This is a genomic window from Flagellimonas marina, from assembly GCF_042651185.1.
Classification (GTDB): domain Bacteria; phylum Bacteroidota; class Bacteroidia; order Flavobacteriales; family Flavobacteriaceae; genus Flagellimonas; species Flagellimonas marina.
In genome coordinates this window covers 230,686-346,028 of sequence record NZ_JBHSCL010000009.1, presented here as the reverse complement: position 1 = coordinate 346,028, position 115,343 = coordinate 230,686, and the positions used below count along the sequence as shown (strand labels likewise).

The window sequence follows — 115,343 nt, the reverse complement described above, 5'->3', positions numbered from 1 at the left end:
GTTTTTATCAACGGAATTATGGCTTTGGGTAGAGCTTTTGCAGGTCAGGTCATTCATAAATTACAACCCTCTGGGATGCTTCTTTTTTCAGCAATATTTACATTTATAGGCCTTTGGTTGTTGACCATAACAAGTGGCTCTGGAACATTTTTAGCCGCTGGGGTGTTTGCTATAGGAGTTACCTTTTTCTGGCCTACCATGCTCGGTTTTGTTGCAGAATACCTGCCAGAGACCGGAGCTTTAGGATTATCCATCATGGGAGCTGCAGGAATGCTTTCTGTCTCCATAGTATTGCCCATTATGGGGAACCTTATGGACAATGCCAGTGCACATGAAGCGCTTCGTACGATGTCAGCCTTACCCGCTATATTGATTGTGGCCTTTATTGGATTGTATATATTTATGCGAGGAAAAAAAGTACAGACAGAAGATTAAGTTTCAATAATAGAGTAAAAATTAAGATGTATGCCAAAAAAAATCAGACTTGGAATTCTTGGAGGTGGCGGCGATTCGCTCATTGGAGTATTGCACAGAGTGGCCTCCTTCATCAATGACAACTATGAAATTGTAGGGGCGGTCTTCAACCCCGTTTATGAAGACAGTATAGACTTTGCAAAGGAAATCGACGTTCCTACCAATCGTATTTATAAGGATTTTGATACGTTGGTAGAGGAGGAGTTGAAGCTTCCAGAGGATGAACGGATTCAGGTGTGTTCCATTTTAACACCTAACTTCTTGCATTTTCCCATGGCCAAAAAATTGTTGGAAAATGGATTCCATGTCATTTGTGAAAAACCAATGACCACCACCTACGAAGAAGCAAAAATTTTACAGGAGACCCTGAATAAAGCGGGAACCGTTTTTGCAGTCACCCATACCTATACGGGGTATCCCATGGTTCGGCAAATGCGTGAAATGATCAAGGCAGGCGAATTGGGCAAAATCCATAAAGTGGATGCCCAATACTACCAAGGCTGGATCAATCCTATCATTCACGATAAGGAAAAACGCTCTTCCGTATGGCGATTAGACCCTAAAAAGGCGGGAATTAGTTCGTGTATGGGAGATATTGGAGTGCATGCTTTTAATATGATTGAATTTACCACTGGGCTACAAGTAAAATCCCTGTTGTGTGATTTTAATTACCTCTACGATGACAACCAAATGGACGTGGACGGAACAGTGCTGATTCGCATGGGGAAACATGCCAAGGGTGTCATTCGTGCCAGCCAAGTGGCCACAGGAGAAGAAAACGGACTTACCATTGCCATTTATGGTGAAAAAGGAGGTTTTAAATGGGAACAGGAGAACCCCAACTACCTCTACAAGTTGAATGACCCAGAACCACTTCAAGTGTTAAAGCCAGGACATGCGTATAACTCTAAGCTTTCTTTGGATGGCACCAAATTACCTCCTGGGCATCCTGAAGGTATCTTTGATGCCATGGCCAACATCTATTTGGGTGCTGCTAGGGCTATTCGCGGTGAAAAATATAATGACGGGGAGTTCCCAACCATGTTGGATGGAGTCCGAGGTCTCAATTTTATTGAGAGTTCTGTGGCTTCACACAAACAGGGAAACGTTTGGGTGGATTTGGATTAAACCTTTTTAACATCAAAGAAATTAAAAGGCCGCAACTTGCGGCCTTTTTTTATCGCTTAAAGAGCATTTCAAACCCATGAAAGACAACGATCATGCTTTCCCGTGGCGTCTTGCCATACTGGGCAAGCTCTCGTGAGAAATAGGGCCAATGGGTCTTTTTCCAGTGCTCTAGGCTTTTGTCACCTTCACCTTCCAGTCGGGCTTGTTCTTCCCGAACAGCAAAATAAGGGACCAACTTCACCGAGGTAGTCCTAATGATACACTTGGCATTTCCGTTCCAGTCGGTGACCACCGTAAACTCCCCAATCTTCGGAAGGGGTTCATTTCGTTGTTGCATCCCGATCAGGGAATGTGAAATGGCCCGTTTGGTCTCCTTACAAATTAAATCCGCACAAGTGTTGGCATCTTCTTCATTGTCATAAAAGCACACCACTTTTGGTGCTTCTTTGGAAGCATATTCCAAATGGGCGTCCAAAAAATCGCCCCACATATTTCGGGCAGATGCATTTTCCATAAGCAGGTTTTTAAGAAAATTTGTTTTGTTTAAACTGTTCAGCGGCATGGTTGGCCGCTCTGGCGGTAAAAGCCATATAGGTCAGAGATGGGTTAACACAGCTGGACGAGGTCATAAAGGCACCATCCGTTACATACACATTGGGTGCATCATGCACTTGATTGTATTTGTTCAGTACCGAAGTTTTTGGATCATGCCCCATTCTTGCGCCACCCATTTCGTGAATGCCCAGTCCCGGTCCTGTTTCAGTATCATAAGCTTGCACATCCTTAAAGCCAGCCGCTTTAAAAATGGCCACGGCCTCCTTTTTGATGGCTTCCCGCATCTTGATTTCATTTTCCTTGAATTCAACATCAAAATCCAATTGAGGAAGACCCCACTGGTCTTTTTTGTCCTTGCTCAGGGTAACCCTATTATCATGATGTGGTAACATTTCACCAAAGCCCGTCATTCCAATCTGCCATTCTCCGGGTTGTAAAATGGCTTCTTTTAAATCTTTTCCATATCCCATCTCGGCAACGGTCTCTTGCCAATTGCCCCTACTGGCACCACCTTGGTAGCCAAACCCACGTACAAAATCTTTTTGTTTGGTTTTATCGTTCAAGTTGACAAACCGGGGAATATAGAATCCATTTGGTCTTCTTCCCTTGTAATACTTGTCCAAATACCCATCAACTTTGGCATTAGCCCCTAATTGGTAATGGTGGTCCATGATGTTTCTACCTACTTCATCATGGTTGTTGCCCAAGCCATTCGGGAATGTTTTGGATTTGGATTGCAACAGAATTCCGGTTGATGCCATGGCCGAGGCACACAGAAAAATAATCTTTCCCTTGAACTCCAAGGTTTCATGGGTTTCCCGATCAATGACCCTAACTCCAGTAGCTTTTTGCTGGGCATCATCATAAATAACCTCATGCACAATGGAATTGGCTCGAAGGGTCATGTTTCCGGTACGCTCGGCTGCGGGAAGGGTAGAGGAGTTACTGCTAAAATATCCCCCGAAAGGGCAACCCCGCCAGCAACGATTTCGATATTGACAAGGGCCACGACCCTCAAACTCTGCAGTGCTTTCAGTGATATGTGCCACACGCCCAATAGTCAGCAAACGGCCGTCATCAAATTTTTTCGCTATCGATTTCTGTAAATTTTGCTCCACACAGTTCAATTTCATGGCCGGTTGAAATTTTCCATCAGGTAGATGCGACAACCCTAGAACTTCGCCGCTTACCCCAATATATTCCTCCACCTTGTCGTACCACGGAGCAATATCTTTGTAGCGCACAGGCCAATCAATGGCAATGCCTTCGTTTTTATTGGCTTCAAAATCCACATCGCTCCAGCGATAACTTTGTCTGCCCCATGTAATGGAACGGCCCCCAACGTGGTAACCGCGAATCCAATCAAATCGTTTGGTTTCTTGGTAAGGATGTTCAAGATCGTTAACGAAGAAGTGTTTAACATCATCTCTTGGCGCCCATCCTACCCGTAACTGTTTATGATACTTTTTTTTGTCTTCCCGGGTCAATTCACCTTTAAAAGGATAGTCCCAGGGGTCATCGTGCATGGTCTTGTAATCTTCAATATGTTTTACCATTGGGCCGCGTTCCAAAACCAAGGTTTTCAATCCGTTTTCGCAGAGTTCCTTGGCCGCCCATCCGCCACTTATTCCCGTTCCCACCACAATGGCATCATAAACTGTATTTTCGTTCACCGTAATACTTTTTAATTGTTTGCTAATTCCTATATTTATGTTTTCTACATGGGAAGTAAAAATATCATAGAAATTTTTTTAAATATAGAAGATAAATCACAATATTTTGCGGATTTGTTGATTCAGAAAACCATTTTAAATGAAAACAATTAAAGGACCGGCTGTATTCTTAGCACAGTTTGTGGACAGTCAACCTCCGTTCAATTCGTTGGATGGATTATGCAAGTGGGCCGCTGGCCTTGGCTATAAAGGAATTCAAATACCAACTTGGGAATCGTTCCTGATTGACTTGGACAAAGCTGCCGAAAGTCAGGATTATTGCGATGAGCTCAAAGGAAAGATAAACTCCTACGGTCTTGAGATTACAGAGTTGTCTACCCACCTTCAAGGACAGTTGGTAGCCGTTCACCCAGCCTATGATATTATGTTCGACAATTTTGCGCCCAAAGAACTGCATGGCAAACCAAAAGAGCGCACAAAATGGGCTGTGGAAACTGTAAAAAAGGCAGCCACCGCAAGCCGTAGATTGGGTCTTAAGGCACATGCTACATTTTCTGGGTCTTTACTTTGGCATACGGCACACCCTTGGCCACAACGACCTCCGGGTTTGGTGGAAATGGGCTTTGAAGAGCTGGCCAAACGATGGATGCCCATCTTGAATCATTTTGACAAAGAAGGTGTGGATGTATGCTACGAAATTCACCCAGGTGAGGACTTACATGACGGAGATACCTTTGAGCGTTTTTTGGAAGCCACTGGAAATCACAAACGGGTGAACATTCTCTATGATCCAAGCCACTTTGTGTTACAGCAGTTGGATTATATTGAATATATCGACATCTACCATGAGTTCATCAAGTCCTTCCACGTGAAGGATTCAGAGTTCAATCCTACGGGAAGGAAAGGTGCCTTCGGTGGATACAACGACTGGGGAGATAGAGCAGGGCGCTATCGCTCCTTGGGCGATGGCCAAATTGACTTTAAAACCATCTTTTCCAAATTAACGCAGTACGGATGCGATGTTTGGGCCGTAATGGAATGGGAATGTTGCATTAAAAGTCCGGAGCAAGGTGCCCGTGAAGGTGCCAAATTCATTCAAGATCACATTATTGAAGCCACCCAAAAGACCTTTGATGACTTTGCGGGGGCTGACGTGGATACAGAAAAACTCAAAAAGATACTCGGTTTATGAAAAAAGTAGCAGGAATTATTTTAGCAGTTCTGGTGTTGGCTTGCAAAGGAAAACAAGAAAAACAAGGAGAAGTTGATTCGGACCCCATGGCAGGGGCTGAAAAAGAAGTTCCTCCTCCATCAACAAATGAATGGACCGTTCTTTTCGATGGCTCATCTTTTGATGGGTGGCATATTTACAACGGAGGAGCAGTTGGAGCGCCATGGAAATTGGAGGATGGCGCAATGATTTTTGATCCTTCGCTGGATGAATCCGATGGAAAACACTTCAACCTGGTTACCGATACGGAGTACACCAGTTTTGAACTGTCTTTGGAATGGATGGTGAACGAAGGTGCCAACAGTGGTGTCATGTGGGGTGTTGTGGAAGATGAAAAGTATGGAGAACCCTATGTAACCGGACCAGAAATCCAAGTGTTGGATAATATTGGCCACCCTGATGGAAAAAATGGACCGACCCGTCAAGCGGGAGCCTTATATGATATGATTCCTACCGACTCAACTGCGGTAAAACCAGTTGGCGAATGGAATCATTTTGTGCTTACCATCAACCACAAAACCAATGAAGGCAGTGTAGTTTTGAACGATAACACTGTTGCGGAGTTTCCCGTCCATGGAGATGCTTGGAACGAGATGGTGTCCAAATCAAAGTTTGCCGATTGGGAGCATTTTGGCAAGTTCAAAACGGGTAAGATTGCCCTTCAACATCATGGAGAACCCATTGTGATTGGATATAGAAATATTAAGATTAAAGAACTATAGGATGCAAAAACTAAAAAGTATTTTGTTGATAATGTTGGGGTTGATTGCCACAACCGGTTTTGCCCAGCTAGAAGAGGAGCCCACAAAACCAGAACAAACCGAATTTTACGAACCCGTAGTGCCTGTTGTTACCCCGGGAAAAGATGGTGCACCGCCCAGCGATGCCATTGTTCTTTTTGATGGGACTAATCTGGACAATTGGGTCAGTATGGCTGACAGTACCGCAGCAAAATGGATTGTGAACAATGATGGCAGTATGACGGTAAAGAACAGAACGGGTGACATTCAAACCAAACAAAATTTTGGGAGCATCCAACTTCATATTGAATGGAAATCCCCGGCTGAAATACAAGGAAAAGGTCAAAGCCGTGCAAACAGTGGTGTTTTTCTTTCGGGATTGTACGAAGTACAAGTTTTGGACAACAACAATAACGACACTTACGTGAACGGACAGGTGGGGTCCATTTACAAGCAACATACCCCCTTGGCCATGGCCTCTGTTCCATCAGGAGAATGGAACACGTATGACATTATTTATCATCAACCTGTATTTGAGAAGGGCCAAAAAGTTAAATCAGGGACCCTGACGGTCATCCATAATGGTGTTTTGATTCAGGATCATGTAGAAATCAAAGGAACCACACCCTACATTGGTTGGCCTAAAAACCCGGTTCATGGTAAAGGTCCTCTTCGACTCCAAGATCATGGTGACAATAGTAGGGTGAGCTACAGAAACATTTGGGTAAGGGAGTTGGACTAATTCCATTTTAAACTCCACGTTTACTAGGTCAAGGGGTCAAAAGCTATTTTGGTTACCTTTGGCAAAATATCTATTGCTATATGATTCAATCCATGACCGGTTTTGGGAAGCACGTGGCGCAGCTTCCATCCAAGAAAATTACTGTGGAACTCAAATCACTCAACAGTAAAAGTTTGGATATCAATGCCAGAATTCCACAATCGTATCGTGAAAAGGAGTTGGAGCTCCGAAAAATGATAGCTGATGTATTGGTACGAGGAAAGGTAGATTTGGGACTTTATGTTGAGATTACCGGCGAGGAGACCACAGCAGAAGTGAATCAGGGCATGGTAAAAAAATACATGGAACAATTGGCACAACTAGCCAAAGGCGATGACATAAAATTGCTTGAACTGGCGCTGCGCATGCCCGATACCCTAAAAACGGACAAGGACGACATTGACGAATCTGAATATGAAGCCATAAAAGAGGCCCTTAAACAGGCACTTTCTGAGATAACCACATTTAGGAATGAGGAGGGCAAGGTTTTGGAACAGGATTTTGTGGAGCGTATCAAAAATTTAATCACCTTATTGGATAAGGTCAATGCCATGGACCCAGAGCGTTTGGCCACTGTGCGCGAACGTTTGGAAAGAGCGGTGAGTGACCTTAAGGTTGAATTGGATGCGAATCGATTTGAGCAAGAGCTCATCTATTATTTAGAAAAGTACGACGTTACCGAGGAGAAGGTTCGCTTGGCCAATCATTTAAGTTATTTTGAAACTACTCTCAAATCGGACGACTCCAATGGAAAGAAATTGGGCTTCATTGCTCAGGAAATAGGTAGGGAAATCAATACCATTGGTTCCAAGGCCAATTATGCGCCCATGCAGCAATTGGTGGTACAAATGAAGGATGAGTTGGAAAAAATCAAGGAACAAATGCTCAATGTGCTATGACAGAAGGGGGTAAACTCATCATTTTTTCGGCGCCTTCAGGAAGTGGAAAAACTACCATTGTCAAATATTTGTTGGCCCAACCAGAGCTGAACCTTGCCTTTTCAATTTCGGCTACATCCCGCCCAAGGAGAGGAAAGGAGAAACACGGTGAGAATTATTACTTCATGTCCATTTCTGAGTTTAAAAAGCATATTAAGCAAGGTGATTTTTTGGAGTGGGAAGAAGTATATCGCGATAACTTTTACGGCACTTTAAAGGCCGAGGTGGAACGCCTTTGGGCCGAAGGGAAGAATGTTATTTTTGATATTGATGTTTCAGGGGGGCTTCGGATAAAAAAGAAGTTTCCGGAAGAGACATTGGCCGTTTTTGTAAAGCCGCCCAGTGTGGATGAATTGAAAATTCGGTTAAAGAAGCGAAGCACCGAAAGTGATGACAAAATCAATATGAGAATTGCCAAGGCGTCCGTAGAATTGGCCACTGCCCCTCAGTTTGATAAAATCATTAAAAACTACGATTTGGATGTTGCGCTAAAAGAGGCCCATAAGTTAGTAGCCGATTTTGTGGGTGCCAAAACCCCAGATTCAAAAGAAGATTAACACCATGAAAAAGGTAGGGCTCTTTTTCGGCACATTCAACCCTATCCATGTTGGCCATTTGGTGATAGCTAACCATATGGTAGAATTCTCAGATTTGGATGAGGTGTGGTTCGTGATTACCCCACAAAGCCCCTTCAAGACGAAGCAATCGTTGTTGGATGACCACCACCGTTACCAAATGGTATATGAGGCTGTACAGGAGTATCCCAAATTAAAACCTAGCAAAATTGAATTTGATTTGCCCCAACCCAATTACACCATCAATACGTTGGTTCATTTGAACGAGCAATATGGCAGCGACCACAAATTCTCACTTATTATGGGAGAGGACAACCTGAAAAGCTTTCACAAATGGAAGAATTATGAGACTATCTTGGAGCATTATTCCATTTATGTGTATCCGAGAATTTCTGAAGGGGAGGTTGACCATCAATTCAAAGAAAACTCAAAAATCACCAAGGTAAATGCACCCATTATGGAGATTTCATCAACCTTTATCCGAAAGGAACATAAAAAAGGGAAAAATATTAGACCGCTGCTCCCAAGTGCCGTTTGGAAATATATGGATGAAATGAATTTTTATAGGTAGTAGTTTCTTTTCACTAGGATTTGGACAAAATATCGGTTCCCAAATATTTGTTGTCCTTGTTCATGTACCACGCCCGTGTCTTGGGCATTTTTATCCCGTTGATTTCCTCCAAGCCTTCCAAAAGGATGTATTCCCCATCATTTTTGCTTTCATCATGGTAAAATTGATACACTTCCATGGCATAGGTCTCAGGGTCAAAATAGAAATACCATACATCGTTGCCCACATTCTCATCGTAAGTAACTTTCAGCACCAGATACTCCTTTCCATTGAAGGTCTTTTTTTGCACTGAGTCGTCCAATAAGGTGCCAGGGTCCCTGAGCTTCATGGGAAGACCGTAGAGGTAGGTGTAATAATTTTTCATGGTTTCGCCACGGTCGCACGTAAGCCTGTACGACTTTATATCTTCTTCACTTATCTCATTTGAACCGTTGAGAAAGGCATTGCATATTCCTTTATCAAAGTGATATCCATAAGAATCACCATCCTTCTCAACCAAAAGGCTGAATTTTTGCTGTGGGGTATTGAGGGATATGGTGCTCAGCCGATTACTCGAATTGGGGCTTTCCATGAGCACTTTGAACTCTCCATCAAAGGTTTTCCAGTTGCCGTTGGGGTCGTGAAAAGCGATGGCTTTGCTCAGAAGCTCTGAACCAGTGATATCCTGTGCCTGAGAAATGGTAACATAGCACAAGGTTATAAGTAAAAAGAGATGCTTCATAAAGCCCAAAGTTTTAGACTATTTATCCTTGTTCTTTTCTATTCGAGCTGGCTCCACGGTGCTGTCATGCTCGGAATAATAAAGCTCCAAAAGCTTTATTGTGGCTTTTACCATGTCTTTACTTTCAGTGAGCAATGAGAAATACAAGGTGGTATTCTTTGGGCTGGTTTCCTCTGTTCTGGTGCGAGCCACCTGTTTTTCCATTTTATCGGAAATCAGGTTAAAATACTGGTCCTTGTCATTTAGGATACTACCAATCTTATCAAAAGACTTCTCACTGAAGGTTTCTGTGGTTTTGGAGAATAGGCCTTCCAAGAGGTGGTCTATATCTTTTAGTTCCTTGATTTGGTTGTACTTCAATTTTTTGTGGTTGTTGAGCACATGGGTATAACTCACTTTTGAGATATATTCCAATGATTGGGTAAAATCTTGGAGCACTCCCAATAAGGTGATGTAAAAATTACTGGCACCTCCCACACTGGATTCATCCAAATTCTTGATAAAGTAATAAAGGTTGTTTTTGAGACCATCCACTTCTTTAGCTAGCTTTTTAACGCCTTTATTGTTCTTTTTCAAAGCTTCAAGGTCGTGTTTGGCCAATCCATTGATAGCTCCAGAATAGATTTTATTACTTCGTTTAACCACGCTGGCAATGTTGGTGGCGCTTTCCTCAATAACACCTTGAATGGAGCTACTTTCAGCCTTTCTGAGGATATCTTCTACTTTGGTCTCTACTTTTTTGCGGGTATGGCTCAAATAGTTTCGCACCAAAAGGATTCCAGCAAATAATAAAAGGGCCAATAGAGCCACAAAACCTCCAAGGTGAATTAGATAGGCAATGGTTGCAGCAGATACAAAGGCACAAATGGCTGTAAAGAACCATCCGCCAATTACATTGAGCACACCGGCTACACGGTACACTGCACTTTCGGAACCCCAAGCACGATCCGCCAATGAACTCCCCATGGCCACCATAAAGGTAACGTAGGTTGTGGACAGGGGTAATTTCATGGAAGTGGCCACAGAGATAAGTACACTGGCCACCATTAAGTTTACAGATGCCCTAACCATATCAAAGGCAGGGGTGTCTTGTGCCTTGCCTTTTGGAACATATTTATTGGGTTTAGAGAGCCTGTTCATCACCCTTTCCCTAAAGCTTTTTGGGATGGTATTGGCAACATTGTCAAAAGCAGTTATAGAGAACTTTACAATCTGGCGAGATAAGAAATTGGGCTGAAAGCGTTCTTCACCCTCACCTTCACGGGCGAGATTGATTTCGGTTTCTGTTACATAACGGGCTTTGGTGGATAGCCAAAGTGTAATTATCATGACCAATCCAGAAATCAGCAGTAAATACGTTGGTGTTTGGACAGCCGAGGCAAGTCCTTCCATGGAAAACTCAGTAGCAGCCATTCCGGAAGCCTGCCAGTCTTGAAAGGATTGCAAAGCGGCCAAGGGAACACCGATAAAGTTGACCAAATCATTTCCTGCAAAGGCCATGGCCAAAGCAAAAGTTCCCAAGACAATAATAATCCTATAAATGTTCTGATTAAAAAAACTTGTCAGTACCCATGAGACAATGGCCCATAACACAAAATTTGCCAGTAGGAATAAATCCGGCCGTAAAGCTGCAAATTCAGTCAAACTGCCATTCAACATTTCTGCACTGCTCAATCCTTTAATTAGTATAAAGTAGATGATTGCTGTAATGGCAAGTCCACCAAAAATGGAACCTATCCATTTGGGCTGTTCATTAAATCGAAAGGAAATTAACAAACGGGATAAAAATTGCACTATGGCCCCAATGGTAAAGGCTATGGCGACAGATAGCAAAATACCCAGAATAATTTCAGTCGCTTTTTCTGTATTGATGTAACTTCCTAATGCCTCAAAACCTTGTCCGGCACCAGAAACTTTTATTAAGGCCATGGCCACGGCAGCGCCCAATAGTTCAAAAACAATGGATACTGTGGTAGAGGTAGGCATACCGAGCGTGTTGAAAAAATCCAACAGCAGTACATCGGTGATCATCACAGCCATAAATATGACAATAATCTCTGCGAAAACGAATTCAGAAGGGTTGAATATGCCTTTTCGAGCCACTTCCATCATGCCACTGGAGGACATTGCCCCAAAGGCAATACCAACACTGGCCACTACCATAATTGTCTTAAAAGAAATGGCTTTTGATCCCAGAGCAGAGTTAAGGAAGTTTACAGCATCGTTGCTGACCCCAACGACCAAGTCGGTTATTGCTAGGATTCCTAAGGCAATAACCATAAAAATGTAGATATTCTCCCCCATTGTATTTAGAAATATGACAAAAATGCCATTATAAATCCGCTTCAAGGTTAATAAAATGTTACGAAATACGGGTAGGATTCTTTGATTATTTTGACCCATGGGGTCGCAGGTTTATCTTTTGATATATCTTCGCCACAAATAGACCGCAGATGGAATGGGAACAGCTACTTTCTTTAAAGCGACAGGGAGACACGCATAAACGACTCCGTAAAGAACAAGAAGAGACCCGTTTAGGATTTGAGGTGGACTATGACCGTATCATTTTTTCCTCGGCGTTCCGTAGCCTTCAAGACAAGACCCAGGTGGTGCCCATGCCCATAAGCGTGGGTTCCAAAAAGGATTTTGTGCATACCAGGCTCACCCATAGCTTGGAAGTTTCGGTGGTAGGGAGAAGCTTAGGGCGCACTGCGGGGCAACAAATATTATCCAAGTATCCGTACTTGGCCGATGTTCACGGGTATCATTTCAATGATTTTGGTGCTATTGTGGCGGCGGCTGCCTTGGCGCATGATATTGGAAACCCACCTTTTGGACATAGTGGGGAAAAGGCCATCGGCAATTATTTTAAGCAAGGTAACGGCAAAAAATACAAAGCGTCACTATCTGCGGAAGAATATCAAGATTTGGTGGATTTTGAAGGAAATGCCAATGGGTTTAAATTGTTGACGGAAGCTCGGGAAGGGGTTCCTGGAGGGTTACGATTGAGCTATGCCACATTGGGTGCTTTCATGAAATATCCAAAAGCATCTTTACCAAAAAAACCATCCAAGCACATTGCGGACAAAAAGTTCGGGTTTTTCCAGTCTGAAAGGGATTTTTTCATGGAAGTGGTTGAAGAAATCGGATTGGCGACTAACCCAAACAATCCCGGAACTGGGTTTTATAGGCATCCGTTGACTTATTTGGTGGAAGCCGCGGATGACATTTGCTATACCATTATAGATTTTGAGGACGGCATCAATTTGGGGCTTATTCCAGAGGAATATGCATTGGAGTATCTCATTAATTTGGTGAAGGACAACATCAACACCAAAAAATACAACGCCATGACCAACTCCAGCGATAGATTAAGCTATTTGCGGGCTTTGGCAATCAATACTTTGATCAGGGATGCTGTGGATGTTTTTGTGAAGCATGAATCTGAAATTCTTGAAGGGACGTTCGATGCTGCCCTTTTGGATAAAGGTAAATATCAACCCCAAGTAGAAGACATCATAAAGTTGAGTGTTGAAAAAATATATCAATCTGTTGAGGTGGTGGACAAAGAATTGGCAGGGTATCGCATTATCTCGGATTTACTGGATATGTATACCAACGCATTGATCAATACCAAGGAGGAAAATGCAAGCAATTATGATGGATTGTTGATCAGAAGTTTGCCAGAAAATTACAGGAATTCAGACACATCAGTCTATAAAATCCTTTTGGATACCAGTTGTTTTGTGGCCAGTCTATCGGATAGTGCTGCGGTACACATCCATGATAAGCTTACAGGGCGGAAAATCTAAAAACTATAAAGGATTCCCACACCCAATAGCTGCTTAAATTGAATCCTTGGTATTCCGGGGTCTATGACGGTACCGTCATCGGCCACAACTTCATCAAATTTAATATCGTCATCGTAGATGAGATGCGTTCCAATGTTTGCCTTGATGTAATCATTTACCTTTAGATTAAAGTTCATTTCCCAATCCACATCTATATTCCCAAAACTTCTGACGTAGTCCGTGTAGAGATTTATTCTGTGGTTCATTTTTACGTTTCGGACTATTTCTTTCTCCCAAGTATTGGTGATAAGAAAACCAAGTTCCAAAAACAAGTTTTCACCTTCTTCCACTCCAAATGCCCCTTGGTTCGAAAGCGTTTCATCCAATACAAAAGTGGATTTCATTGTGGCCGGAGAGATATATAGATTAAAGTTGTCTTGGGTGGAGATATAGGACGTACCCATACCTAAGAAGAGATATCCAGGAGCCATAAACCTGGAAATTGGGTTTTCCCTGTCCGGATATTTAAAACCATTGGAGAATTGCGTATTGAAATTTGTCTTGACCGAATAATACCAATTGGTTAGGGTATCTTTTCTAAAACTTATGGTTGAAGTAAGTCTAATTTGATCATCGGTTTTTCTGAGCTTTCTTCCTTCTTGTGCATTGAGTCCATATCTAAATACAGCCTCGTTGTTCCAGTTGAGGTACCTAAACTTATAGTTGCGCCCAAACCGCATACTGGCCAAAGCTGAAACGGAATTGTCTCCCCCTGCGTTCCAATTCACAAAGGCAACCTCGTTTATGTTCAAGCCAAACTCATTGATTTTTTTCCAGAATGAAGTGGGTTCAAAGCGTTTGTACCATCTGCGCAATGGCTTAATTCGATTTAAAACCGCTCTGGGGTCTCTCAATTTAGCACTTCTTGGCACATACTTGAGCTTAACATCCTTAATGCGAACCACTTTAAAGGTGTAATCGGTGCTATCGGATTTCAGCTCAAAAACCTTGAATGGGTCTCCTTGCGCATGTGCGGAAAGGCAAACGGTAACAAAAAGAACAAGAAAGCAAATTAATCGCATTGGTTTAAGGTTGATTTTATATAGGAATGTAAGGTATCAAAATCTATACCAGCCAGTTGGTGGGTCTCGGGAATTGTGCCTTGTGCAACAAACTTATCAGGAATGCCAAAAATTTTAACGGGTTTTGAATACCCTTCGCTGTTGGCAAATTCAAGTACCGCAGAACCAAATCCCCCAATTTTGCAACCATCTTCCACGGTAATAATATGACTGTATTGTTTAAAAATAGTATGGAGCATCTTTTTATCCAAAGGTTTTACAAATCGCATATCGTAGTGGCCAATGGTATCTGGATCATTGAGAGCTTTCAAGAGGAGGGTGATTTCATTTCCAATGTGGCCAATGGAAAGAATTGCAACTTGGGTACCTTCCTTTAAACAACGAGCGGCACCTATTTCAATGGACTCAAAACTAGTTTTCCATTCCAAAGTCACTCCGTGTCCTCTAGGATATCGAATGGCGATAGGGCCATCTAGTCCCATTTGGGCAGTGTACATGATGTTTCTTAGTTCCATTTCGTTCATGGGAGCGAACACTGTCAAATTTGGGATGCAGCGTAAATAGGCCATGTCAAAAACGCCATGATGTGTTGGTCCATCCTGTCCCACCAATCCGGCGCGGTCCAAACAAAAGATGACAGGAAGGTTTTGTAAGGCCACATCATGGATTACTTGGTCATAGGCCCGCTGCAAAAAGGTGGAATAAATATTACAAAAAGGAACAAGTCCCTGTGTTGCCATTCCTGCAGAAAGAGTAACGGCATGTTGTTCCGCAATACCCACATCAAATGCCCGGTCCGGCATTTTTTCCATCATGTATTTTAAGGAACTTCCTGTTGGCATTGCCGGGGTGATGCCCACTATTTTATTATTTTTTTCAGCAAGTTCAACCAATGTGAGTCCAAAAACATCTTGGTACTTTGGGGGTTGTATTTCTTTTGATTTTTTGAGCCGTTCCCCGGTAATTTTGTCAAATTTGCCCGGAGCATGGTAGACCACCTGATCTTCTTCAGCCTTTTTTAACCCCTTTCCCTTGGTTGTTATAATATGGAGGAGTTTGGGGCCTTCAACATTTTTCAACCGTTGTAATTCTTGAGCCAATCCTATTACATCATGCCCATCCATGGGGCCTGAATACTTCAAATTCAGACATTCAAAAATGTTTTCATCTTTGGCTGTGCCTTTTTTTACATTGGTGAGGTATTTTTTTAGGGCTCCAACACTAGGGTCTATTCCAATGGCATTGTCATTGAGAACTACAAGGGCGTTTACATTGGTGACTCCTAAATGATTGAGTCCTTCAAAAGCCATTCCACTGGCAATGGACGCATCCCCTACCACCGCAATATGTTGTTTGGAAGGTTTTTGGCTCAATTTTGAAGCCATGGCCATGCCCAAAATGGCTGAGATGGCCGTTGAACTATGTCCGGTTCCAAAATCATCGTATTCACTTTCACTTCGTTTTGGGAATCCACTAATTCCCCCGAGTTGACGGTTGGTATCGAATATTTCCTTTCGGCCTGTCAATATCTTATGGCCGTAGGCCTGATGGCCCACATCCCAAATGAGTTTGTCATTGGGCGTATCAAAAACATAGTGCAAGGCAATGGTGAGCTCCACAACGCCTAAACTGGCACCTAAATGCCCTTCTTTGGTGGATACAATATCAATAATGAATTCCCGAAGTTCTTGGGCAAGTTTGGGCAGCTCATCCAAAGAGAGTTTTCTGAGATCTTTCGGGGATTCTATATGTGTTAAAAGCTTTTTCAATGGATAAAAAACAAAAGTACCTATAATCAGTAAAATTATTTTATGTGTAGCTTAGCCATCTCATAAAAATCTTTAAAAAAAGTTGTGGAAAATCCGTTTGACGACACTTATTTTATGAAGAAGGCCCTGCAAGAGGCAGAAATTGCTTTTGAAAATGGTGAAGTGCCTGTTGGTGCTGTGGTCGTGGTGAACAACAGAATTATTGGCAGGGCCCACAACCTTACAGAACGCTTAAAGGATGTTACCGCACATGCCGAGATGCAGGCCATTACCGCGGCCTCAAATTTTCTGGGCGGGAAGTATTTAACGGGATGTACACTGTATGTTACGTTGGAACCGTGCCAAATGTGTGCAGGGGCATTGTACTGGAGCCAGATTTCCAAAGTGGTTTATGGAGCACCTGATTTAGAGCGTGGGTTTAATGTAATGGGAGGGCATTTGCATCCCAAGACGGAAATTGTGGGAGGGATTTTGGAAAATGAAGCTGCAGAATTGTTGAAGCGTTTTTTTATCCAAAGAAGGAACCTGAACTAAATAAAAACCCCCGAAAAATCGGGGGTGGTAAAAAATCAAAATAAAATATTGTTATCCGATTACCTGCACTTGGGCAGCAACCAATCCTTTTCTTCCTTCTTCTTCCTCGTATTCTACTTTGTCGCCGTCGTTCAATTCTACTCCGTTCAACGCTGTAACATGAACGAAAATGTCTTTTCCTGTTTTGTCGTTTGTAATGAACCCATAACCTTTGGATCCATTAAAAAATTTTACTGTACCGGTCATTAAAAAAATAATTTGTTAAAACACTAAAATATACTTTTTTACGTCGCCTTGGATGAATATAGTATTAAATCTTAGAAAATTATTGATTCTCAGTATTTTTGCCCTCTTTGTCCTGCATTTTCCTAATATTGTCCTTGGTGAGCATGTAATTTTTCATGTCCTTGTGCTTACTTTCCTTATAAAGAAATAGGGGCATTGCCACCAAGAACAAGCCAACAGTGCCCAAGCCAATGTATTTATGTGCTGAACTTGTTTGCTCTTCATCAAGGGTGAAACCGTACACTATGGAGCAAAATGAAAGCAGAGTTATAAAAACGATGATATGTTTAAACTTAATTTTCATTGGGTATAATTGATCAATTTTCTTCGGTAGGCCGTCAACAATTTGGATTTTGAGATGAACCCTTCATATTTTCCATCCTTTATCACAGGCAAGTTCCAAGCACCGCTGTCCTGAAATTTTTTCATTACCTGTTTCATGGTATCCTTGCCGTAAAAAATGTGTTCCGGGGGTGCATGCATCAAGTTTTTTACGTAGATGGAATCATAAAGCTCCCGATCAAACATGAATTGCCTAATATCATCCAAAACAATAATACCCATTAGTTTTTTGTCATTGTCCAATACGGGAAAAATGTTCCGCTTGGATTTGGAAACGGATTCGTGCAGCATTTCTCCCAAGGACATGTCGGGGTGCACTGCTTTGAAATTTTTTTCGATTACATCTTCAATTTCCATGAGCCCTAAAACCATTTGATCTTTATTGTGGGATAGCAATGCACCAATTTTTGCAAGTTCCTTGGTGTAAATGGTATAATCCATAGCATTTCTTGTGGTCAAATACGATATGGATGCGGTTATCATCAGTGGAACAAAGAGCTCATAGCCACCCGTGATTTCGGCTATCAAGAAAATGGCGGTCAATGGCGCATGGATTACTCCTGCAATCAAGCCAGCCATGCCAATGAGTGTAAAATTACTTTCTGATACGGAAAACCCAAGCCCCAGATTGTTGATGACCTTGGCCACTACATTGCCCAACGCACTTCCCATAACCATGGTGGGAATGAATATTCCACCTGCTCCTCCAGCTGCAAATGTTGTGGTCATGGCAATGGCCTTGAATATGGTGATTCCGAACAAGAGGGCAATCACTACCCAGATATTGCTGACATAGGCATCAAACGGGGTCTTGCCCAATGCCTTTAGATGATTTCCTTCCAAAAGACTGTTGATAAACCCAAAACCTTCACCATAGAGTGGAGGAATGGCGTAGAGCATTATCCCTATGGCAATACCGCCCACTAAAAGCTTGTACTTTGGACTTTTGAAACGCTTAAAAAAGGTAAGGATGGCAAAATACATCTTTGTAAAATAGATGGAGGCAAAAGCAGTACCTACTCCAAGTAAGACATAAAATGGGGTGTCCTTTAATTGAAAACCTTCCGTTAGTGAAAAGCTAAAAAGCACTTCGTTTCCCAAGAAGAAATAGGAAGTGAGTACACCAGATATCGAAGCCAACAATAGTGGGAGCATTGAGAGCATGGTCAGGTCCAACGTAAATACTTCCACCGCAAAAATAATGGCTGCAATCGGCGATTGAAAAATAGATGATATTGCGCCGGCTGAGGCACAGGCTACCAACAGGGAACGTGTTTTGGTATCAATATGAAATAGTCTGCTTAAATTGGAACTTATGGCGGAACCAGACTTTACCGCTGGCCCCAACAGTCCCACGGAACCCCCGAAACCAACGGTAAGTGGTGCAGTTATCAAAGGTGTATAGATGTCCTTTACGGTAAGCAAACCTCCTTTTTTGGACAGCGAGAAGATGATGGATGAAACCGCATGTTGAATTGGTTTTTTGTGCACAAACTTTACATAGAGGTAAACCAAGGTCAAACCAATAGTGGGTAAAATAAAGTACAGTTGGTTTTCAGAAAAGACGACACCCATTTTCAATAGTGATTCAATAAAATAGGTGAAGTTTTTCAAGGTTACGGCCACCAACCCTGCCAAAAAACCAACCACCAAACTCATAATGTGCACAAAGGTCTTGTTGGAGATGTTTTTATATCGCCATTTTAGAAAACGGGTTAAATATTTTTTGCTCTTTTTGGGCATGGGGTCAATGATACACTTAAATGTATTAAAAAATCCCGCGTTTGGCGGGATTGACATATTTTTTAAAGGTCCAACTTTAGGTGCAGCTCCTTTAACTGTTCATCATCAACGGGAGCAGGTGCATCGATCATAACATCCCTGCCACTGTTATTTTTTGGGAAGGCAATAAAATCGCGTATGGTTTCCTGTCCTCCCAAAATGGCCACCAATCGGTCTAAGCCAAAGGCAATACCTCCGTGGGGTGGAGCACCATATTGGAAAGCATCCATTAAAAATCCGAACTGGGCCTTGGCCTCTTCGGGGGTAAAGCCCAAATGTTTGAACATGGTTGCCTGTACCTGTTTATCATGGATACGGATGGAACCTCCACCAATCTCATTTCCGTTTAGTACTAAATCGTAGGCATTGGCCTTAACGGTACCAGGGTCGGTCTCCAAGAGACCCAATTGACCGGGTTTTGGCGATGTAAACGGGTGATGCATGGCATGATAAGTGCCGGTTTCTTCATCAAGTTCCAACAACGGAAAGTCTACAACCCATAATGGAGCAAACTCATCTGGTTTTCTAAGCCCGAGCCTTGTTGCCAGTTCCATTCGGAGAGCGCTTAGTTGTGCTCTTGTTTCATTCGTCTTTCCGGAAAGTACACAAATTAGGTCGCCCGGTTTGGCTCCGGTCACTTCTGCCCATTTGGCCAAATCCTCTTGGTCATAGAACTTGTCCACCGAAGATTTAAAAGTGCCATCTTCGTTACATTTTACATAAACCATGCCTTTGGCTCCTACTTGGGGCCGTTTTACCCAATCGATAAGCGCATCAATTTCTTTTCGAGTGTATTCTGCAGCTCCGGGAACGGCAATACCCACTACCAATTCAGCTGAGTTGAAGACATTAAAATCTTTGTGTTGGGCCACAGCGTTCAGTTCCCCGAATTGCATTCCAAAACGGATGTCGGGCTTGTCATTGCCGTACAAGCGCATAGCATCATCAAAGGTCATTCTAGGAAATTCTTCCACTTCCACACCTTTTATTTCTTTCAACAGATGTTTGGTAAGCCCTTCAAAAGTGTTGAGGATGTCTTCTTGCTCCACAAAGGCCATTTCGCAGTCTATCTGGGTAAACTCAGGTTGACGGTCAGCACGTAAATCCTCATCCCGAAAGCATTTTACAATTTGGAAGTATTTGTCCATACCGCCCACCATCAGTAATTGCTTAAAGGTCTGGGGCGACTGGGGCAATGCATAAAACTGGCCTTCGTTCATTCGGCTGGGAACCACAAAATCTCTTGCACCTTCGGGGGTGGATTTGATGAGATACGGAGTTTCCACATCAATAAAACCCTGATCGGAAAGATATTTGCGTACCTCCATGGTTACTTTGGACCTGAAGATGAGGTTGTTTTTTACCGGATTCCTTCGGATGTCCAAATAGCGGTATTTCATGCGGATATCCTCGCCGCCATCGGTGTCATCCTCAATGGTGAATGGAGGCAAAAGGGATTTGTTCAAGATGGTGAGTTCGGTGACCAAGACCTCAATCTCTCCCGTAGGGATATTTGGATTTTTGGAGGCTCGTTCGATAACCTGCCCCTTAGCTTGGATGACGGTTTCACGACCAAGTTCCCGGGCTTTTTCCAAGAGCTCTTTTGAGGTTCTTTCCTCATCAAAAACCAACTGTGTAATGCCATAGCGATCACGTAGATCAACCCATGCCACAAAACCTTTGTCTCGCAGTTTATGGACCCAACCGCTCAATACAACTTCTAACCCGATGTGTGAAGCTCTCAGAGCCCCACAAGTATTGCTTCTGTACATCTTATTTGTTCTGGAGGGCAAATTTAATAGGAATACCGAAATCTAGGGTTAGATAAAGGGATTTTCTACTTGAAGAGTATTTTTTTGGTGTGTTCAATTTAAACTTTATGATTTTATTGGATGATGTTCATCTAACTTTTTCTTAACTTTAATTTTACATTGAGGGGTACTTATGCCAAAAAATGATCAATTTCTTCGATAAAACGTTGATTGTTGTTTTGTTTTATTTTAAATCAATATACTATAAAACAGTGATTTACCACCTTAATGTTAACTTAATGTAAATTAAATGTTACATAAATATTTATTTAATGTAAAATTTAAATACATTTGTATCGTTATTGATTAAGAAAGATTGATTTTATAAACCCATAGACTATGAAGAAAGCAATATTTATTTTAGCAGTGATGTTTTCGGTTTGTATGTATCCACAAGATATAGAACCGACTTTGGAAAAAGTGGGGAAAATGGTAAAAGCTACATATTTTCACGAAAACGGTGAAATAGCCCAAACTGGCTATTTAATGAAAGGTAAACTACACGGCGAGTGGCTGATGTATGATGCAGATGGTAAAAAGCTTGCCTCTGGCACGTATGAAAATGGAACAAGAGTTGGCAAATGGTTCTTTTGGGAAGGTGATATCTTAAAAGAAGTGGATTTTTCCGATAATCGCATTGTCAGTGTAAAAAATTGGAACAATTCTGAAGTTGTTTCCGTTGACCTTTAAGTACAACAGTGTTTAAAAGAAAGCCCCGACCAAATGGTCGGGGCTTTTTTGTTTTTAGAAATGTCAGGATTTACGCAGCCATGTTTAGCTCTTCCTTTTTATTTTCCTCCTTCCTGTTTCTCCTCCGTTGAATCCTCAACTTAATCCTGTAGACCAAGCTGAATAGGATGGGTACCACAATCAGTGTTAGGAAGGTGGCTACCAGCAACCCATAAATCACGGTCCAGGCCAATGGTCCCCAGAAGATTACGTTGTCTCCCCCAAAGTAAATGTTGGGATTGAATTCGCTCATCAATGTAAAGAAGTTAATATTGAACCCTGTGGCCAATGGTATCAATCCTAAAATTGTAGTGATGGCGGTCAACAATACAGGTCGCAACCTCGCTTTTCCGCCTTTTACCACAGCCTCCTTAAAGTCTTCGGGATCTAATAGGTCATCTTCTTCAAGGTCAAGGGCCACTTTCTTTCGGTCAATGAGGAGTTGAGTGTAATCCAACAACACCACACCGTTGTTCACCACAATACCTGCCAAGGAAATGATACCCATCATGGTCATCATGATTACAAACGCACTTCCTGTGGCAACAATTCCCCCAAATACCCCAATCAAACTCAAGAATATGGCCAGCATAATAATGCCGGGCTTGGAAACTGAATTAAACTGGAAAATCAAAATGAAGAAAATAAGACCAAGTCCAGTAAAAAAGGCACCCATTAAAAAGGCCATTTGTTTGTTCTGTTCCTCAATTTGGCCAGTGTAATCAATTTTTATACCGGATGGAAGTCCTTCAAAATCATTCATTTCATCTTGAATCTTGCTGACAATTGCGCCTGCATCTGTATAGCCTGGAGCCAAAGCAGAATATACGGTTACCACACGTTTGGTATCGCGGTGTTTAATGGCACTGAACCCAGTGCTGTTCACTTGTTTTGCCACAGCAGATACCGGCACTTCCTTGATTTGCCCGTTGGAGGCATCCCTAAACGTGATTCGTTGGTTGAAGATGGCGCTGGTATTATAGCGGTTTTCTTCATTGAAACGAACATAGATGTCGTAATCTTCCCCACCTTCTTTATAAATGCCCGCTTTTGCTCCAAAAATGGAGTTACGAAGCTGTTGCCCAACCTGGCCAGTGGCAACACCCAATTCTCCAGCTTTTTTCCGGTCCACCGCCACCAACATGGAGGGTTTTGATTTGTTTACATCAATTTTTAGCTCATCAATCCCGGGAATGTTTCTTGAATTGATAAAGTTTCGCATTTGCTCGGCGGTATTGATCAAATCAGTATAATCATCCCCTTCGAGTTCTATATTGATGGGATATCCCGCCGGTGGGCCCACTGCATCTTTTTCTACCGAGATGGCCACCCCGGGGTACACATCCTTAAGGGCTTCTTGAACCTTGCGAAGTAACTCATTACTGTCTGCACCTTCACGATATTTGTATTCGCGCATGGTAGCCGTAATCTTTCCGCGGTGGGGCATTTCGGCAGCAGAACCTCCATCGGTTTGGGGGTTGCCTGCACCTTCACCTACCTGTGAGACCGCACTTTCCACCAAGAAATTATAATCCCCGTGCTCGTAAGCATCGGAATTGACAATATCGTAGACCTGTTGCTCAATTTCCTTGGTAATTGTATTGGTCTTTTCAATATCAGTTCCCTCTGGATATTCTATGTAAACAATAATCTGGTTGGGGGTATTGTCCGGAAAGAACTCCACCTTGGTCCGTTGGCTGCCAACGGATGCCCCAAAGCCCATAAAAGCAATCAAAAGAAGTGCAAATGTTCCAACTGCAATGAAAATGGGTTTTCTCCCGGACAGAGCCCGGCGAAGAATTCTTTCATAAAAACTTTCCCATCGAGGAAGCACTTTATTTTGAAACCCATTGGCCCAATTTCGTAGGAACAAACGATACACCCAAAGCATGATGGCCGTTAAGACCATAGCGGAGCCCAAGGCTCGATAGCTTCCGCCAAAAATGATAATCAACAGACCAATGGCGCCTACAATTGAAGTGATCCTTATAATGTTCTTCAAAGGCATTTCTTTGTCTTCAGTGGTCATATACCGAGACACTAACACGGAGTTGAAGAAGATGGCCACGAAAAGTGAGGATCCTAATACCACGGAAAGGGTAACGGGGAAATAGATCATGAACTGGCCCATAACACCGGGCCACAATCCAAGCGGAACGAAGGCCGCAACAGTAGTCAAGGTAGAAATAATGATGGGAAACGCAATCTCCCCTATACCCTTTTTGGCCGCTTCAATTCTGGACATGCCTTCTTCATCCATCAATCGGTAAACGTTTTCCACAACTACAATACCATTGTCCACCAACATTCCCAATCCCATAATCAACCCAAAGAGAATCATGGTGTTCATGGTGTAGCCCAAGGTGTTCAAAATCATTAGGGACATGAACATGGACATGGGTATGGCAAAACCAACGAAAAGGGCATTCTTAAAGCCAAGGAAGAACATCAATACGGTCACCACCAAGATAATCCCGAAAATAATGTTGTTCACCAAATCGTCCACTTGCCCAATGGTTTTGGAAGATTGGTCGTTGGCAATAGTAACTTTTAGGTCTTGCGGAAATACATTTTTAAGCGCATCATCCACAATTACCTGAATCTGCTCAGCAGCGGCCACCATGTTTTTCCCGGCCCGTTTTTTAACATCGAGCATCACTACAGGTTCACCGTATTCTCTGGCATAGGTGGTCTTGTCCTCCTCCTTGAAAGTGATTTCGGCAACATCCCTTAAATAAATAGGATTGCCATTTTCCGATTTTACCACAAAACTTTCAAGGTCTTTTGGTTCATCAATTTCACCAATAATTCGAATAGTCCTTCGCTGCCCACTCGTGATCAGGTTACCTGCAGAAGTGGTCATGTTCTCATTGCTAATGGTGTTGATGATATCGCTAAAACTTACTTTGGCGGCCATCATTTTGTAAATGTCCACGGCAACTTCCACCTCTTTTTCTTGGGCACCACGGATGTCAACCTGCTTTATTTCTTGAAGTCCTTCAATTTCGTCTTCAAGATATTCGCCATATTCCTTGAGCTTGTCCACAGGATAATCACCTGAAATATTGATGTTGAGGATGGGAATTTCCTCGGACATACTGAGGTCAAAAACATTAGGTTCCACCTTAGCTCCATTAAATGTAGGCCAGTCCTCACCAGCTGTTTTGGAATCAACTTCATCTTTAACCTTTTGCAAGGCGGCTTCCACACTTATTTTCTCATCGAACTCCACAATGATCATGGAATAATCTTCCTGTGATGTTGAGGTGATTTCCACTACATTGCTTACTGTTTTCAGTTCATCCTCAATGGGATCGGTAATCAGTTTTTCAATATCCTCAGCAGTATTCCCGGGATATAGTGAGCTGATGTAAATTTTGGTCTCCTTAATTTCAGGGAAACTTTCCCTAGGCATACTGAAATAAGCCGATGCTCCCAGGAAAAGAATGACAGCAATCAACACATACATGGTTGTTTTGTTGTCAATAGCCCATGAGGACAGCCTAAATTCCTTATCTACGCTTTTTTTCTGCTTGCTCATAATTTGATTGGCTATATATTGTTCTTTATTTTGACTTTTTGCCCTTCTTTTACACTTCGGGCCCCTTCATCAATAATGCCGTCACCACTATTAATTCCTGATAGTACTTCTACATAATCCCCTTGGGTCTTGCCAGTTTCAATGACTACTTTTCTGGCCACGGGATCAGTTGAAATAGAATCTGCATCCACCAAAAAGACATACTGCTCCCCATCTGCATTTTCAGAAACAATACTTTGGGGGATTAAGATGGCATCCTCGCTTGTATAATCATTGATCATGACCCTTGCCGTAAGGTTGGGCTTTATTTTGCCATCATGACTTGGCACTGGAATTTCAGCCGTAAACGAGCGGTTCGCAGGATTGATGAAATTACCGGTCTGCCTTATCTTGGTGCTAACACTATCTCCCAAAACAGGAAAATACACCTTAACATCCTTGCCCGGGGTAACATTGGTGAGGTGGCTTTCTGGCACTTCCACCTCAATGTACATATTGGATAGGTTTACTATTCGGAACACTTCAGAACCGGGACCTGGAGATACCACAGTACCTTCGTCCTTGATAACATCATCAATGATTCCGGAAAAGGGCGCTCTAATGGTAGATTTGGCAACTTGACTTTCCAGTTGCTTTACCGCACTCCGTTGAGACTCATAATTGGTCTTGGCCTGCAAGAATTGTATTTCAGAACCAATATTTTGTTCCCAAAGTCTTTTTTGGCGTTCAAAAGTGGTTTTGCTCAATTCTTCTTGGGTACGCAATTGTGCCAATTGGCTTGAAAGGCCACCATCATCAATGGAGGCAAGTAGCTGTCCTTTGCTTACCTTTTGGCCTTCCTTAACGTAGACACGGTATAGTGTTCCGGCCATTTCGGGGTAAATAAGTACATTTTGTTTGGTCATTACATCGCCCTGCAGTTCTAGGTAGTGGTCAAACTTTTGAGGTTTGGCCTCGATTGCTGTGACCAGTGGCAACTTTGCGCTATCGTCCAAAACAGCAATGGCAGAATCCAATGATTTAAGCTTCATTTCCAAAGCTTTTTGCTCCTTGGAAATCTCTGCTTGTTTGGCTCTAATGGCCCCTATGTCGTTACTGGCGATGACATTCTCGACTGAGTTGTTGGACCCACCCCCACAAGAAGCCAAAACTACTGCTGTTAAGGTTATATATAGTATTTTTTTCATGATGATATGGTTTTCGTTGTTGTTATTGATTTAATATAGTTTCCAGTTCGGTTTTCTTGTTTATGACATCAACCATGGATTGTAAATATTCTTGTTGACTGGTGTAGAGCTGGGTTTGTGCCTGTCGTAGCTCAAAGCTGGTGGCCAGACCTTCAGTATATTTAATTTGATTTTTGGTTTCAATACGTTCAGCCAGTTCAAGGTTCTCTTTTGAGGTGCCATACTGCTCAACGGCAAGAATGTAATCACTTTTAGCACTTTCCAACTGAAGCCGTATCTGTTCCTGTGCCTCCGTAAGTTGGGTTTTTGCCTTTTCAAGGGCAATTTTGGCCCGTTGGGTGCTGGCGCTTCGTCCCAACGAACTAAAAATAGGGATGTTAAGATCAACGCCTAAAACGGAGGAACCAAACCATTGCTGTCCGCTACTCAAGAAATTGAATCGGTCACTGAAAGAGTTTCCGCCGTAGTTCACAAATGCATTGAGGGTGGGCAAGGCCCGACTTTTGGCAAGTTTCAATTCAAGAAATCGCTGTTCGTTGAGGTTGACCGCCATTTTATAGTCCACATTGCTTTCAATATTGAAATCAGTATGCAATAGGCCCAAATCAATTTGTTTTTGGGTAAGGATATCGAGGTCTTCAGTCAAAACCGTTGGGGTTTCGGTGGGAAGGCCCAAAACCAAATTGAGCATTTGTAGCGTAATCTTTTCCAAACGTTGGGCATTTTTCAACTGGTTATCTACAGAGGAAAGCGTAATCTGCAATTGGTCCACGCTTTCTTCATCACCCAGTCCGTTTTCATAGATGCGTTTGGTCTCATACAGGTTTTTCTCCAAGGTTTCTTTGTTCTTTTCAGAGATCAAAACACTTTCCTGTGCCAAGAGTACATTTCCATAGGCTTCCACCACGGCCTTTCTCACATCAAGGTCTGTTTTTTCCTTGTTGTTCTGACTGTAGTCTAAAAATGTTTTAGTGGCTTGGACCCCTACAATGTATGACCCGTCAAAGATTTGTTGGGTTAACGTGGCCGAAGCCGCCATGGATTGGGGCTGCCCAAAGACTACTTCTTGGAAGGTTCCAGGTTCGCCGCCAAAAAACTCGGCTGGAATCTGTGATACAGGCTGCTTTAACTGGTTTTGATAACTAACGGCTCCGGAAATTTGGGGAAGCCCGGTCGCAATGGTCTCCCATTTCTGTTTTTGTGCATCCACGATGTCCCGTGAAGCGTTCATGGCACTGTAATTATGTTCCAGCGCGTATTGAATGGCTTCATCCAAACTGAAACTTGGAATGGTGTCCTGTGCTGATGCAAGCCACGGTAATAAAACGAATAGGCTGATTAGGGTTGTTCGCATTTATTCTTGATTTGAATTGATGATTGAGTTTAGTATTTTTCTTCCTTTTGGAGTTACAATGCCTCTGAGGTGATACTCTAGATAATAATCCATTAGCTGTGGCATGGAGAAAATCTGAACGGGGAAAAGTTCATTGTCCTTAATGCAACTCACCCCCGAAAAATAAATTCGAGATATGAATTCCACGTTGAGATTATCGCGGTAAATGCCCATTTCCATACCGCGATTGACATTGTCCTTGACGCACTCAAGCATTACCTCATACTGCCGTTGCTTTAAGGTTCGGCTAATTTTGGGATAGTATTTCTGCAGTTGGTATTGGGGGGATGATTTTTCGTCCTTTAAATGCAGCATTACAAATTTTTTGATCTCATAGAGTTCTTCAATTGGATTTTTTTTCTGTGCTATAATCTCATTGATGCCACCTGAAATAACACAGTACAGATTTGAAGTGCTTTCTTCCACCAGTTCTGTCTTATTCTGAAAATGGGAATAGATCGTCTTTTTTGAAATCCCCATCTCATTGGCCAAATCGTCCATGGTCACGCTCTTAAAACCTAAGTTTAAGAACAACTCCGTTGCCTTTTGTATAATCTTCTCCCTCATAATGAGCGGCAAAAGTAACTCAGGAAACTTTAAAAACAAAAATAGTTTCCAAGGTTTTACAATTATTTAACGGAGGGGCGAGCCATTTTTAATGACTCCATCCAACTATATATTGACGATAATGGAAATCTTTTTTGGACTGAATCGTGTTTTTTGATCGTAAACTCCAAAAAAAGGATTTGTACTGACGCTTGTAGCGTTCTTGAATGATGTTCTTTTTACTCGGTATCATGATTATCGTTTTTGATTCGTTCTACGTAATTTTTATAAGCTTCTTCACCTTCTTCCTTCCAAAATTGCTCGTAGTGTTTCCACTCTTCAAAGTCTCTTCGCATGGTGCTACATCGATGTGTCGCTTTAAACTTCTTTTTGTGACGGGATTTGCCACTATTTTTTCCACTGCCCCCGCCACCAAAACCAAATAAAAGCTTGGCAATTACAAAGATGCCCAGAGCTTGCCAGTAGGTTATGGTGGATAATCCGAACAAATCGGGCATGAGCCAGTTCCATAACCACATGAGCACATAATTGGCCAGCAGAAAAACTGCGATTCCAAAGATGACCATGGCAATTATCTTGACCACCTTTTTTACATAGTGCTCCATTTTTCGCTCAATTTTTTTCTCAAAGTCTTTTGAATGTTCCATAGTTACAAGCTTTTAAATTCTTTTATATTTTCTAGATTTTTTAATAACAATGACATCGCTCGATGCCTTCTAGACATCAATGTTCCCGTGGATATACCGGTTCTTATGGCTATCTCTTTATAGGTGTAACCTTCGAAGTCGATGGCGATGATGATGTCCCTATAAACCGGTTTTAGTTCGGTTACCGCATTTTTCAATGCCTGCTCCATTTCTGGAGAGTATGAATTATCGGCGTCTCCATAAAAGAGCTCGGCAAAGTCTTGCCATTGACGATCAATGTCGTCACTGGAGTATTTGCGCTCTTTTCTGCCACGCATAATATCAATGATTCGGTTTCGTATAGCGCTGTACACAAAACCCCCAATATTGTTGATGGGCAAAATGTCATCCGCCTTTGAGAACACTCGTAACGCAACATCTTGCACAATGTCTTCAGCATCACGCTCAGAGGTATCCTGAATTTTGGACTGCACATAAGACCTCAATGAATAGTACTCTTCATTGAAAAATGTGGTCAGGTTATTTCTATTCTCCGTTTTGGCGGCCATTTAAATAAGGGACTGGTTGTGTGCTTCACCTGTAAAGACGAAGTATTTCAAATCTATTGCATTTTTTGTGCAACTTTTTTTTAGGATGTACAATGGACCTCTTGGATGCTTTTGTTTTTCAGGGATTTATGGGAGAATACTATTTTTAGAGTTTTTGAATGTATTTTTGATTCCATGGCAGACAAAAATAGCATTGGGCAATACAGGGATTTCTTTGTTTCATACCTAGAATCGAGGACCAATTTTGGTGAACCTCAAAATCTATATGAACCCATTACATACATACTAGGTTTGGGAGGGAAGCGCATGCGGCCCATACTTACTTTAATGACTGCCGAGCTTTTTGGAGCAAACCCAAAAATAGCTATGGATGCCGCTCTGGCCATTGAGATGTTCCATAATTTTTCGTTGGTACATGATGATATTATGGATGATGCCCCGTTGCGAAGAGGTAAGACCACGGTTCATGAAAAATGGGATTTGAACACAGGAATCCTCTCTGGGGATGCCATGCTGATTTTGGCCTACCAGTTTTTTGAAAGCTACCCACCAGATGTATTTAAAAAACTGACCATCCTTTTTAGCAAAACGGCCATTGAGGTTTGTGAGGGCCAACAGTACGATGTTGACTTTGAAACTCGCGATGATGTTACCATCCCAGAATATCTAAAAATGATTGAGTACAAAACTTCGGTTTTAGTGGCAGCCGCTATGAAAATGGGGGCCATTGTGGCGAATGCGTCGGATTCAGATGCAGATGCTATCTACGAGTTTGGGCGAAATTTAGGTATCGCTTTTCAGCTACAGGACGATTATTTAGATGCTTTTGGAGACCCTAAGACTTTTGGGAAACAGGTTGGAGGCGATATCATGGTCAACAAAAAGACGTTTTTGTACTTGAAGTCGCTAGAAAATGCATCCTGGGAAAACCGTGAAGGGCTGTTGCATCTGTATTCTATTAAACCCGAAGATTCTACTGCCAAAGTGGAAACCGTAAAGTCAATTTTTGAAGAAAGTGGTGCGGTTGATGAAACCAAGGCTGAAATCAAAAAGTATACAGAAAAAGCATTTGCCACTTTGGACCAAATGAATCTTCCCGAAGCGAATAAGCAGGCTTTACTTCAATTTGGAAAAAGTCTAATGCAGCGCAACGTTTAAAATAGTCTTTTCCATAAAGCTTTCAAGAAAGGTTTGGGTGGCGGCGCAGATATTATTTTCAATTCATCCCATAGGTTGGATTCATTTCCCAAAAACTTTAAAATCAGGGAAGCTTTTCTTTTTTGGAATAGCGATTCAAAAATAGATTGTCCCAAGTGATTGTCTTTATAAAGGATATCCAACAGAAGCATATCGTAAAACCGAAAGCGACCCTTCTTATAAAACTGGGTAAGTGGTCTGTTTTGTTTTAGATGTTTAACCAAACGTTTTATCTGTTGACTGGTATGATAAAAGGTGAAGCCGGTGCTTGGTTTGGCCCACCCTCCAGCGACCCCAATATAAAATAACCGCTCCGTATTGTGTTGATGGAAGGGATAGCAGGTCATGGGTATAGTGCCAAACTCTGTTTCTTGGATGGTGTAGGGAGTATCATTGTATTTTTCTTTGATGTATTTTTTGATGGCTTGTTCATAGTCACTTTTTTCCAAAAGATGTTCTGAAAAAAGCGTGTACTCCACTAAGGCTTCATTTTCAGAAAATGGAAGCACATACATAAAGCGCGTATTGCCTTTTTGTGGTACAGAGAAGTCCATGAAGGTCGCCTTAGAAAAATTAAATACCGACTGTTCGGTTTTTATTTGCCATCCTAGGAAGTGTTGTTGTAAAACAGGGAATTTATCTTGTTTTAAAGGGATGGAAGGGTCATACAAGCTAGAAAATACCGTTTGTCCTGTAAATTTTTGGAATGCTGTACTCACCAAAACTTCATTTTTTCTTTCCTCGATTTGGGTAACCTCCTCTTGAATCCAAGTAATGTTCGGATAAGCCTTTACCTTTGGTAAATAGTGATTGTAAAAGTCAACGCCCCGAAGCATTTTATACGTATATGGGGCAACGGAAGTAGATTTGTCCAATTTTTGCCCAGCAACGTAAATCGACTCCCAGGTTTTGTAGGCTAAATCATCAAAATCACCTATACCTTTTTCCCAAAAACACCATGTACGGTCATTTTTGGATTTGTCATCTTTATCCAGTATCAAAATAGTTTTGGAGGCAAAGAATTCATCCTTCCCTAAGGCATCAGCCAATAATAACCCAGCAGCACCGCCACCTAAAATGATATAGTCGTAATGGGACATAAATCAAAAATAAGCAAAGCAAGCTTAGGAAAAGGAAAACTGCTTTGCTACTGGAATTTTAGAGTTTACTCTTCTTTTCCTGGGATGGAGTCCGGCCATGTTTTACGATATTTCTCCATGGTGGCCTCGTAACTTGTCGCTAAAGAATCCGCTTCTTTTTCAGAATACAAATCTTTAGCCTTAACAAAGAAATCTTCTTCTTCGTCCTCCAAATGATGTTCTACCTTGTCCGCCAACTTTTTTAAGGTCGCCAGCCAATGGGGAGAACTCATATCAGTGTTGGTAAGCTCCTCGATCAGTTCATCCATTTCATGATGCTCGGCCATACCATGTCGAGCATCTTCCTGCATTTCGTCGGTATCTATCAATGGTGAATAAAAATAGCGCTCCTCGGCAAGGGCATGTACTTCCAGTTCTTTTTTAAGGGCTATCCAGAGTTTTTTTCTTTCCTTGGAGTCTCCCGAAGTATCTTTTAGTCTATTGCATAAATCTCTTTGAACATCATGGTCCTTTTTAATAGCCTCGTAAATTTTCATTTTAGCTCGTGTTTTTAAGTTTAAAATGAATTTAAGCGTAAGACCTAAAAATGATTAACCCAAATGATCAAATTTTTGGCGGAAACGTATTGACAGTAAGGTATTGTCTAAATCCAACTTAACACTTTTAAAAACGAAAAGGAATAGGTGGGATAACTAAGTTAACCCACTTGCCCCAAAAGCACATATACGGCCAAAGTGGCCAATACCAAAATCAGACTGAAACCTTTGGCATATTTCCACTGGGTAACATCAACCCCCCCAACATCTGTGATACTAAACGTATTGACTCGTGGAGACCAGCGAGATACTAGCAGCATCACAAGAATATTCAAGACAAACTCAATGCCCCAAAGATGTACGTAGTGCACATTTACCTTCAAGATAAAATTGGTAACCACATAGAAAATCAACCCAAACAACAACCCTACTTTGGCTCCTTTAGCAGAAACCTTGGGCAAAAAGAAACCAGCAAGAATCACGGTGGCCATCGGAATAAAGAAGATACCATTTAGCTGTTGCAATAATTGGTATAGTCCTCGTGGGGCATGGGCAATGAACGGGGCAATGCCAATGGCAAAAATTGCCAGTAGGGCCGATGTGGCCTTACCCATGTGGACCAACCGTTTTTCACTGGCATTTTTGTTTACGTATCTTTTGTAGATGCCCAAACTAAAAATGGTGGCCGCACTGTTCAAAGCACTGTTGAATGTACTTAAAATAGCTCCCATTAACACGGCTACAAAAAAGCCTGTCATCCAGAAGGGCAGGACCTTTTTTACCAAGCTTGGATAGACCAACTCCTTTTGGTCGTAAAACGTGTCGTTAAAATAGTAATAAGCAATGATGCCTGGGAGGACAATGATGAGCGGCACCAAGATTTTCAGCAGACCGGTGTAGAGCAATCCTTTTTGGGCTTCTTTTAAATTGACCGCACCCAAAGCCCGCTGGATAATGGATTGGTGCATCGTCCAAAAATAGAGCTGGTTGATAATCAATCCAGTGAACAACACCCCAAACGGCATAATGGCGTCGCGGGAACCTTCACCTACAGAAACTTCATTGCTGATGACGTTGAATTTTTCGGGGGCTTTTTCAAAAACTAGTCGCAACCCTTCCAGAATGTTTCCATCGCCAATATTCCAAAGTGCCAAAACAGGAATGGAGATGCCTGCAATCAGAAGTCCAAAACCATTGATAGTGTCCGTGTAGGCCACCATTTTTAATCCGCCGAAAATGGCGTAGACCGCACCAATACAACCCACGGTGACCACGGTTAGCCAAAGCCCTTCGTTTTGGGTGATGCCCAATAGCCCAGAAATGTCAAAAATCTGCTCAATACTAATTGCTCCTGAATATAGCACAATAGGCAACAGCGTGGAAACAAAGGAAATAATCAACAAAAATGCAATGATGGTTCGGGTTAGTCCATCAAAGCGTTTCTCTAAAAATTCAGGGATGGTGGTGAGTCCCATTTTCAAATAACGAGGGGCAAAATACAGGGCGGCAGCTACCAATGCCAAGGCCGATGTGACCTCCCAAGCAATGATAATTCCACCATGCTTATACGCATCACCATTCATGCCCACCAAATGTTCGGTGGAGATGTTGGTCAATAGCAAGGACCCTGCAATGATGATTCCAGTTAGGCTGCGTCCACCTAAAAAATACCCGTCTTGGGTGGAAAGCTTATCCTTTCTGAGTTTCCAGCTGGAGTAGGCAGCTACAAAGGCCGTAAAAACAAAAAAACTGATGAATTGTACCATCTAAAACCGAATCGTATCGGGCAGATATTTAGCGGCCAAATCCTCATAATAGGGACGTAGTTCCTTTACGTTGGGTTTTACCGGTGCCTTGGTGTACAAGTCATACGGATTGAATTTATTCACCCACTTGAACATTTCATGGTCATGTTTGTCCATCAAATGATCATAAGCATGTTCCCTATGTTGGGCATAAAAGCTGTGATAACGAATCATATAAAGCCCCTCCTCGGGCAGATAATCCTTCATTACGTGGTACAGGTATTCATCGTGTCCCCAAGACATATGCACATTGCGTAAACCGCAATTTTCTTTGTACACACCCAACCTGGTGTTGTATTGCTCGTTGTTGATATCAGGATTGGAAGTAAAGAATTCGGGATAGACAATTTTGTCCGAAAATTGACAGCCCACCGGGAAGGTGTCTCCTACCACGGCCCATTGTGGCTCACCGAACAGACAGAGTACTTTACCCAAATCGTGAAGGAATCCTGTGAGGACAAACCAATCCGGTTGCCCATCCGCACGAATGGCCTCAGAGGTTTGCAAAAGGTGTTGGGTCTGGTCCAAGTCAATATCTGGATCGGAATCGTCTACCAAAGTATTAAGATATTCCACGGCATCCCAGAGTCCCATTTCTTTGCGATTTAGCGAAAGGAACTCCTTTTCCTTTTCAACGACAAAATCATAGGTCTGATAACTATGGTTCATCCGATAGAATTCCTTTACCGTGTCTCGGACGGGGTTGTCGTAGTTTCGGAACTCTTCTTTGGATTTATTGGGTTTTTCAGGATAACGCTCCAACAAATCGTCTTCCCAAAGCTCCATCATATCATGGGCTTCTTTCTTTTGTTTTGGGTTTAGCTTCATCTTTTGCAAATTAAGGGTGTGCGACCTATTGCCTTAAAAGTAACTTTTTTTTGGCTTAAAAGCTAAAGGGACAGCACTTTGCCACCTATACGATATCTTTTGCATGACGAACCCACCTTGGAGCATCGTCAATTTCTTGTCGAAGCAAAAGATTGAGCTGAGCGGCATGGTGCTGAACATGGCGCATGTTATAAAGTAAAATTTCAACCACATTGTAATCCATGGTTTTTGATTGGTTGATCCAATGTTGTTGAACAGATTCTTGGTTTAACCCATGGATGAGTGTCTTGCATTTTTCCCTACAATACCTCAAATATTCAAGAATTTCTGACTTTGAATAGGTACGAGAGGGCATTCTATCCTCAAATTCAGATTCGTCAAACGGAAGGGGAGGAGCAAAATTGGTGGGATCGGGAGTCAGATAGTAATCCAAAAAAAAGATACAGTGATAGGCATTGTACCAAAACTTTTTTTCATTGTCCCATACCTTTTCTGGACATAGGGAAATGGCATTGTGCAACATATCAATACTTGCTCCAAATTGACTCCATAGAATGGATTTAAGCTGATTTACTTTCATTGGATAGTTTTTGAAACAGTCTTACCAAGATAACCAAACTTTTAGCATCTTAGAAGATGGTGTATCGCAATCCAAAAAACCCACGAATACCTTGGTTGGGCCCATACACATAAGCAGGGTCAAACGTAAGGGCGTAAGGGTTGTTGGGTGTGGCTACTGCATTGCCATTGTTGTCGAAAGTAACTTCTCTATCAAAAGGATCATTGGCACGGGCAATAATAAAAGGGTTACCACGATTAGGGGTCCAATCCAACAGGTTTTTAATCCCGCCGTATACTTCAAAATTGTCCAACCCTTTATACGTGAACTGAATGTTTTGGATGCTCCAAGTTGGGGAATATTCCCGTCGGGGATCCAATTCGCCCAACAGGGGCAAGCGCATGGGGCCATACAAGTTTCCCGTGTAATCAATGGTTAAGTCAATCGGTCGGAAGCTATAGGTAAGTCCCCAGGTGGCGGTAATGCTTTCCGTAAGGATTTGTTGTTGTGTTACCCCATCCTCAGTACTGCTAACATCTTGCCATGTAGCACCGGCCATAACCTTGAATCCGTTGGGAAAAGCGATGTCCAAATTGGCACTGATACCTTGTGAAACTGACTTTCCATCCAGATTATCATAGATAATTTGGTTGGGATTTGTATCATAATCCGGTAGAATAACATTGGAGAAATGCGTATAGAACGCAGAGGCATCCAAACCAATAAAAGTTCCATTGTCGCTATAGATTTTCTTCAAATAGTTGAGGTTGACATTTACGGAGCGCTCTGGTTTCAGTTCTTCTGCGATAATAACCTCTCGTGCACCTGTGAGAGCAGCATGGTCTTCAGTAAACAAGTTCACAACTCGAAAACCTGTTCCAAAATTCAACCGAAAGATGTCGTTGTCGGACACTTTCCACTTGTAGGCCGCCCGTGGTGTAAAAATATTTCCGTGACGCTTATCATAGTCATAGCGTAGCCCTGCCAAAAAAGAATGCTTTGGGGCAAATTTTATTTCATCCTGTGCAAATAAACTCGGAATCCAGATGTTATCGGCTTCGGTGGTAGCAGGAGTGTTATCATCATAATAATTGTATCGCACTGCACTCCCGAACAACAAATCGTGGACACCGGCTTTTTTATCCCATGTCAATTGTGCAAAGCCTATGCGTTGGTCCGCCAAATATTCGGTGTCACCATAAACCGAGTTTTGATTGTGGTCGTTATATGAAAATGAAAGAAGGACTTTTTCTTCAAATGGCAATTGATATTTTCCAAGTACTTCCCATCGTCGAGTGTAGATGCTTTCCCCATAGATTTCATCCCCACCACGAAATTCTGGGGTCCATTGCATTTCACCACCCCATCGGTCTTCGTAGAAAAAACGCCCTGCCAAAGAGAACAACCGGCTATTCTCTCGTTCAAAATCCCACTTTTGAAAGATCGAAATTCGATCTTGAAGAGTGACATCGGTAAAGTTATCGCCGTTGTTGTCGATAGGATTGTCATAATTAAAATAATTAACCCCCAACAGGAGGTCTGTTTTTTTTCCGATATCGATTTTGCTTCCAATATCCAAATTGTACTCACCCCACCCTGTGGCAAAGGCATCGGCAAAAAATTCCGGCGCGCTCAGAGCATTTTTGGTGATAATATTGATTAAGCCCCCAACGGCTTCGCTACCATAAAGCGAGGAAGCTGGGCCTTTTACAATTTCAATTTGTTCAATAAGAGAGTTTGGGATGCCCGTAAGGCCGTACACCGTACCTAGGCCACTTACAATGGGCATGCCATCAATGAGGACCAAGGTGTAAGGACCTTCCAGGCCATTGATATGGATATCCCCTGTATTGCACACATTGCAATTGATTTGGGGTCTCACCCCGTTCACATTTTGGAGCGCATCAAACACGCTGGCTGTTGGATTCTTTTTCAAAAAGGTGGGGGAGTAGACCTCTACTGGCACAGGACTTTCCAGCCTACTTACCGGCTTTAAGGTACCTGTAACCACGGTTTCATCCAAACTTTGGGCCGAAGGTTCCAGCGATATGTTGATGGTTTTGGACTCATTGGCTTGCACGCTGATTTTTGTTTGATAGGGCAGGTATCCCAATGAGGTCACCAATAACGTATAATCACCAGGTTGAATATTGGTCAATTCAAATAAACCATCAATATCCGTTGCTGTTCCCATTTCGGTTCCCTTTAGAAGCACATTGGCCAAGGGTAGAGCTTCACCATTTTCAGTTACCTTTCCGCTAATGGAAGCCAATTGGGCAAAGCAATTGCTGCTAGACGCCGCTAGGCATAGAATGAAGATATATGTACAAATTGATTTCAACATGTTTAAAATTAAATTTAGACAAAACTAAAAATTGGTTTTGACAAATAAAAATGTATTTTTGAAAAAATTTTTTTCATGACCCGTTCCGAAGAGAACTATTTGAAAACCATTTTTCATTTGGGAGGCAATGATTCCGCTCCCATAACCACCAATGCCATTGCGGAGCAAATGGAAACCAAACCGTCTTCCGTGACCGATATGGCCAAAAAACTGGCTGAAAAGGGGTTGGTGAACCATAAAAAATATCAAGGAGTTTCCCTTACCGAATTAGGTACAAAGACAGCATTGGGAATCATCCGAAAACATCGGTTGTGGGAAGTTTTTTTGGTGAAGAAATTAGATTTTTCTTGGGATGAGGTCCATGAAGTAGCCGAGCAGTTGGAACACATTAAAAGTGAAAAATTGATAGATAAGATTGATGCACTTTTGGATTTTCCCAAGTATGATCCCCATGGAGACCCCATCCCCACCAAAGATGGAAAGTTTCAAGAACGGGACGAACAATTACTCAGTGATATGAGCATCAATTCCAAAGGAGTTTGTGTGGGTGTTAAGGATTCCTCGGCCCCCTTTTTAAAGTTTTTGGATAAAAACGGTATTGCCTTGGGCAAGACCATAAAGATTTTGGACATAGAGGATTTTGACCAATCGCTTCATATTGAAATGGAGGGGAATGAACTTCGCATTTCCCATCAAATCGCATCTAATTTATTTGTAAAAAGAAACGACTGATGGAACAAGTAATACACTATTTTCAAGAAATAGATCCCATTTTGGCAGCTTTGTATGCCACACTGTTTACATGGGGATTGACCGCTGCTGGGGCAGGGTTGGTGTTTCTGTTCAAAAGTCCTAATCGGGCCTTGATGGATGGAATGTTGGGCTTTACCGGAGGAGTAATGGTCGCTGCGAGTTTTTGGAGTCTGTTGGCACCTGGAATCGAAATGAGCCCTGGTGACGGTTTTGTTAAGGTAATTCCAGCGGCTGTCGGCTTCTTATTGGGAGCAGGCTTTATTTTTGGACTGGATAAAATTTTGCCCCATGTGCACATCAATTTTAAGATGGACGAGGCCGAGGGGGTGAAGACCCCTTGGCACCGCACCACACTGTTGGTACTGGCCATTACCTTGCACAACATTCCTGAAGGGTTGGCCGTTGGGGTGCTTTTTGGAGGTGTAGCTTCAGGTTTTGAGGGCGCCACTATTGGCGGGGCCGTTGCGTTGGCCTTGGGTATCGGGTTGCAAAACTTTCCAGAAGGTTTTGCCGTTGCAGTTCCAATGCGCAGGCATGGCCTAAGCCGAAGAAAGAGTTGGATGTACGGCCAAGCATCTGCACTAGTGGAACCCATAGCTGGTGTTTTGGGCGCTTGGGCAGTATTGACCTTTGAGCCTATATTGCCGTATGCACTTTCGTTTGCTGCCGGAGCCATGATTTTTGTTGTGGTAGAAGAAGTGATTCCCGAAACCCAACAAGACAAATACACCGATATTGCCACAATGGGTTTTATCGGTGGATTTATCATTATGATGATTTTGGATGTTGGCTTGGGCTAGTCCACAATAATTTTAGAGCCATTGGCTTTCATTAAAAGTGCGTTCACCTTGGGAAGCTCTTTTTCCAAAGTGTTGTTGAGTTTGGCCATGTGGCCATCCAATTCCTTTACCAACTCATCATATACTTTGTAGGCACCATCGGTGGGCCTGGCATCGCCAGTTTCAATACTCCGCTGTAAAGCATTCAACCTATTGTTCAACTTTATGGGGAAATTCAATGGGTCTTGGCCTGATTGGTTTTTGGTTTGATACAAATCATTTTCGATTTCAGTCAAAGTTGCCATAAAACCTTCAGACAATTTTTTAAACGCCCTGCTTGAAACACCTTTGCCCAAACTGTCCAGTTGCTTTCGGATTTCCCGAATTTGTATCACGGCTTCATTGGCAATGGTTGCTTTTTTGGTGATTTTGGAAGCCAGTTCAAACTGCTTTTGAAGGTCTTCGGCGGTAACCCCTTCTAAATTGGGATCTAGGGTAATCTTAAACGGAGCGGTTTGCACAACCTCATCTCCTATCTTCATCTGTAGGGTATAGGTGCCCAACGGTGCTTTGGGGCCTCTATCTGCCTTGGCGCCCCAAATAATGATGCCATCAAAAGTTGTTGGGCCTGGATAACGAAGGTTCCATGTAAAACTGTTCAATCCTTTCGCCGTGGTCGGTTTGGTACTATCGTTTCCGCCCCACCAAGAGGATTCGGCTTTCTCTTCATATTTAGGCTGATTGCCCCCAAATGAATCAATGAGGTCACCATTGGCATCCAAAATCTCAAAGGTAATGGTGTCCACTTGTTCCTGAAGATGGTATTGAAAAGTGGCATCATAAATTCCACGGATGGCATCGGTTGGCTTGAACAAGGTGTATTTCTTTTTCCGAAGCTCTTCGGAATATTCTCTAAAAGGCTGAATGTCGTCCAAAATCCAAAATCCCCTTCCGTGGGATCCCAATACCACATCATTGTCCTTGATCACTAGATCTCGGATGGGGGTATCCGGTAAATTCAATTGAAGGGATTGCCATTGGGCCCCGGCATTAATGGAAAAATAAACCCCATGTTCCGTCGCCAAAAAGAGCAACCCCTCTCTTTGGTGATCTTCACGAATGGCACGGGCAAAGTGTCCCGGTGCTATTCCATCAATGATTTTGGTCCAAGTTTTTCCGTAATCATGTGTTTTAAAAACATAAGGCTCGCGGTCATCTACCTGATAGCGGTTGGCGGCCACGTACAAGGTGCCTGGGTTATGAACCGACTCTTCAATGATACTTACCCTTGAATACTTTGGAAGATTTGAAGGAGTGATGTCCGTCCAATTTTTTCCCCCGTCACGGGTGATATGGATTTTTCCATCATCCGATCCTGCCCAAATGGTATTAATGTCATGATTGGAAGGCGCCAGTGCAAATACAGTCGCATAGATTTCAGGGCCGTTCATATCGTTGGTGATCACCCCTCCCGTTTTGCCTAAGGTCTCGGGGTCTGCATAGGTGAGGTCTGGACTAATTTTCTCCCACGTCTGACCATCATTGGTGGTTTTCCAAACATGTTGGGAGCAGGTGTACATCACATTCGGGTCCTTAGGGGCGAACATTATGGGGAAGGTCCATTGCCAACGTTCTGGTAGAGCACTTGCAGGTTCCCCAGAGAAAAACCGAGGGTACACTTGAATGTCCCGGATTTGGCCATTGCTCCGGTCATAGCGGGTGAGCAAAGCACCTTGGCTCCCAGCGTAGAAAATATCTGGATCGGTAGGGCTTTGGGTAATCCAACCACTTTCGCCACCCCCAACGGCATAATACCAATCGGGGCTAGGCCCTCTGGCCTGCATAAAGTCCCAACCATCGCTTGGTATGGCCAAGGTGGAATTATCTTGTTGGGCGCCCACTACGTGATAAGGTACATCACTTGTGGCCATCACATGATAAAATTGCGAAGTAGGATAGTCTTCCGCTGTCCATGTTTTTCCGCCATTGATGCTTACGGTTCCACCCCCATCGTTGGAACTGACCATTCTATCTGGATTATTGGGGTCAATCCACAGATCATGATTGTCTCCATGAGGGACTTCAATTTCCACATCAAACGTTTTTCCGCCATCTGTGGATTTATAGAAATCCACATTCAATCCATAGACCACATCCTTATCCTTGGGGTCTGCGACCAATCTGGAATAATAAAAGGCCCGTTGTCTCAATTTACGCTCATTGTTGGTCAATTCCCAGGTCTTTCCTGCATCATCCGAACGGAAAACACCACCTTCATTGGCTTCAACAACGGCCCAAACCCTGTTGGAATCCACAGGGGATACGGTTACCCCAATTTTTCCGATAGGGCCTTTGGGCATTCCGGGATTTTGGGTAAGGTCGGTCCAAGTTTCACCGCCATCTGTGGATTTCCACAATTTACATTCAGGTCCACCACCCCACATTTTCCAAGCTTTTCGGTATACCTGCCAAGTGCTGGCATAGAGCACATTGGGGTTATTCCGGTCAATGATCAAATCAGCAGCCCCGGTTTTATCACTGACATACAAAACCTTCTTCCACGTTTTCCCACCATCGGTACTTTTAAAAACCCCACGTTCTGGGTTGTCTCCATAAGGATGCCCAAGAGCGGCTACATAAACAATATTTTCGTTGGTCGGGTCCACACGAACTCGGGCAATGGCCTGTGTTTCTTCAAGTCCCAAATGGGTCCAGGTTTTTCCACCATCGGTGGTTTTGTAAACCCCATCGCCTTGTGTAATGCTTCCGCGCAGCTGGGTCTCACCCATGCCAATATAGACCACATCGGGATTGGTCTCTGCCACGGCCACCGCACCCACGGAAGAACTTGTAATTTGCCCATCCGTAACACAAGACCATGTATTTCCGCCATCAATGGTTTTCCAGAGTCCACCTCCGGTGGCTCCAAAGTAATATTCGAAGGGTCTAGATGGACTTCCGGGACAGCCTAAAGACCGCCCTCCACGATTGGGGCCAATGTTACGCCATTCAAAACCGCTGTAAAAACTAGTGTCAACGGCTACGGTATTTTGGGCATTTTGTGTTTGGATAAGCAATAGTGAGAGCAAACAAGTAAGCATTACCTGGATCCTCGCTGAGCTGGGTTGAATTTTCATCATGTAAAATTGAGTTGAGTCGTTTGTCAAAACCCCAATTTACTGAATCTTTTTGAATCGATTACGGATAAAATCCAGTTATGCTGAATGCAATACCTGCACTGAAGATTCAATAGAAAAGCCAATGCGATTTGTACCACATTGGCCTTATTGCGATGGTGTTGATATTAGAAGCTAATACCATCATTATTTTCCCATCGTGCAATCATACCCCATCCATAAAAATAGCTGGTCAAACCAATTAAAATTTCGTTTTCACCTTCTTGCAGAGGAATTTCAATGATGGTGTTCTCAATAGTGGCTCTTCCGAGAGGCTCCTTCATGCCCGGGGTACCATAGTAGTTTTTGTCGATGTACAATGGTTTTCCATTGATAAAGACCCAAACCTCATCATTAAACCCAAAGTTCAATTTTTTCTTTTGCATCTTATCCGAGGTAATGGTGGTTTTCAACCATGCCAGCCTTCTTTCGCCTTGTTTAGTGCCCCCATATTTTTTGGTGAGGTTTACCATAGATCTTTGGCCCGCTTGCAATGGTTTCCATGTGCTGCCAAAGACTGTGGAGTCAATGACCACTCCCGGACTTACAACTATTTGTTTCATCAAATCTTTGCCAAACGGAAAATTGATAGGTTCTGATACTAGCCAATTACGTAAATAGCGGGAATCGTTGGCAGTAGGATCGTACCCGGCAGATGAAGGTATCCCTTCAATAGCGTTCGGTGTCACTACCATATTCGCATAAACCACGTCACCTGAAAGACCAATGCCACCAGATTTTGTCAACCCTTCCAGAGCGGGTACCCAAAGGGCCACGTTTTCCATATCGTTGACATACGCTCTCATCTGATTTTCTGAAATCACCAATTTAATATGGTTCCATTGGTTCTCGTAAAGTTGTGCGGCAGCTTGGTAATCGTCGGTGAGATCCCAAAGATTGACCTTGTCCACGACCGCGGCATATTGCATGTTGTTTCTCCGCTGCGGCTGTGGCTTGCCAAAATAGCGTAGATAGAAGGTTTCTGAGTTTAGGGTATCCTTGTCCACATGAAATGTGATTCCAGGGAACCCTCGACCTTTGAGTTCAACATCAAACTCAATGGTTCCTGTGGAAAAATCAAAGTCCTTGAGCATAAGACCTATTGGATTACCATCGGTGCTTTTTGCTGCGGAGACAGATTTGTAGGTAGTGAATTCCACATTGTCGGTCAGGGCAGACCAATATTTTTCTGTGAAGGGAAATTCAACAGGTTTGTTTTGTTTTGGGCCTTGCGCATAAAAAGTAAAACTGAAAGCCACACACAGAATTACCGATACCAGTTTGTTGATTGAATTGTTCATTTTTTAATGATTTGAATTTTACAAGTACATTTGATTTTGAGTAAAAGTAAATGGAGCTGAGTTCCATTGCCCAACGATTACTTGTTCAATCCTGATTAATCCTGTTCAACCTAGGTTGCTGAACACACGCTTGTTAGATTTATGGAAAAATCGAAACACCACATGATTGATATTCTGGTAGCGCAAATTGAAGAACGCTTGGGTTGGGGCAGTGGTTCGGAGTGGAGCAATAGGGACTTTGAGGAGTTGAGCGACCTTATTTTTGATAGTACCAAGAAGCGGTTGAGCGTTACCACCTTAAAAAGAATTTGGGGCCGGGCCGAGTTGGTGGCGAATCCAAGCTCCGCGACTTTGGATATCCTTTCGGAATTTAGCGGATACGAAAACTGGCGTGAATTCGCCAACAGTGCAGCTACAAATACGGCCTTACTAAGCAAGAAAAAGCACGTTGGCCGTTTTCATCTTCCTGCCATTGTTTTAATTCTTATGGGGATAGCGATTTTGGCTACTATTTTTGGTGCCCTTACCACTAGAAAAAGTATTGACGCATCGGAATTTGAGTTCAAAAGCAGGCCTGTAAGTGATGAGATTCCCAATTCCGTGATTTTTGAGTACGATGCTTCGGCAGCGGATGACCTTGCAATAATTGAAATTCAACAAAGTTGGGATAAAAATAAACGGGTGGCCATCAACAGAAAAGATAGTGTGGCAACAAGCATCTACTATCGCCCAGGTTTTTTTAAATCAAAATTGGTGGTAGATGGGACCATTGTAAAAGAGCACGATGTCTTTATCCAAACCAAGGATTGGTTGGGCGTCATTGAGCGAGATACCCTTCCAATTTATCTTAAAAAAGAAGAGATTAAGGATAACAATGGAGTTTCCGTTTCCCATGAAACTTTGGCCGAATACGGAATTGACCCAAAGACTACAAATGTGAGATCCAGCTTATATCTTGTTAAGGATTTTGGTGGAATTTACACGGATGATTTTGACTTATCCATGGCGGTTAAAAATACCTTCGAGCAGGGGTTGAGTGGGTGTCGGAGCTTTCAGTTGTATGTACTATACGATGGAGGAGCCATTGGCATTCCATTGGCAAAAAGGGGGTGTGCTTCCAATTTGAATGTTTTGGCTTTTGATAAAACTATCGACGGGAAAAAGAACGATCTTTCCGCTTTTGGGGTCGACTTTATAAATTTTGTGAGCCTTGAATTGATTTCAAAGCTTGGCGTTGCCCGGATTTTGATCAACGGAGAACAGGCTTACACCATGAATGGGCCAGAGACCCCACGGCACATAAAAGGGATTGTTATTCACTTTGAAGGAACTGGGGCTGTACAAAATGTGGAGTTAAAAAGTTCCGAAAGGATGTTTTATTCTTCAGGTGATACTACTTTGTGACCCCATTCTTCAACGTAGCTCTGCCAAAATCAACGAATAATCATGCTGTAGATCCTCATGCAGCGCGGGTATTTTCTTTTCAATATAATCCAATTGACGCTGGTACAGATTTTTGAGGGTGGTATTTCGTTGGATGCTTGGCCGAAAAGACTTCAGTTTTTCACAGAAATACAATAGCAGTTCCACTTCGGTGGCCTTATTACCCGAATACCGGATATATTTTTTAACGGTTCGAAGGATTTTTCGAACACTCTTTTTAATGTAGAAATAACTGTTGATGTTGATTTCTGCGAACATGGCATCCATCTCTTCTTTTACGGTTTCAATGTACCCTTCCTCACTGTCCGATTCAAAAAGCAAGTAAGTGAGTAGCTCTTTGTTTTCTTTTTTGAATCGCGCCAAGCGCAGACAAAGCTGCATTACGTCTTCTTGCGATTTAAACTGGAGTTCTTTTTTGATTTGTGCAACAGTGGCGGCTTTCATATTTTAACTTCTTAGGTACGATGCGCCATTAACGTCGATTATGGTCCCAGAAGAGTAGGCAGCTTCGTCCGAGGCCAAAAATAAAATGGCGTGGGCCACCTCTTCGGGCTGGGCCATTCGTTTAAATGGAGATTCACGCAATAAATTTTCACGTTCCTCAGGGGTGAGGGTCTTTGCTGCCATTTCGGTTTCCGTAAATCCGGGTGCTACCACCCCAACATAAATGTTGTGGGGGGCCAATTTTTTGGCCAACGACTGACTCATGGCGTTCAAGGCAGCTTTGCTGGCGCCATATGCAGGTTTGGTGGGCTCACCTCTGAAAGCGCCACGGGAAGAAACATTCACGATATGTCCTCCACCGGTTTTCATCATAGCTTGTGCAGCCCAATAGCAAAGATTGGCGGCGGCAAAAAGGTTGGTTTCAAAGGTCTTTTCCCAAGCATGGGTCCAATGCTCAAAATCCACCGAATCAATTTCATGAAAAATGGAAATGCCAGCATTGTTTACCAACACATCAAGCCTACCAAATTCTTTTACAAAATCATTGATCAACGCTTCGGTTTCTGATTTTTGGGATATATCCCGTTTAAAAAGTTGATGACCTTCGCCGGGCAATTCTTTAAAAGTGATCTCGGCGGCTTCATCATTGCTTCTGTAATTTAGTCCGACTTTTGCGCCCTTTTCCGCAAAGGCCATTGCTGTTGCTTTTCCAATGCCACGGGAGGCACCTGTGATTAGAATGGTTTTGTTGGGAAAGTCCATAATCCAAAAATTACTTTTCAAAGATAATAGGAAAGTATCGTCTTGAATCCTAAATGGAATTGCATTACTTTTAAAAACTTCAAAAACCAGAACAATGCGCAAACTAATTCTTTTTCTTTTCCTTGGAACGGTAGTCCAATTCTCTTCAGCACAAAAAAAGGACTTTTCCTATCTCGATATTTTTGATTTGCAATATGCCTCCGACCCCCAAATTTCTCCAAATGGGGAATGGGTAGTGTACCAACGAATGGGTTTTGATATTATGGGCGATAAATCCTTTGGAAACCTTTGGTTGATCAAGTCTGATGGAAGCCAAAACCAGAAACTTACGGCAAATGAGGCTAGTGAGAGCAATCCTCGCTGGTCCCCAAATGGAGACCGGATTGCATTTACCAGCAGCACGGATGAAGGTTCTGAAATTTATATGTACTGGGTGGCCACGGGCAAGGTTGCCAGATTGACCCAACTTCCTTTTAGCCCAAGTTCGTTGACTTGGTCACCAAATGGAAGTCAGTTGGCCTTTTCAATGAATGTGCCGCAGGCACCCCCTGTTATTGCTAAAATTCCGGCAAAACCTAAAGGCGCAAAATGGCAAGAAGCTCCCAGAATTACGGACCGTCTCTACCATGAGGCCGATGGTAGGGGTTATATTGAGCCCGGGTTCAACCATATTTTCGTGATTCCTGCCAATGGAGGCGCTCCCCGCCAAATCACCTCTGGTGACTGGCACCATCGTGGCACCTTATCTTGGGCCAAGGATGGTTCTAAAATCTATTTTTCTGCTAATAGAGTAGAAGATTGGGAATATCGGTTCCGAAATAGTGAAATCTATTCCGTTGCCGTGGAAACCGGAACTATTGTGGCTTTGACCGACCGTAATGGTCCAGATCAGGAACCACAGGTTTCACCGGATGGGGAATATATAGCTTATGTAGGTTACGAGGATAAAGTTCAGGCCCATCAAACCGATAAATTACACATTATGAATAGTGATGGCAGTAATAAGCGTGTTATTTCTGAAGGATTGGACCGGTCTGTTTCAGACATCAAATGGAATACGAAGGGGGATGGGATTTATGTCTATTATGACGACAAAGGAAATGGGAAAGTAGGACTGATTTCCCTTGATGGAAAGATCACTAAACTTGTGGACAATGTAGGGGGGACTAGCTTAGGAAGGCCGTATTCCGGAGGTTCGTACAGTGTTTCAAACAATGGCACTATTGCCTATACCCAAACCAGACCAGAGTACCCTGCCGATATCGCCATCCAAACATCAAGGTCTAAAAATCCAGACAGAATTACCAGTTTAAACAATGCACTGCTCAATTATAGAAACTTGGGCCAAGTGGAAGAGATTTGGTATAAATCTTCTGTGGATGGTCGCGATATTCAAGGGTGGGTGGTTTATCCTCCCAATTACGACAAGAACAAAAAATATCCCTTTATGGTGGAGAACCATGGCGGCCCTATTGCAAATTATGGAGATCGGTTCTCCATTGAAATGCAATTGTATGCGGCTGCCGGGTATATTGTCTTTTACCCAAACCCTAGGGGAAGTACCAGCTACGGTGAAGAGTTCGCCAACTTGTTGTACAATAATTACCCCGGGGAAGATTATAATGATGTAATGGACGGCGTGGACTTCTGCATCCAGAAAGGCATCGCCCATGAAGACCAACTTTTTGTGACCGGAGGTAGTGCCGGAGGAATCATGTCGGCCTGGATCATTGGAAAGAACAATCGTTTTGAAGCGGCTGTGGTGGCGAAACCGGTTATGAATTGGATTAGCAAAACCTTGACCGCCGACAACTATTTTTATTATGCTGAAAGCCGATATCCGGGGCAGCCATGGGAAAATTTTGAAGGCTACTGGAAATTTTCACCCATTTCACTCGTTGGTAATGTACAGACCCCAACCATGGTGATGGTGGGCATGGACGATTTGCGAACACCTCCAAGTGAGGCCAAACAGTTGTACCATGCCTTGAAACTTCGGAAAATTGAGACGGTTTTGGTGGAGATTCCCGGAGCAGGCCATGGCATTGCCAACAAGCCGAGCAATTTAATGGCCAAAGTGGCTCATACTATTGCTTGGTTCGATAAGTTTAGAACGGATAAAGAAAATGAATAAGAAAAAAAGACATTGGCTGTGGAACGTGCTCATAGTTCTTACACTGATTGTCTGTTTGCTCGCATTTGTGGCCCACTACAAAAACTGGGACAACATTGAGGATGGGCAATTCAAGATTTTTTCTGGAATCTATCATCAACGTATTTCCATAGCAGACATGGACAGCATCCTATTTGTAGAGAAGTTACCGGAAATGGAACGCTCTTCCGGTTTTTCATGGATGGCAAAGGAAAAGGGTATCTTCAAGGATTCCATCCGCAATACAAAAGTCTATGTTTTTGTGGACGATTTGCGACAACAAAAGATAAAACTGGTGCACCATGACACACTGCAACTATATTTTAACATGCAGGATAGTCTGGAGACCCAAAAAATATATGCTATTTTGCAATCCAAAATGCAAGACAACCTCGAAATGTCAAAATAATTTTTAAAAAAGCTTCCTAGCCATGAAAATGATTTTTTTCGGGATTTTGTTGTTGCCCCTTTCGCTATTCGCACAAAACACCATTTTAGTACATGTTAAAAATGTGGATTCTACCAATGGCCATGTCAATGTTGCTCTGTACGATTCAGATGAAACTTTTTTGTCTTTTGACGGTGTTTTAAAAACGGGAAGTGTCCCGGCCCGCGAAGGTGTCGTCACCTTACAAATTGTAGACTTACCCATAGGAGAATACGCCGTGGCGGTTTTCCATGATGAAAATGGAAATGGCAAACTGGATACCAATTGGTTGGGCATTCCAAAGGAAAAAGTGGCTTTTTCCAGAGCCAAAATGCATACATTCGGTCCTCCCAAATACAAGGAATGCGCTTTTAAGGTAACTTCGGATTATGAGATCAGTATTGATCTTTAAACAAATCAATTATATGGGGACAATTTTTTTAACACAGCTTATGGGAGCCATTTACGGATTGTTGGCTGTCATCTTTGGAGCATTTGGCGCACATGCCCTAAAAAAGAAATTGACCCCTGAACTATTGCATAGTTTTGAGACAGGGGTCAAATACCAAATGTACCATGCCATTGTTTTGCTGGTGTTGGGTTTTAACCTCGGATTTGATAAACCCTTGGATTCAGCCATAGCCAGTTGCTTTATTTTTGGAACCCTGTTGTTCTCTTTCAGTATTTATGCTCTTTGTCTTAGCGCGGCCAAAGGTGAAAAACTTCGATTTTTGGGTCCTGTTACCCCTATTGGAGGTTTGCTTTTGGTAGTAGGGTGGGGTTTATTGCTATACAGTTTTGTTTCACCTTTATTTTGATGTTAAGTATTCAGAAATCCATCACATTGGTAAATGGGTAAGGTAAAAGCGAGCATCAGCTACAACCACAGTTGTCATCCCCACACGATTTGGAGTCCTTCTTCTTCCCATAAATCAATGATTTGGGCAGTAGAAACTTCCAGACCAGATACCCCACGGCAGCGGCCAAAGTGATGTAGACCAATATGTGCTGTGCAGTTTCCATTAGTTAAGAATTTGATAGGCGGCTAATGCAACAAGATACGCAAAAACGCTCATAAATGCCAGTTGTAGCATTGGCCATTTCCAAGAGTTGGTCTCGCGTTTTACAATGGCCAAAGTGCTCATACATTGCATAGCAAAGGCATAAAACAGCATCAAAGAGATACCAGTAGGCAAATTGAACAGGGGCTCGCCGGAGGCATCCAACTCGGCCGCCATTCGGCTTTTGATGGTTTCTTCCTCATCGTTACCCACGCTGTAAATTGTTGCCAGTGTGCCCACAAAAACTTCCCGGGCGGCAAAAGAGGTCAGAACTGCAATCCCAATTTTCCAATCGTAGCCCAAAGGCTTTACCAATGGTTCAAATGCCTTTCCAGCTTGGCCAATATAGGAATGCTCCAACTTATAACTGGCAATTTCTTGAGCTTTGGCGCGTTCCATTAAGCTATTTTTTATGGCTTGAATGGAATCCTGGAGTTGGTCCGGATTTAGGTCCTCCGTATTTAACTCTACCTCTTGCTCGTATGAACTGATATGGTTCTGAATATAATTTTTGCTGTAGTTGCTCAGACCTTGTTCCGCTATCCGTTCCGTAACTATATCTTCGGCATTGTGAAAGTCTTCTGAATATCCGTTGGAGCCCAAAAACCAAAGTACGATGGAAATAGCCAAAATGATTTTCCCCGCTCCAAACACAAAACTTTTGGTCTTTTCCAAAACCGTATAGGCCACATTTTTAATAAGGGGCAATCGGTAGGTAGGCATTTCTACCATAAAAAGTGATCGACTTTTTATCTTTAAAATTTTGTTGAGGACCATTGCCGAAAAAAGAGCCATGCCAAATCCGATGAGATACAAAAACATCAGAGTCAACGCCTGATAGCTCAATCCCAATAGAGAACCTTCGGGGATAACAAGTGCAATTAAGATGAGATAAACGGGCAATCTGGCAGAACATGTGGTAAAGGGGGTAACTAAAATGGTGATGAGCCTTTCTTTCCAATTCTCTATGGTTCTGGTGGCCATAATGGCAGGTATGGCACATGCATTTCCAGATATCAAGGGGACAACACTTTTTCCGCTTAATCCAAAAGGACGCATCAATTTGTCCATTAAAAATACCACTCGGCTCATGTACCCAGATTCTTCCAACAGTGATATGAATAGGAACAGAAAAGCAATTTGGGGAATAAAAATGACAATACCGCCAATGCCGGCCAAGATGCCCTCTGCCAAGAGGTTGGTAAAGACCCCTGAAGGTAAGGTGCCCTTGATCCATTCACTGGCGTTGGCAAACTGGGCGTCAATAAAATCCATGGGGTAGGAGCTCCATTCAAAAATGGCTTGAAAAATAAGCAGCAGAATCGCAAAGAAAATCACATAACCAAAAATCTTATGGGTTAGGATTTTATCTATGGACGCACGCAGACCTTTGGCGGCCATCATATCTACCTTATAGGTTTCTTTTAAGGTGTTATTGATAAACTGATAGCGCAGCACGGTCTCTTTGTGCTGTAACTTTTTGAGTTCATCCTTGGACTTCGTAGAAAAGTCTGTAGCATCTTGAATCTGTTTTTTCTCTATGGGCATAAAGTTGACATCTTGGGTGATGACCAACCATAATTTGTAGAGATCTTCGCCGGGAAAAGCCTTTTGAAGACGATTAAAATACTCGGGGGCAATTCTTGAAGTATTTACATTGGGAGCCGTGGATAGGGTTTTATAATCGGCAATAAGTTCTTTGATATGGTCTATGCCCATCCCTTTTCGAGTGCTGACCAATGCGATTTTGGTGTCGAGCTTTTGCTCCATGGCCTCAATGTCAATGGATATGCCTTTACGGGACATGCGATCGGACATATTAATGACCAAAATGGTGGGAATCCGCAAGTCTTTAATCTGTGTAAATAGTAGTAGGTTCCTTTTTAGGTTTTCCACATCACTGATTACCACAGCTACATCAGGATAATTTTTGTCATTTTTATTGAGGAGCAGTTCCACTACCACGCTTTCATCCAAAGAAGTAGTGTTGAGGCTGTAAGTGCCCGGAAGATCGAGAATATGGGCCTTTACCCCTCTAGGCAATTTGCAGATGCCTTCCTTTTTTTCAACGGTGATACCAGGGTAATTTCCCACCTTTTGTTTTAGGCCCGTAAGTTGATTGAAAACTGAGGTTTTTCCGGTGTTGGGATTACCGATCAGGGCAACGTTGATAGTTTTACTCATAGGCCAGAAGTATCTTCAATAATATCCAGCTCAATACGTTGTGCCAATGATCTTCTGATGGCAATATGACTTCCGCTTAGATTGATGTAGATGGGATCATTTAGCGGGGCAACTTGGACCAGTTCAACACTGTTGCCGGGCAAACAGCCCAATTCCAACAATTTTATGGGAAGAATATGTTCCGAAAAATCCCTTATAATTCCCTTTTGCCCATATGTCAAATCCGCTACCGTCGCCACTAATGTTATTTAGAATGAATTTAATTAAGGGCAAAAATAAGTAAAAAAGACAAAATAGAATCCTAAAACCAACAGAAAGGTACTACGGATTCTCAGCATAACTGTCTTTAAGAATTTTAAGGTCTTCGAGGAGTTTGTCAATTTCTTTTGGATTGGTTCCATCATAAAACCCCCTGATCCGTTTTTCCTTGTCCACCAAAATGAAATTTTCAGTGTGTATCATGTCGTAGGCCCCCCCATCACCATCGGTTTTTACGGCCAAGTATGATTTTCGGGCCAGTTCGTATATGTGTTTTTTATCGCCGGTCACCAAATTCCATTTGCGGTCCACAACCCCTTTTTCCAAAGCATATTTTTTTAGTTGGGGTACAGAATCAATTGCAGGAGTAACCGAATGTGAAAGCAGCATAACCTCATCATCCTCTAAAATGGATTTTTGAATATCACCCATGTTCTTGGTCATGATCGGGCAAATAGTGGGACAGGTGGTAAAAAAGAAATCTGCCACGTAGATTTTGTCCTTATAATCGTCTTGGGTGATGGTCTGCCCATTTTGGTTGGTTAGTGCAAAATCCGCAATCTTGTGGTACTTTTTTTTGTAGTGCAGTGTGCTGTCCACCAAAGTGGGGTCTACCATGGAAGGTTGGTACACCGGAAGCATCTTTTTGGGCTGTAAGGCATTGTAGAACAAATACATGATAACTGCTGAAAGACACAGAAAGACAATGGCAAAAAGTTTGTATTTGGCAAAAAATGACTTCACACTACAAAATTACGGCTGCCAACAGGATTCTTCAAGCCAAAAGCCAAGTTTTGTTGCCAAATCTTTCTTAAAACCGACTGCACTGGGTTTTGCCGTTTTTTTATCACTTTGTAAAAGTTTACTTTTGTGCGTTTTAACAAATGACTGCTGATGAGTCCTATATTGATACAGACCATACAATTCTTTTTAAGCCTTTCCTTGCTCATTGTTCTGCATGAGTTGGGGCACTTTATTCCAGCAAAAATTTTTAAGACCAGGGTTGAGAAGTTCTATCTTTTTTTTGATGTGAAATTTTCACTTTTCAAAAAGAAAATAGGGGAGACCGTGTACGGAATAGGGTGGTTGCCGCTTGGAGGCTATGTGAAGATTTCCGGAATGATCGATGAGAGCATGGACACTGAGCAGATGAAGGAAGAACCTAAGCCTTGGGAGTTTAGAAGCAAACCGGCATGGCAACGTTTGATCATTATGTTGGGAGGGGTCACGGTAAACTTCATTTTAGCGGTGATTATTTATATTGGAATGGCCTATTCCTATGGCGACCAGTATATTCCTATGGATAGTCTCCGAGATGGTGTTTGGGTGACCGAAAAGGAAATTGGGGATGAGTTGGGTATAAAAACAGGAGACAAGATTATTGCAGTGGATGGGAATGAGATCAAGTCTTTTGATGATGTTTTTGTGGAGTTGATCAATGGAAATAGGTATACCATAGAGCGGGATGGCCAGCGTATTGAAAATGAAATTCCTGTGGATTTTATCGCAACCTTGTTGGAAGATGAGGATAAAATTCGGTTCCTGAGTTTACGGGTTCCCTTCGTTGTGAACAAAATCCCTAAAAATTCCCATAACAAATCGGTTGGCTTTCAGCCCAAAGATGAATTTTTATCCATTAATGGTTCCGAAGCTGTTTACCGAGACCAAGTAATGGACTTTTTAGAGGAAAATAAAGGGAAGAGTGTTGATGTGGTGGTGAAACGTAAGGATGGAACACAGGCAGAATTAGTCGCAAAAGTGAATGATGAAGGAAAATTGGGCCTTGAAGTAGGAGGGTATACCATGCAAGACCTTCAAGATGATGGCTTTTTTGAGATCAAAACGCAAAAATATTCCTTCATTGAGGCTATTCCGGCGGGGATAGATAAAGGCGTGTCAACGTTGTCCAGCTATGTAAAGCAGCTTAAGAAAATTTTCAATCCAGAAACGGGCGCGTATAAAGGAGTAGGTGGATTTGCGGCTATTGGAAGCATGTTTCCCGGCACTTGGAATTGGGCCGCCTTTTGGTCAACAACCGCATTAATTTCGATTATTTTGGCCTTTATGAACATTTTGCCCATTCCTGCCTTGGATGGCGGCCATGTTATGTTTTTGTTGTACGAAATGATTACCGGCCGCAAGCCCAGCGATAAGTTTTTGGAGTATGCCCAGATGATTGGGTTCTTCCTTTTAATTGCACTATTGCTGTTTGCCAACGGGAACGATTTGTATAAATGGCTTTTTAAGTAGAAAAGCAGATTTTTTGCTTGTGGTGTTTTAAAGAAACACATATATTTGCACCCGCTTAGGATAAAACATTCCTCCTTAGCTCAGTTGGTTAGAGCATCTGACTGTTAATCAGAGGGTCCTTGGTTCGAGCCCAAGAGGGGGAGCAATAAACAAAAAAGGCTGCGCGAAAGTGCAGCCTTTTTCTTTTTCTATATGTTACTCTAATTCTGCACTACTTCCGACGGAATCCTCAGGTCGAACAGGTGCTGGTTCACGCCCTGCATGCCCAGTTTAAACACCTTTACCTCCTTGCTCTGCAACTTGCTGCCGTAATTTCGGTAAATGGTTGCCTTGATATAGGTGGGGGTGACCTGTTTGTTGCCGTGGTAGGTGGCGTTCACCTTCCATCTGCCCAAGAGTTCATTGTCCAGCAGAAAGTCGGCCATGGCATAGCCAAGCTCTTTTTCAGAGCGGATTCGCTCCGGCATTTCCTCCATGGTGTGCTTCCACTCAAAATATTGGTTTTCTGGGTTCACGAACTGTAGGTCGAACTCCGCCTCCGAGTCGTTCCAGTCAAAGACCAGCCGTGTACTGCGCTCATCAAAGTCCTTTTTCCGTTTTTTGATTTTAAGGGAACCATTGTCCAAATCAAAAAGATTGTCCACCTCGCGTTGCATGATGGCTGCAAGTTCCATACTGTCCGTTGGCAGTAGCCCCTCTTCCAAAAGATAGGAGTGCCTTGCATAGAGTGATGCAGCGGATTGTGGTCTGTCCAAGTTCCGATAGCTGTTCGCCATGTCAATGAAGCTCTGGGCATATTCGGGCCGCAACTTGTACACCTGTTTGTAGAGTGAATGCGCCTTTTGCCGCTGGCCCTGAGATTCCAAAACATAGGCCATGGCCTTTAACAGTACGGGATTCTCCTGCGCCAGTCCTGTATACGTGTCAAAAATGGCATTGGAATAGGCGATGTCCTTTTCATAAAAATAGAGGTAGGAGTCCAGATAGAAGAAGGGATGGTTACCGTATTTCAGTTTGTTTTCTTCAAACACGGCCTTGGCAGCCTCGGTGCTCTGGCTCTCTTTGAGTTCTTTTAGGTAACCGGGTAAGGATGCTCCTGAGCCTTCAGCATTCACCACAGCACTTTCATTGAGGTAATTGTTTCGCAACTTAGCTTGGTCAAAAGGCTTGCCATCAACCTCTTTAGGGGTATGGGTACCTGTTTTGGTATTTACGACGACCACTCCATTCACACCCAAGTGACCATATCGTGCCAGTCCTGCATAGGAAGGAATAAAGGCGATTCTGCGAACATTACCCCATAGAGTGCTACAAGCGATGCGGGTCAAAATAACCCCATCCACATCAAAAACAGCGCGTCCACTGGATAAGCCCGGAGAGAGTGAACCTTTGCTCATGGAAAGGCTTTGGATAGCATTAGTGGGTCTATTGAGAGTGCCGCTGGATCGCATGGATACCACCAATTCATCGGTCAGGGGATCGCACATAGCTCTAACCCCTGCAAATCGTCCCGTGAGCAGAAAATCCAATTGCGGAGCATAACCAACTTCATCCTCGTCCAAGATTCGCAGGGAGTAATTTGCTGTTTCCTTGTTTATATAGCCATAGGCCGATTTAATGATATTTGGATTGGAATCGTACTCCAGCTCCAGTTCTTTTTGGCCTTTCAACACTTTTTTGGAAACGGTGACCTCCCTCAATTTTTCTACTTTTTGTTTCATTTTAATATTGAGGGTTTTGGTAACGTCCTCCACAATTACCGAAGTTGTATCCATACCCATGTAACTAAACCTGAGTTCTTCTTTGGGCGATGCTGTGATCACATAGCTCCCTTTTTGGTCCGTGTTGCTGTCTTGCCCTGTGGAAAGATTGGTAACCTGTACACCTTGCAATTGGCTCTCCAGATGGGTTATTTTTCCATGAATGGTGTTTTGTCCATGGCTAAATGCTGTAAAGAGGAGTAAAAAGGATGAAATTATGATTGCTTTCAAAACCGTAGGATTTTAGGATTAAACACTGAACTTTTATGCCGGGGGAATTTTTCTCACAGTGCCTGTAATGGACTCTGCTCACCTACAATATAATATTATTTGGCCAAAAGCATCTGTTAATTAAGGAAATATTGGCTTAATTTAATGTTTTTCAGCTCATAAGGGAAGAATAAGTTAGAAAAGGAGGGTAAACAGATCGGCCGCTAAAACCCTCCTTTGAATAGGGTTTTTAGAACTCCTTTGTCTTAGACCAGCAGCAGTACAATGGTCAATAAAAAGCCTGCGGCGGCAAAATAGAGTCCTTTTTTGAAAATGGGAGCGGAAGGACGAAACATAAAAAAAGCGGAAACTGCAAAGAAAAGCAGGGCAATGCCAAAGAAAATACCCAGCCAGAACATCGGATTTCCAGTATGCATTTTGTGCAATTTGTTCATGCGCTCCAAAATGGCTGGTAATCGTTTTTCCGTGTAGGAAGCTTCTCCCGTTTTTATATTGTAAGTTCCTCCGTTAAAATACATTAGGTCACCTTCGGTTTTGTCGACTTGAAACCCACGTTTTCTTAACGCAGAGCCTAGGGCCTCTTCATTTAAGTTTGGTTCAAGTGTTGTATTTACCTGATGTTCACTTTTTAAAAAATCGGTAGTTCTAAAGGTGAGTACAATACCACTAATGGCATATACGGCCATGATACCTGCCAAAAAGAACCCCAGATACCTATGGAATTCGCGAAAGGTGTTTTCTGATTTTCTTCCCATATGATTAATTTGAGTGCAAAATAGCTTCATCAAAAGAAAATAGGACCAAGATCTTCTAGATAATTGGCCCTACCCCAAAATCATTGAATACTATTTTATTGTTGTGCCATTTCAAGGTTAATGGTTAGATTAACTTCGTCACCCAAAGTGGGGGTGTCACCACCAACGCCAAATTCCAAACGATTTACAGCGCCTGTAATTTTTAGGCCAGCTTTTAGTTTCTGACTCCGCTGATCGGTAATGACACCGTTTACCCTTCCTTCCAATGTTACAGGTTTAGTGACGCCATGCATGGTCAAATCTCCCGTTAAGGTAAAAGTTTTGTCACCTGTTTTCTCATAGCCAGTGCTTTTAAACGTTATGGATGGATAGGTCTCTGCCGCAAAGAAATCATCACTTCTCAAATGATCATCCCTTCGCGAATTGTCAGTATCTATGCTGGTGGTTGTAATGTCAACGGTAAACTCGGCATCCTCGAAAGTGTCAGTCGCCGTAGCGGTAATATCAAAATCCCCAAAGTGACCCTCCACTTCAGAAATCATTAAGTGCGTAATGGCAAAACCTACTTTGGAGTGGGCCCCGTCTGATTTCCATGTGGACTGCGCAGATACTGCCATACTGATTACCAATGCAAAAATCAAAGTTGTGTTTTTCATGATGTGTTTTATTTTAGTTGTTTGTGTTTTTTAATATCTCCAACATTAATGTAGGCTATTTGATCAAAACTTGATTCGCCATAAAGGCTCAAGTTGATAAATCTTAATGAAAACTAGAAACAATTTTCCGCGAACGACCTAGGTTTTCCTCTAATCAACTGGTTTGGAGAAAGCTATCCTGAAAATGTTGTTCATGGGGTTAACTTTGTTGTTGGCGAAACAGTTTTTCTTTGGATTGGAATTATCCATAGTTTTGAATCTTGATTTAATTGGAACGTATTGATTTCTAGAAAGGAACTTCTTTTTCAAATTGTATTGCACATTATTATTCTGCTTTTCTTTTCCTTTGATCGGAATGAAGGAGCGACCATTAATGTGGACAAAATGCTTTTTAGACTGTTTTATAGTCTTGCCACGGTTTCGGTAACCTACTATTTAATGCCCAAGTATTTGTACAGGAAAAAATATTGGCAGTTTTTTCTGGGTTTTGCCGTTGTGGTAACTTGCGTTATCTGTATTGAGGAGTTGATTCTTGAGCCTATTTTCTTTTCCGGTACTCCAAGAGGGGACCACTTTCCAGGTATTTATATTTCCTTACTGTCCGTTTTGCCTACGATGGTCATGCTTTCTGGTTGTAAGTTTGGATGGGATGCACTTCAAAAACAGGATGAGATTGACGAACTTCAATCGACCATTCAGGAAAGTGAACTCCAGTTTTTACGGTCGCAGATCAACCCCCATTTTTTGTTCAACAACTTAAACAATCTCTACTCTTACGCACTACAGAATTCACCTAAAACTCCAGAAATTATTTTGGAAATGAGTGGCGTACTTCGGTATATGCTATATGAATCCAAGGAACGGTTTGTTCCGTTGAATAAGGAGATAGAGCAATTGGACAATTTCATTAGACTGTATAAGCTTCAGATAGAAAACAGGGGATTGGTCAATTTTGAAACGGTGGATATAAGGCCAGGTTATAAGATTGCCCCACTTATTTTGATCGTGTTCATAGAAAATGCGTTTAAACATAGTCAATCTGGACAATCCTCCAATATTGAGATTGACATTTCAGTTAAAATGACTGACTCCATTTTAGAATTTCATTGCAAGAATAATTTTGAGGTGGTTCCAAGCTTGGATACCATAGCAAAGGGAATAGGGCTTCAAAATGTGCAAAAGCGATTGCAATTGCTATATCCCCACAAGCATCATTTGGAGATAAGTCAAAAGAATAAGAGTTATATTGTATACCTGAGGCTTGAACTCGAAAAAGCTTAAAGGAATATGAGATGCATTATTGTTGAGGACCAACCGCCAGCCCAACGAATCCTTAAGAAATTTATAGAGGATGTAAACCATCTGCAGTTGGTGGGCATCTTTTCCGATGGCTTGCAGGCCATGGAGTTTTTGAACACTGAACCGGTGGATTTAATGTTTTTGGATATCCATTTGCCCAAAATTAATGGCATTGAGTTCTTAAAAAGCATCCCTGAGGCCCCTGATGTAATTCTTACAACCGCATTTTCTGAGTATGCTTTGGAAGGGTATGACCTGAATGTGGTGGACTATTTATTGAAACCCTTCTCATTTCAACGTTTTTTACAAGCTGTGAACAAGGCTAGTTTAAAGCAAGAACAATCTGAAACAACCTCGGAGAACCAAGTCAACGAGATTTATGTCAAATCCAGTCATGAACATATCAAGGTCTCGGTGAACGATATTTTGGCAATTTCGTCGGACTCGGATTATACAGAAATCCGCACCGAGAAAAGAAAGGTTCTTTCCAACGAGCCTCTTCGACACTGGGTGGATGTTTTGGGGGCACCCCAGTTTTACCAAGTACATAAATCACATATTGTAAACACTAAAAAAATAGATCGTATTTCTGGAAATCTTGTTTATTTGGTCGATGGTTCCAAAATACCTATGGGCCGTGCCTATAAAGATCATTTCCTAAAAAGTGTCTTGGGTTAAAATGTAATTGAGAGTTGTTCTTAGGACATGCCTACAATGCAATCGATTGTGCAACTTTTGATTATATTTGATACTCTAACTGAAAATCAAACTATTGCACTTAAAATTTTACGAATGAACACAAAAACAAACAGCAGCAAGTTAATATGCCATTTACCGGTGATACTTGCTTTGGTATCGACAGTATTTTTGGGAAAGGCCCAGGAAGAACCATCAGAAAAGGGTCTTAAAGATTACTATAAGGACTATTTTCCCATCGGTGTGGCAGTCTATCCGCAGGCCCTAGAGGGCGAAAGTGCCGAACTAATTTTAAAGCACTTCAACAGCATGACCCCTGAGAATGTTATGAAAATGGGACCTATCCATCCAGAGGAGGATAGGTACAATTGGGAGTATGCAGACCAAGTTGCTGATTTTGCTGTAAAACATAACTTAAAGTTACGGGGTCATGCCCTGTGCTGGCACAACCAAGCTGGTGACTGGTTGTTCAAGGGTGAAAATGGGGGGCAAGTGAGCAAGGAAGTTTTGCTTCAACGGTTAAAAGACCATATCACCACTGTGGTGAAACGGTATAAAGGAAAAATCTATGCTTGGGATGTTGTCAACGAAGCCATATCGGACAAAGAAGATGAGTTTTTAAGAGACTCGCAATGGTATCAAATATGTGGGGAGGATTTTATTATCAAAGCATTCGAATATGCCCATGAGGCTGATCCCGATTTAAAGTTGTTTTATAACGACTATAGTGCGGTGCATCCTGTAAAGAGGGATAAAATCTACAAGCTTGTAAAAATGATTCAAGATGCTGGTGTGCCTATTCATGGTGTAGGCATTCAAGGTCATTTCTCCATTTATGAACCATCAGAACAAGATTTACGGGATGCTATTGAAAAATATGCTTCATTGGGAGTTGAAGTCCAAATAACCGAACTGGATGTGTCTGTCTATCATAAAGAGCATAGCAGAAGAGACCCCTTGCCAAAAGATGAGGACGATACCTTTAAGCCAGAGCAAGAACAGAAGCAAATAGAGCAATATGATATGCTGTTCCGGGTTTTTAGGGATTATAAGGATACGCTCACTGGGGTGACTTTTTGGAACATCTCGGACCGTTATTCTTGGTTGGATAACTTTCCGGTACGGGGAAGAAAAAACTATCCGTTGTTGTTCAATGAAGAGCTTCAGCCCAAAAAGGCCTATTACAAAGTAATAGATTTTGAAAAGTGATGTGACCACAGTAAACAAAAAAGCCCAGAATAGTATTCTGGGCTTTTTTGTTTACTACTATTTTTCCTTTACTATCTACTACCCGGTAAAGTAGGATAGAATCGCAATTACGATGACGACCAACAATACGGATAGGACAACATCAATAGTGCTATAACTTCCTTTGGTTGCTGTACGGTCCTCTGCAGAGAGCGTTCCAAAAGACAATCCCTTGATCAACGCATAATTTGGTGGCGCGGTTGCCAAGGTAACAGCAATACATAAGGCTACTGAAAAGATGAACATGAAAATGGCCATGTGGGCAAAGTTCACTGTGGCAAAGGCATACATAAAGCCAGATACATCTTCACCCGCTGCAATCTGCGGTTGATAATAGATTTCTGACCCCAAACGGAGTATCAATAATACCAATCCTGCCAAAAGTGTTGTTATGGCTGCTTTGGAATTGACCCGTTTCCAGATAATACCCAATAAGAATACCGTGGTTACTGGAGGGGCAATATAAGACTGTACATTTTGAAGATATTGGTACATGACCCCACCTCCAATTTTGTCCATTATGGGAATCCAAATGATACCAAGCACCACAATGATTCCCGTAGCTATCTTACCAATGGTCAACAGTTCGCGCTCAGATTTTTCAGGTCGAAGCTTTTTATAGATATCGATGGTGAAAATGGTGGAGCATGAGTTAAAGACAGATGCCAATGAACTCATTAAAGCTGCCATAAGACCACCGGCTACAAGACCTTTCAAACCAACCGGAAGAAGGGTTTTCACCAACATTGGGAAAGCTCTATCTGCTCTGTCTACATTAAAAACCTCAGGATTCTGGATGGTCAATGCAAACGCAATGATACCGGGAATCAAGAAAATTAAAATGGGCATCAATTTTAAATAGGCTCCGAAAATAGCCCCTCGTCTACCAATTTTAATGTTGTTGGCAGCCAAGGTACGCTGTACAATATATTGGTCTGTACACCAGTACCAAATTCCCACAATGGTTCCGCCGAACAGCAGTCCGGTCCATGGAAAATCTGGGTCACTCATAGGACGCCACATATTAAAATGATCTGGACTCACAGCGGTTACTGTTTCATGGAGTTGCCCCCATCCGCCCACTTCTTTAAGACCCAAATAGGTTATGATCAATGAACCCAAAATTAGGATGATTGTCTGAAGGGTTTCCGTATAGATTACCGCTTTCATTCCGCCGATGATCGTGTAGATTCCAGTAAAGATGACCACACCAATGGCTCCGTACCAAAATGGAATGCCCAACAACTCAGAAACCACAATACCACCGGCATAAATGGTTACCGAAACCTTGGTCAAAACATAGGCGACCAAAGAGAAAATGGACAAAAACCAACGAGAACGACTATCGAATCGTTTTTCGAGAAATTCTGGCATGGTAAACGCCCCACTTCTTATGTAGAACGGTAGAAACAACCAACCGAGCAATAACACGATCCACGCATGTAGTTCGTAATGGGCCATGGGCGTGCCTGATTCAAATCCCGTACCGGCCAGTCCCACTACGTGCTCCGAACCAATATTCGACGCAAAAATAGAGGCTCCGATAACGAACCATCCCACATTTCTACCAGCCAAAAAGTAGTCCTCTGTATCTTTGTTCTTTTGGGCGACCACCCAAACGGCCACTCCAATAAGGGCCAAAAAATAGATGCCAAGGACTATCCAATCCGGCCTCTCTAAAACTGATTCCATAATTGTTTGTTGTTAGTTTGCTTAGTGATTTTTAGTTAAATGTACTGATTGATAATATTCTCAAACAATTCCTGCTTACCACTACGTTTTTTGATGTCTTGGTTTGCCGAGGCATGACCGTGAAGGTCTTCCAAAGTTAGCTTGCCATCTTCAAACGCTTTTCCGTTGCCAGAATCGAATGAACTGTATCGCTCTTTACGCAGACTAATATAATTGGAATTTTCCAATACGTCATTTGCAGCCAACAGCGCCCTTGCAAAAGTGTCCATTCCGCCAATATGTGCATGGAAGATGTCTTCTAAGTCGGTTGAGTTTCTTCGGATTTTAGCATCGAAGTTGATTCCACCACCTTGGAAACCTCCTGCTTGAAGAATGACCAACATGGCTTGTGTTAGTTCATACACATCCACTGGGAACTGATCGGTATCCCATCCATTTTGGTAATCACCACGGTTGGCATCAATACTTCCCAATAAATTGTTGTCGGCAGCAACCTGAAGCTCATGTTCAAAGGTATGTTGTGCCAAAGTAGCATGGTTCACCTCAATGTTTAGCTTAAAGTCATCCAATAAATCATATTTCGTCAAGAAGCCCAAAACTGTAGCTGAATCAAAATCATATTGATGTTTTGTGGGCTCCATGGGTTTCGGCTCAATAAAGAAGGTTCCTTTGAAGCCTTGTTTTCGTGCATAATCTTTTGCCATATGAAGGAAACGGGCCATGTGATCTTGTTCACGACCCATATCAGTGTTCAAAAGGGACATGTACCCTTCACGACCTCCCCAGAAAACGTAATTTTCACCGCCCAATTTTATGGTAGCATCCAAAGCATTTTTCACTTGGGCGCCGGCATAGGCAACCACATCAAAATCTGGATTGGTGGCCGCACCGTTCATATATCTTGGGTTGCTGAAACAGTTGGCGGTACCCCAAAGGAGTTTTACGCCAGAGGCTGACATTTTTTCTTGCGCATAATCGGTGATGGTTTGTAATCTTTTTTCAGATTCTGCCAATGTGTTGCCTTCGGCAATCAGGTCAAAATCATGAAAACAATAATAAGGAGCCCCAATTTTGGTAATGAATTCAAAAGCGGCATCCATTTTGTCTTTCGCCTGTTGGATAGGGTCAGTGCTGGTCAGCCAAGGAAATTCTTGTGTGGGAGCTCCAAATGGGTCACCGCCAACTCCCGTGAAGGTGTGCCAATATGCTATGGCAAATCTAAAATGTTCTTTCATGGTCTTACCTCCGACCACTTTGTTCTCGTCGTAATATTTAAATGCCAAGGGATTGTCCGATCCTTTTCCCTCAAAAGCGATTTTCCCTATACCTTTAAAATATTCCTTGTCTCCTTTCGTAATCATAGTTTTAAGTTATTCAATTGTCAATATATTCTTCTAATTGTTGTTTCCATGTATCATAAGCGTCATGGTATTTTTCCGCAGGCCCATCAGGTTGATACGTCAATTGAATCGCATCTGTTGCGGTTGCCTCGCCAATACTTTTAAAATTCCCAAAGGCATAGGCAGCGGCCCTTGCGGCCCCCACGGCGCCGGTGGTTTCCACAATATCAATCTGGCTATTCGTCAATGTGGCTATGGTTCTTGAGAATATCCCAGCTCTAAACAAGTTATCGTTCCCCGCTTTAATGGAAGCAATATCGACGCCATCATTCTTCAGAATTTCCATTCCGTAGACAAAAGAAAAGGCAATGCCCTCCAAGGCCGCCCTAAAAATATGGGGGGCTTTGTGCACATTAAAGTTGAGGTTCAAAATCCTAGATCCCTTATTGCTGTTGTTCAGCATCCGTTCCGCACCGTTTCCGAAAGGTAGTATGTTCAACCCTTCCGAACCAATAGGTACGGATTCGGCCTGTTCATTCATGCTATTGTAAGAAAGCGCATTGGTCAACTCATTTCTGACCCAACTATATTGAATTCCCGTACCGTTAATGCACAGCAATTTACCAATCCGTGAATCGTCTCCGCTATGATTAACATGCGCAAAACTGTTGATGCGTGTATGTTCCTTGGTGTTTTTTTGACCAGAAATAGCGTAGACCACCCCAGAAGTACCTCCGGTGGCCGCTATTTCACCGGGTTCCATCACGTTAAGGGCCAAGGCGTTGTTGGGCTGATCTCCTGCGCGGTACATAATCGGGATACCTTCGGGCAGACCAGATTCTTTTGCTCCCTGTTTTGAGACAACACCTTGCTCTGAAAAAGAAGGTCTTATCTCTGGGATTAGGGATGAATCAATGCCAGCATCTTCCAATAACCATGAGGCCACATCGTTTTGTTTAAAGTCCCACATAATTCCTTCGGAAAGTCCAGAAGGAGTGGTAACACACGATCCAGATAGCTTCAGGGCAATATAATCACCCGGAAGCATGAACTTATGGATTTTTTTATAGGTGTCAGGCTCATTGTCCTTTACCCATTTTAATTTGGAGAGGGTAAAGTTTCCTGGTGAGTTCAAGAGGTGTTCCACACATTTATCACTTCCGGAAGTCTGAAACAGTTGCTCTCCTATTTCTACCGCACGACTGTCGCACCAAATTATGGATGGTCTAAGGGGTTGTAGATTTTTGTCAACAGTGACCAATCCATGCATTTGGTATGAAATTCCTATACCTTTAATATCGTTTTTAGAAATATTGTTGTTCGAAATCAACTCTTGGGTTGCCGTACAAAGATGTTTCCACCAGAGCTCAGGATCCTGTTCACCCCAACCCAAGTTGATTGATAATATGGGCATTTCTTTTTTGGGATATTGGGCAATGTCCAGCACGCTGCCGTCATCTGAATTGATGAGCGCTGCTTTGATGGAGGAACTGCCAATATCAAAACCTATCCAGTGCATAAATCAAGATTGAGTAATTTTTCGCTACAATTTTTCAAATATAGGTAACGGAATCGATTGCGTAAATTTATTTCTTTAAATATTTTGCCGTAGATTGAAGTTTTTTAACAAATGGTTTTGCTGCTGTTAGCAAAAGTGTTGAACATACAATTTGAAAAAAATTATTCAAAAAGGAAACTAAAAGTTAAATTAGTAACTTGAAATTCAAGTCCGTTTCTATTCTTGGACTTGGATACCTAACCGCATTTTGACAGATGAAGATTAAAAAGGAGGTTACGATCTATGATCTCGCCAAAGAATTGAACTACTCTCCCTCGACTATTTCAAGAGCTTTGAACAATCATAAGAGCATCAGTAAAAAAACCATAAAGTTGATCAAAGAGGCTGCTGAGGAAATGGGATACCGTCCTAACAATCTCGCTGCCGGGCTTAGAAATAATAAAAGCAATACCATAGGTGTACTTATTTCTAGAATCAACAGGCCCTTTATGGCATCTTTGATCAGCGGTATAGAGGAAACAGCAAGAAAATCCGGCTACAATGTTCTGATCAGCCAATCCAATGACAAGTACGAGAACGAAATCAGCAATTGCAACGCATTGTACGATAGTAGGATTACCGGCCTTGTGGTTTCCCTTTCTATGGAAACGGTTGATATGGGCCATTTTCAAAAATTTATAGACAAAGGCATTCCCATTGTATTTGTGGATAGGGTCCCGGATAATTTTAACTCCTACAAGGTGGTCATCGACAATTACACAGCAGGGTATTCGGCCACCAAGCATCTCATAGAACAGGGGTGTACCCGAATTGCCCATTTTGCGGGAGCCCAGCATAGAAATGTATATGAAGAGCGGAAAAAGGGGTATTTGGATGCACTTCGGGAAAACGGACTGCCCATTGAAGAAGATCTTATTATACACTTTAAAACCTTGAGCTTTGAGGAAGGGAACAAAGCAACCAAGAAACTGTTGAAAATGTCGAATCCGCCTGACGGCATTTTTTCAGCTAATGATACCGCTGCGGTGAGCGCAATTATGTGTGCAAAGAAAATGGGAGTCAATGTGCCACAGGATTTGGCAGTTATTGGCTTTAATGATGACCCTATTGCTTCCATAGTACAGCCTTCCCTGTCCACGGTTTCCCATCCTGCGAGTAAAATGGGGGCTATTTCGGCCAGACGTATCCTGGACCACTCAGGTCAAAATTACGATACCGATCTTTCTGAAATCACCGTTTTGGGGACAGAAATCATTGTTAGGGATTCTTCCTTGAAGAAAGTGCATACCCTAGAAACCAAATAATCTAGGTAACCACAAGCTCAATTCAGGGAAAAGACTTACCAAAATCAAGCTGATAATCATCGCCAAAAATAAAGGCAATAGTGGACGTACTACCTTTTGTATGGTCGTTCTGGCTACGCCAATTCCAATAAAGAGTACAGCTCCAACAGGTGGTGTACACAACCCAATACAGAGGTTCAATACCATAATGATTCCAAAATGAACAGGGTCAATGCCAAGTGCTGTGGTCACCGGAAGGAAAATGGGCGTAAAGATCAGCACGGCTGGGGTCATATCCATAAAAATCCCAACGATGAGCAATATAATGTTGATTAGAATTAATACCATGATTTTGTTGTCACTCAGACCCAACAAAGCTTCAGTGACCGCCTGAGGGATATTTTCATAGGACAGTACCCAGGACATGGCCATGGACATGGCAATCAACAGCATTACAATGGCTATGGTCGATGAGGACTCCACCAATATGGGACGAATATTCTTGAAGGATACTTCCCCATAAACGGCAGCTAAGACGAGACAATACAACACAGCAATTGAAGATGCTTCGGTTGCCGTGAAAATTCCTGCTACGATGCCGCCGATAACCACAATCAATAAAAAAAGGCTGGGCAATGCCCTTACAAAGGTGCGGAGAACATTTTTTAAGGAACTACGGTCCGCAGTGGGGTATCCTTTTCGTTTGGCCCAAATATAAGCGACCATCATTAATAAAAGACCAGTTAAGATTCCGGGGAGATAACCCGCCAAGAATAGAGCGCCAATGCTTACCCCTCCACTGGCCACGGAATAAATGATGAAAATATTACTGGGCGGTATCACCAAACCTGTTGTGGCCGAAGTAACATTTACAGCCACACCAAACCCTTTATCATATCCCGATTCCTCCATTTTATCAGACATAAATCCACCTATAGCTGCTGCTGCAGCTCCTGCGGATCCTGCTATAGCACCAAAAAGCATAGCGGCAACTATGTTTACATGGGCCAGCCCCCCTGGAAGCGACCCCACCAAAGCTTTGGCAAAATCAATCAACCGTTCAGCAATTCCGCCTTTGTTCATGATATGTCCTGCAAGGATAAAGAAAGGAATGGCCAAAATGGAAAAACTGTCCAATCCGGTTACAATACGTTGTGCAATGGTTGTCAGCGCCGGATAGGTGTCAACACTCACCAACAAGGTCAATAAGGCTGAGATACCAAGACTCCACGCCACAGGAACCCTAATGGAAATCAAAATAAGAAAGCTCAATACGAGAATACTAATTTCCATTTTTCAAATTTTTGATGATGATAAAAAGGTCCAAAAGGTTATAGTACATGATACAAAGCCCTGAAATGGGCAGCACCATATAAACAAAACCTATGGGGAGGTTCAATGCTGGGGAGGTCTGGCCAAGTGCAAACGAGATATAGACATAGCGAAGCCCTCCTACCAGAAAAACAGCAATACCGAATAAAAGTACAATAACGGTAATGACGATATCGAGAATTTTCTGATTGCGCTCATTCAAATATTGCGGCAATACATCAATGGCGATGTGCAATTTTTTGCCCGATGCGTATGCCGCGCCCAAAATACTTAACCAGATAAGAAGAAATCGGGCCAATTCATCGGTCCAAGAACTTTGGCTATCTAGAATATATCGTGTAATTACACCCCAAAACACATCCAAGACCATTACGCCCAACAACAGCGCAAGAATCCATTCCAAAAAATGATCAATGTGTTTTTTCATCACTTTACACTCTTTATTTTCTCTGCAAGCTCATACAGATGCTCATCTTGCTCTTTTAACGCTTGGAACATGGATTCTGATTTTTCTTCGAAACGACTTTTATCGGGATAAAAAACCTGAACTCCCGACTGTTTTACTTTATTCAAAGCTTCTTCTTCAGCTTCTTTCCAAAGCTTGTGTTGGTGCACCGTTGCTTCCCTTGCTGCTTCCAGAATCCAAGTTTTCTCAAAGTCATTCAATTTGTCCCAGATAATGGTACTGATTACCAAAATGTCTGGAATGGCGGTATGCTCATCCATGGACAAAAATTTGCACACCTCATAGTGTTTGGAGGAATAAAAACTAGGCAAATTGTTTTCGGCACCATCCACAACACCTTGTTGTAACGAGGTGTACAGTTCACCCCACGAAATGGGAGTAGGAGAGCCTCCAAATTTTTTAACCATTTCAATAGCGGTTGGGCTTTGCATTACACGAATCTTTAACCCTTCCAAATCCTCTGGCGATTCAATGGGTGTACTTTTGGTATAGAATGAACGGCTCCCAGCATCAAAATAGGTCAATCCTTTCAGCCAATATTTTTCGGAACCTGCAAGGAGTTGCTCACCAATCGGGCCATCATACACTTTGAAGCGGTGTTCGTCATTCCTGAACAAATAGGGATACCCTAGAACTTTTAGGTCTGGCGAGAAGTTTTCCATAACGGCTGCCGAGACCTTGGTCATTCCTAAACTTCCTATTTGGAGAAGTTCCAAACATTGCTGTTCCGAACCCAACTGACTGCTTGGGTAGATCTCAAGCTTCAGCGTTTCATCAGATTTTTTGGAGACCAATTCGGCCATATGCACCATTGCCTTATGAACAGGGTGTGTTACCCCCAAACTGTGGGCCAGCTTAATGGTATTTGCCGCTTTTTTATCAGGTTGACAGGAAAGCAGTAAAATAGAAAATATGAGAATTATCCTGAGATTCATACACTTTTCAGCTCTTGGGTAACGGCATTGAACCCTCCTTCGGCATTATAGAACAAAGGCACAGAACCGGTTTCTTGCATTGTTTTTAGAACATTGTATCGCGAATGTCTTTTCATGTACGTGACGTATAAAAGTAACTTTTGAAAATGTGCTTTGGGCTTATTTTTTTAAGCTGAGGTTCTCTACCAAACTTGGAAATTGAAAAAATTCCTTAGCATTGTTATAGGTAATATCTTGAACAATCTTTCCAATCCATTTCATGTCATGGGGCAAAAGCCCGGCTTTAAGATCATTACCCAAGATATTGCAAAGCACCCTGCGGTAGTACTCGTGTCTTGGGAACGAAAGAAAGCTTCTGCTGTCTGTGAGCATTCCTACGGAACAACTCAGTAGCCCCATATTGGAAACCGTATCGAGTTGGTCTTTTATACCATCCTTTTGGTCCAAAAACCACCATGCAGTCCCAAACTGAACCTTACTTTTGATGTCCTCACCGGTAAAGTTGCCCGCCATTGTGGCAAACACTTCATTGTCTGAGGGATTGGAATTATATAAAATCGTTTTTGGAAGACTGCCACTGTTGTTCAGTCTATTTAAAAAACTAGCCAATTGTTCGGCCTGAGGATAATCTCCAATGCTGTCAACTCCTGCATTTATTCCGATTTTTGCCAGAATGGCTTTGTTGGTATCCCGGATTGGGCCTAAATGAAGCTGCATCACCCAATTTTTTTCAGCATACAATTGCCCCAAAAGATGAAGAATGGCAGATTTGTACTGTAGTACTTCTTTTTTAGAAATTGACTTTTCATCGAATCGCTTGGAAAGGATTTGATTGATCTCCGACTCATCATACGCATACCCGTAGGCGTGAGTCAGACCATGATCAGAAAGTCGGCAACCATTTTCATGGAAAAAGTCAACCCTTTTCTTGGTGGCCTCACCTAAAGAAGCTAAATCTGTTATGGTGACTCCGGTAATTTTTGAAAGTGTGGAGATGTAATCCGAGAAATCCACTTTTTCAATATCAATCAATCCATCTGGGCGAAAGGTGGGAAACACCTTCACTGGACAATCTGACTTTGCTAGTTTGATATGATGTGCTAGGTCATCCAAAGCATCATCGGTGGTACATACCACCTCAACATTCATTCTACCCACCAAATTCTGGGTCGAAAAAGTGGGCTTTTTCAATGCTATGTTGCATTGCTCATAAATGCCTTCGGCGCTATCTGGTGTCAAAAGTTCGTCTATTCCAAAATAGCGGTTCAACTCCAAATGAGTCCAATGATAGAGTGGATTTCGTAGCGTGTAGGGCACCGTTTGGGCCCATTTTTGAAATTTTTCAGCATCAGTAGCTTTACCGGTAATATACTTTTCGGGAACTCCCAAAGCACGCATGGCTCTCCATTTGTAGTGATCACCCTCTATCCAAATCTTTGTGGCATTCTCAAAGTTTTTGTTTTCCGCAAGCTCATTCGGTGGTAAGTGAGAATGATAATCTATGATGGGCTGACCTTTTGCATAGTCATGATATAGTTCTTTGGCATAGTCTGTTTCCAACAAAAAATCCTCATGGATAAATTTCTTCATGCTATGATTTCTATTCCTTAAAAAGTTATTAATAGAGAGTGATGGTTCCTGTACTCATGGATGAAGCTCCAAGTTCTTGACTACGTTTCATGGGGCTGCTACCACCAACATGAATGGTAAACACCCTAGGTTCAAAAACACGTTCCCCTTCGTTGTTCACCATCTGGAACACCTCTGGTTTAAGGGTGAAGGTAACGTTTTTGGACGCATTCGGTGCTATTTTGATATGTTGAACACCATACAGCTGATAATAATTTGAAACGACTTTCGAAGCTTTCGTATCCGCAGGGCTCACTTTATTGTTTGTTGAAAAGGTTGGTTCGGAACTATCCAAATTTCCGGAAGTGCCACATAATGAAAAATTGTATTCGGTTTCCAAAGACGTTGCCAACCCGGTAGCCTTGTCTTGGGAAACTTCTTTGAATGGTACAAGGAAAGGAGAGGTGTATCCAAAAGCTAATTTATAAAAGTTCATAATTTGATTTTGATTGCTATGATTTTCGTATTGGAGTGTCAAATTTCGTAAAAATATCGATTTTTGCAATCGATTGCGTTAAACATTTTGTTAATCTATGAATTTTTTACTTATTTTACTCAGTGCAATTGATTGATTTAATAATTAATCGATTTTTTTTTGTCAAATTCTAAATTATGAAACAGTCCATAAAACTAAATGTACAGTATTTTTTTGGCATCTTTCTGTTTGTTTCTTTCGCATCGTTTTCAATGTCAAATGGATACGAACTTTGGTTGAATTACACCAAGGTTATGGATCAGAATTTGCTAGCTGAATATCGGTCCAAAATTCAATCGGTTTATTTAGAAGGGTCAGGAGAAACACATGCAGCGATTAAAAAAGAATTGAAAATGGGACTTGGTGGACTGCTAGACACGGAAGTGGTTTTTCATAAATACAATGGAACGGGAAACCAATTGATTGTTTCTAAATACAATGAACTGCCACAGGAGCTTAAGGGTAATTTCAATATGGATGACCTTTCCGGTGAAGGATATAAAATTAAAACCGTACAATTGAAGAATGCCTCATATGTGGTGGTCACTTCAAACGCAGATATTGGCCTTTTGTATGGCACTTTTAATTTCTTGCGTTTGTTGCAAATGAATTCCTCTTTGTCAAATCTTGATATCACTGAAATTCCCAAAGTGGATATTCGGGTATTAAACCACTGGGACAATCTGGACCGTACCATTGAGCGTGGATATGCGGGTTTTTCCATTTGGAACTGGCATACACTTCCTGGATACATTGACCAACGTTATATTGATTACGCCCGGGTTAATGCTTCCGTGGGTATCAATGGAACCGTACTGACCAACGTGAACGCGAACGCACTTATCTTGACCCCTCAGTATTTGGAAAAGGTAAAAGCCTTGGCCAAAGTGTTTCGCCCATACGGCATCAAAGTTTACTTAACCGCAAGGTTCTCGGCGCCAATTGAGATAGGAGGATTGGAAACCGCTGATCCGTTGGATGCCAATGTAATTCAATGGTGGAAAGATAAGGCCAAAGAAATTTACACCATGATTCCCGATTTTGGCGGATTTTTGGTGAAGGCCAATTCCGAAGGGCAACCCGGCCCCCAAAATTATGGCAGGAGCCATTTGGATGGCGCCAACCTTATGGCTGATGCGTTGGAACCTTATGGTGGATTGGTCATTTGGCGGGCATTTGTCTATTCGGAGCATGACCCAACCGACAGGGCAAAACAGGCCTATTCCGAGTTTTTGCCAGAAGATGGTAAATTCAAGAATAATGTCTTGCTTCAGGTAAAGAATGGAGCGATTGATTTTCAGCCCAGGGAACCTTTTCATCCCTTGTTTGGAGCAATGCCCAACACGCCTGTGATGATGGAGTTTCAAATTACTAAAGAGTATTTGGGATTTGCCACACATTTAGTATTCCTACCCAAACTTTTTGAAGAAGTTCTGCAGTCCGATACCTATAGAAAGGGCAAAGGTTCTTTGGTCGCCAAGGTGATTGACGGTTCATTGAACAACAAAAAACTTACAGGGATGGCAGGGGTATCCAATGTGGGAAATGACATCAATTGGACAGGTCACCCCTTTGGTCAAGCCGATTGGTATGGGTTTGGGCGACTGGCCTGGAATCCATACATGACTTCGGAGAATATTGCTGATGAATGGTTAAGGCTTACATTCAGCAACGATGAAAAATTTGTGCAGCCTGTAAAACAAATGATGATTGAATCCAGAGAAGCCGTAGTCAACTACATGAACCCACTTGGATTGCACCATATTTTTGATACGGGCCATCATTACGGCCCTGGACCCTGGGTGAACAACCTTTCCAGACCGGAATGGAACCCAGTGTATTATCACAAAGTGGATAGTGAGGGTATAGGTTTCGACAGGACAAGAACAGGAAGTGATGCCTTGTCGCAATACGCGCCTGAAGTAGAAAAAATGTTCACAGACCTAGAAACATGTCCCGAAGAATATCTACTGTGGTTCCATCATTTGCCTTGGGATTATACCTTAAAAAATGGACGCACCCTTTGGGATGGATTGGGATTGAAGTACCAAGAGGGCGTAGAAAAAGTTCGTGACATGATCAAAACATGGAAGACCATGGAGCCTTATGTGGATAAAAACCGTCATCATCAGGTTTCCATGCTGCTGAACATTCAGCTTAAAGAAGCCATATGGTGGAAAGATGCTTGTATGCTTTACTTCCAGACATTTTCAAAAATGGATTTTCCCAAAGAGATGGAAACTCCCAAACATACATTGGACTATTACAAATCGTTGAAATATCCATTTGCACCGGGCATCCGGCCTACATGGAACTAACCTTATAAACAAATTAATGGATAAAAAAGTAGCCATAGTTACCGGAGGCAATTCGGGATTGGGTTTTGCCACCGCAAAGAAGTTTTGCGACCATGGAATCAAAACCTATATCATAGGCCGGACCAAAGAGCGAACTGAAGAAGCTTGCGAACAATTGGGCGAAAACGCCGTTCCTGTAATCTTTGATTTGACCGATCTTGATGGAATTCCTCAAATAGTTGGGGATATCTTCAAAAAAGAAGGACACATTGACGTATTGGTTAACAACGCCGGAATTAATATGAAAAAGGATTTCATCGATGTGACCGATGCCGAGTTTGAACAAATTCTACGGACCAATGTGTTCAGTGTGTTTGCCATCAGTAGAGAAGTTGTCAAAAAAATGAAGGAAACCGGAGGCGGAAGCATCGTCAACATTAGTTCCATGGCAGCGCAATACGGTATGCCAAAGGTGATTGCCTATTCGGCCAGCAAAACAGCAATTGAGGGAATGACCCGGGCCATGGCAGTGGATTTGGCCCAGTACAATATTCGAACCAACTGTGTTGCACCTGGTTTTATCAAGACCAAAATGACGGCAAAGGCCCTTGATTCGGACCCGCCAAGAAAGGAAAAGGTGTTTTCAAGAACCCCCATGGGAAAAATGGGAATGCCAGAGGACATAGCAGATGCAGTGTATTTCTTCGCATCCGAGCAAGCTAAATTTGTAACAGGAACAGTACTTCCTATAGATGGAGGGAACAGTATCGGGTTTTGATTACAAATGAAAACTATATGGTAAAAATGCAGCAGACCATGCGTTGGTATGGTCCACATGATGGGGTTAAATTAACCGATATTCGCCAGAGTGGGGTCACGGGAATTGTTACGGCCCTGCATCAAATTCCTGTTGGCGATGTTTGGGAGGTAAAGGATATCCAAGAAAGGCAAGAGGTAATCCGCAAAGCGGGCATGGAATGGATGGTAATTGAAAGTTTGCCAGTCCATGAGGACATTAAACGAAGGGGGGGTGATTGCCAAAAATACATCGCCAACTATAAAAAGAGTCTGGAGAACATTGCCCAATGTGGTCTAAAAGTGGTCGCTTACAATTTTATGCCCATTTTGGATTGGGTCCGAACGGACCATGCCTATCAAAATATCGATGGAACCAAAGCACTTTTGTTTGATGAACGAGCTTTTATCTTTTTTGATGTGTTTTTGTTGCAACGTTCCGGGGCTGAAGAAGATTACAGTCAGGAAAAGTTGAATGGAGCCATTGCCTATGGCAACACTTTGGATGATACGGAAAGACAAAAACTCTACAATAATGTGCTGTTGGGTCTTCCCGGGAGTGATGAAAGTTTCACCAAGGAGAAAGTGCTGGAATTACTGGATGACTACAAGGGAATCAGTGATGAGGATTTACGGAAGAACCTGATTCATTTTTTATCCGAAGTAGCACCCGTGGCAGAGAAATTGGGAGTTCAATTGGCCATACACCCAGACGACCCTCCTTTTTCCGTTTTGGGATTGCCCAGGGTGGTATCCACGGAAAATGACATCAAAGCAATTTTAAGTGGAGTACCCATCAATGCCAATGGACTTTGCTATTGCACAGGGTCTTTAGGGGCCAATCCGAACAACAATCTTGTTCGGATTATAGATCAACATGGTAATCGTATCCACTTTTTACACCTCAGGAATGTCAAACGGGAAGAAGGTAAACGGTTCCGGGAATCCGAGCACCTTAATGGGGACAATCCCATGGAGGCCATTGTGGAGAAACTTTTGGTGTTGATGCAAAAAAACAAAAAGGGACTTCCCATGCGGCCTGATCATGGATTCCTCCATTCATTTGAACGTGAAGAAAAATACCCTGGGTATTCCTTGATTGGGAGGCTAAAAGGACTGGCTGAAATCAGGGGGTTGGAACAAGGAATAGCCTACAAGTTAAAACAGGAATAAATTAAAACGAGAAAAATAAAAAATAGCTAAAAATTAAGAAAATGAAGACAGTAAAAATTGTAATTCTAATGATTTTATTGGTAGTCGCGGGATGCAGCTCAGGAAGTGATGACACCGGTCCTCAGGTTGGTGGCCCTTCCGATGATATTGACCCCGGAGGCTCTGATGATGACAATCCTGACAACGATGATGACGATGTCCCTGTTGTAGGCCCATTCGTTTATGATGCCACAGAAGATTTAAAGAATGTTGCCAGCTTTCCGATTGGAAATATTGTCTCCGCCAGTAAATTAGCTTCCACCTCAACGGCCAACACAACTTTCAAGCAGATATTGAACACTGAATATAATAGCATCACGGCTGAAAATGATATGAAAATGGCCAATATGTTCACAGGTCCGGACACGTATGATTTTAGCGATGGTGACGCCATTGTGGCCTATGCCAAGGAAAATGGACATCGAGTGCATGGCCATGCGCTCATATGGCATCAATCCATACCCAATTGGTTGAACAATTTTACCGGAACCGATGAGGAATTTGAAGCGCAAGTGGAAGGCTATGTGAAAGCTACGGTGGCCCATTTTGCAGAAGCAGAAGATGACGATGGAAATCCAATAGTAGCCTCTTGGGATGTTGTCAACGAATATTTTGATGGGTCGTCGGTAAGAAGCTCCCTTTTTACGCAACGCATAGGAAACGATTTCCATGAGAAGGCTTTTCAGTGGGCCAGGGAGGCCGACCCAGATGTAAAACTTTTCTATAACGATTACAACATCGCCGGACAGGTTGACAAAAGAAATGCCATTATTAGTATGGTAAATAATTTTATCACGAATTCGATTCCTATCGATGGTATTGGTATGCAAATGCACCTGAACCATGATTGGCCTTCATCGGATTTGCCCACTTCCATCCAAGCAATATCGGACACAGGTCTACTGGTCCACATATCCGAGCTGGATGTAAAGGTCAACTACGGGGATGACATTACGGAGTTGACGGAAGAAAGAGCTGCAGCACAAGAATTCCAATACCAAAGAGCAGGCTATTATTACAGCACTATTGTGCCACCAGCACAGCAATTTGGATTGACGTTATGGGGCTTTCGCGATCAAGATAGTTGGTTGTATGATGGAGGTTCCGATTGGCCCCTGCTCTATGATAATGATTTTAATACGAAGATTTCCCATAGAGGGCTGGTTGCTGGGCTTAATGAGGAAAATCCAGAGTAAAATAGTAAGGATGAAATACGAAAACCATGATGAAGAAATGACCAAAAGCTTCATCATGGTTTTTTTGATACTAAACAGAACATTATGAAAAACGTACTACTTGTCGCAGGTTTCCTATTGACAACTATAGGGAATGCCCAGATTAAACTCCCTAGACTGATTAGTGACGGTGTGGTATTGCAACGAGATGAAAACATAAAGATTTGGGGATGGGCTTCACCCAATGAGCAAGTGGAGATGACCTTTAAAGGTAAAAAGCACAAAACCATAGCCGACCCAAATGGGGATTGGACCATTCAACTTAAACCACAAAAGGCTGGTGGGCCCTACACGATAAAATTTAAAGGCAAAAACGAGATTTCCGTGAGTGATGTTCTTTTTGGAGATGTTTGGCTCGGAGCCGGGCAGTCAAACATGGTTACGCCAATGGAGCGGGTCAAAGAAAAATACCCAGATGAGGTGACCAATGCCAACTATCCAGAAATTCGGAATTTCTTTATTCCAACGCTTTCAAGCGTATCAGGTCCTGAAAAAGACCTACCCGCTGGAGAATGGAAACCGGCTGTGGCCGGAGATATCATGCCAATGGGAGCAGTGACCTTTTTCTTTGCAAAAGATCTTTATAAAAAATACGGAGTTCCAATCGGTATCATCAATTCAAGTGTAGGGGGTACGCCCATTGAATCGTGGATCAGTGAAGACGGATTTAAGGAGTTTCCCAACAACTTGGCAACCATCCAAAAAAATAAGGATGAAAACTATTCAAGCCAATTTACTACAAGACCCCCTGCTCCAAACGTTCAACCTGAGATTCAGGATAAGGGCCTAACCGGTCCCATCAAATGGTATGAAAATGAATATCAACCTAAAGGTTGGAACAACTACTACATTCCTGGATATTGGGAAGATCAAGGTTTAAGAGACTTGAACGGTGTGGTATGGTTCCGTAGGGAATTGGAAATCCCTGATGCTCTGGTGGGAGCCGAGGCCAAACTTTTTATGGGACGGATTGTGGATGCCGATGAAGTATATGTGAATGGTACCAAAATAGGAAACATAACCTATCAATACCCACCCAGAAGATATACCGTTCCCGAAGGTGTTTTAAAGAAAGGGAAGAATCTTGTTGTGGTTCGGGTTAGGAATTCAGGAGGAAAAGGAGGATTTGTCCCCGATAAAAATTATGAGCTTACCGCCAATGGAATCAGCGTTGATTTAAAAGGGGAGTGGCAATACAAAGTGGGAGAAGTCTTTAAATCCTTTCGAAGAGGGAGAAGAGGTGGCAGCAGTTACAACCAGTTTTGGGCACAAAACCAACCTACTGCCCTCTACAATGCCATGATTGCCCCGTTGACCAACATGTCCATTACGGGGATGTTGTGGTATCAAGGTGAATCCAATACAGGTCGACCAAAAGAATATGCCGATTATCTTCCAGCCTTGATTGAAGATTGGCGTGAAAAATTCAACAAGCCCAATGCCCCTTTTCTTTGGGTGCAACTCGCCAACTTTCAAGATGTGGATTACCTCCCAACGGAGAGCAATTGGGCGGAACTCCGATTTTCGCAGTTCAAGACGCTCTCTGTTCACAATACGGCTATGGCAGTCATCATCGATTTAGGGGAATGGAACGACATTCATCCGTTGAACAAGGAAGGGGTCGGCAAGCGGTTAGCACTGGGTGCCTTAAAATTGGCCTATGGTGAAGATGTGGTGCATTCAGGACCCATTTTCAAATCTTCGGAAATCCAAGGCGATAAAATTGTGCTTCATTTTGATTCCGTTGGAAGTGGATTGGTATCCAATGATGGTGAGCCATTACATCGATTTGAAATTGCTGGGCAGGATCAAGAATTTGTGTGGGCCGATGCCCAAATCGTTGGAAACACAGTTGTGGTAGAAAGCGATGAGGTGCCTCGCCCAGCTTATGTTCGTTATGCTTGGGCCGATAACCCCAGAGGCGCTAATCTCTACAACAAAGAAGGATTGCCAGCATCTCCCTTTCAAAATTTTGATAATGAAGAACTCAACCTACTGCCTTGGCAAGGCAAAAAAGCAGCGGTCATTCTTACGTATGATGATGCTTTGAACGTTCATTTGGACAATGTGGCCCCTTTGTTGGATTCCCTGAATTTAAAAGGAACATTTTATGTCTCCACGTTTTCCGAAGCCTTCAGAAATCGGTTAAACGATTGGAAACGAATCACATGGAATGACCATGAATTGGCCAATCATACCATTTTTCATCCTTGTATCGCCAAGGAAAGCAGACCATGGGTGAAACCAGATTATGACATGGCTACCTACACCGTTCAACGTATGGTAGATGAAATCAAAATCAACAACACCCTACTTGAAGCTTTGGATGGTAAAAAGGAAAGAACCTTTGCCTATACCTGTGGTGATTTTACCGTAAACGGAGATGATTTTTTCATTGATGAACTCAAGGATGATTTGGTAGCAGCCAGGGCCGTGCGTTCAGAAATGCATACCATTGATGAAGTAGACCTTTATAGCATGGACAGCTATGCCATTGTGGGCGCATCGGGTGATGAGATGATCGGAATGGTAAAGAAAGCAGTGGAAACCAATTCTCTCTTGATCTTTCTTTTTCATGGTGTGGGAGGAGAACATTCCATGGATGTTTCCTTGGAAGCCCACAAAGAACTGTTGGAATATTTAAAAGAACACGATACCGAAGTATGGACCGCACCACTTATTGAGGTGGCCAAGAATGTAAAAGCATATCAATCCAAGACAAAAACAAACTAAAATGAAGGCATTACATTACCTTGTACTCATCCTCATGTTCACTGGCTTTTATGGAAATGCGCAATTTTTTCTATCTCCAGAAGAGCGAGACAGTATAGATAGATTTGGGAGAATAAATCATGAAAATATGATGCAGCAACTGGGCATAACCGAGCTAAGACGTGGCCGGACTCCTGACCAGTCCGCCGAAAATGCCGCCAACTATGATCAGTCCAAAGCGGACCCTTGCCCAGAATTACCAGAGGTATTGGTGACCAAAAAAGGCAAAAAAGTAGAAGATGCAAATGATTGGTGGAACATACGTCGTCCAGAACTGGTTGAGGATTTTGAACGGGAGGTATATGGTCGATTGCCCAAAAACATTCCGGATGTTACGTGGACCGTAAAAGTGGAGGACAAGGAGTTTGTCCGTAGGACACCGGTGATTGTAAAGCAATTGGTGGGGCATGTGGACAACAGCTCCTATCCTTCCATAAATGTGGATATCAATGCCATGTTGGTGGTTCCAGCCAATGTTGAGGGGCCAGTGCCCGTTTTGATCATGTTCGGGCGACCTTCGTTTCCTGCCCCGGCGCAACCTTCGCAAGAGGATATGGAAACGCTCAATACCTCCTTTAAGGAATTGATGATCAAGCATGACCCGAAACTAAAGGCAATATTTGACAAATACCCAGCATACAGTCCCATTACAAGATTGCCCGGACCAAATTTCTGGGAACCCTTGCCCGAAGGTGACCTTCCCTCAACAGAACAATTGCTGAATGCAGGTTGGGGTTATGTCACACTTGACCCATCGAGCATACAAGCCGATAATTCAGCAGGCTTGACACATGGAATTATTGGTTTAGTGAATAAAGGGCAACCGCGTAAACCCGATGAGTGGGGAGCGCTACGCGCATGGGGATGGGGCGCCAGCCGTGTTTTAGACTACTTGGAAGGAGATGAATTGGTAAATGCGAAAAAAGTGGGAATCGAAGGTGTCTCTCGTTATGGGAAAGCGGCCTTGGTGACCATGGCGTTTGACCAACGTTTTGCTACTGGTTTGATTGGCTCTTCTGGGAAAGGTGGAGCAACCTTGCATCGGAGAAGCTATGGAGAATCCGTTGAAAATCTTGCAGGAATGGGAGCTTCCCATTGGATGGCCGGAAATTACATGAAATATGCATCTGCCAAGGCAAGTTTTGGTAGCAAAACAGGGTGTGATCTTCCGGTGGATTCCCATCAGTTGATTGCACTCTGTGCACCAAGACCCACATTTATAAGTTACGGCATCCCGGAACAAGGAGATGCCCATTGGTTGGACCAGAAAGGGAGCTATATGGCCACCATTGCTGCCGGGGAAGTCTTTAAACTATTGGGAGCAAAAGACCTTGGCGTTTCCAATGATTACATGCAGGAAGAAATGCCACCGTACAATACTGATATGTTAGATGGTGAATTGGCATGGCGTCAACATGATGGCGGCCATACTGATTGGCCCAACATGAAACATTTTATCCCGTGGGTCAATAATTTTTTGGAGTATCAAAAAGCACCCCGCTAAACGGGAGTAAATTTATTTACTCTCAATTTCAACGGTTGCCAACTCCAATCCATCTGAGGTTGCCGTTACCTTAATCGTGCCGGGCTGGCCACTTTTTGATTTTACAATTGCCAAGGCCATTCCGCTAAAGGCATATCTTTTGGATGAGGGAAACTCGGTCATATCACATGGGTTTCCATTATCGGTCGCAATTAATGCTCCTGGACCATCAACGGTGAATTCAATTTCATTTTCGGCATTGGCCACAAAATCACCTTCTTCATCCAGCACCCTTACGGTTATGTAAGCTAAATCCAAGCCATCCGAATTAATGGTATTTCTATCTACCTCCAATTCTAATTTTGCTGGAACACCGGTAGTTTTTACCATTTCCTCAGCCCAAACTTTTCCATTTTTATAGGAAACGGCTTTTAATTCTCCTGGTTGATATATCACATCATCCCATCGCAGCCGGTATTCAAATGCTCCTTTTTTCTTTTTTCCAAGTGATGTACCATTGAGAAACAATTCCACCCCATCGCCAGAAGTGAAGATGTGCACAGGAGTAACCTTGCCAACTCGTTCAGGCCAGTTCCAGTGGGGCAAAATATGCACCATGGGCAGATCGGGCCGCCAACGGGCTTGGTACAGGTAATATCTGTCTTTGGGAAAACCTGCCAAATCAATAATGCCATTATAGGAGCTTCTACAATTATAATAGGGGGTAGGTTCGCCCAAATAATCAAATCCGGTCCAAACAAACTCTCCGGCCGAATACGGATGTTTATCGAGTGAAGCAAAAACCTTATCAGCCGAAGAACCAAAATCCACGGCATACAGCTCATACGCACTTACTTGCGAAATAGTGTCATCCTTGCCATTTCCATTTAACATTGGGGCACTTATTTTATCGGTTACGGGAAACAAATAAATTCCTCGACTACTGGCCGCAGAAGCTGTTTCGCTGCTCAAGATCACCTTATTGGGAAATTTTTTATGGAAAGGCTCATATTGTGGCTTGGTCTTTATGCGATTTGTAACCGTATCAAAAACTGGATCTTGTCGAATACCCTCACCTTGATAATTGAAACTGATCACATCCATAACCGTTGGAAATGGCATATCGGATTTTGCCCAATTCATGGCGCTTGTGGTTAAACGTGTGGGGTCTTCATCTTTTACTATTTCAACTAATTTCCTTCCTATTTCAGCACCCGCTTCATCAGTGTATTGCTCGCCAACTTCATTGCCATAACTCCACATGATTATGGATGGATGATTTTTATCGCGACGTACCATGGCCCGGGTATCGGCTTCATACCAATCTGGAAAAATTAAATGAAAATCGTGTGGTGTTTTTTTACGTTCCCAAGAATCGAAAACTTCATCAATGACCAGAAAGCCCATTTTGTCACATAAATCCAACAACTCTGGTGCTGGTGGATTGTGTGCCATTCGGATGGCATTACACCCCATTTCTTTCAAGATTTCCAATTTACGTTCTGCAGCACGAACATTAAATGCCGAACCCAATGCGCCCAAATCGTGATGTTCATTAACACCTTTAATTTTTACTAGTTCGCCATTTACCAAAATGCCTTGATTTGGGTCGAACTCCAATGAGCGAATTCCAAAAGATGTATTGTACGAATCGATGACTTTTCCATTTTTTGAAATTGTTGTAACGGCTTTATATAAGTTTGGTGTTTGTGTTGGAGGTGGACCCCATAGTTTCGGGTTTTCAATTGTTGTACTGCCAGATATTTTTTTTGATTTTTTGGGAGCTATCGTCAAAGTCTTTTTTGGTAACAGTGCAACCACCGATACACTATCCTCCTTGGCATAAATTTCGGTAACCACATCAATTTCGGTACTTGTTTCAGAATCATTGTCCACGGAAACAGAAAAATCCACTGTCGCGGAATCCTCTGAAACGTCGCGAGTTGAAACCGTTGTTCCCCATTGTGCAATATGGACTTGATGGGTCTTGGTCAACCAAATGTTGCGATAAATACCAGCTCTTGGGTACCAACGTGCAGAATGGTTGGGATTGTCCACACGAATGGCCAATTGGTTGTCACCTTCGAAATTAAGATAAGGCGTTAAATCCAGCCGCCATGAATTATATCCGTAAGGCCAACCACCAACTAAATTGCCATTTAACCAAACCATAGCGTATGACATGATTCCATCTACATCTAAGAAAACAGACTTGTTTTTATCGGCATCTGTAATGTCAATTTTTTTACGATACCAAGCCACTCCGTTACTCGGTAAGCGTCCCATTCCGCCAGTGACTTCAGCGTTATCACCTTCTTGAAAAGGACCTTTTATGGCCCAATCGTGAGGGATAGTAACTTCTTCCCAGTCAGTGTCATTAAAAGTGCTTTGCACAAATGGAAAATCTATCTCAGGATTTCCCTCAGGTCTTATGTAATGTCTAGAGCTGTCTTTTATAAAAGCATTTGCAGTTGGCAAAATGTAAGATTTCAATGCTTTTTCTGATGCTTTTAATTTTTCTGCTTCCGTTGCAGGCGTATCGGCGGCTTTTGAGTCGTTTACATCTGTTACTTCTGGACGGACGTCATAATATAAATCATCCGCAACTGTATGAGAATCATATTTATAAAATTTCCAATCCTTATTGATTGAAATATGCTCCCTAGGGTTTTGGATGGCATCTGTGGTTGAATTGCAAGCGGCTAGCAATAAAGAGGCTATTACAATGAAATAATGATTGGTTCTTTGAATCATGCTTAGGAATTGATTATGAATATGGTGTTGCTTTTTCAAACAAGAAAACCGCCTGCCAAAAGCAAAGCGGTCTTCACCGAAATTACAACATCGTAAACTATGTGCTGGCTTCTCTTATGTCCATTATAATTGGTAAATATATTTTTAAGAATATACTAGCTACTCATTTAAATGTCTTAAAGATACATAATATTCTGAAAATGCAATCGGTTGCATTTATTTTGACAATTCAGTTTGATTTAGTAATCTTATAGGGTTACAGTTCTTTTTGGAGACACTTTTTCGTATTAAAAATTGAAGAGGGAGGGGGAATTCAAAAATTGAGTCTTCCCAAATTTTCATTCAAGAAAAAAATGGTGGACCATCAGCATCACTAACTCTTTTTTGCTTTAAAAATGGTCAATTCTTCATCGTTGTTGGCAATCAAATAGCACGTTTGGCCACCAAGGGTTATCTTTTTCATGTCCTTTACATTGCCTTGGGTAAAAAAGCTAATATCTGTGTAGGGAGTCAAATTTCCTTTGGAATCTCCCAAAAGGATATAGCCTGTGTTGGCGTCGTAGCGAATAGTCTCTACTTCGGCTTCGTAAATGTTTCCAACCCCCAAAACATCCAAATGACCGTCTTGGTTAATATCCATCACCTCAAACGCCATGGTTGGTCCAAATTGCGCTGTTGTAGGGAGTTTTTCCACTTCAAACGAGCCATCCCCCATGTTTTTGAGATACATACTACCAAACTCATGTGCTTGCTTATGGTAGGCTGAGTTTAACTCTTTCTCGCCATAAATATCAATTAACGTGGAATTGGCGAACTCTTTATAGGTCTGGATTTTTTCGCTCACAAAAGGGTTTTGTTCTGTGGAACATTCTTTACCCCGAACGGGCACCAAATTACCTTTATAGTCCTTGCTTAATACCATATCGTATTTACCGTCTTCATCAAAATTGGTGGAATAAATATGGAGGGGTTTTTCTTTTGTGGGATGGAACTTGTTGTTATCTCCCAAATTGCCCACTAGATAATCCATCTTTCCATCATTGTCCAAATCCACTTCGGTAATGGTGTTCCACCAGCCCTCGGTGTCATTCAACGCCGTAATGGATGCTTTGGTGAATTTTCCGTTTTCGTTGTTAAAAAAAGTTATCGGAAACCATTCCCCAACAACAGCCAAATCTTGGTCACCATCCCCATCATAATCCGTAAAGAGTACTTTATTCACAATTCCGATATCTGATAGTTCCGGAGCCAATTCTTCCATTGCCTCACGGTATCTGCCATTTTCATTCATAAGCAAATAGGTCTTGGATGAAAGGGGATATTTTCCGGGAATTACCTGGCCGCCAACCAGCAAATCCAAGTCGCCATCCCCGTCAACATCATAGGTTGCAACCGCTTTGGTCACCCCCAACATTTTAGGGAGCTTGTTGGATTTTGAGAAATTGCCTTTTCCATCGTTCAAATAAAGCCTGTCTTGAAGCAACGGATTGTTCTCTCCAATCTCATAGCTGCCACTGCCCACATACAAGTCCAAATCGCCATCGCCATCGGCATCAAAGAGCAGCGAAATGATATCTTCGTAATTCCGTTCATTTAAAAATAAAGATTCATTGGTTTTGTGGAATTTCCCGTCATGGGTTTGAAGGTACATTTCCCCAGCTTGGTCCAAAGCGCCACCAATGAAAAAATCATCCAGTCCGTCCCCGTTTACATCTGCAACGGATAGGGCAGGACCTTTTTGAGACTGTTTTTGTGGCAGCAGGGTCTGTAGGTCAAAGTCGTTAAAAGTGTTTTCCCGATGCTTGAATGTTATTCCCAAACTGTCTGGATCGATGCTTGCGAAATTTTTAACCGTTTTTTCGGGAAGTATTCCATCGAACTTAAAATTCTTTTTATCGAAAATGAGAGTTTGATTCACCTTTACATCTTCCATGGCCAATACCGAATTATCCCCCCAAGTGACTTCAATACGGTCAATCATTTCTTCATCACCCAGACCATAATTTAATTGATACCCCATAGATGACTGGTATCCCCTGGAAGGAAACAGTTCTTGATACTGTGTTTTTTCTTTGGAATAGACCTTTACTTTGGCACCAACCGCCTTTACATTTTTGGCATCTCCGATGAGCTTAATGTTCACATAGTTGTTTACTGAATTGTTTTGATAAATGGTGGCTTCATCCGACATGTTGTTCATGACCAAATCGAGATCACCATCATTGTCAAGGTCGGCATAAGCGACTCCATTGGTGTTTATTTTTTTGTCTAATCCCCATCCATCTATCTTTTTTTCAAAGGTAAAATCACCGTTATTTTTATAGATATAGTTGGCAATTTTTTCGGACGGCATAATGTTCATCATTTCTTGAACCGTCATAGCACCCCTTTCTCTTTGCTGCCTTACAGATTCCTTTTTGTAATCTTGATTGCCCAATTCCCTTTCTATGCCATTGGAAACAAAAATGTCTTTGTGCCCATCGTTGTCAAAGTCTGCAATTAAGGGCGCCCAGCTCCAGTCGGTTTTAGAAATACCGGCTAGCTGGCCTATATCACTAAAAGAACCGTTGCCATTGTTCAATTGAAGCGTATTTGCCATATAGGAATGTGGGTAACCAGCCTCTATCATGTTCCAGAACCCTTGGGTATTCATGGAGGCCATATTTTCCTTACCGCGTCTATGGTCTTCGGCGAGCATGTCCAACACTACTAAATCGGGTAGAAGGTCGTTGTTGATATCCGCATAATCCGACCCCATGCCATTGAATGGAATATGCTTAAAGCGGGTGTTTATTTGGTCTGAAAAAGTCCCATCTTGGTTGTTGATATATAAATAGTCGGGATTGATAAAATCATTGGCCACGTAGATATCTAGCCAACCATCATTGTTAAAATCACCAATGGAGGCACTCAGCCCCCATTCTTTGTTTTGAATTTTTGCTTGAAGCGTTACGTCTACAAACGTATCCCCTTCGTTTCGAAACAAATGGTCCGATGTTTCCCGGAAATATTCTCGTTGTGTTTTGTCCTCAATCTTGCTACTTTGGTCAAAATCTGGGCGATGGTTCACCAAGTACATATCCAAATCCCCATCTTTATCATAATCAAAAAAATACGATTGGATGGAAAAGCCATTTTGGTCCAAACCCCATTGCTTGGCTTCGTTTTTAAAGGTGCCGTCTTTCTGGTTGATGAAAAGCTTATTTCTGCGCAGTTCTTCATTTCTTAACGAAGCTGATTTACAGACATAAATATCCAACCAACCATCGTTATTAATGTCTATCATGGTTGCCCCGGTAGACCAGCCTTCGCTATCTTCCAGTCCCGCTTGTTTTGTGGCATCAACAAATTTGAAATCGCCCTTATTTAAGTAGAGTTTATTGGAGTCTTGGTTTGAAGTAAAATAAATATCCTCCAGACCGTCATTATTGATATCGCCAATGGCTACTCCCGCTCCATTGAAAGCATATACGTATTCGATATAATTGAAATCAATGTCTTGCTTAACTGTATTTTTAAAATTAATGCCTGTTTGGGTGTTGGGAACCAATGAAAATAGAGTAGTGGCATCTGAAGTTTTCTTCTTTTTGATATCAGAGTCAGCACAACTCATTGTAAAGGCAAAGAAGACTATTAAAAACCAATTGCTAAATATCGATTTCATATGCTTAAGATATAAAAAAGGCTGCCCTAAGGGCAGCCTTTTAAATTGTTATGTTTCAGTATGAAAAGAAGAATAATCACTTTTATACGTAATAGTTGGTACTACTCTTCTTGAGGTGGTGCCAACAGACTCACATCATCAATAAAATAAACAGCATCAAGAGTGGCTCCCAAATCTAATACAATACCAGTCTGGGTACTGTTTGCAGTGAATATCCACTCCACTTTTTGCCATTCGGTGGTTACGGTTACATCACCCTGATATTGGGCATCCCCGTTTCCTGTGGTTGACATTCGGATCACTCCACCATTGCCTGGGCCTGGTGCAGCTTTAATCCATAGACTTGCAGTGTACTCCACACCATCCTCGGTGGCGACGGCATCACTGGCCAACTGGGTTCGCCATGCATCGCCTCCAAATCCGACAGCCCTGAGCGCTCTTGAACCACTCCGGACTTCATCGGCTTCTGTGGTAGCAGTTAATAAATCGGCGCCATTGAATTTACTCCAATTGGTAAAATCATCTCCATCTCCTTCTTCAAATCCTCCATTGAGCAAAATTTCTGTGGGCTGTGGTCCAGAAAGACCTGTGGCAACCAAGGTAACGTTGTCTACAAAATATACAGCATCGGCCACAACACCGAGGTCCAGAACTGCCCTAGCTGGGTTAGCATTAGCCGTAAATACCCACTCAATTTGTTGCCACTCAGTAGTGATGTCGTAATTACCGCTATAAAGTGCGTCTGGATTGGTTGAGAATCTGATATTTCCACCATCTCCGGGAGTTCCTGGCTGTGCTTTTATCCACATGGACAGGGTGTATTCCACATCAACCTGTGTTGCAGCAGGATCACTTGCCAACTGAGTTCTCCAAGCATCTCCACCGACACCCACGGCACGTAAAGACCTACCATAATAGGCTTCACCGTCAGCAGTAGTAGAGGTCATGCCATCGCCACCATTGAACTTTGACCAATTGGTAAAATCATCTCCGTCCCCAAGTTCAAAACCTCCATTGAGGAGTAAATTTTCACCTACATAAAATTTTCCAGGAGCGGTAGCCTCTCCTCCAGAAGTGACAACTTTGATGGGTGCCTCCAAATTTTCCTCAATCCCCGCTGGAACCGTAATGGTCAACTCAGTGGCTGAAGATGAAACCACACTGGCTTCAATCTCGCCAATGGTTACGGACTGAAGATTGTCCAAAGAGGTTCCCCTAATGGTAACATCTTCTCCTTCTGGTGCGGCATTTGTGGATAGTGCTATGATAATTGGAAAAGGTCTTGCGACTACTTCAATATTGCGTTCTACAACGTATCCATCGGGCATTACCAGTGTTACCAATCCGGTGCCAATGGCTGCATTTGCAGGCAACGTAAAAGTTAATGTTTCTCCATCTAATTGAAAGGGAATTTGATTGTTTTCCAAGAATACAAATAGAACGGCATCAAAATTGTCTCCTTCCATGGTTACTTGATCACCAGGATAAAAATTATCTGATGTAATGCTAGCCACAGTTACTATAGAATCAGAAAAATCGTCTTCTTCACAACTTAAGGCAAAAACAATTGCAACGACTGCTAGAAAATTACCTATGTATTTAAAGGCTTTTGACATGATTTTCGTTTTTTTAGTTAGTTTATGTTATGTTCAATTATGTGGGTTTATACACGATTTGATAAAAACCAAGAATCCATACGAATACCCTAAAGAAGCATTTGAATGAATAATTGGCCATGTTGAGAAGTTTTAAATTAGCATACTTGTTTTATCGGTTTATAGCAAAAAAGCATCACTAAAAATCTCAATATGGTAAATATACACAATAAACATTATGATGCAATCGATTGCGTAGAATTTTTCATAAAATAATTCGTTTTTTTTAAGCCATCCACTTTTTTCAAGAATTTACTGCTACAACCAATGCATATTTTGATATATTTTAAGTCTTGTACAAAAAATCATTGCAGTCATAACAACCATTCATACTAGTTTAATTTAAAGATGGTCAACGGACGATCATTGTTGGCTATGATGATGTAAGGCTCATTTTTAATATTGACCAGCTTCATTTTTTTGGCATTTAAATCGTTGTAAAAATCAATGTCTTTGTAGGGTTTAAAACCACCTTTGGAATTACCTAGCAACACATAGCCAATATTGGCATCGTAACGAACGGTTTCCACTTCAGTTTCATGAATTGCACCAGAGCCAATCACATCCATATGTCCATCACGGTTGACATCGGCAAATACAAAGGATAGAGTGGGTCCTAATTGAGCATAATTGGGGAGATGCTTTATCTGGAGATTTCCTTTTCCCTTGTTTTCCAGATAGATGGATTCGAATTCGGTTGCTTGTTTGTGGTAGGATGCTTCCAATACCTTACTTCCATAAATATCCTGCAAAGTGGAATTGGCAAATTCCTTATAGGATTGAATCTTTTCGCTCACAAAAGGGTTCTGTTGTGTTGAGCACTCCTTACCTCTGACCGGCACTAATTGGCCTTGGTAATCTTTGCTGAGGAACATGTCATAATTATTGTCGTCTCCCAAGTTGGTACCATAAACGTGAAGCGGTTTTTCAGGTGATGGATGAAACTTGTTGTTCCCGCCCAAATTCCCAACGAAATAGTCCAGATCTCCATCTTGATCAAAGTCAATTTCGGAAATGGTGTTCCACCAGCCGCTTATTTTCTCAAATCCGCTTAGTTCCGCTTTCGAGAAAACTCCATTGGAATTGCTGAAAACTGCAATTGGCATCCACTCGCCGGCCACCAACAAATCTTTGTCCCCGTCTTGGTCGTAATCGGAGAATAAAATGTCATTGATGATGCCCATATTTTTGAATTTTGGAGCAACCGATTCCGTAACATCAACAAAACGGGAACCTGTATTCTCCAAAACATAGGATGCAGAAGGTAGAGGATATTTACCTGGAATTGTGGTACCCCCTACAAATAAATCCAAATCCCCATCAGCATCATAATCAAAAGACTGAATGGCTTTGGTGTTGGAAACCATCCTTGGTAAACGGGAAGATTTGGTAAAATTTCCATTTCCGTCATTGAGGTACAATCTATCTTGAAGCAGCGGGTCGCTCTCATCCAGTTCATAGCCTCCACTGGCTATATAAAGATCTAAATCCAGGTCATTATCCGCATCAAAGAAATGTGCTCCAACATCTTCATAGATCTTGTCCGCTTCAAAAACAGATGAATTAAATCGATCAAAACCTCCATTTGAATTTTGGAAATAAATTTCAGCAGCTTGGTTTAATGCTCCTCCTAAAAACAGGTCCTCTAATCCATCGCTGTTTATATCTGAAACAGCAAAAGCAGGTCCGGGTTGCGATTGTTTCTGGGGCAGTAATACCTGCTTTGAAAAATCATTGAAGTCATTTTCTTGATGCCGATATGCAATACCCAATGCCTCTGGGTTTATCCGCTTAAAGTTATTTGAAAAAGCATATTGGGATTCATCTTTTTTAGGTTTTGAATCTTTTTGGTTGAAGCTCAGGGTTTGATTTGCAACTACATTTTCATCTACAGACATGCGCCCATCGCCCCATATTATCTCAACCCTTTTGATATTGGTTTCATCTCCAATTCCAAAATTCAAAGTAGGTGAAACGGAGGATTGGTATCCTCTGGACAAAAACAGTTCTTGATATTGCACAGACTTGTAGGTAATTACTTTGACCTTGGTTCCAATAGCATTTCTATTACGTTCATTTCCAATCAATTTTATGGATAGAAAGTTATTGGTAGCGTTGTTTTGGTAAATACTGGCTTCATCATCAAGGTTGTTCAGGATCAAATCCAAGTCTCCATCATTATCCAAATCTGCATACGCGGCCCCATTGGAATTTAGGGTTTGTCCAAAACCCCAGATTGAAGTTGCTTTGGTAAAGGCTAGATCACCATCATTTTTAAAGGCATAATTCTGTAACTTTTCCGATGGCATTCTGGCCAAGACCTGCTGAATGGACATGTCTTTGATCATCTCTTGTTGGGTGTCCAAGAAATTCCCAAAATCTTGGTTGGCAATCTCCCGTTTTATACCATTGGTAATGAAAATATCTTTGAGGCCATCACAATCAAAATCGGCAAGTAGGGGACCCCAGCTCCAATCTGTTTTTGAAACTCCTGACAATTGGGCAATGTCGCTGTAATACCCATTTCCGTTGTTCAAGTTGAGTACATTGGACATGTAAGGAAAATGATACCCGGAATTAACTATGTACCAAAACCCACTGGTATTCATACTGGGCATGTTTTGCTTGCCTCTACTATGGTCTTCGGCGGACATGTCCAAGACCATTAAATCTGGTAACATATCATTGTTGATATCAGCAATATCAGACCCCATGCTACTGTACGAAATATGCTTTAACCGCTGGTTTATTTGATTTGAAAATGTACCGTTCTTGTTGTTGATATAGAGTTTGTCCGGAGTGATGAAATCGTTGGCTACAAACACATCCAACCAGCCATCATTATTATAATCTCCTATGGCGGCGCTTAGACTGAATTCCTTGTTCATTAGGCCGCTGTTGATGGTGACATCGGTAAATTTAGTACCATCATTTCTGTAGAGATGATCTGAAGTTTGGGGATAAAACTCTTTATCGTTCAAAATGGCTTCAAGGTTTATGGAATTGAGAAAATCTACTCTATGATTGATGAGATACATGTCCAGATCCCCATCTTTATCATAGTCAAAAAAGTACGATTGTGTGGAAAATCCGTCATCATCCAGCCCCCACTTTTCGGCTTCTTCCCTGAAAGTCCCGTCCTTTTGATTTACAAAAAGTTTGTTCCTACGGAGTAGATTGTTGGTCAACGAGGCGGATTTGCACACATAAATATCCATCCAACCATCATTATTGATATCGATCATTGCGGCCCCGGTGCTCCATCCTTCGGCGTCGGTAACCTTGGCTTTATCCGTAACATCTTCAAACCTAAAACCGCCCTTATTTAGATATAGTTTATTGGAGTGTTGATTGGACGTAAAATAGATATCGTCAAGTCCATCATTATTGACATCGCCAATAGCAACCCCTCCGCCATTGTATGTGTAGTAATAGTTTAGGACATTAAAATCTGTCGTTTCTGATATTGTATTTTTAAAATGGACGTTGGTTTGTTCATTCTTCAAAAGCGTGAAAAGTGTTTCACCCGTGGCTTGCTTTGTTTTGACCTCTTTGTTTGAATCACAGGAGGATAAAACCACGAGGCACAAAACGACTGTTAATATGCTATTGATGCTCTTCATTTGAACCGTAATAATAATCAGTAATTAATATAATGAATTGGGCAGAAAGATGTCTCATTTTGGAGGTTTGGAAAACATATTTCTTAGGCATTTGTGCCTACTGCTTCATCTATTGATAATCAAAAAAGGCTGCCCATGCAGACAGCCCCTTTCTTAACGCAACTAATAACTAACTCAAATTAATTATCTAACAATTACTAAACTTACCTTTTTAATATCCAGGGTTTTGATAGGCATCTTTTTCGGCGTCTGTAAAATCCAAATCATCCAACTGGCTTTGCGGTATAGGTCTTAAATAGTGATAAGGCTCTATGGTTCTGTTAGTTGTTGTGGGTGCATGATCCGTTGCCGCATTACCTGCAATTTCATAAGAAGCTGCGTATTCCCCCCATTTTTGGGTACGGACCAAATCATACCATCGATATCCCTCACCAAAGTATTCTCTAGACCGCTCCGCCAATATATAGTCAATATCAATGGTTGCTGGAGTTGCTGCGGTCAAAGCAGCACTATTGTCTTCAATACGTTCTTGCTGTTCACCATTATCAAAACGCCACATACCAGCTCTTGCTCTTAAAACATTTACCAAATCCCTCGCCGAATAAGCACCTGAAGCGCCCTTAACAGCGGCTTCAGCGGCCACTAGGTAGAATTCTGAGAATTTGGCAATAGGGAAGGGGCGTGTCAATCCTGCATTGGGTTGGCCTAAACCGCCATCGTTGTCCGTGCGATAAGTTCCCAGTTTCCAAAGACCTGGATAGAATCTTCTATTGATTTCATTTAGATTGATGACATAATCAGATCTACCGGGTATTACACCTCCGCCGATACCTCCGCCGTCTACGCTATAATCCACCGTTGGGTCAAACTCATCCAAGAAGGATACCACGGCATCTCCGGGAAAGATTTCCAATCCATTGGCAGCGGTTAAACTGGGAGTTGGATCACCTGCTCTATCCCAATTACCTCTGTAACTGGTCACAAATGTACCATCGTATCGGGAATCCAAATCTTTATCCGTAAACGTTTCCGTAAGTGCACCAATTGTAGGAGCCATACGCGTCCATGGACGTCCGTAACTTTGGCCTGCTTCACGTTGTACGGCAGCGACGCCATCAACACTAATGGTGGTGTAGTTGGAAGTGACCATCCAAACGGCTGTATTGGTGTCGTCCGTACCGCCAAAACCGTTAATAGGCGCTCCGTTGGCAATCGCACTTCCTTCGGTCCGGTCCGAATATAGCATCATCTCTTCATGTCTATCGTTTGCCCCGTCATGAACATCATAAAAATAGTCTAACAATCGGTAAGGTCCTGGATTTTCAATACCCGCCACTGCTTGGTTATAGGCCTGTTGAAAATAAAAGGAAGGACCATTGCCATCTGGATCTGTTCTTGATGCCTCTGGATAGGTAGGAATACCATTGGGATTTTCCAACCACCAGCCATAGGTCAAATATGCCTTAGCCAAATACAAACGGGCTACGTTTTTAGTTACTGCACCTGTCAATCGAGGATTTTCAGGCAAATCGTCTACGGCAGCCTGCAAATCGGGGATGATTGCCCGTGTATACACTTCAGGAACGGTGTTGCGAACTGATGTTCTAACAGCCGATTGATTAAATGCCAATTCTCCTGATCCCAAATCCAAGGGTACACCTCCATAGGTCTGCACTAGAAGAAAGTAGTAAAAGGCCCTGAAAAATCGAGCTTCAGCAATCAATGAATCATCCAGACCAACCGCGCTAGCATTTTCAATGATTCCGTTTGCCGTATTGATAGCGGGAAAACTAGCACCCCAAGGCCTTCCAACGGAAAAGCCTGAATTGGAATTCAAATTTCCTTCGCCCGCAAGATCTAAATCGAAAAAGTTGTTGTCTGCACTTTGAGCAGCACAATACTCATCTGTACCTGTTTCCGCTAAATTTAGAAAATAAGCGAATCCATAGATGTCTCTCATGGTTTCATATAAAAATGTCAAACCACCTTGAACACCCAGTTCTGTTGAGAAAAACTCAGGGGTAAGAACCCCCCTTGGCTCCTCTTGAATAATGTCTTTTGTACAGGATCCTATTAACAGTGAAATTGATAGGATTGCCGTTGATAAAACTTTATTTTTCATCTTTCTCATCATGATTTTTTAAAATGTTACGTTTAATCCTAAGATAAAATTTCGTGTAGTTGGGGCGTTGGCTCCAACCGTTGGGATACCATCAGAGATATTACCGGTGTCAACAGCCACGTTCTGTCGTTGCCCTTGTGCATTTACTCCAGAGTTGGTTTCTGGGTCTAAGCCAGATTCATCATGAAATGGTGAAAACAGCACAAAAGGATTCTGTACGGTGGCATAGAGACGAAGATTTTGTAATCCAGAATCCTGAATCCATCGTTGATCAAAATTATAGCCCAAGGTAATGGCCCGGAATTTTAAATAGGAGCCATCAAAATACCCCAACGTACTTGCGTATTTTTGATTGTCCCCACTTTGGATCCCTCCTGGGGCAGGGTATTTCGCATCAGTGTTGGTAGGTGTCCAATAATCTACAGCGACATTGTTTCCCCGACCTGTTAATAAGTTAAGGTAACCAGCTGACGAATATAGGGTGCTTACAAGCGTACCCCCGCTTTGGAAAGCACCAACCACGGTTAAATCCAAATTCTTGTATGCAAGACGAGTGTTAAAGCCACCCAAGAAGTCGGGTTGTGGATCTTGTACAATTCGATCATCAGGGTTTACTTCCCTAACCGGCGAACCATCTTCGTTGAACTCTCCAGTATAACGAACCCTGATCATACCTTCGTTACCTCCAGGTTCAAATTGATCTAAGTATTCAAAACCGGGATCAGACTGGTTCCATAGACCAAGTCTTTCGTAATCAAAGATGACATTGATTGGAGAACCCACAAACCAAAGGTTTCCTTCATCCCTAAGTACTCCTGATGCCAAGGCTGTAATTTCGTTTCTATTGCGATATGCATTAATTCCTAAGTCCCAGGAAAAACCATCTGGATTATCGAAAATAGTGGCGTTAAGTGCAATTTCAATACCTCTGTTTTCTGTATCACCAATGTTTCTTGTTGTAAAGCCTACACCTGAAGACTCAGGGAGCCCAACACCTAACAATATATCCTTGGTTTTGGTAATATAGTACTCCACACTACCGGAAATACGATTGTCGAACAATCCAAAATCCAAACCGTAATTAAAGGTTTCCGAAAATTCCCAACCTAAATCTGGAGCTGGTAGTTGATTTACAAAAGCACCGGTGGTATAGGTGTCGCCAAAATTGTAATTGACCAAGCTTAACGCACCTTGAACAGAATAAGGCGCAATAGCCTGATTTGACGTTTCACCATAACCAGCACGCAGTTTAAACTGGTTTAGCCAATCCACACCATCCATAAAGGCTTCATTGGCCACATTCCATCCTAGGGATACCGCAGGATAGGTAACCCACTTACGACCTGGAGCCAAACGGGAGGAACCGTCTGAACGCACTGTGGCAGTGAGCAGATACCGGTTGTCATATTGATACAAAACTCTTGCCATGTACGATAATAAACCAGTTTCGGAAAATCCGGTACCGTAGCGTGTGAGATCTTCTGCAAGTATTACATCATCATCCAATTGGTACCATAATGAAGCTTCGTTGGGAATATTTTGGGCAGCATAACCGACGTTGTCAAATTGGGTCTTTTGAGAAGAGAAAAGTCCAACAAAATTGACTTGATGCTTGCCGAATGTCTTATCGTACAACAGTTGATTTTCAATAACATAGTCTCGTGTGAAAGAGGCATCGTAACTTGCTGATGACGGATTGGTGGGATTAAAGTTAAATACACCTTGCCCAGTAAAATTACCATCCCTGGATGCACGATAATTCAAACCTAGATTTAAGCGGTATTTCAACCCATCAATCCCTGGTATGTTTACTTCCCCGTAAATGTTGTTGTAGGTTCCAAAGTCGAGTTGTTCGTTAGCGCGACCCTTACCTATTCGTCTAATTTCATCTCTAGTGGGATACCAGCGATCGTCAGCTTGGGTTTGAAGACGAACGGACTCAAGATAGTCGCCATTTTCATCAAATGGACTTAGCAAGGGCGATGCATCCAATGAAGGCCCCACAATCCCACTGGTTTTACTGAAATTGGTCACCGAGTTTACACCAAAACGGAGCCAGTCACCAACATTTTGGTCAACTTGCACCCGCAATGAATATCTATCAAAAGAATCGCCAGGCAATACAGATGTTTCCTTAAAATAACCTAAACCAATGTTATAGGTGCCATTTTCCGTACCTCCCTGTATACCAATGTCATGCGCAGTTTGTAATCCGCTTCCGTATAAAAGATCTTGCCAGTCGGTATCATTGCCCAAGTACTCATCACCTCCTAAACCAAAAATGGGAACACCACCGTTGTTTGCCGCTACATCAGCGCGCAATTGCAAAAGCTGGGCCGCGTTCATCATGGGAAATTTGGCAAATACTTCCTTAGTTGCATAATAGGTATTATAGCTAACAGTTGTTTTCTGTCCTTTGGTGCCTGATTTTGTTGTTATTAGGATAACACCATTCGCACCTCTGGACCCATAGATTGCCGTAGCGGAAGCATCTTTCAATATGTCCAGACTTTCAATGTCATTCGGGTTGATATCGTTAAGGCCTCCTGAAAAAGGTATTCCGTTGAGAACAACTAGAGGATTATTATCTGCTGAGAGAGAACGCACACCACGAATACGAATTTGTGGTGCAGCTCCTGGGCGAGTGTTGGTAGTTTGAATTTGTACACCGGCAGCCCTACCTTGTAGCGCCTGTTGAAAGTTGGCGCTTTGAACCTCATTCAAATTGTCACCTTTTATGGAGACCACAGAACCCGTTACAGATTCTTTGTTTTGTGTACCATAACCAATTACCACTACTTCAGATAATTGCTGGGTATCTTCTGCCATTTGAATGCTAATGTTTGTTCTTCCGTTGATCGCAATCGTTTGAGTAACGAATCCAAGGTACCGAAACTCTAATGTGGCATTGGAAGCCGCCTCGATCACGTAGTTTCCGTCAAAGTCGGTTGTTGTTCCATTTGTTGTGTTCTGCACAATAACGCTTGCCCCTGGAATAGGTGCTCCAGACTCATCCGCCACGGTACCTGAAACCGTAATAGTGTTCTGTGCTAAAGCGGTGGTGCAAAAAACAAATAACAAAAGGCTTGTTAGGTACAAATGCAAGGGTGACGACCACTTGCTATTTGTAAAAACAAATAATGATTGTTTAGTCATGTTACTAAGTTTTGATTTTGTTCAGTTAATTAATTCAATTATGGCAAAAAAGGGCGCATAATATTTAGAATGTGATAAATATACATAATATATCGATTCACGCAATCGGTTGCGTTAAATTTTTTGTCTTTCCGTATTAAAATTGTTTCGTTGCAATTATATTTTAATAATAACCATCTGAAAAACAGACTTATAGCATTTTAATGTTTTTAAGGCAAACGATTGTTATTTGAGAAGAATGCTTATTTTTAGCAAATTAACTTTTCCTTTGTCTTATGAAAAACACATTTTTAGCACGTAAAAATTATCTAACTAAGGGTATTGCCCCTTCTTTTTTATCATCCGTGTTGGTTTTGGCTGCATTTAGCTGCAAGCACCAAAAGGAATCATCTGGTGACCAAAAAAACGAAATCGATAGCGCAAGTGTTGTCGATACCATCGGAGCGGTTCCCGATACGGTGTATACCTTGACTTCTGAATTATATACTGCGGACCCGTCCGCTCATGTTTTTGATGGCAAACTCTATGTTTATCCATCCCATGATTATGAGTCTGGAATTCCTGAAGACGATTTGGGAAGTCATTTTAACATGGAAGACTATCACGTCTTTTCCATGGATAGTGTCGGAGGAGAGGTTACCGATCATGGATTGGCACTTCATATTAAGGATGTTCCATGGGCAGGAAGGCAAATGTGGGCCCCTGATGCTGCCCAGAAAGACGATGAGTATTTTCTTTATTTTCCCGTGAAGGATAAAGAAGACGTTTTTCATATTGGTGTAGCCAAAAGTGAAAATCCTGGAGGTCCATTTAAAGCTGTAGATCGACCTATTGAGGGAAGTTATAGTATGGATCCCTCTGTATTTAAAGACACGGATGGTAAATACTATATGTACTTTGGAGGTATTTGGGGTGGTCAACTCCAGAGGTGGAGAAACAATGAATACCATGGAGAGGATACTTACCCAGCAGATGATGCTCCGGCTCTGATGCCAAAAGTGGCACAAATGGCGGATGATATGGTCAGCTTTGCTGAAGAACCTAAAGATGTCATCATTTTGGATGAAAATGGCGATCCAATTACCACCGGGGATCACGATCGCAGATTTTTTGAAGCCGCATGGGTTCATCGCTACAATGGAAAATATTATCTCTCCTATTCTACAGGAGATACACATAAAATAGTATATGCAACCAGTGATAATCCTTATGGTCCCTTTGCCTACCAAGGTGTGATTCTGGATCCCGTTTTAGGTTGGACCAACCATCATTCCATAGTAGAGTATCAGGGAAAATGGTGGTTGTTCTTCCATGACAGCTCAATGTCTGGAGGAAAAACACACCTGCGGAGTGTAAAAATGACCGAGCTTTCCTATGAACCAGATGGAACGATCAAGCGTATCAATGCCATGGCTGAACCCAATCAATAGGAAATAAATGACATCTAAATTTTACGAGTATGCCCTCAACCGAGGGCATATTTTTTAATACTTAAATTGAATCTCTTCGGCATTTCGGTTCTTGGAAGAATGGTAAGACTTCCATTCAATATCATTCCCTAGCTCTTTTTTTTCAAAAGTTTTACCTTAGAAGGGCATTTTGGTCTTATGAAAGAAGCACTTTTAGAAACATTCAATACCTATTTTGAAAAGCCACTTATTGAGGAGATTATTGGGGTAGGGAAATGGGTGGAGATACCAGCCGGTGAAATCATTATGGATATTGGAAATTACATCAGAAGTATCCCCCTGTTGATTTCTGGTGCCATTAAGGTGCTGCGGGAAGATGATGAAGGAGATGAACTATTACTGTACTATTTAGAGCAGGGTGAAACCTGTTCGGTTACCATGGCCTGTTGTATGGGCCATACCAAAAGTCAAATCAGGGCCATCGCGGAGACCGATGCCGTGATGGTTATGGTACCTGTTCAAAAAATGGAGGAATGGATGGGAAAGTACAGAGGTTGGCGCAATTACGTGTTTGAAAGTTATCACAACCGGCTTAACGAACTATTGCATACGGTGGACAACATTGCATTCAAGAATCTGGACGAGCGTTTGGTAGAATATCTAAAAAGGAAAATAGAGGTCACCAACCACAAAAAGATTCGCAATACCCATCAAGAAATAGCATATGACCTGCACACCTCTCGGGTTGTGGTTTCGAGATTGTTGAAGAAATTGGAAAAGATGAAGAAAGTGGCGCTTCACAGAAGTTATATCCAAGTTTTGGATTTGTAGTTATGTGCCCTATATTACCTAAAGTCATTTTTTTGCTCCGTATTTTTGTCTAAAGTCCATATAATGCTCAAACGGTTCTTTCCTTTTTTATCGTGGATGACCACCTACAACCGCTCTCATTTTTATGGAGATATAATTGCGGGGGCAACGGTTGGAATCATGTTGGTGCCCCAAGGAATGGCCTACGCCATGATAGCGGGTATGCCTCCCATTTATGGATTGTATTCTGCTCTGGTTCCCCAAGTGGTCTACGCCTTAACCGGAACCTCTAGACAACTGGCGGTTGGACCCGTGGCCATGGACTCCTTGTTGGTGGCAGCTGGGGTGGGAGCTTTAGAGCTTACTGGAATTGAAAGTTACATAGCTACAGTGCTCTTTTTGTCATTGCTCATTGGAAGCATTCAATTGGGTTTGGGTTTGTTAAAAATGGGTTTCTTCGTCAATTTTCTCTCTAAGCCAGTGATTAGTGGGTTTACCTCTGCCGCAGCTATTTTAATTGGACTTAGCCAGTTGAAACATATTTTAGGTATCGATGTTTTCCAATCCAGTAAAATCCATGTCCTTGTGGGCAATATTTTTGAAAGTTTGGGGCAGGTTAATTTTTATACGTTGATTTTGGGAATAATGGCCATAGTCTTCATTTTTGCCATGAACAGAATCAGCAAAAAAATACCCACGCCTTTATTTGTGGTTATCCTTGGTATTTTAGTCGTTTTACTTTTTGGGTTGCAATCAAAAGGGGTTTTCGTTGTTGGTGATATTCCCGGTGGATTTCCCTCATTTCAGGTTCCAGAGATACAGTTGGATATATTGGGCGAATTGTTTCCCATTGCCATTACTGTGGCATTATTTGGGTTTATGGAATCCATTTCCATTGCAAAGACTGTTGAAGAAAAACATCCGGAGTACGAACTGGATGCTAATCAAGAACTCAGGGCATTGGGAATGTCCAATATTATGGGCTCGTTTTTTCAGTCTCTTCCCGTTTCTGGAAGTTTTTCAAGAACCGCCATCAATGAACAATCCGGAGCTAAAACCGGAATGGCATTGATTTTCAGCGCCATAATTATTTTAGTGACATTGTTGTTTTTAACCCCACTGTTCCAAAATTTGCCCAATGCGGCCTTGGGAGCTATCATTATCGTATCGGTTTATGGGTTGATTGATATTGCATATCCCATGGCATTATGGAAAAGCAGAAAGGACGAATTCTTTTTATTGGTGGCCACCTTTTTGATTACCCTGTCTATTGGTTTAATAGAGGGAATCTTATTGGGCGTTTTGCTCTCGCTGATGTTGTTGGTGTACCGGATTTCGCGTCCGCATATGGCGGTATTGGGAAGAATAGAAGGAACGGATTATTTCAAAAATGTAACACGATTTCCGGAAGAGGTTCAGATAGATGCCGACAAACTTATTATACGTTTTGACGGCCAATTGTACTTTGGAAATAAGGACTATTTCAAAAAGCAACTTCATAAACAGGTTCGTAAAAAAGAACCAGCCTTAAAGTATGTCATTCTCAATGCTGAAGCTATCAATTATATTGATAGTAGTGCCACATTTATGCTGGAGCAGATGGTAAATGAATTAAAGCTGAAAGGCATAGAATTTCTCATTACAGGCGCCATAGGTCCCACAAGGGATGTTGTACATAGCAGCGGACTCATTGAAAGTATTGGAAGTCAAAACCTTTTTGTGCAGACACACGAGGCCGTGGACTATTGCAGCAATCACAAGTCAAAAAGTAAAATACAGGAGCGGATATCACTTCAATCCAAGACCAAGAGTTTGTAACTTTAGTAACAGTCCAAGAGGCATAGGATTCTTATTTTTGACAAAAATCAGGAAGATGAAAATAGAACAGATATATACCGGATGCTTGGCCCAAGGGGCTTATTATATAGAAAGTGAAGGCGAAGCCGCCATTATTGACCCGTTGCGCGAGGTGAAGCCCTACATCAAGAGGGCAGAACGCAATGGTGCTAGCATAAAATACATTTTTGAAACCCACTTTCATGCAGATTTTGTAAGCGGGCACGTGACATTGTCCAAAGAAACCGGGGCGCCCATTGTGTTTGGGCCTACCGCCCAACCCTCTTTTGATGCCATCATAGCTAAGGACGGTCAAGAGTTCACGTTGGGAAATATCACTATAAAAGTTTTGCACACGCCAGGGCACACTATGGAAAGCTCTACCTATCTCTTGAAGGATGAAAATGGAAAAGACCATGCTATTTTTAGTGGTGACACTTTGTTCTTGGGGGATGTGGGCAGGCCGGACTTGGCCCAAAAAGCTGCTCACATGACACAGGAAGAACTTGCAGGTACGCTATTTGATAGTCTTCGGAACAAAATAATGCCTTTGGCAGATGATGTAATCGTTTATCCAGCGCATGGGGCAGGTTCCGCTTGTGGAAAGAACATGATGAAAGAAACTGTAGATACCTTGGGCAATCAAAAGAAGATGAACTATGCTCTACGGGCAGATATGACCAAGGAAGAATTTATTAAAGAAGTCACCGATGGACTGCTGCCACCTCCCCAATATTTCCCACTTAATGTAAAAATGAACAAAGAGGGGTACGAAGATATCGATGAGATATTGGAACGTGGAACCCAAGCGCTAAGCCCAGAAGCATTTGAAGCGGCCGCCAATGAAACCGGAGCAGTGGTATTGGATGTCCGCCATCAAGATGATTTCGCCGAGGGCCATGTACCAAGATCTATTTTTATTGGATTGGACGGTAGTTTTGCCCCCTGGGTGGGTGCTTTGATTGCTGATGTAAAACAACCTATTTTGCTGGTGACCCCAAAAGGCAGGGAAGAGGAAACGGTAACCCGCCTTTCCAGAGTTGGTTTTGACGGAACTGTGGGTTACTTGAAAGGTGGAATTGAAGCGTGGAAAGAAGCCGGAAAGGAAGTCGATACCGTAAAAAGTATCCCGGCCACAGAATTGAAGCAAGCCATGGAACAAAAAGCGCCCGTTTTTGATGTCCGAAAAGAAACCGAATACAATACCGAACATGCGGAGAATGCCATTTTAACCCCGTTGGACTTTCTCAACGATCATTTGGCCTCATTTCCAGATGATGAAACCTTTTACATTCACTGTGCAGGTGGATATAGGAGTATGATCGCTGCTTCCATTTTAAAAAGTAGGGGTATCCATAATTTGGTAGATGTCGCAGGCGGATTTGCAGCCATGAAGACCTCGGGCATTCCAGTTACAGATTTTGTATGCCCTTCAACACTGAAATAACCTAAAATGGGAAAAATAGCACAGTTGGCCCTCCTGAGTTTTGCAATCTTGTGGGCCTTTTCATGCCATAGCCAGCAAAAGCCGTTTATCAAAAAAATAAATAAGGCCACGGTCCAATTGGAAGTGATCGGAAAACAGGTACAATTGGTGGATGTTCGAACCCCCATGGAATACAAGCAAGGACATATTGATGATGCCGTCAATTTCAATGTAAACGATGAAGGTTTTGTAAAGCAAATTGAAACCCTGGATAAAACCAAGCCGGTTTATCTCTACTGCAAAATGGGCGGGCGAAGCAATCGTGCCGCCGAACTTTTAAAAAGCAAGGGATTCACGCAAATTTACGATTATACCGGGGGCTATTCGGATTGGAGTTCCAAAGATTGAACCAAAACCCCAATCTTGGTTTATACCGTTTTATTCCTTTTGAAGCCGTGCACCAATTGCCCCCAGAATCCTTTGGGGAGCTTTTCATCCCCAGGAAAACCCAATTCAATTTTGCCGCTACTTTCAGGGATATAATTGGTGCGGAAGATATAATCCCATAGGCTCAAGCTTATCCCAAAATTCATTCCGTAGCGATGTCCCTCCGGAAGATTGTACGCATGATGGTACAAGTGCATCACCGGATTGTTCAAAATGTATTTTAAGGGCCCCCATGTCAGTTTTAGGTTGGCATGGTTAAAATGGCCAATGGCGATGGCCGCAAAATGGACAATATAAGCCTGTTCCGGTTCAAATCCACCTAAAATCATAACCCCCAAGGTCTTTAAGGGTTTATAAAGGATATTTTCCATCCAATGGTATCTTAAATGTGCCGCAAATCCCATTTCTTTTACACTGTGATGCACTTTATGGAACTCCCAAAAGGCAGGAACACGATGTAGTAGCACGTGGGTGAACCACTGCACAAAATCAAGAATAATGAAGAAAACCAAAAGCTGAAGCCATTGCGGCCAGAGGGTAAAGTCGACTATGGATAAACTTTTTGAAGTAATGCCCAAATCTGCGAATAGTACTTCCAGTACTTTGTATACCCCGCTGATGATGATGGCAAAAATGAAGAAGTTGAAAAACATGTAGAAAGCATCCAACCAAAAATCCTTCCGAAAAATGGATTGCTCCTTTCGCCACGGGAAGAGAATTTCAAGCCCCCATACCAAGAGCGAAATGGCTATCAGACCCCAAAAGTAATTGGTGTACCATGGTACATCAAGAACAATGGATTTCCAGGTCCACTGCACCATACCCAAAAAACCGTCAATAAAAGCATCTACATAATCCATCAGGGCTATTTTAGCTCATACCAATCAATATTCTCCAAGTTTTGCCGCCTACCTTTATCGGTGGGAGCATAATTTTTGGTCAAATAGGTTAAAATTAATTCTTCATTGGCTCCCAAATCCCAGAGGTTTTGGGTTTCCTGCATCCAGCTTATGGTGGCTTTCCATCCTTCGCGACTCATCCGGTTTTGGGTCACCAATTTGGCGGAGTGGCAACTGGTGCAATTCTGGATGGTGGCTTCCATTCCTTTATCATCCACAAATCCGGTGGCCACATGGATTCCGTTTTCAACTTTGTCGAAATCTTCGTTGGATTCTTCCAATGGAATATCCTCAATTTTGGGTTTTGGCTTGTGATTCGCCCAATAGTATAACCCTCCAAACACTACCAAAATCAATATTATAAAGGAAAGAAGTACTTTGGAAAAGGCATCGACCTGTTTTTGAAACTTGTCCTTCATGCTACACTATTTTCACGGCTATTCTGTGGCAGGCATTGTTGAGATATCCTTTTGGATTCCAGCCGGGCAATACCATGGGTTGACTTTTTCCGTTGGAGTCGGTGGCTCTGGCCCAAACTTCATAATAACCTTTTTTGGGAAAGGAAACTGTCGCTTTAAAATGTTGCCAAGCCAATCTGTTTGCTGGTTTTTCAAGGGAGCAGTTGTGCCAAGTGCTTCCAAAATCAATGGAATATTCCATTTTTGAAACTTCAAGCTCACCGGCCCATGCATGTCCATTGATGTTCAATTTTTGACCGTCTTTGATCAATGCTCCACTTTTGGGGTAGGTAATCAAGGATTTCACTGGCATCGACTCAATGATGCACATATTTGACTCTGTAACTTCGCTGCCCGGAGCAACTGTTTCGCAAGGCACGCGGTACGAAGTACCACCCATTTTTTCACCATCGTGTACTTTGTCCCGTACACTAATTGTATTGATCCATTTTCCTGATGCGGAGGCCGGCCATCCCCCACAGACCAGTCGCAATGGGTGGCCATGAGCTAAAGGAATGTCCTTACCGTTCATGGCAAAGGCAAGTAAAGTTTCATCTTGCAGGGCTTTATTCATGGGAACCCCTCTAGAAATGGGCTCTTTGTAGGGGTCACCACTCAAATGGGTGTCGGCGGCATGGTATCCAATATAAACCGCATCTGGTTTAATTCCAGCATCCTCAAGAACATCTCGTAGTCGAACCCCGGTCCATTCAGCACAAGAAACCGCGCCCACGGTCCATTGGTTGCCTTTGGCAGGCGGGTTGAATTCACTTCGACCGTTCCCGCCACATTCCAGCGTCAATTGATAGGTATGATGTTGGAATTTGCTTTTGAGTTGGGCCAAGGAATAGCTTTTTTTGGTTTTGACGGACTCTCCATCCAAGGTCAACGTCCATTGTGAGGCATCAATACCTTCAGGAATACGTCCATTATTCCTAATGAACATATACTTATTGGGGGTGATATTGTCGTTCAGCAAATGGGCCTGGGCCTCCATGTTCCAAGGCTTATTGTTGAGTACAACCATTTCCTTGTCCTTGTTGAACAGTTGAAAAGGGTCTGGGTCTTGAAGGCCCAACGGGAGATACCCATTTGGCATTAGACCACCATAAATAATTTCCACACCCAAGATGCTGGACATGGCGGCCAAAGATAATTTGCTCGAAAAACTTCTTCTGTCCATATAAAAACTTAAAAGTACGGTAAAATTAAGCAAGCCTTTGTAACCTAAGTTGCCTTGAAACTAAATCAAATACTATTATTTTGCTAAAAAAAGTATGGATGTACTTTTAGAGCCATGGCCTTGGTATATTTCGGGGCCCCTGATTGCCTTGATTATGTCTTTTTTGATACTAATGGGCAAAAAATTTGGAATGTCCTCCAACTTGGAGACATTTTGCTCCATTGGGGGAGCGGGGAAATTCACAGACTATTTCAAAGTTGATGTAAAATCCAAACGATGGAACCTCTTGGTTGTCCTTGGTTCCGTAATTGGGGGATTTATGGGTGCCAAGTGGTTGTCGCCCAATCCAGCCGTGGGTATTTCGCATAAAACAGTAGCCAAGCTCAAAGACCTTGGTTTTGAAAGTGCAGGGACAACGTATTTGCCAACCGAACTTTTCAGTTTGGAGTCGCTTAGTAGCCCAAAAGTCTGGATCATACTTTTGGTAGCCGGTTTTTTGGTGGGTTTTGGAACGCGTTATGCTGGCGGTTGCACTTCGGGACACGCCATTTCTGGTTTGAGTAATTTACAACGTGCTTCCTTAATAGCAGTCATTGGATTCTTTATTGGAGGATTGATTATGGTTCATTGGTTGTTTCCTTTAATTTTTACATCATGAAGAATTTTATCTACATCATATTAGGTACTTTTTTGGGTATTGTATTGTACAAATCCGAGGCAGCTTCGTGGTTCAGAATTTATGAAATGTTCCAGTTTGATTCTTTTCATATGTACGGTATCATTGGTTCTGCGTTGGTTCTGGGAGTTGTATTGGTTTTCTGGATCAAGAAATCGAAGATCAAATCGTTTTTTGGTGAATCCATCCATATTGAGAACAAGGAAAAATCGTTTGCCCGATATATTCTGGGAGGAACTTTGTTTGGTTTGGGATGGGCCTTGGCGGGCGCCTGCCCGGGGCCTATTTATGTTTTGGCAGGAGCAGGTCATTGGCCTATTGTTATTGTACTGTTTGGTGCAATTTTTGGCGCTTTGGTATATGGCATTTTGAGGGAAAAATTGCCACACTAAGGTTGACTCAACGGGATATTTGGGCAAAACAACGATTATGAATGGTTTGTTGGGCCTTAGGCTCTTTCTTTGTCAGTCCCAAACTTACAAATTGTCCCTACATGAAGCTTACTACGTTTATCATAGACGATGACTTGGTGTCGCAATTTGCGACTCGGTACTGCATACAACAATCCCATGGCAATTTTGATATTGTAACCTGTTCCAGTGGCGAAGAGGGGATACAGGCCTGTGTAAGTTCTGTGGAGGATCATGGCCGATTGCCTGATATTATCTTTTTAGACCTTGTGATGGATGGCATGAATGGTTGGGATTTTTTGGAAAATCTGAAGAATTTGTTTGAGGAGCATGAGCTTCCCAGTGTTTATGTGCTTTCTGCTTTTACCAATGCCTCAGATAGGACAATAGCCAAAAAGAACGGAATGATTTCGGGCTATGTGGACAAACCCTTGTCAAGATCTTACTTGGAGAAAATACTCAAAGAAGAAGAGAAGAAGCGTATTCTTGGATAAAGATTTCATCCAATTAAGCTTTGTTGGGAATCATTTTAAATTGCTTCATAAGGTTCTTTTAAAGTTTTTAAAAAAACCTATTTTTGCAGTCCATTTTTTAAGGATGGCCCCGTAGTTCAATGGATAGAATAGAAGTTTCCTAAACTTTAGATGCAAGTTCGATTCTTGCCGGGGCTACTTTTTGACTTCTGAATGATTCAAAAAATCATTAAATAAATGAATATCAGTCATTTAATATTTTTTGATTTTAATTGAATTCCTTTGATTTTGGCTTTTAGAGTTCACAAATCGTCAACATTTTTCAGGTTGCTGTTTTAAGATAAGTGATTAAAATTCAGTAATTTAGTTGATATACTCGATTTGATTTGACTTTCGTCTTCGTCAACATTTAACTAAAAGAAGACAATTATGAGGTCAAATTCTACATTTTCCATCCTGTTTTGGCTTTATTCCAGTAGGTCTAAAAATGGCAAAGCTCCCATTTATGCTAGGATTTCTGTAAATGGAAAAAAGCTCAATATCAGTTTAAAGCGAAGGATTCCAATCAATGAATGGGATTCAAATAAACAGCGTGTAAAAAATTCTTCCATACATGCTAAATCAACCAACCAATATCTTGATGAGTTCTATTCCGGTTTGTTTCAGTCATTCCAACAATTACGAATAGAGGGCAAGCACATCACTCCTCAGCGAGTAAAGGCCAGGTTTATGGATGAGGAAGTGGACACTCAACATTTTACCATGAGGGACTTAGTATCCTACCATAATTCCAATATGTTTCCTAAGCTGCACGGAAATACCTCAAGACTATACCTGACAAGTCAGAAATATATCTTTTTGTTCTTGAAAAAGAAATTAAAACTGGAAGACATCAGACTTGATGAATTGAACTATAAGTTCATCCTTGACTTTGAAAATTTTCTTCGCAGGCATAAACCCAATCACTACCAACAACAAATTGGTAACAACGCTGTGATGAAGCATATTCAAAGATTAAGGAAAATGGTTTCTCTGGCTTATCGACTGGAGTGGATAGATAAAGACCCGTTTCGACAGTTTAAGCAGAGATTGACCCCTACGAATAGGGAGTATTTAGGTTCCGAGGAACTTCAAGCGATTGAAGAACTGGAACTTCAAAGTAAGCGATTAAAAACTGTCAGAGATCTTTTTGTCTTCAGTTGCTACACAGGTGTATGTTATACTGATTTAATGCTTCTAACCGAGGATAATGTTGTTATGGGGCTGGACAAGAAATATTGGATAATCACTAAGAGGCAGAAAACCCATAATCCCGTTAAAATCCCTCTATTAAAAAAAGCTCTGGACCTGATCGGACAATATAAGGAAGATTCTAGGTCAGTCATAAACAATACTTTGTTTCCGAGAATTTCAAATCAAAAGATGAATGCTTATTTGAAAGAGATTGCAAGTGAAGCAAAAATTAAAAAGAACCTAACATTTCATATGGCAAGGCACACTTTTGCCACAACAGTTACCTTGACCAATGGTGTACCTATTGAAACCATCTCAAAAATGTTGGGTCATAGAAAACTTACCACTACGCAGATTTATGCAAAGGTTTTGGAAAGAAAAGTTGGCGAGGACATGGAGATTCTGAGAAACAAATTGGAAATATCAATGGAATCAACTTTAAGCAAGAAAACGAACAGAGCATAGCGGAGTGCTGTAAGTCCCAATTCTTACCTCCAACTTTTGCACTTGGTTCCTATTGGGTTTTTGAAGTGTTCGGGAAGATAAGCGTAAAGCAAAAACCTGATAGGGTGCAACCTACAATGTGCTTTGATAAAAGTTTTCTTCTTAGCGTCGCCTTGGCGACACTAAATAGAAAAGCAAGAGGATAGCGCGCTAAAGCGGCACTATTTATTCATTTTCCTTCGGAAAAGCCCTGTTTAAAAGGGATTTTGGAAAGTGTTGATTATAGGAACTATAGTGATAATTGTTGCAAAAATGCTGGGATTTCCTGTAAACATTGAACAGAATTGTAACAATTAAGCCATTAAAATATAGAATATGGATGATTTTAGAGCAGTACGGATAAAGAAAAAAACATTATCAAGATTTAAGGTTTTTTCAAAAAAAGTGGGCAAGAGTTATTCCCATACTTTGGATATAGTGATGGATTTTTTTGAGTGGCATGGGTTTTTACCATCTGAAAGGCTTGAAAAGAGCATTGGCCATGAAATTATCAAGAACAGGAAAAGGACGGATGCTGTCATTGCCATTATCAGGGACATTGAAAAGAACCAGACTCTACCCACAATAGGTATGATGCAGGCATTGTTCAATCAAGAATTGGACGATGATGGGGAAGAGGATGATTTCCTTGAAGATATGATTGAAAAGAACCCCCCAAAGCCTTACCCAGTATATGAAGGAGAGGTAATGGTCCCTAGGATCAAGTATGAACACTTGGAGGAAAAGGCAGCCGCACTTCAAACAGATTTAAAGGATGTCCTCGATAAGGTGAAAGTTGTCAAGGGCATTTTTGGGAAGAGCTATCTGAAGCTTGAAATAACGGAAGGGAGGTTGGAAAGATATAAACTTGAAGCCAACAGAACTTTGGATTCTCTTTGTTGATGCGAAGTATGTGTCCGATCAATAGAAAAAGATGCCTCACTCAGTAGTATTAGTTTGGTAAGTTTTGGGACGCTTGCAGCGCGAAACAATGTTTCGCTCGCTTTTATATCGATTTCTAATTTATGACAAGGTTTTTAGGGTACCGTTTTATTGAACTTTTAAAGTAAAACGAGTTCGCTGATTCTTATGAGTTTACTTTTTCGGTACACTTAATTGGTTTACCATCTAGACCTTAAAATGCTCCAATAAAGCAGTTCTATTTCTCAGAGCAGATTAACTTTATTTTCCTCCTTTCAACGAAAAGCAATATTTTGATTATTGGAAATTTCCTACATTTATTGGCAAACTAACATACCTTATTCAACCAACCTCCACAAAATAAAATCTCTCATCATGCGCATTACAAATTTTAAAGTGACTCATTTGTCCTTATTATTCATTTTCGATTTTTAATTTTCTATTGTTCGAATATTGAAGATTATGAATTACAAATGAACCAAATCCGCCAAACTTTGAAACAAGAAATAATGGTCGAATCAAATAATGATTTGATACAATTACGTGGTAACACATTTGCGTTTCGAAACAATGAACAGTACTGTTCACTACAACCCTCTCTATAAACGCTCTGTATGAGATTTATTTATTCATTATCAAAGGTTTTGTTATTATTTCTGACATTGTTATCCTGTGATAAAGGTGAGACAGTCGATGAGGAAATAGAGGTAAGTTCAATAGAAGTAAACACAGAATCATCCAAACTTCAAAAAGATGAAACCATTCAACTATCCATTAAGGTAATACCGGCCAATGCAACAAATAAGGAAATTGTTTGGAGCAGCAGTGACGAAACAATTGCCGAAGTTAATACGACGGGCTTGGTTACGGGATTACGTATGGGCGATGTACAAATTACCGCGAAATCAACTTCAAACCCCTCGATAATCCAGACAGTTTCCTTGGAGGTGTTGGGAGAAAGTACCAACCAAATTATCTCAATAGCTATAGATGGAAAAGAGGCAACGCTTATTTCTGACAATACTTTCGGTGTTCAGGTTCCAAATGGAACGGATCTTACAACACTAAACCCCACAATAGTTCATAATGGACAAACTATATCACCATCTATCGATGCTGAAAATGATTATAGTCAACCGGTATCTTATACTGTAACTTCAGAAACAGGTGTCTCACAGGATTGGATTTTAAAGGTCATTGCGGTTGAAGATAAACCTATGTCACTTGGGTTCATAACGAAATGGACAACAACGAATCCCGGTATATCCGATGATCATACCATTGAAATACCAACTTATCCTGTTGAGTTATTTGATTATGGATATGATTATACTGTGGATTGGGGCGACGGTACTGTAGAAGAAAATGTATCAGAGAATGCCCAACATCCTTATGAAATTCCAGGGACCTATTATGTAACCATTACTGGGGCCTTTCCAAGAATTTTTTTCAATGAGCCGCATTATTATGGAACTGAAACAGACAGCAAAAAAATGGTTTTGATAAATCAATGGGGAAATATACAATGGAAGGATTTTTCCGGTGCATTTAAGGGTTGCATGGAATTGGATGTTGTTGCAACAGACTTGCCGGATTTTTCGAATGCGGGGAAAGCAGATGAAATGTTCCGCTATTGCAAAAAATTGGTAGGTAATTCAAGTTTTGAAGATTGGGACGTATCCACTATTAGCTCGGCTTCTTTCATGTTTGCAGAGTGTGATGTTTTTAATCAGAACATAGGTGGTTGGGATGTTTCCAACATGAAAAGGATGATTGGTTTTTTTGAAAACGCTTTTGAGTTCAATCAGGACATTGGTGATTGGGATCTGAGTAATGCAGAACTTATTTCCAGCATGTTCAATGGAGCCAGGGCGTTTAATCAAGACATAGGCAATTGGAGTTTTCCCCTAATCACTGATCTTTCTATTATGTTTCAAGGAGCGGATTCCTTTAATCAAGATATCAGTAATTGGGATGTTTCAAATGTTGAAGATTTTAGTTCTATGTTCAATCTGGCCATAGCATTCAATCAGCCCATTGGAAAATGGGATATGTCCAGAGCCAAAGATGCTGGTGCAATGTTCCAAGCTGCTTCTTCATTTACGGAAGATATCACTATGTGGAATGTCTCGAATTTAGAGAACATGGGGGCAATGTTTGCCAATAACCCAACATTCAATCAAGACATCAGTGGCTGGGATGTTAGTAATGTAACGGAGATGGGCGGTGTGTTTTTCAACAATAACGTTTTCGATCAGGACATAAGTAATTGGGATACCTCCAATGTTACCAGAATGTATGGAATGTTTGAAAATGCCACTTCATTCGATTGGAGTTTGGGTAATTGGAATGTAAGTAAGGTCCAAGATATGGAAGCGATGTTTAAAGGTTCTGGATTATCGAAAGAAAGTTATGATGCAACATTGATTGCATGGAACAATCTACCTTCTTTACAAATTGGAGTTGAGTTTGATGGTGGAAATAGTCAATACTGTTCAAGTGAAGCCGCACGTCAAAACTTGATTGATTCCTATGGTTGGAATATCACTGATGGTGGCAAAGATTGCAATTAGTAGAAATAGTTAAGCGAGCATATTTTTTGGCAAGACTTCAAATAAATGGAAGATCCTAATGCAGAATTTATTGGAGCCCTATATAAAATGGATTGGGCGGTGGGCTGAGATTTGGGTTCGGTTACACAATAGGACTTTTACATTATCAATAGAAACCAATAATCAATATTTTTCCAAGAATGAAGAAAAGTATTTCCAACGGCCAGTATGGCATTTTAAGGTGCAATAGGGATATGATAACCCTATTCAACGTGGAAATAGTGAGAATTTCCTCCAATAAAATGCTAACAACCTTGAAACATTGCATAGGGCTTATTCTATTTCTCGTCCTATCCAATTCCAACGCCCAAGATTTTATAACCACTTGGAAAACGGATAATCCTGGTGTAACCGAAAGCAATCAGATTTTGATTCCTACCTTTTCTACTGAAGTCTATGATTACACCATTGATTGGGGTGATGGAAATTCAGATTTAGGAGTTACAGGTGATATTACGCATACGTATGCAATACCAGGAACCTATCAAATAGCAATCTCTGGAGTATTTCCTGGTATTTCACTCGCAAACTCAGGAGGTACAGATCGTGAAAAACTCTTGGAGGTCAATCAGTGGGGTAATATTCAATGGCGCTCTTTCCAAGGGGCGTTCAATGGTGCTGTCAACATGCAAATTGTGGCCGAAGATGTTCCGGACCTATCCCAAGTGTCAACTTTTAGATATGCCTTTGTTGGATGCACAAACCTTATTGGAAACGAGAGCATGAATCTTTGGGATATGTCAACAGCAGTAAACCTAAATTCTATGTTTTATGGCGCTTCATCATTTAATACTTATATAGGAGATTGGAATTTGTCTAATGTTGAAGACCTCAATGACATGTTCAGATATGCTACTTCCTTTAATCAAGATATCGGAAATTGGCGTTTTCCTAAAGTAACGGAATTGGCATTCATGTTTGATGGTGCAACCAATTTCAATGGCGATATAAGTGGTTGGGATGTAAGTAACATTGAGGGTATGGCTTATACTTTCCAATATGCAGAGGCCTTTAATCAGGACATTTCGAGTTGGGACATGGGCAACGTGATAAATGCCGAGTATATGTTCAATAATGCCAAGGCTTTTAATCAAGATATATCTACTTGGGATGTTTCAAATGTAAGATCAATGACAGGAATGTTCAACAATGCCTTGTCTTTTGATCAAAACCTTGGAGGGTGGGATGTTCAAAATGTAATTACAATGTCCAGAATGTTTAATGAAGTT

General features: G+C 42.0%; 92 protein-coding genes and 2 tRNA genes (2 of these 94 only partly in view). 44 read left to right on the top strand and 50 right to left on the bottom strand.

The genetic code is table 11. The annotated features are described in order from the left end of the window. Positions 1–435, top strand: the 3' portion of a protein-coding gene (locus ACFOWS_RS15345) for an MFS transporter (protein WP_366586289.1). Its footprint begins 738 nt before the window's first position; the window shows 435 of its 1,173 coding nt (coding positions 739–1,173); the start codon falls outside the window, past its left edge; it ends in the stop codon at positions 433–435. A gap of 30 nt (positions 436–465) precedes the next feature. Continuing rightward, complete coding sequence (locus tag ACFOWS_RS15340; RefSeq protein WP_379766371.1) at positions 466–1,602, top strand: Gfo/Idh/MocA family protein; 1,137 nt, start codon at positions 466–468, stop codon at positions 1,600–1,602. 49 nt (positions 1,603–1,651) lie between these two features. Here ACFOWS_RS15340 and ACFOWS_RS15335 read toward each other — a convergent pair whose 3' ends face one another. Both ACFOWS_RS15335 and ACFOWS_RS15330 read right to left on the bottom strand, forming a co-directional pair. Continuing rightward, a complete protein-coding gene (locus tag ACFOWS_RS15335) occupies positions 1,652–2,116 on the bottom strand; it encodes an ASCH domain-containing protein (protein ID WP_379766368.1) in 465 nt (154 codons plus the stop codon). A 10-nt stretch (positions 2,117–2,126) separates the two neighbouring features. Next, entirely contained in the window at positions 2,127–3,830 is a 1,704-nt protein-coding gene (locus ACFOWS_RS15330) for a GMC oxidoreductase (RefSeq protein WP_379766365.1), read from the bottom strand. Positions 3,831–3,969: 139 nt separating this feature from the next. Between ACFOWS_RS15330 and ACFOWS_RS15325 the strand changes: the two genes are divergently transcribed. The 6 genes from ACFOWS_RS15325 (at position 3,970) to nadD (ending at position 8,666) form a co-directional block, all read left to right on the top strand. After that, the gene (locus ACFOWS_RS15325) at positions 3,970–5,022 is read left to right on the top strand and encodes a sugar phosphate isomerase/epimerase family protein (RefSeq protein WP_379766362.1); all 1,053 of its coding nucleotides are present in this window, start codon (positions 3,970–3,972) and stop codon (positions 5,020–5,022) included. Next, entirely contained in the window at positions 5,019–5,783 is a 765-nt protein-coding gene (locus ACFOWS_RS15320) for a 3-keto-disaccharide hydrolase (RefSeq protein ID WP_379766360.1), read from the top strand. The genes ACFOWS_RS15325 and ACFOWS_RS15320 overlap by 4 nt, the downstream gene beginning before the upstream one ends. A 31-nt stretch (positions 5,784–5,814) precedes the next feature. Then, entirely contained in the window at positions 5,815–6,543 is a 729-nt protein-coding gene (locus ACFOWS_RS15315) for a 3-keto-disaccharide hydrolase (RefSeq protein ID WP_366587070.1), read from the top strand. Positions 6,544–6,623: 80 nt separating this feature from the next. Continuing rightward, entirely contained in the window at positions 6,624–7,481 is an 858-nt protein-coding gene (locus ACFOWS_RS15310; RefSeq protein ID WP_379766357.1) for a YicC/YloC family endoribonuclease, read from the top strand. Further along, positions 7,478–8,077, top strand: coding sequence for a guanylate kinase (gene gmk, locus ACFOWS_RS15305; protein WP_366586303.1), 600 nt, complete (start codon positions 7,478–7,480; stop codon positions 8,075–8,077). The genes ACFOWS_RS15310 and gmk overlap by 4 nt, the downstream gene beginning before the upstream one ends. A gap of 4 nt (positions 8,078–8,081) precedes the next feature. After that, positions 8,082–8,666: a nicotinate (nicotinamide) nucleotide adenylyltransferase gene (gene nadD, locus ACFOWS_RS15300; protein WP_366586306.1), complete on the top strand. Its 585-nt coding sequence runs from the start codon at positions 8,082–8,084 to the stop codon at positions 8,664–8,666. A 13-nt stretch (positions 8,667–8,679) separates the two neighbouring features. Here nadD and ACFOWS_RS15295 read toward each other — a convergent pair whose 3' ends face one another. Both ACFOWS_RS15295 and ACFOWS_RS15290 read right to left on the bottom strand, forming a co-directional pair. After that, positions 8,680–9,387, bottom strand: a complete 708-nt coding sequence (locus tag ACFOWS_RS15295; protein WP_379766354.1) for a DUF6503 family protein — start codon at positions 9,385–9,387, stop codon at positions 8,680–8,682. Between the two features lie 18 nt (positions 9,388–9,405). Next, entirely contained in the window at positions 9,406–11,691 is a 2,286-nt protein-coding gene (locus tag ACFOWS_RS15290; protein WP_379766351.1) for an inorganic phosphate transporter, read from the bottom strand. Between the two features lie 149 nt (positions 11,692–11,840). Between ACFOWS_RS15290 and dgt the strand changes: the two genes are divergently transcribed. Beyond that, positions 11,841–13,199, top strand: coding sequence for a dGTP triphosphohydrolase (gene dgt / locus ACFOWS_RS15285; RefSeq protein ID WP_379766348.1), 1,359 nt, complete (start codon positions 11,841–11,843; stop codon positions 13,197–13,199). Here dgt and ACFOWS_RS15280 read toward each other — a convergent pair. Then, positions 13,196–14,260 carry a DUF3078 domain-containing protein gene (locus ACFOWS_RS15280; RefSeq protein ID WP_366586318.1) on the bottom strand — a complete coding sequence of 355 codons (1,065 nt, stop codon included), beginning with the start codon at positions 14,258–14,260 and terminating at the stop codon, positions 13,196–13,198. The genes dgt and ACFOWS_RS15280 overlap by 4 nt on opposite strands. Next, on the bottom strand, positions 14,251–16,029 hold the full coding sequence (locus ACFOWS_RS15275) for a 1-deoxy-D-xylulose-5-phosphate synthase (RefSeq protein WP_379766344.1): 1,779 nt from the start codon (positions 16,027–16,029) through the stop codon (positions 14,251–14,253). The genes ACFOWS_RS15280 and ACFOWS_RS15275 overlap by 10 nt, the downstream gene beginning before the upstream one ends. Before the next feature lie 84 nt (positions 16,030–16,113). On the opposite strand from ACFOWS_RS15275, the gene ACFOWS_RS15270 reads away from it, so the two are divergent. Further along, positions 16,114–16,563 carry a nucleoside deaminase gene (locus tag ACFOWS_RS15270; RefSeq protein WP_379766341.1) on the top strand — a complete coding sequence of 150 codons (450 nt, stop codon included), beginning with the start codon at positions 16,114–16,116 and terminating at the stop codon, positions 16,561–16,563. A 51-nt stretch (positions 16,564–16,614) separates the two neighbouring features. Here ACFOWS_RS15270 and ACFOWS_RS15265 read toward each other — a convergent pair whose 3' ends face one another. From ACFOWS_RS15265 to aspS, 4 genes are all read right to left on the bottom strand, one after another. Beyond that, positions 16,615–16,809: a cold-shock protein gene (locus ACFOWS_RS15265; protein ID WP_366586326.1), complete on the bottom strand. Its 195-nt coding sequence runs from the start codon at positions 16,807–16,809 to the stop codon at positions 16,615–16,617. Positions 16,810–16,888: 79 nt separating this feature from the next. Next, entirely contained in the window at positions 16,889–17,152 is a 264-nt protein-coding gene (locus ACFOWS_RS15260; protein ID WP_366586328.1) for a hypothetical protein, read from the bottom strand. Continuing rightward, on the bottom strand, positions 17,149–18,933 hold the full coding sequence (locus tag ACFOWS_RS15255; RefSeq protein ID WP_379767039.1) for a chloride channel protein: 1,785 nt from the start codon (positions 18,931–18,933) through the stop codon (positions 17,149–17,151). The genes ACFOWS_RS15260 and ACFOWS_RS15255 overlap by 4 nt, the downstream gene beginning before the upstream one ends. A gap of 62 nt (positions 18,934–18,995) precedes the next feature. Further along, a complete protein-coding gene (gene aspS / locus ACFOWS_RS15250) occupies positions 18,996–20,744 on the bottom strand; it encodes an aspartate--tRNA ligase (protein WP_379766338.1) in 1,749 nt (582 codons plus the stop codon). Positions 20,745–21,122: 378 nt separating this feature from the next. Between aspS and ACFOWS_RS15245 the strand changes: the two genes are divergently transcribed. Next, positions 21,123–21,473 (top strand): toxin-antitoxin system YwqK family antitoxin, encoded by a 351-nt coding sequence (locus ACFOWS_RS15245; RefSeq protein ID WP_379766335.1) that lies wholly within the window; start codon positions 21,123–21,125, stop codon positions 21,471–21,473. A gap of 70 nt (positions 21,474–21,543) precedes the next feature. Here the strand turns inward: ACFOWS_RS15245 and ACFOWS_RS15240 are convergent, their stop codons facing one another. The 6 genes from ACFOWS_RS15240 to ACFOWS_RS15215 form a co-directional block, all read right to left on the bottom strand. Then, positions 21,544–25,053 carry an efflux RND transporter permease subunit gene (locus ACFOWS_RS15240; RefSeq protein WP_379766332.1) on the bottom strand — a complete coding sequence of 1,170 codons (3,510 nt, stop codon included), beginning with the start codon at positions 25,051–25,053 and terminating at the stop codon, positions 21,544–21,546. Positions 25,054–25,064: 11 nt separating this feature from the next. Further along, on the bottom strand, positions 25,065–26,240 hold the full coding sequence (locus tag ACFOWS_RS15235) for an efflux RND transporter periplasmic adaptor subunit (RefSeq protein ID WP_379766329.1): 1,176 nt from the start codon (positions 26,238–26,240) through the stop codon (positions 25,065–25,067). A gap of 22 nt (positions 26,241–26,262) precedes the next feature. After that, positions 26,263–27,594, bottom strand: a complete 1,332-nt coding sequence (locus ACFOWS_RS15230) for a TolC family protein (RefSeq protein ID WP_379766326.1) — start codon at positions 27,592–27,594, stop codon at positions 26,263–26,265. Beyond that, a complete protein-coding gene (locus ACFOWS_RS15225) occupies positions 27,595–28,200 on the bottom strand; it encodes a TetR/AcrR family transcriptional regulator (protein WP_379766323.1) in 606 nt (201 codons plus the stop codon). A 218-nt stretch (positions 28,201–28,418) separates the two neighbouring features. Continuing rightward, entirely contained in the window at positions 28,419–28,847 is a 429-nt protein-coding gene (locus tag ACFOWS_RS15220; protein ID WP_379766320.1) for a hypothetical protein, read from the bottom strand. Positions 28,848–28,849: 2 nt separating this feature from the next. After that, positions 28,850–29,395, bottom strand: coding sequence for an RNA polymerase sigma factor (locus ACFOWS_RS15215; protein ID WP_379766317.1), 546 nt, complete (start codon positions 29,393–29,395; stop codon positions 28,850–28,852). A gap of 174 nt (positions 29,396–29,569) precedes the next feature. On the opposite strand from ACFOWS_RS15215, the gene ACFOWS_RS15210 reads away from it, so the two are divergent. Beyond that, positions 29,570–30,553, top strand: coding sequence for a polyprenyl synthetase family protein (locus ACFOWS_RS15210; protein ID WP_379766314.1), 984 nt, complete (start codon positions 29,570–29,572; stop codon positions 30,551–30,553). On the opposite strand, the gene ACFOWS_RS15205 is transcribed toward ACFOWS_RS15210, so the two are convergent. The 6 genes from ACFOWS_RS15205 to ACFOWS_RS15180 all read right to left on the bottom strand — a co-directional run bounded on the left by ACFOWS_RS15205 (position 30,550) and on the right by ACFOWS_RS15180 (position 37,764). Further along, on the bottom strand, positions 30,550–31,692 hold the full coding sequence (locus ACFOWS_RS15205; protein WP_379766311.1) for a lycopene cyclase family protein: 1,143 nt from the start codon (positions 31,690–31,692) through the stop codon (positions 30,550–30,552). The two genes, ACFOWS_RS15210 and ACFOWS_RS15205, sit on opposite strands and share 4 nt — an antisense overlap. Positions 31,693–31,757: 65 nt before the next feature. After that, a complete protein-coding gene (locus ACFOWS_RS15200) occupies positions 31,758–32,228 on the bottom strand; it encodes a hemerythrin domain-containing protein (RefSeq protein WP_379766308.1) in 471 nt (156 codons plus the stop codon). 161 nt (positions 32,229–32,389) lie between these two features. Next, entirely contained in the window at positions 32,390–33,994 is a 1,605-nt protein-coding gene (locus ACFOWS_RS15195; protein ID WP_379766305.1) for a solute:sodium symporter family transporter, read from the bottom strand. Further along, the gene (locus ACFOWS_RS15190; RefSeq protein ID WP_379766302.1) at positions 33,995–34,861 is read right to left on the bottom strand and encodes an inositol oxygenase family protein; all 867 of its coding nucleotides are present in this window, start codon (positions 34,859–34,861) and stop codon (positions 33,995–33,997) included. An 85-nt stretch (positions 34,862–34,946) separates the two neighbouring features. Beyond that, positions 34,947–35,441 (bottom strand): DinB family protein, encoded by a 495-nt coding sequence (locus tag ACFOWS_RS15185; protein WP_379766299.1) that lies wholly within the window; start codon positions 35,439–35,441, stop codon positions 34,947–34,949. A 49-nt stretch (positions 35,442–35,490) separates the two neighbouring features. Then, positions 35,491–37,764, bottom strand: coding sequence for a TonB-dependent receptor (locus tag ACFOWS_RS15180; protein WP_379766296.1), 2,274 nt, complete (start codon positions 37,762–37,764; stop codon positions 35,491–35,493). A gap of 75 nt (positions 37,765–37,839) precedes the next feature. Between ACFOWS_RS15180 and ACFOWS_RS15175 the strand changes: the two genes are divergently transcribed. Both ACFOWS_RS15175 and ACFOWS_RS15170 read left to right on the top strand, forming a co-directional pair. Continuing rightward, on the top strand, positions 37,840–38,496 hold the full coding sequence (locus tag ACFOWS_RS15175) for a metal-dependent transcriptional regulator (protein WP_366586371.1): 657 nt from the start codon (positions 37,840–37,842) through the stop codon (positions 38,494–38,496). After that, positions 38,496–39,317 carry a ZIP family metal transporter gene (locus ACFOWS_RS15170; protein ID WP_366586374.1) on the top strand — a complete coding sequence of 274 codons (822 nt, stop codon included), beginning with the start codon at positions 38,496–38,498 and terminating at the stop codon, positions 39,315–39,317. The genes ACFOWS_RS15175 and ACFOWS_RS15170 overlap by 1 nt, the downstream gene beginning before the upstream one ends. Here the strand turns inward: ACFOWS_RS15170 and ACFOWS_RS15165 are convergent. Together ACFOWS_RS15165 and ACFOWS_RS15160 are read right to left on the bottom strand one after the other, a co-directional pair. Further along, positions 39,314–42,385 (bottom strand): WD40/YVTN/BNR-like repeat-containing protein, encoded by a 3,072-nt coding sequence (locus ACFOWS_RS15165; RefSeq protein ID WP_379766292.1) that lies wholly within the window; start codon positions 42,383–42,385, stop codon positions 39,314–39,316. The genes ACFOWS_RS15170 and ACFOWS_RS15165 overlap by 4 nt on opposite strands. Positions 42,386–42,600: 215 nt before the next feature. Continuing rightward, a complete protein-coding gene (locus ACFOWS_RS15160) occupies positions 42,601–43,773 on the bottom strand; it encodes a hypothetical protein (protein WP_379766289.1) in 1,173 nt (390 codons plus the stop codon). Positions 43,774–43,935: 162 nt separating this feature from the next. On the opposite strand from ACFOWS_RS15160, the gene ACFOWS_RS15155 reads away from it, so the two are divergent. After that, a complete protein-coding gene (locus ACFOWS_RS15155) occupies positions 43,936–45,177 on the top strand; it encodes a hypothetical protein (RefSeq protein ID WP_379766286.1) in 1,242 nt (413 codons plus the stop codon). A gap of 9 nt (positions 45,178–45,186) precedes the next feature. Here the strand turns inward: ACFOWS_RS15155 and ACFOWS_RS15150 are convergent, their stop codons facing one another. Next, positions 45,187–45,660 carry a hypothetical protein gene (locus tag ACFOWS_RS15150; RefSeq protein ID WP_379766283.1) on the bottom strand — a complete coding sequence of 158 codons (474 nt, stop codon included), beginning with the start codon at positions 45,658–45,660 and terminating at the stop codon, positions 45,187–45,189. 3 nt (positions 45,661–45,663) lie between these two features. Further along, positions 45,664–46,422, bottom strand: coding sequence for an SDR family NAD(P)-dependent oxidoreductase (locus tag ACFOWS_RS15145; RefSeq protein WP_379766280.1), 759 nt, complete (start codon positions 46,420–46,422; stop codon positions 45,664–45,666). A 94-nt stretch (positions 46,423–46,516) separates the two neighbouring features. On the opposite strand from ACFOWS_RS15145, the gene ACFOWS_RS15140 reads away from it, so the two are divergent. Genes ACFOWS_RS15140 through ACFOWS_RS15125 form a run of 4 tightly spaced genes read left to right on the top strand, consistent with a single transcriptional unit; the run spans position 46,517 to position 49,819 of the window. Continuing rightward, a complete protein-coding gene (locus tag ACFOWS_RS15140; RefSeq protein WP_379766277.1) occupies positions 46,517–48,556 on the top strand; it encodes a S9 family peptidase in 2,040 nt (679 codons plus the stop codon). Then, on the top strand, positions 48,549–48,983 hold the full coding sequence (locus ACFOWS_RS15135) for a hypothetical protein (protein ID WP_379766274.1): 435 nt from the start codon (positions 48,549–48,551) through the stop codon (positions 48,981–48,983). The genes ACFOWS_RS15140 and ACFOWS_RS15135 overlap by 8 nt, the downstream gene beginning before the upstream one ends. A 22-nt stretch (positions 48,984–49,005) precedes the next feature. Beyond that, entirely contained in the window at positions 49,006–49,413 is a 408-nt protein-coding gene (locus ACFOWS_RS15130) for a DUF2141 domain-containing protein (protein ID WP_379766271.1), read from the top strand. A 13-nt stretch (positions 49,414–49,426) separates the two neighbouring features. After that, the gene (locus tag ACFOWS_RS15125) at positions 49,427–49,819 is read left to right on the top strand and encodes a DUF423 domain-containing protein (protein ID WP_379766268.1); all 393 of its coding nucleotides are present in this window, start codon (positions 49,427–49,429) and stop codon (positions 49,817–49,819) included. 55 nt (positions 49,820–49,874) lie between these two features. On the opposite strand, the gene ACFOWS_RS15120 is transcribed toward ACFOWS_RS15125, so the two are convergent. From ACFOWS_RS15120 to ACFOWS_RS15105, 4 genes are all read right to left on the bottom strand, one after another. Further along, complete coding sequence (locus ACFOWS_RS15120; RefSeq protein WP_379766265.1) at positions 49,875–50,024, bottom strand: hypothetical protein; 150 nt, start codon at positions 50,022–50,024, stop codon at positions 49,875–49,877. Continuing rightward, entirely contained in the window at positions 50,024–52,246 is a 2,223-nt protein-coding gene (gene feoB, locus ACFOWS_RS15115) for a ferrous iron transport protein B (protein WP_379766262.1), read from the bottom strand. Before feoB ends, ACFOWS_RS15120 begins: the two co-directional genes overlap by 1 nt. Beyond that, on the bottom strand, positions 52,243–52,485 hold the full coding sequence (locus ACFOWS_RS15110; RefSeq protein WP_366586414.1) for a FeoA family protein: 243 nt from the start codon (positions 52,483–52,485) through the stop codon (positions 52,243–52,245). The genes feoB and ACFOWS_RS15110 overlap by 4 nt, the downstream gene beginning before the upstream one ends. Before the next feature lie 82 nt (positions 52,486–52,567). Further along, on the bottom strand, positions 52,568–53,248 hold the full coding sequence (locus tag ACFOWS_RS15105; protein WP_379766259.1) for an SCO family protein: 681 nt from the start codon (positions 53,246–53,248) through the stop codon (positions 52,568–52,570). 150 nt (positions 53,249–53,398) lie between these two features. Between ACFOWS_RS15105 and rseP the strand changes: the two genes are divergently transcribed. Together rseP and ACFOWS_RS15095 are read left to right on the top strand one after the other, a co-directional pair. Then, entirely contained in the window at positions 53,399–54,754 is a 1,356-nt protein-coding gene (gene rseP, locus ACFOWS_RS15100; protein WP_379766256.1) for an RIP metalloprotease RseP, read from the top strand. 69 nt (positions 54,755–54,823) lie between these two features. Next, positions 54,824–54,897, top strand: a tRNA-Asn gene (locus tag ACFOWS_RS15095). 57 nt (positions 54,898–54,954) lie between these two features. On the opposite strand, the gene ACFOWS_RS15090 is transcribed toward ACFOWS_RS15095, so the two are convergent. The 3 genes from ACFOWS_RS15090 to ACFOWS_RS15080 form a co-directional block, all read right to left on the bottom strand. Continuing rightward, positions 54,955–56,745 carry a carboxypeptidase-like regulatory domain-containing protein gene (locus ACFOWS_RS15090; RefSeq protein WP_379766253.1) on the bottom strand — a complete coding sequence of 597 codons (1,791 nt, stop codon included), beginning with the start codon at positions 56,743–56,745 and terminating at the stop codon, positions 54,955–54,957. Positions 56,746–56,990: 245 nt separating this feature from the next. Next, entirely contained in the window at positions 56,991–57,500 is a 510-nt protein-coding gene (locus ACFOWS_RS15085; RefSeq protein ID WP_366586425.1) for a PepSY domain-containing protein, read from the bottom strand. A 95-nt stretch (positions 57,501–57,595) separates the two neighbouring features. After that, on the bottom strand, positions 57,596–58,156 hold the full coding sequence (locus ACFOWS_RS15080; RefSeq protein ID WP_379766250.1) for a YceI family protein: 561 nt from the start codon (positions 58,154–58,156) through the stop codon (positions 57,596–57,598). Between the two features lie 279 nt (positions 58,157–58,435). Between ACFOWS_RS15080 and ACFOWS_RS15075 the strand changes: the two genes are divergently transcribed. The 3 genes from ACFOWS_RS15075 to ACFOWS_RS15065 all read left to right on the top strand — a co-directional run bounded on the left by ACFOWS_RS15075 (position 58,436) and on the right by ACFOWS_RS15065 (position 61,360). Further along, a complete protein-coding gene (locus ACFOWS_RS15075; protein WP_366586430.1) occupies positions 58,436–59,437 on the top strand; it encodes a sensor histidine kinase in 1,002 nt (333 codons plus the stop codon). A gap of 6 nt (positions 59,438–59,443) precedes the next feature. Further along, complete coding sequence (locus ACFOWS_RS15070; RefSeq protein ID WP_379766246.1) at positions 59,444–60,133, top strand: LytR/AlgR family response regulator transcription factor; 690 nt, start codon at positions 59,444–59,446, stop codon at positions 60,131–60,133. A gap of 114 nt (positions 60,134–60,247) precedes the next feature. Next, positions 60,248–61,360 carry an endo-1,4-beta-xylanase gene (locus tag ACFOWS_RS15065; protein WP_379766243.1) on the top strand — a complete coding sequence of 371 codons (1,113 nt, stop codon included), beginning with the start codon at positions 60,248–60,250 and terminating at the stop codon, positions 61,358–61,360. A gap of 78 nt (positions 61,361–61,438) precedes the next feature. On the opposite strand, the gene ACFOWS_RS15060 is transcribed toward ACFOWS_RS15065, so the two are convergent. From ACFOWS_RS15060 to ACFOWS_RS15050, 3 genes are read right to left on the bottom strand one after another with little or no spacing between them, the layout of a single operon-like run. Next, positions 61,439–63,091: a sodium:solute symporter gene (locus ACFOWS_RS15060; RefSeq protein ID WP_366586438.1), complete on the bottom strand. Its 1,653-nt coding sequence runs from the start codon at positions 63,089–63,091 to the stop codon at positions 61,439–61,441. Between the two features lie 35 nt (positions 63,092–63,126). Further along, a complete protein-coding gene (xylA, locus tag ACFOWS_RS15055; protein ID WP_366586441.1) occupies positions 63,127–64,452 on the bottom strand; it encodes a xylose isomerase in 1,326 nt (441 codons plus the stop codon). A 13-nt stretch (positions 64,453–64,465) separates the two neighbouring features. Further along, positions 64,466–65,950 (bottom strand): xylulokinase, encoded by a 1,485-nt coding sequence (locus tag ACFOWS_RS15050; RefSeq protein WP_379766239.1) that lies wholly within the window; start codon positions 65,948–65,950, stop codon positions 64,466–64,468. 254 nt (positions 65,951–66,204) lie between these two features. Between ACFOWS_RS15050 and ACFOWS_RS15045 the strand changes: the two genes are divergently transcribed. Beyond that, on the top strand, positions 66,205–67,254 hold the full coding sequence (locus tag ACFOWS_RS15045; RefSeq protein WP_366586447.1) for a LacI family DNA-binding transcriptional regulator: 1,050 nt from the start codon (positions 66,205–66,207) through the stop codon (positions 67,252–67,254). On the opposite strand, the gene ACFOWS_RS15040 is transcribed toward ACFOWS_RS15045, so the two are convergent. From ACFOWS_RS15040 to ACFOWS_RS15020, 5 genes are all read right to left on the bottom strand, one after another. Further along, positions 67,240–68,526 carry a TRAP transporter large permease gene (locus tag ACFOWS_RS15040; RefSeq protein ID WP_379766235.1) on the bottom strand — a complete coding sequence of 429 codons (1,287 nt, stop codon included), beginning with the start codon at positions 68,524–68,526 and terminating at the stop codon, positions 67,240–67,242. The genes ACFOWS_RS15045 and ACFOWS_RS15040 overlap by 15 nt on opposite strands. Continuing rightward, complete coding sequence (locus ACFOWS_RS15035) at positions 68,516–68,992, bottom strand: TRAP transporter small permease (RefSeq protein ID WP_379766232.1); 477 nt, start codon at positions 68,990–68,992, stop codon at positions 68,516–68,518. Before ACFOWS_RS15035 ends, ACFOWS_RS15040 begins: the two co-directional genes overlap by 11 nt. Further along, positions 68,992–69,966 carry a TRAP transporter substrate-binding protein gene (locus ACFOWS_RS15030; protein ID WP_379766229.1) on the bottom strand — a complete coding sequence of 325 codons (975 nt, stop codon included), beginning with the start codon at positions 69,964–69,966 and terminating at the stop codon, positions 68,992–68,994. The genes ACFOWS_RS15035 and ACFOWS_RS15030 overlap by 1 nt, the downstream gene beginning before the upstream one ends. A 159-nt stretch (positions 69,967–70,125) precedes the next feature. Further along, on the bottom strand, positions 70,126–71,556 hold the full coding sequence (gene uxaC / locus ACFOWS_RS15025) for a glucuronate isomerase (RefSeq protein ID WP_379766226.1): 1,431 nt from the start codon (positions 71,554–71,556) through the stop codon (positions 70,126–70,128). 28 nt (positions 71,557–71,584) lie between these two features. Next, entirely contained in the window at positions 71,585–72,031 is a 447-nt protein-coding gene (locus tag ACFOWS_RS15020) for a fibronectin type III-like domain-contianing protein (RefSeq protein ID WP_379766223.1), read from the bottom strand. Between the two features lie 176 nt (positions 72,032–72,207). Here ACFOWS_RS15020 and ACFOWS_RS15015 point away from each other — a divergent pair, with 176 nt between their 5' ends. The 6 genes from ACFOWS_RS15015 to ACFOWS_RS14990 all read left to right on the top strand — a co-directional run bounded on the left by ACFOWS_RS15015 (position 72,208) and on the right by ACFOWS_RS14990 (position 81,885). Next, positions 72,208–74,388, top strand: a complete 2,181-nt coding sequence (locus tag ACFOWS_RS15015) for an alpha-glucuronidase family glycosyl hydrolase (protein ID WP_379766220.1) — start codon at positions 72,208–72,210, stop codon at positions 74,386–74,388. A gap of 16 nt (positions 74,389–74,404) precedes the next feature. Continuing rightward, positions 74,405–75,145: an SDR family NAD(P)-dependent oxidoreductase gene (locus ACFOWS_RS15010; protein ID WP_379766217.1), complete on the top strand. Its 741-nt coding sequence runs from the start codon at positions 74,405–74,407 to the stop codon at positions 75,143–75,145. A gap of 17 nt (positions 75,146–75,162) precedes the next feature. Further along, a complete protein-coding gene (uxuA, locus tag ACFOWS_RS15005; RefSeq protein ID WP_379766214.1) occupies positions 75,163–76,335 on the top strand; it encodes a mannonate dehydratase in 1,173 nt (390 codons plus the stop codon). A gap of 41 nt (positions 76,336–76,376) precedes the next feature. Then, a complete protein-coding gene (locus ACFOWS_RS15000; protein WP_379766211.1) occupies positions 76,377–77,570 on the top strand; it encodes an endo-1,4-beta-xylanase in 1,194 nt (397 codons plus the stop codon). An 84-nt stretch (positions 77,571–77,654) separates the two neighbouring features. Continuing rightward, on the top strand, positions 77,655–80,342 hold the full coding sequence (locus ACFOWS_RS14995) for a sialate O-acetylesterase (RefSeq protein WP_379766208.1): 2,688 nt from the start codon (positions 77,655–77,657) through the stop codon (positions 80,340–80,342). A 1-nt stretch (position 80,343) separates the two neighbouring features. Continuing rightward, entirely contained in the window at positions 80,344–81,885 is a 1,542-nt protein-coding gene (locus ACFOWS_RS14990; protein WP_379766205.1) for a glucuronyl esterase domain-containing protein, read from the top strand. 12 nt (positions 81,886–81,897) lie between these two features. Here the strand turns inward: ACFOWS_RS14990 and galB are convergent, their stop codons facing one another. The 6 genes from galB to ACFOWS_RS14960 all read right to left on the bottom strand — a co-directional run bounded on the left by galB (position 81,898) and on the right by ACFOWS_RS14960 (position 98,763). After that, positions 81,898–84,618, bottom strand: coding sequence for a beta-galactosidase GalB (gene galB / locus ACFOWS_RS14985; RefSeq protein ID WP_379766202.1), 2,721 nt, complete (start codon positions 84,616–84,618; stop codon positions 81,898–81,900). Positions 84,619–84,991: 373 nt separating this feature from the next. Then, positions 84,992–88,282, bottom strand: coding sequence for a VCBS repeat-containing protein (locus ACFOWS_RS14980; RefSeq protein WP_379766199.1), 3,291 nt, complete (start codon positions 88,280–88,282; stop codon positions 84,992–84,994). Positions 88,283–88,383: 101 nt separating this feature from the next. Beyond that, positions 88,384–89,898, bottom strand: a complete 1,515-nt coding sequence (locus ACFOWS_RS14975; protein ID WP_379766196.1) for a carbohydrate binding domain-containing protein — start codon at positions 89,896–89,898, stop codon at positions 88,384–88,386. 371 nt (positions 89,899–90,269) lie between these two features. Continuing rightward, complete coding sequence (locus ACFOWS_RS14970; protein ID WP_379766193.1) at positions 90,270–93,443, bottom strand: VCBS repeat-containing protein; 3,174 nt, start codon at positions 93,441–93,443, stop codon at positions 90,270–90,272. 328 nt (positions 93,444–93,771) lie between these two features. Continuing rightward, positions 93,772–95,682 (bottom strand): RagB/SusD family nutrient uptake outer membrane protein, encoded by a 1,911-nt coding sequence (locus ACFOWS_RS14965; protein WP_379766190.1) that lies wholly within the window; start codon positions 95,680–95,682, stop codon positions 93,772–93,774. Positions 95,683–95,700: 18 nt separating this feature from the next. After that, positions 95,701–98,763, bottom strand: coding sequence for a SusC/RagA family TonB-linked outer membrane protein (locus ACFOWS_RS14960; protein WP_379766187.1), 3,063 nt, complete (start codon positions 98,761–98,763; stop codon positions 95,701–95,703). A 350-nt stretch (positions 98,764–99,113) separates the two neighbouring features. Between ACFOWS_RS14960 and ACFOWS_RS14955 the strand changes: the two genes are divergently transcribed. The 5 genes from ACFOWS_RS14955 to ACFOWS_RS14935 all read left to right on the top strand — a co-directional run bounded on the left by ACFOWS_RS14955 (position 99,114) and on the right by ACFOWS_RS14935 (position 104,727). Then, a complete protein-coding gene (locus ACFOWS_RS14955) occupies positions 99,114–100,268 on the top strand; it encodes a glycoside hydrolase family 43 protein (RefSeq protein WP_379766184.1) in 1,155 nt (384 codons plus the stop codon). A 177-nt stretch (positions 100,269–100,445) separates the two neighbouring features. After that, positions 100,446–101,078, top strand: coding sequence for a Crp/Fnr family transcriptional regulator (locus ACFOWS_RS14950; protein ID WP_379766181.1), 633 nt, complete (start codon positions 100,446–100,448; stop codon positions 101,076–101,078). A gap of 63 nt (positions 101,079–101,141) precedes the next feature. Beyond that, complete coding sequence (locus ACFOWS_RS14945) at positions 101,142–102,875, top strand: SulP family inorganic anion transporter (RefSeq protein ID WP_379766178.1); 1,734 nt, start codon at positions 101,142–101,144, stop codon at positions 102,873–102,875. A 55-nt stretch (positions 102,876–102,930) separates the two neighbouring features. Next, positions 102,931–104,340 carry an MBL fold metallo-hydrolase gene (locus ACFOWS_RS14940; protein WP_379766175.1) on the top strand — a complete coding sequence of 470 codons (1,410 nt, stop codon included), beginning with the start codon at positions 102,931–102,933 and terminating at the stop codon, positions 104,338–104,340. A 6-nt stretch (positions 104,341–104,346) separates the two neighbouring features. Beyond that, positions 104,347–104,727, top strand: coding sequence for a rhodanese-like domain-containing protein (locus tag ACFOWS_RS14935; protein ID WP_379766172.1), 381 nt, complete (start codon positions 104,347–104,349; stop codon positions 104,725–104,727). 20 nt (positions 104,728–104,747) lie between these two features. Here ACFOWS_RS14935 and ACFOWS_RS14930 read toward each other — a convergent pair whose 3' ends face one another. From ACFOWS_RS14930 to ACFOWS_RS14920, 3 genes are read right to left on the bottom strand one after another with little or no spacing between them, the layout of a single operon-like run. Next, the gene (locus tag ACFOWS_RS14930) at positions 104,748–105,629 is read right to left on the bottom strand and encodes a sterol desaturase family protein (protein ID WP_379767036.1); all 882 of its coding nucleotides are present in this window, start codon (positions 105,627–105,629) and stop codon (positions 104,748–104,750) included. Positions 105,630–105,631: 2 nt separating this feature from the next. Next, positions 105,632–106,084 carry a monoheme cytochrome C gene (locus ACFOWS_RS14925; RefSeq protein WP_379766169.1) on the bottom strand — a complete coding sequence of 151 codons (453 nt, stop codon included), beginning with the start codon at positions 106,082–106,084 and terminating at the stop codon, positions 105,632–105,634. Between the two features lies 1 nt (position 106,085). Beyond that, positions 106,086–107,306: a sulfite oxidase gene (locus tag ACFOWS_RS14920; protein WP_379766166.1), complete on the bottom strand. Its 1,221-nt coding sequence runs from the start codon at positions 107,304–107,306 to the stop codon at positions 106,086–106,088. A gap of 94 nt (positions 107,307–107,400) precedes the next feature. Here ACFOWS_RS14920 and ACFOWS_RS14915 point away from each other — a divergent pair, with 94 nt between their 5' ends. The 8 genes from ACFOWS_RS14915 to ACFOWS_RS14880 form a co-directional block, all read left to right on the top strand. Next, complete coding sequence (locus ACFOWS_RS14915; protein ID WP_379766163.1) at positions 107,401–107,964, top strand: YeeE/YedE family protein; 564 nt, start codon at positions 107,401–107,403, stop codon at positions 107,962–107,964. Then, complete coding sequence (locus ACFOWS_RS14910) at positions 107,961–108,374, top strand: DUF6691 family protein (RefSeq protein WP_379766160.1); 414 nt, start codon at positions 107,961–107,963, stop codon at positions 108,372–108,374. Before ACFOWS_RS14915 ends, ACFOWS_RS14910 begins: the two co-directional genes overlap by 4 nt. 101 nt (positions 108,375–108,475) lie before the next feature. Beyond that, entirely contained in the window at positions 108,476–108,886 is a 411-nt protein-coding gene (locus tag ACFOWS_RS14905) for a response regulator (protein ID WP_379766157.1), read from the top strand. A gap of 105 nt (positions 108,887–108,991) precedes the next feature. Then, a tRNA-Arg gene (locus ACFOWS_RS14900) sits at positions 108,992–109,063 on the top strand. Between the two features lie 231 nt (positions 109,064–109,294). Continuing rightward, entirely contained in the window at positions 109,295–110,563 is a 1,269-nt protein-coding gene (locus ACFOWS_RS14895) for a site-specific integrase (protein WP_379766154.1), read from the top strand. Between the two features lie 354 nt (positions 110,564–110,917). Beyond that, a complete protein-coding gene (locus ACFOWS_RS14890; RefSeq protein WP_379766151.1) occupies positions 110,918–111,484 on the top strand; it encodes a BfmA/BtgA family mobilization protein in 567 nt (188 codons plus the stop codon). A gap of 632 nt (positions 111,485–112,116) precedes the next feature. Next, positions 112,117–114,075, top strand: coding sequence for a BspA family leucine-rich repeat surface protein (locus ACFOWS_RS14885; protein WP_379766148.1), 1,959 nt, complete (start codon positions 112,117–112,119; stop codon positions 114,073–114,075). Between the two features lie 179 nt (positions 114,076–114,254). Continuing rightward, positions 114,255–115,343: the start of a BspA family leucine-rich repeat surface protein gene (locus ACFOWS_RS14880; RefSeq protein WP_379766145.1), read on the top strand. 4,239 nt of this gene lie beyond the right edge of the window; 1,089 of the gene's 5,328 nt are visible here — the first part of the coding sequence; it begins with the start codon at positions 114,255–114,257; the stop codon falls past the right edge of the window.

Coding starts and splice junctions, on each gene's coding strand:
- ACFOWS_RS15015 (WP_379766220.1), top strand. CDS start 72,208: ATGAAACAGTCCATAAAACTAAATGTACAGTATTTTTTTGGCATCTTT.
- ACFOWS_RS14925 (WP_379766169.1), bottom strand. CDS start 106,084: ATGAAGGACAAGTTTCAAAAACAGGTCGATGCCTTTTCCAAAGTACTT.
- ACFOWS_RS15120 (WP_379766265.1), bottom strand. CDS start 50,024: ATGGAAACTGCACAGCACATATTGGTCTACATCACTTTGGCCGCTGCC.
- galB (WP_379766202.1), bottom strand. CDS start 84,618: ATGATTCAAAGAACCAATCATTATTTCATTGTAATAGCCTCTTTATTG.
- ACFOWS_RS15085 (WP_366586425.1), bottom strand. CDS start 57,500: ATGGGAAGAAAATCAGAAAACACCTTTCGCGAATTCCATAGGTATCTG.
- ACFOWS_RS14990 (WP_379766205.1), top strand. CDS start 80,344: ATGAAGGCATTACATTACCTTGTACTCATCCTCATGTTCACTGGCTTT.
- ACFOWS_RS15065 (WP_379766243.1), top strand. CDS start 60,248: ATGAACACAAAAACAAACAGCAGCAAGTTAATATGCCATTTACCGGTG.
- ACFOWS_RS15290 (WP_379766351.1), bottom strand. CDS start 11,691: ATGGGGGAGAATATCTACATTTTTATGGTTATTGCCTTAGGAATCCTA.
- ACFOWS_RS15235 (WP_379766329.1), bottom strand. CDS start 26,240: ATGAAAAAAATACTATATATAACCTTAACAGCAGTAGTTTTGGCTTCT.
- ACFOWS_RS15080 (WP_379766250.1), bottom strand. CDS start 58,156: ATGAAAAACACAACTTTGATTTTTGCATTGGTAATCAGTATGGCAGTA.
- ACFOWS_RS15320 (WP_379766360.1), top strand. CDS start 5,019: ATGAAAAAAGTAGCAGGAATTATTTTAGCAGTTCTGGTGTTGGCTTGC.
- ACFOWS_RS15315 (WP_366587070.1), top strand. CDS start 5,815: ATGTTGGGGTTGATTGCCACAACCGGTTTTGCCCAGCTAGAAGAGGAG.
- ACFOWS_RS15155 (WP_379766286.1), top strand. CDS start 43,936: ATGATTGATATTCTGGTAGCGCAAATTGAAGAACGCTTGGGTTGGGGC.
- ACFOWS_RS15045 (WP_366586447.1), top strand. CDS start 66,205: ATGAAGATTAAAAAGGAGGTTACGATCTATGATCTCGCCAAAGAATTG.
- ACFOWS_RS14975 (WP_379766196.1), bottom strand. CDS start 89,898: ATGTCAAAAGCCTTTAAATACATAGGTAATTTTCTAGCAGTCGTTGCA.
- ACFOWS_RS15260 (WP_366586328.1), bottom strand. CDS start 17,152: ATGAAAATTAAGTTTAAACATATCATCGTTTTTATAACTCTGCTTTCA.
- ACFOWS_RS15340 (WP_379766371.1), top strand. CDS start 466: ATGCCAAAAAAAATCAGACTTGGAATTCTTGGAGGTGGCGGCGATTCG.
- ACFOWS_RS15145 (WP_379766280.1), bottom strand. CDS start 46,422: ATGGACTTTCCCAACAAAACCATTCTAATCACAGGTGCCTCCCGTGGC.
- ACFOWS_RS15280 (WP_366586318.1), bottom strand. CDS start 14,260: ATGCGATTAATTTGCTTTCTTGTTCTTTTTGTTACCGTTTGCCTTTCC.
- ACFOWS_RS15190 (WP_379766302.1), bottom strand. CDS start 34,861: ATGAAGCTAAACCCAAAACAAAAGAAAGAAGCCCATGATATGATGGAG.
- ACFOWS_RS15255 (WP_379767039.1), bottom strand. CDS start 18,933: ATGCCCAAAAAGAGCAAAAAATATTTAACCCGTTTTCTAAAATGGCGA.
- ACFOWS_RS15200 (WP_379766308.1), bottom strand. CDS start 32,228: ATGAAAATTTACGAGGCTATTAAAAAGGACCATGATGTTCAAAGAGAT.
- aspS (WP_379766338.1), bottom strand. CDS start 20,744: ATGTACAGAAGCAATACTTGTGGGGCTCTGAGAGCTTCACACATCGGG.
- ACFOWS_RS15030 (WP_379766229.1), bottom strand. CDS start 69,966: ATGAATCTCAGGATAATTCTCATATTTTCTATTTTACTGCTTTCCTGT.
- ACFOWS_RS15040 (WP_379766235.1), bottom strand. CDS start 68,526: ATGGAAATTAGTATTCTCGTATTGAGCTTTCTTATTTTGATTTCCATT.
- ACFOWS_RS15000 (WP_379766211.1), top strand. CDS start 76,377: ATGAAGACAGTAAAAATTGTAATTCTAATGATTTTATTGGTAGTCGCG.
- ACFOWS_RS14935 (WP_379766172.1), top strand. CDS start 104,347: ATGGGAAAAATAGCACAGTTGGCCCTCCTGAGTTTTGCAATCTTGTGG.
- ACFOWS_RS14910 (WP_379766160.1), top strand. CDS start 107,961: ATGAAGAATTTTATCTACATCATATTAGGTACTTTTTTGGGTATTGTA.
- ACFOWS_RS15035 (WP_379766232.1), bottom strand. CDS start 68,992: ATGAAAAAACACATTGATCATTTTTTGGAATGGATTCTTGCGCTGTTG.
- ACFOWS_RS15185 (WP_379766299.1), bottom strand. CDS start 35,441: ATGAAAGTAAATCAGCTTAAATCCATTCTATGGAGTCAATTTGGAGCA.
- ACFOWS_RS14965 (WP_379766190.1), bottom strand. CDS start 95,682: ATGAAAAATAAAGTTTTATCAACGGCAATCCTATCAATTTCACTGTTA.
- rseP (WP_379766256.1), top strand. CDS start 53,399: ATGAGTCCTATATTGATACAGACCATACAATTCTTTTTAAGCCTTTCC.
- ACFOWS_RS15125 (WP_379766268.1), top strand. CDS start 49,427: ATGGGGACAATTTTTTTAACACAGCTTATGGGAGCCATTTACGGATTG.
- ACFOWS_RS14995 (WP_379766208.1), top strand. CDS start 77,655: ATGAAAAACGTACTACTTGTCGCAGGTTTCCTATTGACAACTATAGGG.
- ACFOWS_RS14945 (WP_379766178.1), top strand. CDS start 101,142: ATGCTCAAACGGTTCTTTCCTTTTTTATCGTGGATGACCACCTACAAC.
- ACFOWS_RS15205 (WP_379766311.1), bottom strand. CDS start 31,692: ATGTCCCATTACGACTATATCATTTTAGGTGGCGGTGCTGCTGGGTTA.
- ACFOWS_RS15140 (WP_379766277.1), top strand. CDS start 46,517: ATGCGCAAACTAATTCTTTTTCTTTTCCTTGGAACGGTAGTCCAATTC.
- ACFOWS_RS14890 (WP_379766151.1), top strand. CDS start 110,918: ATGGATGATTTTAGAGCAGTACGGATAAAGAAAAAAACATTATCAAGA.
- ACFOWS_RS15295 (WP_379766354.1), bottom strand. CDS start 9,387: ATGAAGCATCTCTTTTTACTTATAACCTTGTGCTATGTTACCATTTCT.
- ACFOWS_RS15050 (WP_379766239.1), bottom strand. CDS start 65,950: ATGCACTGGATAGGTTTTGATATTGGCAGTTCCTCCATCAAAGCAGCG.
- ACFOWS_RS14940 (WP_379766175.1), top strand. CDS start 102,931: ATGAAAATAGAACAGATATATACCGGATGCTTGGCCCAAGGGGCTTAT.
- ACFOWS_RS15310 (WP_379766357.1), top strand. CDS start 6,624: ATGATTCAATCCATGACCGGTTTTGGGAAGCACGTGGCGCAGCTTCCA.
- ACFOWS_RS14905 (WP_379766157.1), top strand. CDS start 108,476: ATGAAGCTTACTACGTTTATCATAGACGATGACTTGGTGTCGCAATTT.
- ACFOWS_RS15195 (WP_379766305.1), bottom strand. CDS start 33,994: ATGGTACAATTCATCAGTTTTTTTGTTTTTACGGCCTTTGTAGCTGCC.
- ACFOWS_RS15020 (WP_379766223.1), bottom strand. CDS start 72,031: ATGAACTTTTATAAATTAGCTTTTGGATACACCTCTCCTTTCCTTGTA.
- ACFOWS_RS15240 (WP_379766332.1), bottom strand. CDS start 25,053: ATGAGCAAGCAGAAAAAAAGCGTAGATAAGGAATTTAGGCTGTCCTCA.
- ACFOWS_RS15060 (WP_366586438.1), bottom strand. CDS start 63,091: ATGGAATCAGTTTTAGAGAGGCCGGATTGGATAGTCCTTGGCATCTAT.
- ACFOWS_RS14885 (WP_379766148.1), top strand. CDS start 112,117: ATGAGATTTATTTATTCATTATCAAAGGTTTTGTTATTATTTCTGACA.
- ACFOWS_RS15010 (WP_379766217.1), top strand. CDS start 74,405: ATGGATAAAAAAGTAGCCATAGTTACCGGAGGCAATTCGGGATTGGGT.
- ACFOWS_RS14980 (WP_379766199.1), bottom strand. CDS start 88,282: ATGAAATCGATATTTAGCAATTGGTTTTTAATAGTCTTCTTTGCCTTT.
- ACFOWS_RS15230 (WP_379766326.1), bottom strand. CDS start 27,594: ATGCGAACAACCCTAATCAGCCTATTCGTTTTATTACCGTGGCTTGCA.
- ACFOWS_RS14920 (WP_379766166.1), bottom strand. CDS start 107,306: ATGGACAGAAGAAGTTTTTCGAGCAAATTATCTTTGGCCGCCATGTCC.
- ACFOWS_RS14895 (WP_379766154.1), top strand. CDS start 109,295: ATGAGGTCAAATTCTACATTTTCCATCCTGTTTTGGCTTTATTCCAGT.
- ACFOWS_RS15265 (WP_366586326.1), bottom strand. CDS start 16,809: ATGACCGGTACAGTAAAATTTTTTAATGGATCCAAAGGTTATGGGTTC.
- ACFOWS_RS15220 (WP_379766320.1), bottom strand. CDS start 28,847: ATGGAACATTCAAAAGACTTTGAGAAAAAAATTGAGCGAAAAATGGAG.
- ACFOWS_RS15130 (WP_379766271.1), top strand. CDS start 49,006: ATGAAAATGATTTTTTTCGGGATTTTGTTGTTGCCCCTTTCGCTATTC.
- ACFOWS_RS14955 (WP_379766184.1), top strand. CDS start 99,114: ATGAAAAACACATTTTTAGCACGTAAAAATTATCTAACTAAGGGTATT.
- ACFOWS_RS15175 (WP_366586371.1), top strand. CDS start 37,840: ATGACCCGTTCCGAAGAGAACTATTTGAAAACCATTTTTCATTTGGGA.
- gmk (WP_366586303.1), top strand. CDS start 7,478: ATGACAGAAGGGGGTAAACTCATCATTTTTTCGGCGCCTTCAGGAAGT.
- ACFOWS_RS15160 (WP_379766289.1), bottom strand. CDS start 43,773: ATGAACAATTCAATCAACAAACTGGTATCGGTAATTCTGTGTGTGGCT.
- ACFOWS_RS15170 (WP_366586374.1), top strand. CDS start 38,496: ATGGAACAAGTAATACACTATTTTCAAGAAATAGATCCCATTTTGGCA.
- dgt (WP_379766348.1), top strand. CDS start 11,841: ATGGAATGGGAACAGCTACTTTCTTTAAAGCGACAGGGAGACACGCAT.
- ACFOWS_RS15225 (WP_379766323.1), bottom strand. CDS start 28,200: ATGAGGGAGAAGATTATACAAAAGGCAACGGAGTTGTTCTTAAACTTA.
- ACFOWS_RS15215 (WP_379766317.1), bottom strand. CDS start 29,395: ATGGCCGCCAAAACGGAGAATAGAAATAACCTGACCACATTTTTCAAT.
- ACFOWS_RS15335 (WP_379766368.1), bottom strand. CDS start 2,116: ATGGAAAATGCATCTGCCCGAAATATGTGGGGCGATTTTTTGGACGCC.
- ACFOWS_RS15135 (WP_379766274.1), top strand. CDS start 48,549: ATGAATAAGAAAAAAAGACATTGGCTGTGGAACGTGCTCATAGTTCTT.
- uxaC (WP_379766226.1), bottom strand. CDS start 71,556: ATGAAGAAATTTATCCATGAGGATTTTTTGTTGGAAACAGACTATGCC.
- ACFOWS_RS14915 (WP_379766163.1), top strand. CDS start 107,401: ATGGATGTACTTTTAGAGCCATGGCCTTGGTATATTTCGGGGCCCCTG.
- ACFOWS_RS15325 (WP_379766362.1), top strand. CDS start 3,970: ATGAAAACAATTAAAGGACCGGCTGTATTCTTAGCACAGTTTGTGGAC.
- ACFOWS_RS15150 (WP_379766283.1), bottom strand. CDS start 45,660: ATGAAAGCCGCCACTGTTGCACAAATCAAAAAAGAACTCCAGTTTAAA.
- xylA (WP_366586441.1), bottom strand. CDS start 64,452: ATGATTACGAAAGGAGACAAGGAATATTTTAAAGGTATAGGGAAAATC.
- ACFOWS_RS15245 (WP_379766335.1), top strand. CDS start 21,123: ATGAAGAAAGCAATATTTATTTTAGCAGTGATGTTTTCGGTTTGTATG.
- ACFOWS_RS14950 (WP_379766181.1), top strand. CDS start 100,446: ATGAAAGAAGCACTTTTAGAAACATTCAATACCTATTTTGAAAAGCCA.
- nadD (WP_366586306.1), top strand. CDS start 8,082: ATGAAAAAGGTAGGGCTCTTTTTCGGCACATTCAACCCTATCCATGTT.
- ACFOWS_RS15070 (WP_379766246.1), top strand. CDS start 59,444: ATGAGATGCATTATTGTTGAGGACCAACCGCCAGCCCAACGAATCCTT.
- feoB (WP_379766262.1), bottom strand. CDS start 52,246: ATGAGTAAAACTATCAACGTTGCCCTGATCGGTAATCCCAACACCGGA.
- ACFOWS_RS15210 (WP_379766314.1), top strand. CDS start 29,570: ATGGCAGACAAAAATAGCATTGGGCAATACAGGGATTTCTTTGTTTCA.
- uxuA (WP_379766214.1), top strand. CDS start 75,163: ATGGTAAAAATGCAGCAGACCATGCGTTGGTATGGTCCACATGATGGG.
- ACFOWS_RS15180 (WP_379766296.1), bottom strand. CDS start 37,764: ATGTTGAAATCAATTTGTACATATATCTTCATTCTATGCCTAGCGGCG.